The organism is Allobrachymonas chironomi DSM 19884, assembly GCF_000374625.1.
In the GTDB taxonomy this organism is placed as follows: Bacteria; Pseudomonadota; Gammaproteobacteria; order Burkholderiales; family Burkholderiaceae_C; genus Brachymonas; species Brachymonas chironomi.
Genome location: NZ_KB894765.1, coordinates 284,537 through 397,768 on the forward strand (window position 1 = coordinate 284,537; position 113,232 = coordinate 397,768).

A 113,232-nucleotide genomic window follows, 5' to 3' on the forward strand; every position below is an offset into this window, starting at 1 on the left:
TCGCGCCGACTGGTGATGCCACTCGGTCGGGGCCGATGCCTGCGGTGCTGCCGCCAGATCCTGGCTGCAGGCACGATGCCGGCGCATCAGCTCGACCTGCAAGTGGTTCAGCGGATCGATATACGGGAAGCGGTGCGCAATCGAGCGCGCCAGCGCCGGGTTGGCCGCCAGCCGGTCGGCTTCGCCGGTGATCAGCGCCAGCATATCGTGCGTCATCTGCCACTCGGCCCGGATCGCGCCAAAAATGCGCTGCCCCAGCTCGCGGTCCTCCACCAGCTCGACATAGCGCTCGGCCAGGCCCAGATCGGTCTTGGACAGCACCATGTCCAGGTTCGACAGCAACATGGCAAAGAACGGCCAGTCGCGGTACATCTGCTGCAACAGCTGCAAGCGCTGCGGATCGTCCTGCAGCCAGTGGCGCACGCCGCTGCCAAAACCGGCCCAGCCCGGCAGCGCCACACGCGCCTGACCCCAGCTGAAGCCCCAGGGAATGGCGCGCAAATCCTCGATGCGGCGCGTGGCCTTGCGGCTGGCCGGACGTGAGCCGATGTTGAGTTCGGCAATTTCGCGCAGCGGCGTGGCGGCCAGAAAGTAATCGGCAAAACCTGGCGATTCGTACACCAGTGCACGGTAGGCAGCGAAGCAGGCATCGCTGATCTGCTGCGCCGCCTGCAGATAGGCCTCGGGCAGCGCCCGGGTAGGCGGCAGCAGGCTGGCTTCCAGCGTCGCGGCGACCAGCGTTTCCAGATTGCGTCGGCCAATGTCCGGATGCGCGTACTTGGAAGCGATCACCTCACCCTGTTCGGTCAGGCGCAGCTGACCATGCACCGTCCCTGGCGGCTGCGCCAGGATCGCCTGGTAGCTCGGACCGCCCCCGCGGCCCACGGTACCGCCACGGCCATGGAACAGCCGCAGCTGCAGGCCGTGCTGGACACGCAGCGGTTGGAATAGCGTCAGCAGCTCCTGCTCGGCCTGGTACAGGCTCCAGTTGCTGGTGAACATGCCGCCATCCTTGTTGCTGTCGCTGTAGCCGAGCATGATGTCCTGCTCGGCACCGCTGGCCAGCACCATCTCGAACACGCCCGGCAGCGCATACCACTCGCGCATGATGCGCGTGGCTGCCTGCAGGTCGCCAATGGTCTCGAACAGCGGCGACACGATCAGCCGGTTGTGCACCTGCGGCGTACCGAAGTCGCGCAGCAGGCCGGTTTCCTTCATCAGCACCATCACTTCCAGCAGGTCACTCACCTCCTCGGTGTGCGAGATGATGCAATGGCGCAGTGCATGGCGGCCATATTGTTCCAGATGCTGCAGTGCGGTGCCGAACACCGCCAGCTCGGCCTGCAGCTTGTCGCTGTAGGCCGCATGTGGCACACGCAGCGGACGCACATCGTTCAGCACCGCCAGCAGGCAGCTGCGCTTGCCGGCTTCGTCCAGCGCACTGTAATCGTCCTGCAGCCGCGCCACGCGCAACAGCTCGGCCACCACCTCCTCATGCTCTTCCGAGTTCTGGCGCAGGTCCAGCGTTGCCAGATGAAAGCCGAACACTTCCACTGCACGCAGCAGCTCGCCCAGACGCAGTGCCAGCAGCGGCACGCCATGGTGATCGCGCAAGGACTGCTCCAGCACGCGCAGGTCGGCCAGCAACTCGTCGGCGCTGGCATAGGGTTGACCAGTCACCACCGGAATCTGCGGCGCCTCGATGCCGGTACGCTGCTTCAGCGTCGCCGCCACGCGCGCATACATGCCGATCGCAGCGCGCCGGTAGGGCTCGTCCTTGCGGTGCGGATTGGTATCGCCGGCGGCATCGGCCAGCTGCTGCAGCTCGGCACTCACGCTCACCAGACCGCTGGACATGGACAGTTCCAGCCCCAGCGCATTCAGCTCGTGCAGATAGTGCAGCAGCGCCGTCTCGCACTGCAGCCGGAACGCCAGCGCCAGGGTCTCGGCACCGACAAAGGGGTTGCCGTCACGGTCGCCACCCATCCAGTGGCCCATGCGGAAGAACGGCGCAATCGCCTGCCCTGGCAGCGCCTGTTCCAGCTCCTGGTACATGCGTGGCAATTCACGCAGAAACGTGTTGTGGTAATAGGCCAGCGCGTTGCGGATCTCGTCGGCAACGCTGAGTTTTTCATCGCGCAGCATGCGCGTCTGCCACAGCTGCGTGATACGCGCCTTCAGCAGCAGCGTGTTGTGTTCCTGCTCGCGCGGCGTCAGCTGCTGATCACGCTCCGCCACCAGCTGGGCAATCGCGCGCTCGGCGGCCAGGATGATGGTGCGCTGCACCTCGGTCGGGTGCGCGGTGAGCACCGGCGAGACATGCGCCGTCTGCAGCAACTCGGCAATGCGCCGGGCCGACACGCCCTGCTGCTGCAGCCGCTGCAGCGTGCCCTGCAGCGATCCCGCCTGCACATCGCCTCGGCGCTCGTGGTAAACACGGCGGCGGATGTAGTGGTTGTCTTCGGCAATATTCGCCAGGTGCGAGAAATAGCTGAAGGCACGCACCACCTGCACCGTCTGCTCCAGCGTCAGGCCCTTGAGCAGACTGTCCATCTGCTCGCCGGCACCGGTATCGTGTTTCAGCCGGTAGGCCACCGACAGCTGACGGATGTTTTCCACCAGCGCGTAGGTGGCTTCGCCCTCCTGTTCACGGATCACGTCGCCCAGCAGCTTGCCCAGCAGCCGGATATCCTCGATCAAGGGCTGCTCCTTGCTGGCAGCGTTATTGTCGTGTGCACCCATGTGCCAACTCCTTGTGCAAATCAGATAAGTTCAAATCCATTCAGGGCCAGGTCGCAGCAGTGCCCTATCCGCCAGGCTGGGCGGCAACCAACACGCCAAAATTGCTTACAGGGCGCGTGCCATGCGCGCGATGCCTTCCGCAATCCGCTCCAGGTCCGATGTGGCAAAGCTCATGCGGAAACAGCTGGCATCGGGATTTTCGGCAAAGAACGGCGCACCCGGCACAAAGGCCACCAGTTGTTCGACGGCACGCTGCGAAAACGCAGTGGCATCACGCTCGCCACCATGTGCTCCGGTCAGGCGCACCCAGAAGAACATGCCGCCTCCCGGCTGCACAAAGCTGACCGCATCGCCCAGCTGCGTGCGCAGCTGTTCGGCCATGCAGGCGGCGCGTTCGGCATAGACCTTGCGCACCTGGGTCACCGCCTGCGGCAGGCGGTTGCTCTGCAGGTAGGCGGCGGCCGTGGCCTGGGCATAGGTGCTGGTATTGGCGTCGCTGAACTGCTTGCACATCACGGCATTGGCCAGCAGCGCCGGCGGCCCCACCAGCCAGCCCAGACGCAGGCCGGGCGACAGGATCTTGCTCAGGCTGCCGCAGTGCGCCAGCCAGTCGCGGCTGCCCGGCACATCCTTGCTCAACGCCAGCAGGCTGGGCGGCGGTGGCGCATCGAAATACAGGTCGCCATAGGGATCATCCTCCACCACCAGCACCTGGTACTGTGCCGCCAGCTCCAGCACGCGCTTGCGGCGCTCCAGCGACAGCATGGCACCGCTGGGGTTGCCGAAGGTGGGGATCAGGTAGACCAGCTTCGGCTGGTGCTCGCAGATCAGCTGTTCCAGCGCGTCCACCTGCACGCCCTGCTCGTCGATAGGCGCACTGATGACTTCAGCGCCATAGAGGCGGAAGCACTGGATGGTGGCCAGAAAGGTCGGCCCTTCGACAATCACCTTGTCGCCGGGCGTGATCAGGCACTTGCCGATCAGGTCGAGTGCCTGCTGGCTGCCAGTGGTGACGATAAAGTCCTGCTCCTGCAGCGGTGCGCTCTTGTTGGCGCTGTAGAGCGCAATCTGCTCCTTCAGCGGACCAAAGCCTTCCGTGGCTCCGTACTGCAGCGCCGCGCCCGGCCAATGCGCCAGCGCATCCACACTGGCGGCACGCAGGCCATCCACATCAAACAGGCCCGGATCCGGAAAGCCCCCGGCAAAGCTGATGATGCCCGGCTTGCCAAGCAGCTTGAACAGCTCGCGGATAGCCGACGTTTCACAGTGTTGCAGGCGTTGGGCAAATTGCACGGGGTTCTCCTTGAAACGGCATGACGCACGGATTCGGGCGGCCATGCCACAATCGGTGATTCTGAAAAGAGCAACTATACGCCAGCCCGTCACCCCATGAAAAAAGAAGCCATCGTCTCCTTCTTCAGCACCCTGCAAGCCGCCAATCCCGAGCCGGAAACCGAGCTCGCATACGACACGCCGTTCGAGCTGCTGATCGCCGTGCTGCTGAGTGCGCAGGCCACCGACATCGGCGTCAACAAGGCCACGCGCCTGCTCTACCCGGTGGCCAACACGCCGCAGGCGATCCTGGATCTGGGCCTGGAAGTGCTGGAGAGCTACATCAAGACGATCGGCCTGTACCGCAGCAAGGCCAGGCACATCATGCAGACCTGTCGCATCCTGTTGGATGAACACGCCGGCGAGGTGCCGCGCACGCGCGAAGCGCTCGAAAAGCTGCCGGGCGTGGGCCGCAAGACCGCCAACGTGGTGCTCAACGTGGCCTTTGGCGAGCCGACCATGGCCGTCGATACGCATATCTTCCGGGTCGGCAACCGCACCGGCCTGGCACCGGGCAAGACCGTTCTGGAGGTCGAGAAGAAACTGCTCAGGCGCATCCCGAAAGAGTTCCTGCTGCACGCCCACCACTGGCTGATCCTGCACGGACGCTATGTCTGCAAGGCACGCACGCCCGAGTGCTGGCGCTGCAGCGTGGCCCCGTTCTGCGACTACAAGCCCAAGACCATGGCCAAGAAGTAGCCAGGGCCTGCATCTTGCGATACAGGCCCTGGCAGACAGGTGCACGACCGGCCCGGACGAACCGGTCAGGCCGCATCAGGGATGGATACGGCTGATCTTGGAGCCCTGCAGCGACACGCCCGCATCCACGCCGGCGTTGTTCATGACAAAGCTCACCACTGGCGCCTGGATGGTCTGCGTATCGATCGAGCCATTGGCTCCCACGGTCGCCACCGCCACGGTCGCATCGGCGCCTACCGTCCAGCCATTGCTGGCGCGGAACTTGGCCAGCGATTCCTGCGTGTTGAACACGTAGATCACGGCCTTGGAGCTGGCACCGGCCTGCAGACCAATGGAGGCCGAGGTGGTGCTGTAATAACCGGCGTTCTTGCCGCCCACCAGCAGCTCGCCCTTGCCATGGTCAGCGCCAATCACGAAGCTGCCACCCACCACAGACGGGAACACCAGCACACCGGCCGACTTGGCCACCAGTTCGGCAGAGCCCGGCACCGTGTTGTACAGGCGGGTCAGCGCCGCAGACGTTGCCGAATCGATCGAGGCGCGCTCGGTCGCCGAAGTCGGTTGCTGGTGCTGCTGGGTGGTGGTACAGGCCGCCAGGCTCAGGCCACCTGCGGCAATCAGGGTGGCCGTGGCCAGGGATCGGAAAGTGCTCTTGCGCATGGGAATCTCCTTCAGGTTGGGGTACCGTGCTGCCTGACATGCTACGGATCAGACCGCTGCAGCACGAGGACGAAACCATTATGTGCCCCGCCGCCCGGTCTGCAAGCAGCTGCGCCACGAATCGCGCGCACATCCCACCCGGCAGTGGCGTGTCGTCCTACACGAACGACAGCGCGGGACACTCAGGCCGATTTTTCGGCCACGCCGGCGCTGGAAAAGCTGGCCATGTCACGCAGCATGACACAGGCCGATTCCAGCAGTGGCCAGGCAATCACTGCGCCTGAGCCTTCGCCCAGACGCATGCCCCAGTCCAGCAGCGGACGCGCATGCAGCGCATCCAGGATCAGCTGGTGGCCCGGCTCGCCGGAGCGGTGCGCATACACGCAGCGCTGCAGCACCTGCGGCGCAATGCGCGAGGCCACCAGCAGCGCCGAACTGACGATCACGCCATCAACCAGAATCACGCGCCGCTCGGCCGCTGCCTGCAGCATGGCTCCGGTCATGGTGGCGATCTCGAAACCGCCAAACGCGGCCAACACATCCAGCGGCTGCACCGCATCCGGATGCGCATCCAGCACCTGCTGCAGCACCTCCAGCTTGCGCTGCACGCCGGCCTGATCCAGGCCGGTCCCCGGACCGGTCGCATTGATCAGGGGAGCACCGAGCAGGCGCGTCAGGATCAGCGTGGCCGCCGAGGTGTTGCCAATGCCCATCTCGCCCAGCATCAGCACATTGCCCGGCAGCGCCTGCACCAGTTCCATGCCATTGCGGATCGCCTGCAGGCATTGTTCGCGCGTCATCGCCGGGCCAGCCAGGCAGTCCTGCGTGCCGTAGGCAATCTTGCGCACCTGCAGCCGGTGGCGCGGGGCAAAATCATGCGCCACGCCGCAATCCACCACCGTCAGGTCGATGCCGTGTTGGCGCGCCATCACGCTCACCGCCGCGCCATCGGCCAGAAAGTTTTCCACCATCTGCCAGGTCACGTCCTGCGGATAGGCCGACACGCCGCGCTTCACCAGGCCATGGTCGCCGGCGCAGACCACCATCTGCGGCTGCACCAGCACCGGACGCGTCGTGCCCAGAATGCGGCCCAGCTGCAACGCCAGTTCTTCCAGCCGTCCCAGCGAGCCCTGCGGCTTGGTCTTGGCATCGTTCACGGCCTGCAGTTCAGCCTGCAGCTGCGGGTTGTCCAGATCGGCAATCCCGGGGAAAAAATCGGTATCGTGCATCGGCATCCTCACTCGGCAGCGACCAGCTCCAGCTGCACCGCATGGCCCGCGGGCAACTCGGCCGCCATGTCTTCCAGCGCCATCAGGAAACCGCCGGCACGCCAACCCTGGATCGCCTCGGTGTTCACCACGCGCAGCGTACACGGGCCGGGATAGCCCGGACCCTGCGCCGACAACGCATCCCAGAAGGCATCCAGATTGCAGCCAAACGCGTGTGCGCCCTCCGGCTGTGTCAGCTGCAGGTAGCGCTGCCAGAAGGCCTTCTCGTCTTCCAGGCCATCGCAGTCAAGCACGAAAACAGGGGATTCGGTATCAGGGATCATGGTCTCGGAAACAGCCATGCCGGCCGCACCATGCAGCTGGTCATCAGGGCCACAGTCTACTCCTGCCAGCGCCAGCAGCGCATCCCGCCCCAGGTGCAGCCCGACGAAATCGGCCATGCGTTCCAATACCTGATCCAGCGGCGGCGGTGCGCTACCCAGCAACGCCTGCGTCACGGCCGGCTGTTCCAGCAAGCCATGCAGGTACAGGCCGAGGATCTGGCCCGGTTGCGGTATCTGCGCCGTGGCCGTGCCATTGATCCAGCCCATCGCCTCGCCATCTGCCCCGTGCAGCACCACTTGCGCCACATGGCCGGCCCGTACCATCGCCGGATGTTCGGCCGTACGCCCCATGTGAATTTCGTAACCCTGCGCCGGCAGCCCGGACAGCGGTTGCCAGGCACCCGGCACGGCATCGGCAAACCGCCCTTGCGATCGGCGCACCGTCTTCTGCGCCTCGAACACCGTCACCAGCGGCAGCAGCCCCAGGCCCGGTGCGCTGCCACCACCAATCTGCTGGAGGCCTTCCACGCCTTCCATGTCGATCACGGCTTCACCCAGCATCTGCAGGCCGCCGCAGATGCCCAGCACGCGGCCACCGCGCGCCGCATGGCCGCAAATCGCCGCATCCAGCTTCTGCTCGCGCAGCCACTGCAGATCGGCCATGGTGTGCTTGCTGCCCGGCAGGATGATCCAGTCCTGCGCACGCCAGTCGGCCAGCGCGGCGGCATCGCGCACCCAGCGCAGGTGCACTCCCGGCAGCTGGCGCAAGGGCTCGAACTCATCCAGATTGCTCAGACGCGGATAGGCGATGATGGCGATACGCACGCTGCTGTCGTCGGCACGGCCGCGGCTGCTGTCGTCAAACACGCCATCCTCTTCCGGCAGACCATGGTCACGCCACATCGGCAGCGTACCCAGCACCGGCACGCCAGTCAGCTGCTGCAGCATCTGCGGTGCCGGCTCCAGCAGGGCGGCATCGCCACGGAACTTGTTCAGCACAAAGCCGCGGATGCGCTGGCGATCCTCCTCGGGCAACAAGGCCCAGGTACCGTACAGATGGGCAAACGCCCCGCCCCGATCGATATCGGCCAGCAGCAGGCAGGCGGCATCGGCCTCTCGTGCCACGCGCAAGTTCACCACATCGGTGGCCATCAGGTTGATCTCGGCCGGCGAGCCAGCCCCCTCGATCACCACCAGATCATGGCTGACACGCAAATCGTGCAGCGCGGCGGCAATCGGCGGCCAGACGTGCTGCTTGCGCTCGTGCCAGGGCATGGCGCCCAGCGCCTGATCCACCTGCCCGAGCAGCACCACCTGGCTGCGCGTATCAGCTTCGGGCTTGAGCAGCAACGGGTTCATGCGCACCTCCGGCTCCACGCCGGCCGCCAGCGCCTGGAAATACTGCGCACTGCCGATCTCGCCACCCGCAACCACGCGCGCGTTGTTGCTCATGTTCTGCGCCTTGAACGGGGCCACCTTCAGCCCCTGCCGCGCATAAAAGCGGCACAACGCCGCTGCCAGCCAGCTCTTGCCGGCCCCGCTGGTACAGCCCAGTACCATCACGCAAGGTGCCAGGGTCTTCATGCCGATACCTCCTGCAGGCGCAACCAGATCTGCTGCAGGGCCTGCTGTGCTGCAGGCTCGTGCACGCACAAGCGCACATGGCCGGGCAAGCCGAAACTGGCACAATCACGCAGCTTGATGCCTTCGGCACGCAAGGCCTGCAGCATCGCGTCCCAGCCCATTACCTGCGCTGCGGGCTGGCACAGCAGAAAATTCGTCAGGCTGGGCAGGCACTGCCAGCCCAGTCCCTGCAGCAGCGCCAGTTGCTGCTGCTTCCAGTCACGCAAGGTCTCTAGCGATGCCGCCAGCCAGTCCTGCACGGCCGGTTCGCACCAGGCCTGCAGCAAGGCCACGCCATGCGCCCCCAGCGGCCAGGACGGCGCACGCCACCACATCGCCTGCAGTTGCTGCACCGAGGCGATGCCCGGCGCAATCACATAGGCCGCACGCACGCCACACAATCCGAGCGATTTGTTCGGCGTCCAGATCTGCCAGACGCGATCACGCTCCAGCCAGTCGGCCAGCCGCCCCGCTCCTTCCAGCTGCAAGGGGGCATAGGCGCAATCCAGTACCACGGTCGCCTGCGGCGGCAGCTGTGCCCAGTCGTCCGGACAGGCCATGTCCTGCCCCAGCGGACTGCCGGGCGCACACAGCCAGACCAGATCGGCCTGTGCCAGCGTGCCACTGCGCTGCAGGCCGTGCAGCATGGCCTGCGTGGCGTAATCACCATAGTGGTGTGGCGGCATCCAGACGCGCGCCTGCGGCTGCTGTGCCGCCACGCAGGCGGTGATGCGCGCAATCAGCTCGCTGCCACTCACGCCCACCAGCACACGCTCCACGGCCACGCCATGGTGATCGGCCAGCTGTTGGCGCAAGGCCACATAGGCCGGATCCGGGTAGCGTGTGGCATCCGTCTGCGCCAGCGCCTGCACCACCTGCGGACAAGGCCCGCTGGCGTTGCTGTTGGTCGAAAAATCCCAGCGCGCCGCCCCCAGCGCATCGCTGCCACCATGCACCGGCAGCGCATCTTCCCGTATCGTCATGTCAAGATTCCTGTCAGCCAGGCCAGGCCCACCAGCCCCGGCAGCACCATCGCCACGGCACGCTGCGCCAACCGGATCGCCTGCGGCACATGGCCGGGCTGCGCCTGCGCACCGGCCGCATGCAGGGTATAGACACCGGGCTTGCGCAGCTGCACATCCAGCCCCAATGCCATCGCCGCCATCGGCCAGCCACTGTTGGGCGATGGCGTTTGTGCCGCCTCGCGCCGCAAGACCGACAGGCGCAGGCGGCGCGGCCAGGCAGCCAGCAGCAGGCCGATGCCAGTCAGGCGTGCCGGCAACCAGGCCAGCACATCATCCGCACGTGCCGCCCACTTGCCGGCCCACTCCCAGCGCCGCCCGCGATAGATACCACGATAGCCCCACATGGAGTCGGCGGTATCGGCAAAACGGAACAGCGCCGCACCCGGCAAACCCAGCAACAGGAACCAGAACAGCGGCGCAATCACCGAATCATTGAGGTTTTCCGACAGGCTTTCCAGCGCGCTCTCGCGCACCTGCACTGCATCCAGCACCGTCACGTCACGGCTGACGATACGCGCCAGCTGCTGCTGGCCATCGTGCAGCGACTGCTCCAGTGCCGTCTCCACTGCCGCCACCTCATCGGTCAGCATGCGCCAGGAAAACAGCGGTTTCAGCAACACGCCCAGCAACACGCCGGCCCAGGTCCAGGGCAGCCAGGACAGCAGCCATTGCAGCGTTCCTGCCACCAGCAGCACCAGCAACGCGCCCAGCCCCCAGGCTGCCGCACCACGCCAGAACGAGAACCAGTCCTCGCCCCCGGTGCGCACCCCGGATTGCAACCAGTCACCGGCACGCTGCAAGTAGTGCCCGATCCATACCACCGGATGCCAGCGCGGCGAAGGCTCCCCCAGCCACAGATCGATCAGCCAGGCCACCAGTACGGCCAGCACGCTGCTGGCCAGCCACTCCAGCATCTTCCCGATCAGGCCTGCTGCTTGCCGGCGCGCATGCCGAGGCGCTCGATCAGCTGCATGTCGGCCTCCACATCCGGGTTGCCGGTGGTCAGCAGCTTCTCGCCATAGAAGATCGAGTTGGCGCCCGCCATGAAGCACATCGCCTGCATGGTATCGGCCATGGCGGTACGGCCCGCCGACAGGCGTACGCGCGCCTTGGGCATGGTGATGCGCGCCACGGCGATCATGCGCACGAACTCCAGCGGATCAATGTCGTCCACCTCGGCCAGCGGCGTGCCTTCCACCTTCACCAGGTTGTTGATCGGCACGCTGTCCGGGTAGTGCGGATGCAGATTGGCCAGCTGGCCCACCAGTTCGGCACGCTGGCGGCGGTTCTCGCCCATGCCGATGATGCCGCCACTGCATACGCTCACGCCCACGTTGCGCACGTTCTCCAGCGTGTCCAGGCGATCCTGGTAGTCACGCGTGGTGATGATGTTGCCGTAGTTCTCGGGTGCCGTGTCCAGGTTGTGGTTGTAGTAGTCCAGGCCGGCCTCCTTCAGCTCGGCTGCATGCTCTTTCGTCAGCATGCCCAGCGTGCAGCAGGCTTCCAGGCCCACTTCCTTGACCGTCCTGATCAGCGTCACCACATTCTCGATGTCGCGGTCCTTGGGAGCGCGCCAGGCGGCCCCCATGCAGAAGCGCGTGGCACCGGCCGCCTTGGCCTTTTCGGCCGCTTCACGCACGGCATCGGCCTCCATCAGTTTGGTGGCTTCGACCGGGGTGTCATGGTGCACCGACTGCGGGCAGTAACCGCAATCCTCCGGGCAGCCACCGGTCTTGATCGACAGCAGCGTGGCGAATTCCACCTCGGCCGGATCGAAATGCTCGCGGTGTACCTGCTGCGCACGGAACATCAGCTCCGGGAACGGCAGCGCAAACAGCGCCTCGATATCCTCGATGGCCCAGCGATTGGTGCTGGCCGGTTGCGGCTGCTGGCTGCGCGGCACGCAGAAGTGCACGCTCTGCTCGGCCGTACCGTGGCAGCTGGAAGGGTTGTGGGTCGTCGTGGCTGTATCCAGCATGGTGGCTCCTGTTGTCTGTTGCATATCGCTCATTGTTCTGAAAACCGCGTTCAGGTTTCTGACGCGGTGCCGCCCTCCGGCGGCTGACGGGTTTCCGGCTGTCCCCAGCCGTTTTCGAACACCACGTCGGCCAGCGGCATGCGCTGGGCCCAGCGCTCCTGCTGCAGCATGGGTTCATCGTAAAAGGCCGGTACCGGGCCCAGGCAGACCAGTGCCAGCGGGCTGGCTCCGGGCGGCAGCTGCAGCAGCTGCGCGACTTCTTCGGGGTCAAACAGCGACACCCAGCCCACGCCCAGTCCCTCGGCCCGTGCCGCAAGCCACATATTCTGCAGCGCGCAGGCCACCGAGGCAATATCCATGTACGGCATGGTGCGGCGGCCAAACACATGCTGCTCGCGGCCATCGGCCAGGCACACGGCCAGCAATTCAGCCGCTTCCAGCAGGCCTTCGACCTTGAGCCGCATGAACTCTTCCTCGCGCTGGCCCAACGCCCGCGCCGTCTCGATGCGTTCGCGCTCGACCACGGCATGCAGCTGTGTACGCAGACCGCCATCGGTGATGCGGATAAAGCGCCAGGGCTGCATGAATCCCACGCTCGGCCCCCAATGCGCTGCCTGCAGCAGACGCTGCAGCACCTCCGGCTCCACCGTGCTGCCAGGCACAAAGTGCCGCATGTCGCGTCGCTGCGCGATCACGCGGTAAATCGCCTCGCGCTCGGCCTCCGGATAGGCGAACTCGTGTCGGCTGGTCAACTCAGTCCTCGATGCCACGTTGCGCCGGAATGCCGGCATCAAACGCGTGCTTGACCGGACGCATCTCGGTCACGGTATCCGCCAGATCGACAATCTCCTGCGGGCAGCGGCGACCGGTCAGGCAGACATGCACCTCCTTGGGACGATTGCGCAGCGTTTCCAGCACATCCTGCAGGTCCAGCCAGCCATACACCAGCGGATAGGTGATCTCGTCACACACCACCAGGAAGTGTTCGCCACTCAGGATCGAGGCCTTGGCCCTGGCCCAGCCATCGCGCGCCAGCTGCGCCGAACGTTCCAGATCCTGGCTCTTCCAGCTGAAGCCGTCTCCCAGGCCTTCCACCGGCACGCCCAGTTTCTCGAAGCTGCGATGTTCGCCAAAGCGCGCGCTCGGGACCTTCATGAACTGGTAGATCTTCACATTCTTGCCACGGCCACTGGCACGCAGTGCCAGGCCGAATGCCGCCGTGCTCTTGCCCTTGCCGTCGCCGGTATTGATGATCAGCAGGCCACGACGCTCGCCTTCCGGCGTCTCGTAGGGCTTGTCCTTGGGGGGTTCTTCGATTTGCATGGTCAGCTCCTTGCGCTGCTAGTCGGTCGATTTCAGGGTCAGCGGCAGGCCGGCAGCCATCAGCGTGACGTGGCTGCAGTCAGCGGCCACGCGCTGGTTCAGGCGGCCCAGGCTGTCCACAAAGGCACGCGTTTCGCGTCCCAGCGGAATCACGCCCAGGCCGATTTCATTGCTCACGATATACAGCGGCCCCGGATAGTCGCGCATGGCCTGCAGCAACTGGTGGATCGCCTGCTCGGCCTGCACCGCGTTGGCCGATTCGCCATCCAGCGGCATCAGCTGCTGCGTCAGCCACAGCGTCAGGCAGTCCAGCACGATGGCCGTCCCGGGCGCGGCATGCTGCTGCAGCAGTTCCGCCACCGGCAGGCTGCGGCTGCCAGCGGGCATCTGCAAGGTTTCCATGCCCGGTACACGGCGCGCGCGCTCCTGCTGGTGACGCAAGATGCGTGTCTGCATCTCGGCATCCCATGGCCGGGCCGTTGCCAGGTAGAGCGCGCGGTGCGCGGCATCTGCCGCCAGCCACTGCGCCGCCAGCTGCTCGGCGCGCACTGTCTTGCCCGATTTCTGGCCGCCCAGAATCAGTTCGTGATGCGCTCTCATGCCGGTACCCCCGCCGTGCGCACGCAGTTGCCGCCACAGGGCTGCAGCCGGATACTCGCAACAGGTTCAGGGAAGGCCAGCCAGGGCATGAGAGAGAAGATTCCGTACTCAGGGTGCCTGCAGTCCACCCCGCTGCGGCATCCGACATGGTGCCGGCACAATGCGACACCCCCTTGCTGGCCGGTCTCCGGGCTGACGGCAGGCAAGTGGCACCTTCCCGGCCTGAGCCAGTGGCATTTGCGCAGTTGCTGTCGCCCTGAAGGCGACGCCGTTCACCGTTGCGGGGGCAGCGCAGGCTGCGGACAGGCCTGCGGCCCTCCTCCTGCTTCCCGTTGAAGCCCCTGGCCGGAACGGCCGCCGGGGCACCAGCAATCCTTCCATTGTAAAAGCAAACGCGGACAAATCCCGTCAAGCCGGCTACGCCACCCCGGCCGCTGCCGACAAGGCGGAACGCATCATCTACAATGGTGGGTCTGCCCCGGCTTGCCACCACCTCTTTTCATGCGATCAGCTGCCATGAACACTCCTGTCTCCCCGATCTCCCTCGACCATGTGGCCGACCGCATGGAACGCATGCTGCTGCGCTACCAGGAGCTGCAGAAGACCAACAGCCTGTTGCAACAACAGCTGCAGGAAATCAGCCAGGAGCGCGACTCGCTCAAGTCCCGCCTGGCCGCCGCCCGTTCGCGCGTGGATGTGCTGCTGACACGACTGCAATCGGTCGATCCGGCGCAGCCGCTGCAGTCTGCCGGCAGCTCCGCACCGCTGGCCGCCTGGGGCCTGCACAACTCGGTCAACGACGATCCGGCCAAGGACTAAGCCATGAAGCAACTCGAAAAATCCATCATGGGCCAGGCCTATGTGCTGGCCTGCCCGGACGATTCCGAAGCCCAGATGAACGAAGCCGTGGCCCGTGTCGATGCCGCCATGTGCCGCATCCGCGATGCCGGCAAGATCCGCGCCCGTGAACGCATTGCCGTGCTGGCAGCCCTCAACCTGGCTTTCGACATGATCCAGCAGGAACAGCAGGTCCAGACCCAGACCCTGCCGCTGGCCGTCAGCGGGGATGGCCTCCCGGACGAAGAACAGCTGCAGGCCCAGGCCCGTCTGCAGGCCCTGATGGCCCGCATGGACGAAGCCCTGGCAGAAGATGGTCGCCTGATCTGACAATCCGCACCGGCACAGGCCCGTGCAGGCCCATGTGGGCTGCGCGGGCATATTTTTACAAAGCTGACACCCCAGCCGGCCCTGATCGGCCTACAATGGACTCGTCTGCAGCGGTCATGGCTTTATATTTCCTTGAACCAATGCTCATAGAGCCCGGGCTTGGTACATTGCCTGGCCAGCGTGATCATCTCGCGTCAGATGAACCCACGGCCTTGCTGCCCTTGCCCACCTGAACCCCTCCGTTCAGGATGACGGTCATGGCATGCTGCAGACCCTTATCTCCCCACGACGCGCACCCCTCCCCCCAAGCCTTACAATTCCAGCCATGATTCTGGAACCGATAACGATTGCCCAGCTCGCCATGCTGGGCCTGCTGGGTGGCTTCATGGCGGGTTTGCTGGGCGTCGGAGGCGGCATGGTGCTGGTCCCCTTCATCACCTGGATCCTGACCAGCCGTGGCGTAGACAGCCAGCTGGCCGTCAAGATGGCCATTGCCACTTCCATGGCCACCATCATCTTCACGTCCATTTCCTCGGTGCGTGCCCACCACAAGCATGGCAAGGTCCGCTGGGATCTGGTCAAGGGCATCGCACCGGGCATCATGCTCGGTGCCCTGATTGTCAGCATCGGCGTGTTTGCCCTGCTCAAGGGGGCCTGGCTGTCCATCATCTTCGGCGTGCTGGTCATCTTTGCCGGCGGCCAGATGTTCTTCGACCGCAAGCCCAAGCCCACACGGCAGATGCCCGGTCCGGCTGGCCAGGTGGCAGCCGGTGGCGTCATCGGCTTTCTTTCCGGCCTGCTCGGTGCCGGCGGCGGCTTCCTCAGTGTCCCTTTCATGGCCTGGCACAACGTGCCGATCCACAATGCCGTGGCCACCAGTTCTGCGCTGGGATTCCCGATCGCCATCTTCAACGTGATCGGCTACATCATCAGTGGCTGGAATGCCCCTGCGCTGCCAGCCTACTCGGTCGGCTATGTCTGGCTTCCGGCCCTGGTCTGCATCGCTTCCTGCAGCGTGCTGATGGCTCCGGTAGGTGCCCGTACCGCCCACGCCCTGCCGGTCAAGACGCTCAAGCGCGTGTTTGCCCTGATCCTGACCGGTCTGGCCATCAGCATGCTGATCAAGGGCCTGCAGCTGCTGAGCAGCTGACCTCCAACGCCCAGACATCCCTTCCATAAGCAACGGCCTGCAGCACAAACTGCAGGCCGTCCGTTTTTTCACCGGACAGGCAGCGCCACAGCTGCCAGCATTCAGCGCATCAGCACCAGGGCGCCTGGTCGTGCACCAGACCCATGTACAGGGCCACGCCAGCGCTTACCGCCAGCGCCAGACCCGCCAGACGCACGCCCCACTGGCCATTGCCCCAACCCAGGTGCTTCATGCGCAACAGCAGCCAGGGACCGGCCATCAGCGACACGCTGGTACCCAGCACGAACAGCGCCATCACGGCAGCCCCCTGCAGCGGCTCACCGGTCAGGGCCGCCACCAGCAGCGCTGAATACAGCAGGCCACATGGCAATAGCGCCCACAGCATGCCAACGAGCACCGGGCCGGCCACGCCACCCTTGCGCTGCAGCGCCTTCACCTTTTCCCAGACACGGCGTGCCGAACGCTCCAGCCAGGCCGGCTGACGCGCCTGCACCAGCAGCACCAGGCCCAGCAACAGGGCGGCAATATGCACCATGGTCCAGACCGGGCGCAAGGCGGCACTCTGCGTGGTCAACCAGCCCAGCGCCTGGATGGTGGCCGCTGCGACAGCGCCCAGAGTGGCATAGCCGATCACCCGCCCCAGCTGGAACAGGCCCATCGCCATTGTCTGCTTGCCCTGCTGCTCGCCTGCCGTATAGCCAATACCGGCACAGGCAGCCCCGCACATGGCAATGCAGTGCGGCCCCCCTGCCAAACCCATCAGCAGGGCCGTGATCGCCATAGAAGTCTGCATGAACGTATCCTCATCCGGTCTGCCTGAACTGCCGGCAGGCCTGTTGCTGGCACGCCTGCAGCCTGGCTGCGCATGCCCGGTTCCTGCCCCCGTGGCAGGTATCAGATGATTTTAGAGAATTTGGTGCGCGAGCGCGCATCCTGCAGGTATTTGTCAAACACCATGGCAATGCCGCGCACGAAATACCAGCCCTGCCCGGTCACCGTGATGCCCTGGTCGGTCAGCTGTACCATGCCCTCGCGCTCCTTCTCCTGCAGCATCTCCAGCTCGCGCGCAAAATACTCGCGGAAGCGGATCGTCGGATACGCCCGCTCGACCGACTCGAACCACAGCTCGCCCTGGCACATGATGGCCATGATCACGCTGCGACGCACCAGATCGTCACTGCTCAGCGTCAGGCCACGCACCACCGGGAAGTGGCCACGCTCCAGGGCGTCGTAATACGCCTCGAGCGTCTTGGCATTCTGGCTGTAGGTAGCGCCAATACGGCCAATCGCCGAAACGCCCAGACCGATCAGATCGCAGTCCGGCTGCGTGCTGTACCCCTGAAAGTTGCGGTGCAGGCGCCCTTGCTGCTTGGCGATCGCCAGCGCATCTCCGGGCAGTGCAAAGTGGTCCATGCCGACATACACATAACCGGCCTCCTCGAAGGCCTTGAGCGACTGCGCCAGCATCTGCACCTTCTCGGCTCCGGTGGGCAAGGTATAGGCATCAATGCGGCGCTGCGGCTTGAAGCGCTCCGGCAAATGCGCATAGGCGTACAGCGCAATCCGGTCCGGACGCAGCTCGCGGATCTGCTCCAGCGTCCGTGCAAACGAGGCCGCGCTCTGCATCGGCAGGCCGTAGATCAGGTCGGCGTTGATCGAATCGAAACCGATCTCGCGCGCTGCCCTGGCCAATGCAAACACCTGGTCGGCCGGCTGGATGCGATGCACCGCCTTTTGCACCTGCGGATCAAAATCCTGCACGCCAAAACTCAGGCGATTGAAGCCCAGTGCATGCAGTGTCTTCAGCCGCGCCACATCCACCGTGCGCGGATCGACCTCGATCGAATACTCGCCGCCCGGCACCAGCGTAAAGGCCTTGCGGATCATGTCCATCAGCCTGGTCAGGTGCTCGTCATCCAGAAAAGTCGGCGTGCCGCCACCAAAGTGCAGCTGGGAAATCGCCTGACCTGCTCCCAGCCTCGCCACGTGCAGGTCGATCTCGCGCTGCAGGTAGGCCAGGTATTCGATACCGCGTTCCTTGTGCTTGGTGATGATCTTGTTGCAGGCACAGTAATAGCAGAGCGACTCGCAGAACGGCACGTGGACATACAGCGATAGTGGCAGCGCATGAGCCGGACGCGAATTGTGGCGCTGCTCCAGCGCCGCCATGTAGTCCGGCTCCCCAAAGGTCTCGACAAAGCGGTCGGCTGTCGGGTAGGAGGTATAGCGGGGGCCGGGAACGTCGTAACGTGTCAGCAGCTCCGGTGTCAGTGCGGGATGGTGGTTCAGGCTCATGGGGAAATTCTAGACTCTTAAGTAGGTATGTGCAGCACAGGCGGCCATGGCCGATGGGCAGGCGCTGCCTCTGGCTGCAGAATGGCTGTGAAGAATGTCCGCAATGTGCCCAATCACGGCCTGCATGGTCTTGATTTGCATCAAGCGAACGGGTGCGCATGCCATAATCGGCCCATCCATTACAGATATCAAGGGATATCGCGTCAGACTGTGCCATGCCCTGCCCCAATTTCAGCACCCTCAAGGTCAACTGCTCCAACTGCAACCTGCGTGATCTCTGCATGCCCGTCGAGGCCGATATCGACGAGCTGGAATCGATCGCCGGACTGATCAGCGCCCGCCGCAAGCTCAAGCGTGGCGAGCTGCTGTACAGCCATGGAGAGCCTTTCAGCAATCTGTATGCCGTGCGCACCGGCTTCTTCAAGACCGTGGTCACCAGCAGCGATGGCCGCGACCAGGTCACCGGCTTCCACATGGCGGGCGAAATCGTCGGGCTGGACGGCATCGTGGACGACCAGCACAGCTGCGACGCCGTGGCCCTGGAAGACGCCGAAATCTGCGTGCTGCCCTACGCGCGCATGGCTGACATTTCACGCAAGGTGCCCGCCCTGCAGACGCATGTGCACAAACTCATGAGCCGTGAAATCGTGCGCGACCAGAACATGATGCTGCTGCTGGGCAGCATGCGCGCCGAAGAGCGCCTGGCCGCCTTCCTGCTCAACCTGGTGCAGCGTCTGCACGTGCGTGGCCTCTCGCAGTCCGAACTGGTGCTGCGCATGACACGCGAGGAAATCGGCAGCTACCTGGGCCTCAAGCTCGAAACCGTCAGCCGCATGTTCTCGCGCTTTGCCGACGAAGGCATCATGGAAGTACGCCAGCGCCATGTGCGCATCATTGATCCGGAAGCCCTGGAGCGCATCGTCAACCAGAGCGGCGCATAAGCGCCCGCGCTCCCCAAGACTCAAGAAAAACGCCCTGCAGGCTGGCCTGCAGGGCGTTGTCGCATGGGCAGACGATCAGCCTGCCGGAGACATCACTTGTCCTTCTCGACTTCCGGGGCCACGCCGCCCGTGGCCGCGTGGTTGCGGGCACGGTTGGCTGGCGTGTACTGCCCGCCTTTCTGCTGCACCAGGGCCTGGTCCTCCACATCCTGGAACTGCGTCAGCACCTCGTTGGGCGAACGCATGATCAGGATCCAGGTGATCAGGCTGGCAATGATGACGGCCACCGGGCCGGCTACCACCATCCAGACAATGGGGTATTTCCACCATGCCCTGCCATCCTCGGGATGCTGCTGGCGGGTCGGGTCCTGCGGGGACGGAGGGGTTTGCTGTACTTGGCTCACGATAGTCTGCATCTGTCTCGGTTTAACGGTTGGGAACGAAGAAGGCTGCCTTTTCGGACACCGTATCGCCGCTCACATATTCCTTCACATCGAAGTAAATCTCGTGCGAGCCCGGCTCCATGCTGCCGTGCTGGATCCGCACGCTGACCGCCTGCTGGGTCACCTGGGCCGGAGCCACCTTGAAGGTGCTGCCGCTCGCCACCAGGGCACCCGGGATACCGTGCACGCGCACTTCGTAGTCCTGCTCACGCTCGGTGGTGTTCATCACGCGCAGCGTATAGACGTTCTCAATCTTGCCGCCGTCCACCATGCGGGCCATCACGCCACGGTCACGGATCACGTCCACGCGCATCGAGGAACGCATCGTCAGGCTGACCACCAGGCCGGCCGCAATAGCCAGCAGGATGCTGGTATAGACCAGCACGCGCGGGCGTCGCACACGCTCCCAGACCTGGCTCACCGTCCAGCGGTTGTTGACGGCGTTCTGGGTATAGTACTTGATCAGGCCACGCGGATAGCCAACCTTGTCCATGACTTCGTCACAGGCATCCACACAGACCCCACAGCCGATGCACTCGTATTGCAGGCCATTGCGGATGTCGATGCCGGTCGGACAGACCTGCACACACATCTTGCAGTCAATGCAATCACCCATGGCAGCCGCCTGCTGCTCGGTCATCTTCTTGGAACGGGCACCGCGCGGCTCGCCACGCTCCTGGTCGTACGTCACGATCAGGGTGTCGGCATCGAACATGGCGCTCTGGAAGCGCGCATAGGGGCACATGTACTTGCAGACCTGCTCGCGCATGAAACCGGCGTTGCCGTAGGTGGCAAAGCCATAGAAGAAGATCCAGAAGGTTTCCCAGTTCCCCAGATTCCAGCTGGCAAAGTTGCCGATCAGCTCACGGATGGGCGAGAAATAGCCGACAAAGGTCAGGCCCGTCCACAGCGCAATCAGCAACCAGATCACGTGCTTGCCGCCACGCTTGGCAATCTTCTCGCCATTCCAGGGGCTCTTGTCCAGGCGCAGACGTGCACTGCGGTCGCCTTCCAGCTTGGCCTCCACCCACAGGAAAATCTCGGTATACACCGTTTGCGGACAGGCATAACCGCACCACAAACGCCCCGCCACTGCCGTGAACAGGAACAGCGACAGCGCGGAAATCACCAGAATGCCGGTCAGGTAGATGAAGTCCTGCGGATACAGCACCAGGCCAAAGATGTAGAACTTGCGCGAAGCCAGTTCAAACAGGACGGCCTGACGCTCGCCCCAATTCAGCCACGGCAGCCCGTAAAAGATGATTTGCGTGATCCAGACCAGCAGCCAGCGCAGGTTGGTATAGCGGCCCTTGGTGGAACGCGGATGGATCGCCTTGGCCGATGCAAACAGCGATCCGCCCGTAGCAGCGCTGGCCAGGTTTTCAATCGGAATAATACGTTTTTCTTGATCGGAGTGCTTGTTCTGATCATGATCGGGAGAGTCTTGTGACATGCTTTGTCCTGTATATCCTGATACTTTCACGTAACCTTATGTGAAACCATCATTGTAGTACCACCCAAATGGAACTGCCATGCACCTGAATCAAGTGCATGGCAGTTTTTTTGTCATTTGCCAGAAATCACGATCTCTGGCGGTGATGACTTATTGCTGGTTGTTGGAGAGACCCCACACATACGCAGCCAGCAGACGGATCTGTTCGGGCGTGAACTTGCTGCCCTGCTCCGGCATGGTGTTGGTCTTGCCTTCGTTGATCATGTTGATCACGTGTTGCTCACCAAAGCCATGCAGCCAGATGTTGTCGGTCAGGTTCGGGCCACCCACAGCCTGGCTACCCTTGCCATCGGCGCCGTGACAAGCTGCACACACGGCAAACTTGGACTTGCCGACTGCAGCCAGTGCTGCGTCGTGCGGCACACCAGACAGGCTCAGCACATAGTTGGCCACCGCCTTGATGTCTTCCGGCTTGCCACCCAGGGCTTGTGCCTGCGGCGTCATCACACCAGTACGACCGTTGGTAATGGTATGGATGATGTCATCCGGCTTGCCGCCCCACAGCCAGTCGTTATCGGACAGGTTGGGGAAACCATTGCCGCCCTTGGCGTCAGAACCATGGCACTGTGCGCAGTTGTTCAGGAACAGGCGCTGACCCATGCCGATAGCCTGGGGATCCTTGGCGATTTCCTCGACCGGCATGGTGGCGTACTTGGCGAACAGCGGTTCAACCTGGGCACGACCGCGCTCCATTTCCTGCTCGTACTGGCCCGCAGAACTCCACTTCAGGGTGCCATTGAAGCCACCCAGGCCCGGGTACAGGACCAGATAGCCCACCGCAAACACGATGGTGAGCCAGAACAGGCCTACCCACCAGCGCGGCAGCGGGTTGTTGATTTCGCGCAGGTCTCCGTCCCAGACGTGGCCGGTGGTCTTGTCCTCGGCGGTAGCCGCCTTGGCATTGGCACCGAAAATCAGCACTGCAATACAGAAGACGACGCCAAAAACGACAATCGCAATCACATACAGTGACCAGAAGGAACTATTAAAGTCATTCATTTTGTTTCCTTGGTGGTGTGGTGTTGGGGAGGAGCAGCGTCATCATGGGCAAACGGCAGTCCGGCTGCTTCATCGAAGCCGGACTTGTTCCGTCGGGAAAAAGCCCACCAGATGATGCCGATGAACACCACGAAGGCCAGCAGGGTGGCAAGGCTTCGCAGGGTGGTGATGTCCATGATGGATGCTCCTCGTCCTTGTCGTTGGTTATTGCAGCGCCACGTCAACGCGACGGGCCTGGTCACCGGCACCGGCATTGTTGTCGGCAGGCTTCTGCAGGGTCACCTGGTCTTCGGTCAGGCCGGCAGACAGCAGCAGGTCACGGACGGCAAACGCACGGTCCTTGGCCAGTGCCTCGTTGGCAGCAGCATTGCCGGTGGCATCGGTATAGCCGGTGATGACGGCCTTCTTGCCGGCCTTCACGCCTGCGATAACGTCAGCCAGCGCTTCCGTACCGCCCTGGGCGACATCCTTCTTGCCAGTGGCAAAGAAGAACTGCACCACACCATTCTCGACCTTGACAGCGGCCTCGTCAGTAGCGCTTGCTGCAGCAGCCGGAGCGGCGGCAGAGGCGTCAGCCTGTGGCGCTGCAATAGCAGCCGGAGCTGCTGCCGGAGCGGGCTGGGCCGCTGCAGCAGACTGCACGCTGCTCAGCTGACCGCTACGGGCCAGGCCCAGACCTTGCAGGTAGGCGATCACGGCTTCCATTTCGGTCTTGCCCTTGACGGCTTCGGGTGCACCAGCAATAGCCTCGTCGGTGAACGGCACGCCCACGCGACGCAGGGCCGTCATGTGCGCAGAGATGGTGTTCTCATTGACCGTGTTTTTCACCAGCCAGGGATAGGCAGGCATGTTGGACTCCGGCACCACGTCACGCGGGTTGTACAAGTGCTGGTAGTGCCATTCGTCGCTGTAACGACCGCCCACGCGCGCCAGGTCAGGACCGGTACGCTTGGAGCCCCACTGGAAGGGGTGATCCCACACCGATTCGCCAGCCACGGAGTAAGGACCGTAGCGCAGCGTCTCGGCACGGAACGGACGCACCATCTGCGAGTGGCAGTTGTAGCAGCCCTCACGCAGATAGATGTCACGGCCGGCCACCTGCAGCGCGGTCGGAGGCTTCATGTTCTCGAGCGGCTGGGTCGTGGACTTCTGGAAGAACAGCGGAACGATTTCCACCAGACCACCGAAGGCCACCACAACGAGGACCAGGACAATCAGCAGGAAGCTGTTGGTTTCGACTTTTTCGTGGCTCAGACGGCCACTGGTTGGATGATTAGCCATTTGTTTCTCAGCTCCTCGGGCTTCAGGCATGTGCGTGCGTCACGGCGGGGATCTGTGTCGTCACAGAACGGCCCTGGCTGGCAGTCATGATGGTGTTCCACAGCATGACGATCATGCCGCCCAGGTAGAGCACGCCACCCAGCAGACGGATTGCGTAGAAGGGGAAGGTCGCCTTCACGCTTTCCACGAAGGTGTAGGTCAGGGTACCGTCGGCGTTGATCGCGCGCCACATCAGGCCCTGCATCACGCCGGCAATCCACATGGCGGCAATGTACAGCACGATACCGATGGTGGCGGTCCAGAAGTGGACTTCAATGGCCTTGACGCTGTACATCTCCTTCTTGCCGAACAGGCGCGGAATCAGGTAGTACATGGAACCCATGGTGATCAGGCCAACCCAGCCCAGGGCACCGGAGTGCACGTGGCCAACGGTCCAGTCGGTGTAGTGGGACAGTGCGTTCACGGTCTTGATGGACATCATCGGGCCTTCGAACGTGGACATGCCGTAGAACGACAGGGACACGATCAGGAAGCGCAGGATGGGGTCGTCACGCAGCTTGTGCCATGCACCGGACAGCGTCATGATGCCGTTGATCATGCCGCCCCAGCTGGGAGCCAGCAGGATCAGTGAGAACACCATGCCGACGGACTGAGCCCAGTCAGGCAGTGCGGTGTAGTGCAGGTGGTGCGGACCCGCCCACATGTAGGTGAAGATCAGCGCCCAGAAGTGCACGATGGACAGGCGGTAGGAATACACCGGACGGCCAGCTTGCTTGGGAACGAAGTAGTACATCATGCCCAGGAAGCCGGTGGTCAGCAGGAAGCCCACTGCGTTGTGGCCGTACCACCATTGCACCATGGCATCCTGCACGCCTGCATAGGCTGAGTAGGACTTCATGAGGCCGGCAGGCATTTCGGCGCTGTTCACCAGGTGCAGCAGGGCAATCGTCAGGATGAAGCCGCCGTAGAACCAGTTGGCCACATAGATGTGACGCACCTTGCGCGTTGCCAGCGTACCGAAGAACACCACGGCATACGCCACCCAGACCAGCGTGATCAGGATGTCGATCGGCCATTCGAGTTCAGCGTATTCCTTGCCGGTGGTGAAACCCAGCGGCAGGGTAACGGCAGCAGCCACGATCACCAGTTGCCAGCCCCAGAAGGTGAAGGCGGCGAGCTTGTCCGAGAACAGGCGCACCTGGCAGGTACGCTGCACCACGTAGTAGGAAGTACCGATCAGGCCGGAACAGCCAAACGCGAAAATCACTGCGTTGGTGTGCAGCGGACGCAGACGGCCATAGGACAGCCACGGGATGCCAAAGTTGAGCTCTGGCCAGGTCAGCTGGGCGGCGATGATCACGCCCACCAGCATCCCGACCACGCCCCAGACGACGGTCATGATGGCGAACTGTCGTACAACCTTGTCGTTGTACGTGCTCGCCTGAGTATTGGAGAAACTCATTTTCACCTCTTTATAAAAAACGCTGCAAGCGTAATCTTAAACGCAAATCACAAGTTGATACATATCAATCATGCTTGAAGATGCGCTGACCCTCCGCCTCGGTGTCCTCGAACTGTCCGGTGTAGATCGCCCACCACAGTCCGGCGATGATGAACAGCACCAGAACAACCGAGAGCGGAATCAGCAGAAAAAGAATATCCAAATGCTCACTCCTTTCCTTGATCCAGCCTGCGCACCAGGCGCAGGGCATTCATGACCACCAGCAACGAACTGAGAGCCATGCCCAAGCCGGCCAGCCAGGCAGGTACCAGACCCATCATGGCAAGCGGAATTCCGATGAGATTGTACGCTGCCGCCCACGACAAATTCTGTCGCACCACTTGCATCGTGTCACGCGCCAGCCGATAGCTGCCGGCAACTGCCTGCAGACTGCTACCCAGGATGACGAAATCGGACTGTGCCTGGGCCAGCGGCACCGCCTTGCCCAAGGCAAAGGAGACATGGGCGCCGGCCAGGACCGGGCCATCATTGATGCCGTCGCCCACCATGGCGACAAAGTGGCCCTTGGCCTGTTCGCCACGCAGCAGCTCCAGCTTGTCGGAGGCCGTACAGCCGCCCATGGCGTGGGTTATGCCCAGCTGGCCGGCAATGCGCTGCACTGCCTGCGGACGGTCTCCGGACAGTACCTGCAGACGCAAGCCGGCGGCACGCAGGGCATCGACCGCCTGCTGCGCATCGGCACGCAGATCCTCGCGCAGCACGAAGGTGGCCAGCCAGCCCTGCGCATCGCTGAGGTTGCAGTGCAGGGAATCCGGTGGCAGGTCGGTCATCAATTGCGGGCTGACCTGGCAGAAGGAGTCGGAACCCAGCCGCAGCGACTGCTCGGGCAGTACCGCCATGCTATCGGTGACCAGGGCTTGCACGCCCTTGCCGGCAATTTCGCGCACCTCGTGCGTCAGCCAGCGCTGCTCCAGCAGGGCTTCGCCGTGCAGACCGGCCGCTTCCGTCAGGGCGCGCGACACCGGATGCAGCGAATGGCGACCCAGAGCGCCAGCCAACTGCAGCGCCTGCTGCTCGTCCACACCGGGACGCACCAGGATGCGCTCCAGTGCAATCGTGTCGGAGGTCAGCGTGCCGGTCTTGTCGAATACGACGGTATCGACCTGGGACAGCGATTCGAATGCCTGCAGGCGACGTACCAGTACCCCATGGCGAGCCAGCCCGCCTGCTGCTGCCAGCATGGCGGCAGGCGTGGCCAGCGACAGCGCACAGGGACAGGTCACGATCAGCACCGCCACCGCTGCCATCACGGCAAATGCCGGATCCCTGGGCCACCACCAGACTGCCGTGAAAATGGCAGCCAGCAGCACCACGATCAGGAAGGGCTTGGCAAAGCGATCGGCATAGATCGCCAGGCGCGGCTTGTCGACCGAGGCCTGCTCCATCATGGAGACGATCTGGGCATAACGCGTGTTGACGCCGAGGCGCTCGATGCGGATCTCGACCGGGGACTGAATGTTGTGGCTGCCGGCGATGACGGCAGCACCCTGCTCGCGCCGCAGCGGACGCGATTCGCCGGTCAGCAGGGCCTCGTCAACCAGGGTGCGCCCATCGACCACGGTGCCATCGCCCGGAAAGGCTTCACCGGGTAACACGCGCACCAGATCACCGACCTTGAGGCGACGCAGCGTGACGCGTTCGAACACGCCCTTCTTGTTGCGGCGTTCCACGCTTTCGGGCAGGCGGTTCATCAAGGCCTCGAGCGCACCTGCCGTGCGGTCGCGCGAACGCAGCTCCAGCCAGCGCCCGGTCAGCAGGAAGAAGGCAAACATGGTCAGCGAGTCGTAATAGACCTCGTGGCCGAACATGCCCTGGGGGTCAAAGGTGCCGAGCGAGCTGACGATGAAGGTGATCAGCATGCCCAGTGCCACCGGCAGGTCCATGCTGACACGGCGATGGCGGATGTCTTTCAGGGCATTGCGGAAAAACGGCTTGCAGGAAAAGATCACCACCGGCAACGAGATCACCCAGCTGGCCCAGCGCAGCAGGTGCAGCGATTGCGCCGAAATATCCTTGCTGACGTATTCCGGCCATGCGTACATCATGACCTGCATCATGGCCACGCCGGCCACGCCCCACTGCCAGACCAGATGGCGCTGCTCCTGGCGGCGGCGCGTGCTGGCAAAGGCATCGTGTGCCGGCACGGCGCGATAGCCGGCGGCCTGTACGGCACGCATCCACTGCGAAGGCTTGACCTGGTCGTCCTGCCAGACGACGCGGGCACGGTGGCTGCCCGGACTGACCTGGGCATCGTGCACGCCAGGCACCGATTTCAGGGCGTCCTCGATCGTCAGGGCACAGGCAGCGCAGTGCATGCCCTCGATCGCGACATTCGACTCCCAGGCATGACCACTGGCATCGTCCGCAGGGCGACGGCTGAACTCGGACCACTCATCGGGGTCGTCCAGCATCTCGATCCGGGTCGAAGATGGAATGGCGGAGGCAATGGACATGGCGCTACCAACTCACCCGCCTGCCGGCGGAGTACTGCTACAGAACTCCTCATTGTAAGGAGAGCCGTCAGTTTGTGCGCAAGTTTTACAAAAGCCCGAGCAGGCTTCAGAATCGTGCCGGACGCTTGTCGATAAAGGCCGTGATGCCTTCGCGGTGCTCGGGACTATCGGCATAGTCATAGGCGCTGGCACATTGTGCGTCCAGCATGGCGTCGGATGCCTGCATCCAGGTGCGCATCATCTGCTTGTGCATGCGTGCGGCCGCCGGGGACAGGCGCATCACGCGTGCCACGGTCTGCTGGATATCGTCCTTCAGCGTGGCGGCATCGGCATGCAGCCGGGTCAGGAAGCCACGTTGCAACATGGCACCGGCATCGTACAGGCCGGCTTCGAGCAACATGGAGCGCGCCAGCGTGGGGCCGAGCACCTGGGCGACCAGTGCCGCCTCGCGCGGGGCCATCGGAAAGCCGAGCTTGCCGATCGGTGCGCCATAGCGGCTGTCCTGTGTGGCCAGGCGGATATCGCAACAGCTGGCGATCTCGACACCAGCCCCCATGCAGTTGCCCTCGATCGCGGCAATGACCGGTGCGTCACAGGCCAGCATGGCTGACAGGCCACCCCAGACTTCGTTCTCGTGGAAGTGGCGCAGACTGCCGGTTTCGAAACGGAATCCCGCGTACTCGGAAATGTCGCCACCGGCGCAGAAGTGCCCTTCTGCACCCTGGATCACCACGCAGCGCAGCGGGTCAGCGGCCAGCGCCTGCTGCTGCAGGTGCAGAAAGACTTCGCGCAACTGTATCCACATGCCACGCGACATGGCGTTGAACTTGCCCTGATGCCGCAGCGTGACCACGGCATGACGCGCCCCGGCGGTCTCCTCGACCAGCAGTGTCACTTCGGCCATGTCAGACTCCCGGGCGCGCGAAGTGGCGATCGGACCAGATCCACAGTGCCATGCCGCCCAGAATCATCGGGATGCACAGCCACTGGCCCATGCTCAGACCCATGGACAGCAGACCGAGGAAGTCGTCGGGCTCACGGAAGTATTCGGCAATGAAACGGAAGACGCCATAACCCAGCAGGAACAGCGCAGCTACCTGGCCCGGCTTGCGCTCCTTGCGCGCATACAGCCACAGGATGATGAACAGCAGCAGGCCTTCGAGCAGGAACTGGTAGAGCTGGGAGGGATGGCGCGCCATCATGCTGCCGCTTTGCGGGAACACCATGGCCCAGGGCAGCGACGGGTCTGCCGTACGGCCCCAGAGCTCGCCGTTGATGAAGTTGCCGATGCGCCCGGACGCCAGGCCGGTAGGCACACAAGGGGCTACAAAATCAGCGACCTGCAGCCACGGGCGCTTGCGCGAGCGGGCAAACCAGGTGAAGGCACCCAGCACCCCGAGCAGGCCGCCATGGAAACTCATGCCACCCTGCCAGATCTTGAAGATGTCGAGCGGGTTGGCCAGATAGTAATCGGGCTTGTAGAACAGGCAATAGCCGAGACGACCGCCGATGACCACGCCCATCACGCCAAGGAACAGGATGTCCTCGACATCGCGGCGCGACCACGCCCCTTCGCCCTGGATGCGGTTGTAGGGCGCGTGCTTGAGGCGCATGGTGCCCAGCACATAAAACAGGACGAAGGCCACCAGGTAGGTCAGGCCGTACCAGTGAATGGACAGTGGCCCGATCTGCAGGGCCACGGGATCGATCTGGGGATACATCAGCATGGCGACAATGGTAACAGCGCCAGCTGTCACAGCCGTGACCGACTCGCTGCCGAATGTAAAAAACGGACGGCCCCGCTTGCGGGGCCGTCCGTGGCGTCAGGAGCGCAGATGCTTATTCGGCAACCACGTCCACGCGACGGTCGTGGGCCAGATTGCCGCTGGCGCCATCGGTCTGCACCGGCTTGCGCAGCTCGATGGCAGATTCCGGCACGCCCTGGGCTACCAGGTAGGCCTGCACCGCCTGGGCACGCTTCTTGGACAGCTCGGCGTTCAGGGCCGCATCACCACGCGGGTCGTTGTAACCGCTGACCACCAGCTTGCGGCCCTGCTTGCCCAGTGCCACGATGTCGGCAGACACGGCATCTGCTGCTGTCTGGTTCACATCGGTCTTGCCAGTCGCGAAGTAGACCGACAGCACGCCGTTCTCCCAGGTCACGGCATCGTCTGCCAGGGCGGCAGCGCTGGCCGGTGCAGCCGGTGCGGCGGAAGCAGCTTCGGAGGCCGCCAGCACAGCTGCGGCTGCCTCAGAGGCCGGCTCGGTAGTGCTGACCGCTGCAGGCGCCGTGGCGCTGGCAGGTGCGGCAGACGGCACCTCATTCGGCTGCTGACCGCACATGCGCAGCAGCAGCAGGGCCACCGCAGCCAACGCACCGATCCACAACCACTTCTTCCAGCCACCGCCGGAAGCGGCCTGCTGCACGGGAACTGCTGCCTGGCTGACGGCTGCGGGAGCCGCCGCCAGAGAGCCCAGACCCAGGCTGGACAGCAGGCTGCCATCCAGCACGCGGGAGAGGAAGCCCTTCTGCTCATTCAGCATGCCGACGAACTGCGGCTTGGTCATCTTGCCGGTCTCGACTTGCGAGCGCAGTGCGCCCAGCACCAGCGGCAGCGCGGCCGACAGCAGGCTGCCACCCTGCTCCGATGTGATACCGGTCTTGCTGCCGAGCAGGCGCGCCAAGCCGGCCGTGTCGTTGTCGCCAAACAGCAGGCTCAGCCACTTGGCACCTTTCTCCAGCAGGGAAGGCTCGATACGGTCGTAGCTGGCGTCGACCTGCGGGCCGGTGACCAGGTTGAACAGGCGGGTCATGCTGTCGCCGGAGTCGGTCTGCGATACCAGCTTGCCCAACAGTGCCGGCACGGCCAGGGCCACAGAACGGCTGGCCGTATCGCCAGACAGGCCGAGCTGGCCCTGCAGATAATCGGTCAGCAGGCCGGTGGCCTTGGCCTTGAGCACGGAAGTCAGATCAATCGACATGGTCTCTCCTGGAAAAAAGTCAGGACCGGCAGCCAGACTACCGGCAGAGTGTTTGCTCAGACAGGGATGTCTGACGCTGCAGTGTAATGGCCTATGCCGACAGGTGCATGTCAGAAAATGGCGATGATGTGCGCTTTTTCACACCATCAGCGCCAGCTGCCCATGCTGCCCAGCGCCTTGACGGCACCTTCGCCCACGGCAGAGCCGAAACGCCGCGCCAGGCGCTCGGCCACATTCTGGCGCTGGGTGTAGTCCACCACGCGCTCGAACTTGGCCACTTCACGCGCCACAAAGCTGGTGTTGCCCAGCTTGTCGGCCAGGCCCATGCGCACCGCCTGCTCGCCGGTCCAGACCAGGCCGGAAAACAGCTCGGGGGTTTCCTTCAGACGGCTGCCGCGGCCTTCGCGCACCACCTGGATGAACTGCTGGTGGATCTGGTCGAGCATGGTCTGCATGTGCGCCTTCTGGCCCTCGTCCAGCGGGCTGAACGGATCCATCAGGCCCTTGTTGGTTCCGGCCGTGATCAGGCGACGCTCGACTCCGAGTTTTTCCATGGTGCCGGTAAAGCCGAAGCCGTCCATCAGCACGCCCACGCTGCCGATCATGCTGGCCTTGTCCACGTAGATTTCGTCGGCCGCAACGGCAATGTAGTAGGCACCGGAAGCGCAGGTGTCAGACACCACGGCATAGAGCGGCTTGTTGTATTGCTTCTTGAGGCGGATCAGCTCTTCGTTGATGATGCCGGCCTGCACCGGACTGCCTCCGCCGGAGTTGATGGCCAGCAGGACGGCACGCGAGCCCTGGTCGGCAAAGGCCGCCTCCACGGCCGGCAGGATGTTGCTGGCGCTGGCATCGGCTCCGTCAGCAATCTCGCCACGGATATCCACCATTGCCGTGTGCGGTTCGGTCACCTTGCCCATGCCGCTCGGGGTGCGCTGGAACAGCATCCAGGCCAGCAGGACGAAGAAAGCCAGCCAGGCCATGCGCACAATGGTGCGCCAGCGGCGTGCTGCCTGCTGCTCGCGGATGGAGGCCATCGCGATTTTTTCCAGGGTGGTGCGCTCCCAGTCCTGCTTGCGCGGAGGGACCGGGATCAGGGAATCGTCTTGGGGTTCGGACATGGAGGCTTGGAATCAGAAAATGGGAACCGGAAACGGCCCGTTGCCGCCCTGGCGTGCAGCCATTGTAGGGCCTGCCCTGTCAGCTTGCAGGCCGGATGTCGGCATCGGGTGTCCAGAACACCTGGCCGTGTTGCTCGATCACCTGTACCCGCTGCAGGCCGCCGTTGCACGGGCCGGCAGCGCAGGCCCCACTGGCCGGATCGAACAGCGCACCATGGCTGGCGCAGATCAGCCACTGGCCGGAGGCATCGAATACACGGTTCGGCATCAGGTCCAGCTCCATGGCGACATGGGTGCAGCGGTTCAGCCAGGCATGCAGCCGGCCCTCGAAGCGCACCACGAAGGCACGGCACGGATAACCCTGGTGCAGCACCTCGAACGGCCAGGCGTCTCCACCGTCGACGATATCGGTCGAGGCGCAGAGCGGAATCGCCTTCATGCGGATGGTTGCAGCAGGCAGCTGCGCAGCTCGGCCACGCTGTGCACCACCTGCAGCGGCTGCCAGCGATCAAAACCGCTGGTGCCGTGGGCACCGTAGCTCACTGCCACGCTGGCACAGCGGGCGTTGTAGGCCAGTTCCAGATCGTGCGTGGTATCGCCAATCATCAGTGTGCGTCCGGGCGGCACGTCAAGCTCGTCCATCAACTCCAGCAGCATCTGCGGATCCGGCTTGCCGGCGGTCTGGTCGGCGGTGCGCGTGGCATCGAACATGCGCGTCAGGCCGACTGTTTCCAGTGCCTCGTCCAGCCCGCGCCGGCTCTTGCCGGTGGCCACGGCCAGCTGATGGCCTCGGCTGCGCAGTTCGTCCAGCAACTCGGTCACGCCATCGAACAGGGTGATGTCATTGATATGGCGGAAATAGTGCGTGCGGTAGCGATCGGACAGTTCGCGGTAGCGCGCCTGCGGCACATCGGGGGCGACCTGACGCAGTGCATCCAGCAAGCCCAGGCCGATCACGTAGCTGGCCTGTTCACGCGTCGGGCGGGTGCCGCCCACATCTTCCACCGCCTGCTGCAGCGCCAGGGTGATGCAGTTGGTGGAATCGAACAGGGTACCGTCCCAGTCGAAGCAGATCAGGTCGAAGCGGTTTTGCATGGTGTTGCCGTCAATCCTTGTGAGGGGGTGTGGAGGGGCCTGCTGCGGCCTGCTGTACGAATCCGGCCAGCGCGGCTTCCAGTGGCTGCTCCAGCTGCACCACTTCGCCCGAGGCCGGATGGGTGAAACGCAGCCGCCAGGCGTGCAGGAACATGCGCTTGAGACCGGCCTTCTGCAGGTTGCGGTTGCGCTCGAAATCGCCGTATTTCTCGTCACCGGCAATCGGATGGCCGCTGGAGGCCAGGTGCACGCGGATCTGGTGCGTGCGACCCGTCTTGATGGTGACTTCGAGCAGCGTCATCGCTCCCAGCGGATGCGCCAGGCGCTGCGCCACGCGTACCAGCGACACCGATTTCATGCCTTCGGGGTCGTCGCGGGTGGTGGCGCGCACGCGGCGCTCGCCTTCCTGTCCCGGCTTGCCCGGCAACAGGAACTTGCGCAGCGGGGTATCGACCACCTTGCGATTGTCGGGCCAGTCGCCCCAGACCAGTGCCAGATAGGTCTTGCCTGTCTCGCGCTGGCGGAACTGGTCCTGCAAGGCTGTCAGGGCCGAACGGCGCTTGGCGATCAGCAGGATGCCGCTGGTTTCACGGTCGAGCCGGTGCACCAGCTCCAGGAAGCGTGCCTGCGGCCGCGCCCGCCGCAGCTGCTCGATCACGCCAAAGCTGACACCGCTGCCGCCGTGCACGGCCACACCGGCCGGCTTGTTGACCGCCAGCACATGCTCGTCCTCGAGCAGGGCCGGGAATTCACGCGGTGGCGTGGCATCGGGCTGTCCGGCGGTGGCACGCTGCGCCACGCGCACCGGCGGCACGCGCACCACATCGCCAGGCTGCAGCCGGCTGTCGGCCTGGGCACGCCCCTTGTTGATGCGGACCTCGCCGCTGCGGATGATGCGGTAGACGTGCGTTTTCGGCACCCCCTTGAGTACGCGCAGCAGATAGTTGTCGAGACGCTGGCCTTCGCCATCGTCACCGACCTCGAGATATTTGACGCCGGGTGCCGCTACATTGCCGGCATTCGCCCCTATAATGTTTTTCACTGTGAAAGTCTGTCCGATAGGCCGTGCCCAATAGCAACTAGTGTAAGGCACAAGCCCCTGTAGCGGCTTTCCAGCAAGTCCATGCCACTGGCGGGGCTGCCTGCAGACCGGATGCCAGAGTCATCCGATGGCACCAGCTCCCTCCAGCCCAGGCTGACGCCCCAGAAACACCATATTGGAATATTTTCCGCCTGACTGGCTCCATGCCAGCGCAGGCGGTCGGATGAATGCAAGTGCGCGGCATTTTGCTGGCTTTTTCCCTCCTGTCTACCGGACTGTCCTCCGTGCTGCGCCTTCCCGTGCGCCTGGCAGCGGATGACCGTGGGCAGGAAACCCAGCCCCTGATCAACCGCCCCGTCATGGCTCTCCGCCCTGCTCCCTTCCCTGCCGTCAGACGGCACGGAGGTGCACGGTCACCTGCGCGGCAACCCGCCCGCGTCACTGCATTCCTCCACGCGCCTACCCTCCCCTGTCCGGCCCTGTGGCCTGCGTGACGGAGTCTCCCGGCAATTCCCTTCCGTTTCCGGCGTTTGCCCTGGCATGTCAGCAGCAGCTGCATCGTGCCGCTGCTGCATGTCTGTAACTGCATAGCATGAGCCTGCGGGCTCAGGAAGGAAACGCATCATGAAACGGATGCTGATCAACGGCACCCAGTCGGAAGAACGCCGGCTTGCCATCGTCGACGGCCAGAAGCTGCTCGACTACGAGATCGAGATCGAGGGGCGTGAACAGCGCAAGGGCAATATCTACAAGGCCGTGGTCACGCGCGTCGAGCCCTCGCTGGAAGCCTGTTTTGTCGATTACGGCGAAGACCGCCACGGCTTCCTGCCGTTCAAGGAAATCTCGCGCCAATACTTTGCCGATGGCGTGCCGGTCAGCCAGGCGCGTATCCAGGACGTGATCCAGGAAGGCCAGGAACTGCTGGTACAGGTCGAAAAGGAAGAACGTGGCAACAAGGGCGCTGCCCTGACCACCTTCATCAGCCTGGCCGGCCGCTACGTGGTGCTGATGCCCAACAACCCGCGTGGCGGTGGCGTCAGCCGCCGTATCGAGGGCGAGGACCGTGCCGAGCTGAAAGAGGCGATGGACCAGCTCGAGTACCCGAAGGGCATGAGCATCATCGCGCGTACCGCCGGTATCGGCCGCAGCGCGCCCGAACTGCAGTGGGACCTGAGCTACCTGCTGAAACTGTGGGAGGCGATTGAAGGGGCTTCCGGCGACGGCAAGGGTGCCTTCCTGATCTACCAGGAGTCCAACCTGGTCGTGCGGGCCCTGCGTGACTACTTCAGCCCGGAAATCGGCGACATCCTGATCGATACGGATGACATCTACGAGCAGGCGCACCAGTTCATGAACCACGTGATGCCGGAGCACGCATCCAAGGTCAAGCGCTACCGCGACGATGCCCCGCTGTTCAGCCGCTTCCAGATCGAGCACCAGATCGAGTCGGCCTACTCCCGCATCGTGACGCTGCCGAGCGGCGGCGCCATCGTGATCGACCACACCGAAGCCCTGGTGTCGGTGGACGTCAACTCGGCACGCGCCATCAAGGGCAGCGACATCGAGGAAACCGCCACCCGCACCAACCTGGAGGCCGCCGATGAGGTGGCGCGCCAGATGCGTCTGCGTGACCTGGGCGGCCTGATCGTGATCGACTTCATCGACATGGACGAGCAGAAGAACCGCCGCGAGGTGGAAAGCCGCCTGCGCGATGCCCTGCGCCAGGACCGCGCCCGCGTGCAGTTCGGCACCATCAGCAAGTTCGGCCTGCTCGAAATGAGCCGCCAGCGCCTGCGCCCGGCCCTGTCCGAAGGCGCTTCCATCCCCTGCCCGCGCTGCGGCGGTTCCGGCCACGTGCGCGATACCGAATCCAGCGCGCTGCAGATTCTGCGCATCATCCAGGAAGAGGCGATGAAGGACAACACCGCGGCCGTGCACGCCCAGGTGCCGGTCGAGGTCGCCTCCTTCCTGCTCAACGAGAAGCGCTCCGAAATCGCCAAGATCGAGCTCAAGCAACGCGTGCATGTGATGCTGGTACCCAACAAGGGCCTGGAAACGCCGCACTACCGTCTGGAACGCCTGAAGCACGACGATCTGCGTCTGGACAACATGGATGCCAGCTACAACCTGGCCGAAGAGATCGAGGATCCGACCGCCGTCACGCGCCGCTCGCAGGAGCCGACCAACCGCCAGACGCCGGTGCTGAAGAACTTCCTGCCCGAGCCGCCGGCCGTGATCACGCCCGAAGTGGTCGCCGAGCCGGTTGCCGCTGCCGCTCCGGCAGCGCCTCAGGTGGTCGAGGAGCCGGGCGGCTTCGCATCGCTGTGGCTGAAAATCAAGCGCATGTTCGGCTGGGCCGATCCCGAGCCGCAAGTGCAGCCCGAACCCGTCAAGCCGGAACCCGAAACCAGGCCGGCCGACAAGTCCGACAACCGCCGTGGTGGTCAGCGTGGCGGTCGCGGTGGCCGCAGCAACGGCCAGCGTAACGGCCAGCGCAGCAGCCGTGGCGAACGCCAGGAAGACGGCAGCAGCCGCTCCGAAGAGTCCCGTGACAACCGTGCGCCGCGCAACGAGCAGCAAGGCGAGGCACGCCAGGAACGCAGCGGCTCCGGCAATCGCAACCGTCGTGGTGGTGAACGCTCCTCTTCCACGGAACGCAACGAATCCGGCGACAACCAGCAGCAGCAACGCAGCGAGCGTCGCCAACCGCGCCAGCCCCAACAGCCGGTGGCCGACAACAACGAGGTGCTGGCTGCCGGCGTAGCCGCAGCAGCCGTGAGCGCAGTTGCCGCTACCGAAGCCAGCGCCAGTGACAGCGTGGCAACGGCCACCGACACCGGCAGCGCTGACAGCACCGAACAGCGCGAGCGTCGCGAACGCCGCTCGCGTGACCGCTATGGCCGCGACCGCCGCAACCGTGGCGATCGTGGCGATCGTGCCGAACGGGCAAGCACCAGCGAATCGCAGGATACGGACAACAGCCAGGACACGGCTGCCGATGCATCTGCTCCGCGCAGCTACTTCTCGGCCCAGGCGAATGCCCCGGTACCGGGTCTGGCCCTGTCGGCCCCGGCGAGCAGCGCAGAGTCTGCACCAGCAGAAACTGCGGCCGAAGCTGCTGCCGAGCCGGTCACTACTCCGGTGATCACGGCTCCGGCAGAAACAGCCGCGCCCATGGAAACCGTCAGCGAAGCGGCTCCGGTTGCCGAAGCCCCGGTCCAAGCCCCCGCCCCGCTGGTCATCTCCAGTGCGGAAACGGTAACTACCGTTGCCGTGGCGGAAGTGGTGGAAGCTGGCGAAACTGCTGCCGCGCCCGTCGCCTTCACCCTGCCGCTGGAACAGCTGCAGCAGGTTGCCGATCAGGCCGGCCTGGTCTGGGTGCATTCCGATGCCGACAAGGTCGCAGCCGTGCAGGCCGAGATTGCAGCCACGCCCAAACCGGTCCATGTGCCGCGCGAGCGTCCGCCGCTGGTAGCGCTGGACGAAGGTCCGCTGATCCTGGTGGAAACGCGTCGCGATCTGGCGGCCCAGCCGCTGCCGTTCGAGCAGGCCGCACAGTAATGCGCACCTGCTGACAGGAGATATCCCCCTGCTCAGGCCTTCCAGACGGCCACTGCATGCAGCAGTGGCCGTTTTTTCATGGGTACGACATGGCTGGGAAGGCTGCTATCGGTCCACGCCCGAAGCCAGCCGCCACGCTCAGGAGCAGTCGGGAACGGGTATGCCTCCGGGTGTCTGGCGGTGGCCTGGCCGCTCGGTCGGCCCGAAGACCAGCTGTACGCCTGAAGAGATGCCTTCAGACCGCCGTGGTGGCGGCCTGCTTCCAGGCCTCGAGCGCCGCAGCACTGTCCGCGCGCTGCTCGGCCAATCGCGCCAGGGCCATCCATGCCTGGCGGCGCAGGGCCGGAGCCTGCTGCAGACCCGGCAGGGCCTGCTCCAGCAGCTGACGGGCCTGATCCGGCAACTGGCGTTGCAGGCAGGCCAGGCCATCGAGATACTGCAGTTCCGCCTGTCTGGGATGGCGCTGGCGGGCCTGTTCGATACGCTGCAGCCAGCCGGCATCCAGGCTGTCCAGGGCATCTCCCAGCAACAGCAGCACGGATTGGCGCTGGCTGGCAGCAAGCGCATCCGGCTGTTCGACCAGCTGTTCCCAGACCGGCAGCAACCATTGGGCAGACTGCGCCGACGAACCACCCAGCAGCTGCAGACGCTCCGTTGCGGCCAGGGCAATCGCCGGGACGCTGCGCTCCTGGGCATCCAGCGCACGCCAGTGCTGCTGCAGTTGCGCCACATCCTGGGCCGAGCGCAGCCAGTCAGCCGCCAGCTGCTGGATCAGGGCCTTGCCGGCCAGTTCCGAAAACGCCTTGTGTCGTACCAGCACGCGCGCCGTTTCGAGCGCCTGATGCGCATCACCGATTTGCTGGGCGGCACGCAGGCGATAACGCAAGGCCGCCATGCGGCGACCGGCTCCCTGTGGCAGCTGGTCCAGTTGCTGCAGTGCCTTGTCCGGCTGGTGGCTGTCGAGCGCCCAGCGTACCGATCGCAGCAGCAGGCCTTCGCGTGTTTCGGCGGCGGCAGACCCCTGGATCTGCTGCCCCTCCTGCTCGGCACGGAGCTGACAGGCATCGCGCCAGTCGGCATCCTGCATGCGCTGGCTGCTGTCTGCCATCAGGCTGTGCGCCAGCGTGCGCAATTGCATGCGGTAGGCCGGAGCCACTGCGTGTGGCGGCGTTTTCCTGCCCGATACGACGGGTTCCGCCGGTTGTATCTGATCCGGCTTGCCATACAGACCTTCATCCTGCTCCAGCGCCTTGCCGGCAGCCGTGCGGGCACGGCCATAACGACCGGCCATCTGGTAGGACATGGCATCGAGCAGATGACCATGCATGGCGCGCTCCTTCTGGTGCGTACGCCAGCGCTGGGCCTGCTGCGGCAGACTGGACAGAATTTGCACGCCGCGCAGCAGTGCAAAGCCCAGCAGGAACAGCCCGACAATGACGGCAACGATCAGGTTGAGCGAGAGGTCAATCGCGCGGGTCGGCGACCAGTAGACCGTGACCACGGCCTGATTGCCACCGGCCAACAGGGCCAGCAGCGTTGCCAGCAAAAACAGCAGGACCAGCCAGAGCAGCGCGCGCATGGGTCAGTTCCCCGTGGCGGCAGAAGCAGCAGAAGCCGCTGCGGAAGCCAGCGCTGCCGAAGCAGGTACCGTCGCCGCTACCGCTGGCACAGCAACCGGGGCACTCAGGGCTGCCGCATTTTGCGCGGCGGTCAGCGCGGCCTGGGTTTCCCGGATGGTCGGCATCTGGACCGCATGGATGTTGCTGCCGATTTCCTCCAGCTGCAACAGCGAATCACGCACGACCTGCGCATCGGACTGGAAATAGCGGCTCATCATGGCGCGTACCTGCTGCACGTCGCTGCGCGCGATTTCAGGCTGACGCGCCAGCAGCGCCATGCGGGCATTGAGCAGCTGCAGCTTGATATTTTCACGCAGGTAGTAGCCCTGTTGCGGCTGCAGCAGCGCGGCATCGCGGCTTTCGATGGTGCGCACGCGCACCAGATCGGAGAAGGTATCGCTGACATGGGCCCAGGCCTGTTGCCACCAGGGCGCATCGGCCGGCAGGCTGGCAACGCTGCTGGCCTGCGCCTGCCAGGTGCGTTCGTTCAGACGCACCAGATCGCTTTGCAGCGGCATGGAATCGATCTGACGCAGCACGCCATCGATACGGCCCAGCAGCATGGTCACATCACTCTCGCTGGTCTGGCGCAGGCGCTCGATATCGCGGCCAATGCTCTGCTCCAGCGGCAACAGCTTGGGTTGCGCCGCCTGGCGGAGGCGGTTTTGCGCACTGACCAAACCGGCCAGCAGCGGCTGCACCCCTCCAGTCAGCTGGGTCTGCTGCCAGCCCATCTGGATGGCAGCATCGATATCGACCAGCAGGTTTTCATCCTTGGCACGGGCCAGGCCCTGCAGCACACTGTCCACCTGGGCATTGCGCGCCTCGAATTCTGCGACCTTGGCGGCAAACAGCGCAGTACGCGCCGTTGCTTCCTGGCCCTGGCGGCTGGCCAGCCCGGCTTCGGCCTGCAACTCGCTGGCCTGGCGATTCATATTGGCCACCTGGGTGGCGATCTGCTGCTGCATGCGACGCGCATCCTGCCAGAGATAAGCCACACCGGCCACCGCCAGCAAGGCCAGGATCAGCGCCAGCACCAGACCCACGCGCGCCACTGCCGGCATGCCGTTGCGCGCATGTACGGGAACAGCGCTCGCAGGCATCGGCGCGGGAATGGCAGCTTCGGTCTGGTCGGGAGTCGTCATAACAGCGATTGTATCGACTGGGCCACGTCCGCAAGCACGGGGCGTGCCTGCTGCAAACGCACAAATCCATGGCGACGGGCATTTTCGGCAATGCGTGGATGGGTTGCCACGGCCACATCACCTGACCAGTCATGCGCGGGTAGCAGGGTCACCGCATGCTCCAGTGCCTGCGAACTGCTCCACAGCCAGATGCAGCGCCGCCCCTGCAGCTCCCGGAGCAGCGCGGCGGTGAAAGCGGCGCTCCAGTCGGGCGGCTGGCGCTGGTAGGCGACGACCGTATCGACGCTGACGCCGGCGGCCTGCAGCTGCTGCCCCATCCAGTCACGGCCAGCCCCCTGATCTGCCTGCTGCCCGGGCAGCAGCTGGTCGGTACCGCGCACACGCAAAATGCGTTTACCCTGCTGCAGCGCCTGCGCGATCCGCGGCTGGATCAGCGGCCAGAGTGTTTCGGAGTCGAACTGGGCGGCATCAGCGGGCGGACTATCGATGCCTGCAGCGGGGACACCAGCCTGCAGCAGCGCATCGCGCGTCCCGCGACCGGGAGCCCAGGCACGTATGCCGGACGCCTGCCAGCGCACCAGGGCATCCGGTACTGCCGCAAAGAACCCCGTCACGGCCGGCACGCTGACAAAATAGGCTGCAACCAGCTCCGGCAATCTGCTCCAGGCCTGTTGCAACTGCTGCTGATACCCCGGCGCATGCACCGGAGCCGTGACGATCAGCGGCAAGGGGCGGATCTCCGCCCCGGGCAGCAGCTGCTGCAGCTGCGCCGTCCAGCGGCCGGCCTGTGGCTCGGGCCGGGTGACCAGCACCAGCGGACGCACGGACATGTTCAGCCTGCGTGCACCTGGGCACCGGCAGCAATCAGCTGGCGTGCCACCTGCTCGCCGAGCTGATCGGCCTGTTCCAGCGTCTGCACGGCGGCCGTGGCGCTGGCGTGCACCAGCCCGCCCCGGGCATCGTCTTCACGGCCCCAGGCGGCTTCGATATGCAGCTTATCGCCATCCAGCGTGGCATGTGCGGCCAGCGGCATGGAGCAGCTGCCCCCCATGGTGCGGCTGACGGCACGCTCGGCGGCCACACGCAGCCAGGTCGGCAGATGCACCAGCGGGGCCAGCGCCTGCAGCAGCTCGGGACGACCACTGCGGATCTCGATGCCCAGTGCCCCCTGCCCGGCAGCCGGCAGCATCTGCTGCGGTTCGAAAATGCCACGGATACGATCCTGCAGCTCAAGGCGCATGAGGCCGGCGGCCGCCAGCACAATGGCGTCGTACTGGCCCTCGTCCAGCTTGCGCAAGCGGGTATCGAGGTTGCCGCGCAGCGGTTCGATGCGCAGATCCGGCCGCTGCGCACGCAGCAGCACGGTGCGACGCAGGCTGGAGGTGCCCAGCACGCCGCCCTGCGGCACCGCATCCAGGCTGGCGTACTGCGGCGAGACAAAGGCATCGCGCGGATCCTCGCGCTCCATCACGCAAGCCAGTTCGAAACCGGGCGGCAGCTCCATCGGCACGTCCTTGAGCGAATGCACGGCCAGGTCGGCGCGACCTTCCTCCAGCGCCAGCTCCAGCTCCTTGACGAACAGGCCCTTGCCGCCGACCTTGCTCAGCGTGCGGTCCAGGATCTGGTCGCCGCGCGTGGTCATGCCCAGCAGGGTGACGGTGTGGCCCTGCTGCTCCAGCAGGGCCTTGACATGTTCGGCCTGCCACAGGGCGAGACGGCTTTCGCGGGTAGCGATGGTGAGATGCAGGGGGGAAATGGCTTGTGTCATGCGCGCGCAGGCCGGGCCTGCCAATGGTGATGCGCCCTTGCGGGCAATATTCCTGATGCCGTGATGCTAGCACGGGCACCGGGGAAAACACCGCTCGCTCCTGTTGCCACACCGGGCATCGTTACAATAGGGGTTTGGCTTGCCCGTGCGCAAGTCCTGTCTGTTTCTGGCCGCTGCGGCCTGCCTTTTCCGATATTCCAGCCATGTCCACCTCCCACAACCAGCTCGATACCAAGTCCCAGGCCTGGTCTGCCCTGTTCAGCGAACCCATGAGCGAACTGGTGCAGCGCTACACCGCCAGCGTGTTCTTTGACAAGCGCCTGTGGCAGGCCGACATGCGCGGCAGCCTGGCCCACGCCGAGATGCTGGCTGCCCAGGGCATCATCAGCCAGGACGACCGTGCTGCCATCGAACGCGGCATGGCCCAGATCAGGGCCGAGATCGAGTCCGGCAGCTTCGACTGGAAACTGGAGCTGGAAGACGTGCACCTGAACCTGGAAGCGCGCCTGACCCAGCTGGTCGGCGATGCCGGCAAGCGCCTGCACACCGGCCGCAGCCGCAACGACCAGGTGGCTACCGATATCCGCCTCTGGCTGCGTGACGAGATCGACCTGATTCTGGGCCTGCTGCGCGAAGTGCAGGCTGCCCTGGTCGAGGTGGCCAGCCGCAACGTGGACGTGATCCTGCCCGGCTTCACCCACCTGCAGGTGGCACAGCCGGTGAGCTTTGCCCACCACCTGCTGGCCTATGTGGAAATGTTTGCGCGTGACGAAGAACGCCTGCAGGACGTGCGCAAGCGCGTCAACCGCCTGCCGCTGGGCAGCGCCGCGCTGGCCGGCACCACCTACCCGCTGGACCGCGAACGCGTGGCGCGCACGCTGGACATGGAAGGCGTCTGCCAGAACAGCCTGGACGCCGTCAGCGACCGCGACTTTGCCATCGAATTCACCGCTGCCGCCTCGCTCATCATGGTGCACGTCTCGCGCCTGAGCGAAGAGCTGATCCTGTGGATGAGCCAGAACTTTGCCTTCATCCGCATCGCCGACCGCTTCACCACCGGCAGCAGCATCATGCCGCAGAAGAAGAATCCCGATGTGCCGGAACTCGCGCGCGGCAAGACCGGTCGCGTGGTCGGCCACCTGATGGGCCTGATCACGCTGATGAAAGGCCAGCCGCTGGCCTACAACAAGGACAACCAGGAAGACAAGGAACCGCTGTTCGACACCGTCGATACCGTGCGGGACACGCTGCGTATCTTTGCCGAGATGATCGGCGGCCAGCTGAACCCGGCCACCGGAGCCAAGGAAGGCGGCATCACGGTCCATCCCGAAGCAATGCGCTCCGCCGCCAGCAAGGGCTACGCCACGGCCACCGACCTGGCCGATTACCTGGTCAAGAAAGGCCTGCCCTTCCGTGACGCCCATGAAGTCGTGGCGCATGCCGTCAAGACAGCGCAGGACCAGGGCGTGGACCTGGCCGAGCTGCCGCTGGCCACGCTGCAGCAGTTCAACCCGGACATCGGGCAGGACGTGTTCGCGCAGGCCCTGACACTGGAAGCCTCGCTCAACGCCCGCAACACCCTGGGCGGCACCGCTCCGGCGCAGGTACAGGCGCAGCTGGCGCGTCACACGCAACGCCTGCAGGGTAGCCAGACATGATCAGCCAGACCGAAATGCTGCTGGGCACCGCGCTGGCCCTGACCGTGTTCGCCTGCTGGCAGATCGTGCGCGGCGTGCTCGGCCTGAAGAACCGCGGACCGGACTACGCCAAGGCCATTGGCCGCCGGCTGGTGCTGACCACGGTGACCTTTATCGCGATTCCGCTGCTGATCTGGCTCGGCCAGGACGAATGGGGGGATCGCACCGGTCTGTACGCCTTTCTGGCAGGCCTGGTGACCGTCAACGCGATCTGGTTCCGCAGGCTGCGCTGAGCTGCTACGCCAGCATCCAGCGGCGCTGCGCTGCCATCACGGCATCGGGATAGGCCGATTTTCCGCGTGAGCCGTTGTAACGCCCCAGCGCCATGAACAGATCGCCCTTTTCGCGATTCAGGTAGTAGCGCAGGATCACGCAGCCAAAACGCAGATTGGTCTGCTGGTGAAACAGCGCAGCCGGGTCGCCATCGCCAATGGTGCGCGCCCAGAACGGCATCACCTGCATCAGCCCGCGCGCACCGACCGGGGAAATCGCGAACTTGCGGAAATTGCTCTCGACCTGGATCAGGCCGAGCACCAGCGATACCTCCAGTCCGGCACGCGCTGCCTCGTACCAGACCGTCTGCAGGAACTCGCGCCGGGTGAAATCGTTTTCCATGCGATTGCCGAGCCGGCGCTGCATCTCGCCCAGCCAGCGCAGGTAATCCTGCTCCTGCTGGCGATTGTCGAAAAACGGCACCGGCGGCGCAGAGCTCATGCGCACCGAGGCGCTGAGTGCGGTGCGCACGGAATCGGCCAGATGCTCTTCCTTTTGCGCACCCGCCCAGGCCAGCGGCCAGGGCGCAGCGCCCAGCAGCCCTGCCCCGCCCCAGCGCGCCGTGGCCTGCAACCAGCGGCGACGGGAGCTTGCAGTCGCTTGCCGCATGGCCGGCTTACAGGCCCAGCTTGTCGCGCAGCAAGGCGTCGATATCGGCCAGTGGCAGCTTGCTGGCTTCCTTGTCGCGACGCTGCTGGTACTCGACTTCACCGGCCTGGATGCCACGGTCGGACAGCACCACGCGGTGCGGTACGCCAATCAGCTCCCAGTCGGCAAACATCACGCCCGGGCGCTCGCCGCGGTCGTCCAGGATCACGTCCACACCGGCATCCAGCATGGACTGGTACAAGCGCGTGGCCTCGGCCCTGACCGCCTCGCTGCGGTCCATGCCGATCGGGCAGATCACCAGCGTGAACGGTGCGATCGCATCCGGCCAGATCATGCCGCGCTCATCGTGGTTCTGCTCGATCGCGGCCGCCGGCAGGCGCGTGATGCCGATGCCGTAGCAGCCCATCTCGAAATGCCGCGCCTTGCCGTTCACGTCCAGGAAAGTGGCATTCATGGCCTGGCTGTACTTGGTTCCCAGATAGAACACGTGGCCAATCTCGATGCCGCGCTCAATCGCCAGCGCACCCTCGCCATCCGGCGACAGATCGCCTTCCACGATATTGCGCAGATCCGCCACCAGTTCCGGTTCGGGCAGGTCACGGCCCCAGTTGACGCCGGTGATATGGGCATCTTCCTGATTGGCTCCACAGATCCAGTCGGCCATCACGGCCACTTCGCGGTCGGCCACCACATGCACCGGCTGGCGCGTATCGATCGGCCCCAGGTAGCCGGGACGGGTGCCGAAATGCGCCACGATCTCTTCCTCGGTGGCAAAACGGAAACCTTTCTCCAGGCCCGGCAGCTTGCCGACCTTGACCTCGTTCATGTCGTGGTCGCCGCGCAGCAGCAACAGCCAGATCTGGCTGCCGCTGATGTTGCCGGCATCATCCGTGTCGTCGGTCGCCAGCACCAGCGACTTGACGGTCGTCTGCAGCGGCACATTCAGGAACTGGGCGACATCGGCACACGTGCTCTTGCCCGGTGTCGGCGTGACCTGCATGGGCTTGGCAGCCGCCGGTCGCTCCTGGGTTGGTGCCAGCGCCTCGGCCTTTTCGATGTTGGCCGCATATTCGCTGCCCGGGCAGTAGACGATGGCATCCTCGCCGGTGGCCGCGATCACCTGGAACTCCTGGCTCAGGTCGCCGCCAATGGCCCCGCTGTCGGCGGCCACGGCCCGATAGTCCAGGCCGAAGCGGTCAAAGATGCGGCGATAGGTGGCCACCATGTTCTGGTAGCTGGCACGTGCGGCATCGGCATCCTTGTCGAAACTGTAGGCATCCTTCATGATGAACTCGCGACCGCGCATCAGGCCGAAACGCGGACGACGCTCGTCCCGGAACTTGGTCTGGATCTGGTACAGGTTCTTGGGCAGCTGCTTGTAGCTGCGGAAATCCTGACGTGCAATATCCGTCACGACTTCCTCGCTGGTGGGCTGGATCACGAAGTCATTGCCATGGCGATCCTGGAAGCGCAGCAACTCGTCGCCCATCGTCCCGAAGCGGCCGGTCTCCTGCCACAACTCGCCCGGCTGCACCACCGGCATGGTCAGCTCGATGGCTCCGGCGCGGTTCATTTCCTCGCGCACGATGGCCTCGACCTTGCGGATCACGCGCAGGCCCATCGGCATGTAGTTGTAGATGCCGGCGCCCAGCTTCTTGATGAAGCCGGCACGCATCATGAGTTGGTGGCTGACGATCTCGGCATCAGCCGGAGCGTCACGCAGGGTGGTAATCAGGAACTGGGAAGCTTTCATGGTTCTGCACTAGAGGAAAAACACGCCGGGCAACAGCCTTTCCTGCTGCATGGCAACAACTCCTATTCTCGTTGATATCCAGGCCCAACAGTGCATAATGGACCCATTAAAGAATTGGAGTTGATCATGCTCGACCGGGAAGGATTCCGTCCCAACGTCGGCATCATCTTGCTCAACCGCAAGAATCAGGTGTTCTGGGGCAAGCGTATTCGCACCCACAGTTGGCAATTCCCCCAAGGCGGCATAGATCGCGGGGAGTCGCCCGAACAGGCCATGTACCGTGAGCTGCGCGAGGAGGTAGGCCTTCATCCGCACCACGTACGCATCGTCGCCAGAACCCGGGACTGGTTGCGCTATGAAGTGCCCGACCGTTTTATCCGCCGCGAATCGCGCGGCCACTACAAGGGCCAGAAGCAGATCTGGTACCTGCTGCAGCTACTGGGTCAGGACTGGGAGCTGGACCTGCGTGCCAGCGACCGCCCCGAATTCGATGCCTGGCGCTGGAATGACTACTGGGTTCCGCTTGATGTCGTCGTCGAGTTCAAGCGTGGCGTCTACGAAATGGCGCTGACCGAACTGGCGCGCTTCCTGCCGCGCAACGACCAGCGCAACCGTTATCTGCGCAACCACCAGGGCAAGCCGCGCACCCTGCATTCCGACGAAGCACAACGTGGTGCCGGCAACCTGCGCCCGCTGCAATCTGCCGCGCTGCGCAACACCCTGGACCTGCCTCCGGGTGCCAGTTTCGATCCGCAACCCCCTACCCTGCCGCCCAACGCAGGCGATACCCCATCATGAAAATTGTGCACTCCCTGGCAGGCTGCAGCCTGCTGGCCCTCGGCCTGCTTGTCGGCACCGCCAGCCAGGCCCAGATCAGCCTGTGGGGCGGTGGCCCCAAGGAAGAACAGCCCGAAATCCTCAAGGAAAAGAAGCAGGAGAGCGCGGTGCCGCCAGCACCGGCACTGAGCACGCGCCATCTCGCGGATATTGCGATGCCGGAGTTCTCCGCGCTGCGCACCTCGGTCGATCTCGACAGCGTCGAAGTCGCGCCTGACGGCATCGTGCGCTATGTGGTGCTGATGCAGGGCAGCGATGGCAGCGGCAGCCGCAGTGCCTACTACCAGGGCATCAACTGCAATGCCTTTGCCGTGCGCACGTATGCACGCTACGACTTCAACGCCACGCCGCCCGGCTGGGAAGAGGTCGATACCGACTGGGCCGACCTGCACGATCGCCAGAGCAACCGCCAGGCCCGCGCCATTGCCAGCAGCGGCCTGTGCACCGGCCTGACACCGCCCACCTCTTCGCGCGATGCGCGCCGCATCCTGCGTACCGGCCAGTCGCTCTGGGACCGTGCCACGGGCTACTGAGCCCGCTGCTTCAGAGCATCACCAGGTTGTCGCGGTGAACAAACTCCGGTTCTGCCGCGTAACCCAGGATCGCCGTGATCTCACTGGAGGGATGGCGGCATAGCTGGCGCGCCTCGTGGCTGGCATAGTTGGCCAGCCCACGGGCAATCTCCTGCCCTTCCGGGCTGCAGATGGCAATCACCTCACCACGGCGGAATTCGCCGCGCACCTCGGTCATGCCGATCGGCAACAGGCTCTTGCCCTCGTTCTTCAGCTTGGCCACGGCACCGGCATCCACCAGCACCGAACCGTGCAGCTTCAGGTGATCCTTCATCCACTGCTTGCGTGCCTGCATCTTGGGCGTGGTGGCAATCAGGGCGGTACCGATCACCTCGCCCCGCATCAGACGCAGCAGCGCATCCGGCTCACGGCCCCAGGCGATCACGGTGCTGGCACCGGAACCCGCCGCACGGCGTGCCGCCAGCACCTTGGTCAGCATGCCCCCGGTACCGATCGTGCTGCCGGCACCGCCGGCCATGGCCTCCAGCGCCGGATCACCGGCACGGGCCACCTGCACCAGCTGCGCCTGCGGGTTCTTGCGCGGATCGGCATCGAACAGGCCTTTCTGGTCGGTCAGGATCACCAGCAGGTCGGCCTCGATCAGATTGGCCACCAGCGCACCCAGGGTGTCGTTGTCGCCGAGCTTGATCTCGTCGGTGATCACGGTATCGTTCTCGTTGATCACCGGCAGCACGCCGAGCTCCAGCAGCGTCAGCAGCGTCGAGCGGGCATTCAGATAACGCTCGCGATCGGCCAGATCCGCGTGCGTGAGCAGAATCTGCGCCGACTGCAGGTGATTTTCACGCAACTTGGTCTCGTACATCTGCGCCAGACCCATCTGGCCGACGGCAGCCGCCGCCTGCAGCTCGTTCACTTCCTTCGGGCGCGTGCGCCAGCCCAGACGCAGCATGCCTTCCGCGATGGCACCGCTGGACACCATCACCACCTCGCGTCCATCGGCCCGCAGCGCGGCCAACTGGCGACACCATTCGCCAATGGCCGCCTCATCCAGCCCGCGCCCTTCGTTGGTAACCAGGCTGGAGCCCACCTTCACGACAATGCGGCGGGCGGCCAGCAGCATGCTGACGGGATCGGGCTGAAAGGCAAGATCGGACATGATGGGAGATCGGGACGGATTCTGGAAGGCGCGGCAGCGGCAACGCCAATGGTGGGCTTATTCGGCTGCCGGTTTCTTGCGGCGCACCGGACGCTTGCGCGCGGGAGCAGCTTTCGGCTCGGCTGGCGACTCATCCTCATCGGGTAGCGGGATGAAACGCGGATCCTGCTCCGGCTCGGGCGGCAGCTCCTCGACCTGGACCTGATGCACATGCTGGTAAATTTCGCGGATCAGCTGCTCGCAACCTTCGCGCGTGAGCGCCGAGATCTGGTGGACCGGGCCTTTCCAGCGCAAGCGCTTGACCATGTCCCTGACGCGCGCTTCGCGCTCTTCCACAGGCACCATGTCCAGCTTGTTCAGCACCAGCCAGCGCGGCTTGGCATACAGCTCGGCATCGTATTTTTTCAGCTCGGCCACAATCGCCCTGGCCTGCTCGACCGGATCCACGCTGTCATCGAACGGAGCCATGTCGATCACATGCAGCAGCAGGCGTGTGCGCTGCAGGTGGCGCAGGAACTGGTGACCCAGGCCGGCCCCCTCGGCAGCCCCCTCGATCAGGCCGGGCACATCGGCCACGACAAAGCTTTGCTCCGGACCGACGCGCACCACACCCAGATTCGGGTAGAGCGTGGTAAACGGGTAATCGGCAATTTTGGGGCGTGCATTGGAGACGGCGGCAATAAAGGTGGACTTGCCGGCGTTGGGCATGCCGAGCAGACCGACATCGGCCAGCACCTTCAGCTCCAGCTTGACGCTGCGACGTTCGCCGGGATGGCCCAGCGTCTTCTGGCGCGGCGCCCGGTTGATCGAGCTCTTGAAGCGCAGGTTGCCGTAGCCGCCATCGCCACCCTTGGCGATCAGGAGCTTCTCGCCCGGCACCAGCAGTTCGAACAGCACTTCGCCGGTTTCGGCATCGGTCATGATGGTACCGACCGGCATCTTCAGCGTGATGTCATCGCCGGCAGCGCCAAACATATCGGAACCCATGCCATGCTGGCCGCGCTTGGCCTCGAAACGGCGCGTGTAGCGGTAATCGACCAGGGTATTGAGGTTGCTATCGGCAATCGCCCAGACATGGCCGCCGCGACCACCGTCGCCGCCATCGGGACCACCGAATTCCTTGTATTTCTCGTGGCGGAACGAAGCGCAGCCATTGCCGCCGTCGCCCGCAGCGATGTCGATGAACGCCTCGTCAACGAATTTCATGCCAGTATTTCCTGTGCGGATGCCGTGGTTCCGCTGTATCGGCAAATTGTAGGCGATCCCTGTCGCCAGAAAACACAAGCCCCGAACCTTGGCGGCATCGGGGCTTGGGCGAACCGGCATCCGCTGGATGCCGTTGATCAGCTGGTATGGATTACTCCGCCGGAGTAATGTCCACCACCTGCTTGTTCAGGGCGCCACGGGTGTCGAAGGACACATGGCCGTCCACCAGGGCAAACAGGGTGTGGTCACGACCCACGCCCACGTTGCTGCCGGCGTGGAACTTGGTGCCACGCTGACGCACGATGATGGAGCCAGCGCTGATCAGCTGACCGCCGAACGCCTTCACGCCCAGCATCTTGGGCTTGGAATCACGCCCGTTACGCGTAGAGCCGCCGCCTTTTTTCTGTGCCATGACTTACTCTCCTTCCGGAATCAAGCGTTGATGGAAGCAATTTCCAGTTCGGTAAATTGCTGACGGTGACCCTGGCGCTTCTGGTAATGCTTGCGACGGCGCATCTTGAAGATGCGGACCTTGTCGTGCTTGCCATGTGCGACCACCTTGGCCACTACGGTTGCGCCGGAAACCAGGGGAGTTCCCACGGTCAGGCTGTCGCCGTTGCCGACTGCCAGTACCTGATCGATGGTGATCTCTTTACCTTCGTCCGCAGCAATCTGTTCTACCTTGATCTTGTCGCCGGCTGCTACGCGATACTGCTTGCCGCCGGTTTTTATGACTGCGTACATATGTAAACCTCAAATGAATGAACTTGCCAGACGGATTTCCAGCAAGCCAAAGATAATAGCGCATTGCACCACTAACGTCAAGCAAGTGGCTGCTGCACAGCAACAACTTCGGCTGGAACTGGCAGTACCCCTCCTTGGACAGCGCTGCGGCCTCCTATAATTAGCGGATGACTTCGTGGTCACCGCCCTGTCGAGGACAGCACGTGACCGGACGTTGCCACCCATTTTTCAGGAATCCGCCTTGTCTGCCTCGCCACAACCATCCGCCCTGTCCCTGGTCGCTCCTGACATGCAGGCCGTGGACCGCGTGATACAGAACCGACTGGATACCCGCGTACCGCTGGTGGCCGAAGTGGCGCAATACATCATCTCTGCCGGTGGCAAGCGCCTGCGCCCGGCCATGCTGCTGATGATGGCCAACGCCCTGGGCTACCAGGGGACGCTGCACCATCACCTGGCAGCGCTGATCGAATTCATCCATACCGCCACCCTGCTGCACGATGACGTGGTGGACGAATCCACGCTGCGCCGCAACCGCCCTACCGCCAACGCCACCTTCGGCAACCCGGCCAGCGTGCTGGTGGGCGACTTCATCTACACGCGTGCCTTCCAGATGATGGTAGAGACACACAATATGCGCGTGATGGAAATCCTCGCCGAAGCCACCAACGTGATCTCCGAAGGCGAGGTCATGCAGCTGATGAACATGCACGATGCCTCGCTCGACGAAGCCGGCTACCTGCACGTGATCCGCTCCAAGACCGCCAAGCTGTTCGAAGCCAGCACGCGCCTGAGCGCCGTGATTGCCGGCTGCGACGTGGCCCAGGAAGAGCGCTGCGCCGAATACGGCCAGGCACTCGGCACAGCGTTCCAGATCATCGACGATGTGCTGGATTACGAAGGCCAGGTCGAGGAGCTCGGCAAGAACGTGGGGGATGACCTGCGCGAAGGCAAGGCCACGCTGCCGCTGATCCTGGCGATGCGCATGGGCACGCCGGAACAGGCCACGCTGGTGCGTGAGGCGATCGAGAACGGCTCGGTCGAGCGCCTGCATGATGTGGTGGCAGTGGTACGCAACACCGGCGCCCTGGACGGTGCCCGCGAAGCAGCCGCCGCCGAGGCCCAGCGGGCCATCGACGCCATGGCCACCCTGCCCGTCAACGCCTGGAGCGATGCCCTGCGCGAACTGGCCGGCCAGCTGCAGCACCGCAAAACCTGAGCATGATGCCTGCAGCCTGCGTGCTGCATGTCTACAATGCTTGCATGAACGCAAGCACACTCTCCCTGGATGCGGCCCTCAACGCCGACCTCCACTGCCACTCGACCGTATCCGACGGTACGCAATCGCCCGAATGGCTGGCGCAGCGTGCGGCCGACAATGGTGTCCGGCTCTGGGCGCTGACCGACCACGACGAGGTCGCCGGCTGCGCCCGCGCCGCAGCTGCAGCTGCAGCACTGCAGCTGCCGTTTCTGGCCGGCGTGGAAATCTCCATCACCTATATCGACAAGACGGTACACATCGTGGGCCTGGGCGTGGATCCCGAGCACCCGGGCCTGGTCGAGGGCCTGCGCCGGACACGCGGCGGACGTGACGAGCGCGCACGCGAGATCGCGCAGCAGCTGGCGGAAGCCGGCATTCCCGGAGCGTATGAAGGAGCCCTGAAGTTTGTCGGCAACCCCGACCTGATTTCGCGTTCGCACTTTGCCCGCTTCCTGGTCGAGGTCGGGGCCTGCGCCGATGTGCCGGAGGTGTTTCGCCACTACCTGACCGAAGGCAAGCCCGGCTTTGTGCCGCACCGCTGGGCCTCGCTGGAGCAGTCCGTGCAGTGGATTACCGATGCCGGCGGTGTCGCCATCATTGCGCACCCGGCACGCTACGACTTCACGCCACAGGAAGAACACATCCTGTTCTCGCGCTTCAAGGAACTGGGCGGACAGGGCGTGGAAGTCATGACCAGCAGCCACTCCGAAGCCGAAGTGCAGAAATACGCCCAGATGGCGCGCGATTACGGCCTGTACGCCTCCCGAGGCAGCGATTTCCACTCACCCGACGAAAGCCGCATCGATCTGGGCACATTGCCTGCCCTGCCCGGCGGACTGCAGCCCGTCTGGCAGCTGCTGGGCAAGCGCATCCGCTACCCCCACACTGCTTCCACCGGAGCCTGACATGGCCTTCCTGCTGAATATCCACCCCGACGATCCGCAACCACGGCTGCTGCGCCAGGCCGCCGAACTGCTGCGCAAGGGCGAAGTGCTGGCGGTACCCACCGATTCCAGCTATGCGCTGGTCTGCCATCTGGACGACAAGGCTGCCAGCGACCAGCTGCGCCGCATCCGCCAGATGGACGACAAGCACCTGCTGACGCTGCTGTGCCGCGATCTGAGTGAACTGTCCAGCTATGCACGGGTCGACAACCGCCAGTTCCGCCTGCTCAAGCAGGCCACGCCCGGCCCGTTCGTCTTCGTGCTCGAAGCCTCGAAGGAGGTACCGCGCCGCCTCAGCCACCCCTCGCGCAAGACCATCGGCCTGCGCGTGCCGGCGCACAAGACGCTGCTGGCCCTGCTGGAAGAACACGGTGCACCACTGCTGAGCGCCTCCCTAATCCTGCCCGGCGAAGAAGACCCGCTGAACGATCCGGACGAGATCATGGACCGGCTGGAACACCAGGTGGCTGCCGTGGTGGCCAGCGGCAGCTGCCCGCTGCAGCCCACCACCGTGGTCGACCTGACGCCGATGGACCAGGGCGAGGCCCCGGAACTGATCCGCCACGGAGCCGGCGACCCGGCCCTGCTCGGCCTCTGAGCCGCCTGTTCCCGCCCGACTGACACGGAAGTACCCCATGGATATCAGCCAGCTCATCCAGAACATCAGCATCTATGCCATCCCGGTACTGCTGTCCATTACCCTGCACGAAGCAGCACACGGTTATGTGGCGCGCCATTTCGGCGACAACACGGCCTGGAATCTGGGCCGCGTCACGCTCAACCCGTTCAAGCACATCGATCCGGTCGGCACCATCCTGATCCCGATTGCACTGCTGTTCATGACCGGCGGCAAGTTCCTGTTCGGCTATGCGAAGCCGGTGCCGGTGCGCATGGACCGGCTGCGCAATCCGCGTCGCGACATGCTGTGGGTCGCCCTGGCCGGCCCTGGCTCCAACTTCATCCAGGCGATCTTCTGGGCTGCCCTGTACTACCTGCTGCAACTGGGCGGCATCCAGGAAGAGTTTTTCCTGAAAATGTGCAGCGGCGGCGTTCTGGTCAACGTGGTGATGTTCGTGTTCAACCTGTTTCCGCTGCTCCCCCTCGACGGCGGCCGCATCCTGGCCAGCCTGCTGCCGCCGCGACTGGCCTCGCAGTTTGCGCGCATTGAACCTTTCGGCTTCTACATCGTTCTGCTGCTGGTCGTCACGGGCGTCGCAAGCGCCCTCTGGATGATGCCACTGATGCATGCCACTTACGCGGTGATTGAAACCTTGATGGCTCCCTTGATCGCACTTTTGAAGTAATGTCAAAAATTACTATAAAATGCTGATCATGCATCCTTAAGCGATCATTGAAACGTCACTTTTCTGCAAGTTTGACCAAACACATGGCCCAGCTTGTAGACATGATTGAATTTTTCTCATGATTGCCTGGCGGGCTGCTCCCTTCTGTTTACCACCTACCTGCCATGTCCTATTTCATCATCGAAGACCATCCTCTTTACCGTGAAGCCCTGAGCAACCTGATCCGCCGTATCAAGCCGGGATCGGATGTGGTCGAGCTGGAGCGTCTGGGCAGCCTGCCGCTGGCCGTCAAGACCCATGGCGAACCTGACGCCATCCTGCTGGACCTGACCCTGAGCGATACGCTGGGCTACTCCGGTATCCGTGAAATCCGCCACCACTACCCGAGTGCGCTGGTCATCACGGTGTCCGACCTGCCCGATGGCGAAACCGATGCGTCCTGTCTCGAAGCCGGCAGTGACGCCTACCTGCCCAAGCAGCTCAACAGCGCCGAGCTGTACAGCTCGCTGCGCCAGCTGCTGATCCCCGACAGCGTGGAAGAAGAAAACACCCTGGCCAACAGCAAGCTGTCCAAGCGCCAGGTGCAGCTGCTGGCAGCCCTGGAAGAAGGGCTGAGCAACCGCGACATCGCCGAGCGCCTGGGCATCAGCGAGCACACGGTCAAGGTCCATCTGTGGCGCCTGTTCCGTCGTCTGGGCGTCAAGAGCCGCACCCAGGCCATCCACACGGCACGCCTGAACGGCCTGTTCAACCAGTAAACCGACGCGCTAGCCTCCATAAGCACAACGCCCCGTCTGCATCGCAGCGGGGCGTTGTTGCATGAAAGGACGTCCGCCGGTCAGATCGGCAGTGCCACCAGATCGTGGCCGTCGGTATCGACAATGCGGGCCTGGGTAAAGGTTCCCACCTTGAGCGTCTTGCTGATCTTCTGCGGCGGCAGCAGGCGCACCAGGCCATCGATCTCGGGCGCATCGGCGTAGCTGCGGCCTACGGCCCCCTTCTTGCCGAGCTGCGGCGCATGGTCAACCAGCACCTGCATGGTGGAGCCCACACGCTGCTTCAGCTTATTGGCCGAGACGGTTTCGGCCACGGCCATGAAGCGTGCACGGCGCTCTTCGCGCACCTCGTCCGGCAGCGCCCCGGCCAGCGCATTGGCGATGGCACCATCAACCGGGGAATAGGCAAAGCAGCCGGCACGATCAATCTGCGCCGCCTCGACAAAGTCCAGCAGGTCCTGGAATTCGGCCTCGGTCTCGCCGGGGAAGCCGGCGATGAAGGTGCTGCGCACCACCAGTTGCGGGCACAGCTCGCGCCAGCGCTGCAGGCGCTCCAGATTGCGCTCGCCACTGGCCGGGCGCTTCATGCGCTTGAGCACATCGGGATGGCTGTGCTGGAACGGCACGTCCAGGTAGGGCAGGATCAGACCATCCGCCATCAGCGGAATGATTTCATCCACGCTCGGGTAAGGGTAGACATAGTGCAGGCGCACCCAGGCGCCATGCTCGCGTGCCAGCTGGCCCAGCGCCTGCGCCAGCTCGAAGGTGCGCGTGCGGATCGGCTTGCCGTCCCAGAAACCGGTACGGTACTTGACGTCCACGCCGTAGGCCGAAGTGTCCTGGCTGACCACCAGCAACTCCTTGACGCCGCCCTCGAACAGGGCCTGCGCCTCTTTCAGCACATCGCCGATCGGGCGGCTGACCAGGTCGCCGCGCAGCGAGGGGATGATGCAGAAGGTGCAACGGTGGTTACAGCCTTCGCTGATTTTCAGGTAGGCATAATGGCGCGGCGTGAGCTTGATGCCAGCAGCCGGCACCAGATCCATGAAGGGATCATGCGGACGCGGGCAGTGGTTGTGCACGGCGTCCATCACCTCCTGCGTGGCATGCGGGCCGGTGACGGCCAGCACGCTGGGATGGATCTCGCGCACCAGGTTGTCGCCGCTGGCTCCGCTACGCGCGCCCAGGCAGCCGGTGACGATCACCTTGCCGTTTTCGGCCAGGGCTTCGCCAATGGTATCCAGGCTTTCCTTGACGGCGTCATCGATGAAGCCGCAGGTGTTGACGATCACCAGGTCGGCCCCGGCGAAGGTCTTGGAGGTGTCATAACCCTCGGCGGAGAGCTGGGTCAGGATCAGTTCGGAATCGGTGAGCGCCTTGGGGCAGCCCAGGCTGACAAAACCGATTTTGGGGTTGCTGCCGGCGGCAGCAACAGGGGTATCGTTGGTGGATGCACTCATGGTGCGTTATTGTCGCAGCTTCCACCCTTTCTGACAGCCCCTGGTGCCCGCAGACGTGATCAGCGCTTGGGCTGGAAGGCCGCCAGCCACTGCTGCATGTTGGTCTGATACTGGTGCTGCAGCTGCTCCTGCATTTGCTGCATGGCCTGCTTGGACTGCTCGGAGTAGTTCTGCATCATGCTCTGCACCATCTTCTGGCCGGGCATTTCCATCATCTTGCTCCAGGCATCAGTGTTGAAGCCCGGCGTCATTTCCATCATCTTCTTCTGCATGTCGGCAAAGGCCTGGATATTGCTTTCCAGGTTGGCCCCGAAAAAGCCCTGCATGGCATGGCCGTAGAAACGGATGATGTTGGCCAGCACGGTCTCGGTGAAGATCGGGCTGCCGCCAGCCTCTTCCTCCAGGATGATCTGCAGCAGGATGCTGCGGGTCAGGTCATCGCCACTCTTGGCATCGCGCACCACGAAGCGCTCGCCCTGCATGACCAGCGCCTTGACCTCGGCCAGCGTCACATAGGAGGAGCTGGTGGTGTCGTAGAGCCGGCGGTTCGGGTACTTCTTGATGATGCGCAGGGACGGATCACTGGCGGTAGCCGCAGCGGCCGCATCCGCTGGCGCATCGGTCTGGCGGGAGGGGTTGGCAGTCTTGGAGGTGGCCATATACTTGATCCTTCTGGGCACATCGTGGCAAATTGCACCAAGCGAGTGCATGTCCCGATGATACCTGTTCCACACCGCCCTCCTGCGCCCGGTTTACCCCTATGCCTACCCAAGAGCCTTCCCGATTCCTGCAGGTTACCGACAGCAACGCGCTGGAACTGGCCTGCCGCCTGCTGGGCAGCGCCCGTCATGCCAGCCTGGGCGTGCTGCAACCCGGCAGCGGGATGCCGGCGCTGAGCCGCGTGGCCCTCGGCCATGACGCCCTCGGATTGCCGCTGATCCTGATATCCGGGCTGTCGGCACATTGTGTTGCCTTGCAGCAGGACCCGCGCTGCGGACTGCTGGTGGGCGAACCCGGCGCCGGTGATCCGCTGGCGCATCCACGCCTGAGCCTGGAATGCCTGGCCGAGCGCACGGGCGACAGCGAGCGCAGCCTGCTGCGCGATATTTTCGTGGCCTGGCAGCCCAAGGCCAGGCTTTATGTGGATTTTGCCGACTTTTCATTCTGGCGGCTGCGACCGCAAGCGGCCAGCCTGAATGGCGGCTTTGGCAAGGCCTGGCGACTGGAAGGCCAGGACCTGCAGGCCCTGCTGCAGCGGCTGGGCAAACACCCGCCGCCGTCCGCAGGTCAGTAAGTGCTGAGGCCGTCAGCCTCGGGCTGATCGAAACGCGACACGATATTGTTGGTCGTGATGGCCTCTGCAGCGGCTGTTTCTGTTGCCACGGTCTCTGTTGCCGTGACCTCGGGCTGGCCGGCTTGCGGCACTTCAGGCTGCGGAAGCTCGGCCATGAGCGGTGCGGCTTCTGCCACGGGCTCCGGCTGCACTTCCTGGACCGGCTGGAGTGCCGGCTGTGGCTCCACGGCAGCAAGCATTGCCGGTTCGGGCTCGGCGGCCGCATCGACCCCCAGATAATCACGCGCCGACACCACGACGGGAGGCTTCGGCTGCACATGCGCGGACGGCATCGCGGTACCCGCCGGATGGACCTCATCGTGCGCGCCCACCTGCATCGGCCCGAGTGGTTCGGCTGCCGGAGCAGGCGTCACGGCGGCCATGGCCACCGGTACCGCTGCTGGTGTCGGGCGCAGCTGCGCCGTGGGTGGCACCTGCGGCTGCATCGCCGGTGCGCCGACACTGTGGCGCGCCCAGTCGTTAATGGAGGCCGTGGCATCCAGATAGGACAGGACGGCACGGCGATAATCGTTCTCGGCGGTGATCTTGGACACCTCCACCGAGGCCAGTTCGGCATAGGCGTTGAGCAGGTCCAGCAGGCTGCGGCGGGCGATGCGGAACTGCATCTGGTAGAGCTCCACCACCTTCTCGGAGGCCCCGATCTGCTGCTGTGCTGCCATCGCCTGCAGCTGGCTCTGCGCCATGTCGGACTCGGCCGTCTGGGTCTGCTCGTCGATCTCGCGGTTCAGCATGTCAACGCGACTCTGCGCCGCCAGCAGCTGCTTGGCTGCACTCTGCTGGCTGTAATAGGCACCACGGTCCAGGAAATCCCAGTTCATCACCACGCGCGTGTACTGGTCATCCTTGCCCACGGCCGTCATCAGGTCGATCTTGGGCCAGCGCGAACGCTTGAGGTTTTCCATTTCCTCGCGCGTGGCATCCATTTCGTACTGCTGCGCCAGGATGGTAGGGTTGGTGGCCTTGCTGTTTTCCGGCACCACATGCCGCCAGTCCGGACCAAACGGATTGCCCAGCGTCACGTCCTTGTCGGTATAACGGCTGAGTTTGCTCAGGGCCAGGCGCAGGCCCTTCTCGTACTGGACCAGACGCATGCGCACCTGCAGGGCACGCGCCTGGGCCTGGACCAGCTCGTAGTCGCGGCCCGGATCATGCTGCACGATCACGCGCAGGTCGTCGATGATGCGATCATGGCGTTGCAGGTTGCGCTGTTCGGTATCCAGCAGTTCCTTGTTGCGCAAGGCCGCCAGGTACTGTTCGCCCATCAGCATGGCCAGGTTTTCCTGGGTCTCGCCGATTTTTTCGCCGTAGTATTTCTGGTGCAACTGGTCACGGCGGATCTGTGCACTGATGGCACCGCCGGAGAACAGGTTGACGCGACCGATCAGGGCCACCGGATCGGCGGAATCCCTGCCGCTGCTGCGCTGTACATCGCCGGTCGCCTGCACGCCCACCACCGGCCAGTGGCCCGCGCGTGAGCGCTCCGTCTGCATCGCCGCCTGCTCTTCTCGGGCACGTGCTTCCAGCACCGAGGGATCGCGCTCGGTGGCATCGACGATCAGGCCAGCCAGTCCGGTCGCCGCTGCAGCGCCCGACCAGAGCATGCCTGCCATCAGGCAGCTGATGCCGGCACAGACTGCCGCCAGCCGGGGCTGCCAGTCAGCAGACGATGTCTTGAACTTCTTGCGCATGCTCAACGCTCCCGCAGCGCCTGTTTCAGGCGGGTAATCGGCTTGACCAGGTACTGGAAGATGGTTTTTTCGCCGGTACGGATATCGACCGAGGCAATCATGCCCGGAATGATGGGCATGGTTTCGCCCTTCTTGTCCCGCAGCGTATTCTGCTCGGTCTGGATGATGACGCGGTAGAAGGACTCCTCCGGGTTGAGCTTGAGTTCACTCGGGCGGCGGTTGTCCTGCAGCGTATCCGGACTGATGTGCGTCACCTTGCCCTCCAGGCCGCCATACAGGGAGTAATCGTAGGCAGTCAGCTTGACAGTGGCCGGCGCTTCCGGGTGGATGAAGGCCACGTCCTGCGGACGGATATAGGCCTCGACCAGCAGCGGGCCGTCCAGCGGCACGATTTCCATGATGTCCTGGCCGGCACTGACCACACCGCCTACGGTGTTGATCTTGATGTTCTTCACGATGCCGCGCAGCGGCGCCTTGATGGCGGAGCGGTTCACCGGATCGGCGCGGGCGGCCATGTTCTCGGTGCTCTGGGCCAGTTCGGATTCGACGCGCACCAGTTCGGTGTTGGCCTCGGCCTTGAACTTGTTGCGGCGTTCGGCAATCTGCATGGCCAGGTCACTGGACTGGCGGCGCAGGCGCAGCAACTCGACCTCGGACACCACGCCCTTGCCCACCATGGGCGCGGTGATGGCAATTTCGCGGTCCAGCAGGGCCTTGGTCTGGCGCATGCCGCTGACGCTCTCATTCATGGCACGCACACGCGAGTGGTAGGCCGCCGTTTCGCGGCTGACCAGCTCCTGGCTCAGACCCTGCTTGAACTGCAGCGGCACACCATAGGCTTCGGAACGCAGGCGGGTTGCGGTGGCCTCCAGGGCCTGCACCTTGTTCTCGGCTTCCTTGAAGATGGCCGTGCTGCGGGTATCGTCCAGGCGCAGCAGAACCTGGTCCTTCTCGACCACATCACCCTCGCGCACCAGCATCTCGGACAGCACGCCCGGGTCCAGACTCTGGATCACCTGCTCCTTGCTGCTCGGGATCACGCTGCCCTGGCCACGCGCCACTTCCTCGACGCTGCTGAAATAGGCCCAGACCACGAATACCAGCAGGAAAACGGCCAGCAGGCTGATGGTCCAGAACATGCCACGGTGCTTTTCATGCTGCATCGCGGCCTGCAGGTCATTGAGCAAGGGCAGATCCTTCTTGTTGATCTTCTCGCCGGAGACGGGCTGGGCATCATGGCCAGCGCTTTGCTTGTCTTTGCCAAACATCTTCAGTTACCTGTCGGGGTAGGGTTCTTGTCGCTTGTCACGGGGGCTGCGGCATCTGCCGCTTCGTCCGTCACGGCGGGTGCTGTAGTGACCTGCTGCACGCGCACCTGCGCCTTGGCGATGCTGCCGTCGGCACGACGGCCCACCACCACACGCTGTGCGGGTGCTGCGGCAGCGTCGGCTGCAGGCGCTGCCGGCTGGACCGTGGCCGTGACCTGCTGGCCAGCGCCAGCCGGTTGCATGGTGGCGGTCACCTGCTGGCCGGCAGCGCGCTGTTGCGCCTGCTGCTGCGCTTCGCGCTCGTTGGCGGCCAGACGCTGCAGCACGGCATCGCGCGGGCCGTCCATGATGATCTTGCCATGGTCCACCACGATGATGCGATCGACGATGTTGAGCACCTGCGGACGGTGCGTGACCACCACCATGGTGCGCTTGCTCTTGCCGACCCAGTCGGCGATGCCGCGCAGGGCCGCCATCTCGGTCATCTGGTCGAGTCCGCTGGTAGGCTCGTCCAGCAGCACCACGCGCGGATCACGCAGCGTCATGCGGCTCAGGCCAACCAGTTGGCGCTGGCCACCGGACAGACCGGCACCATCTTCGCCCAGCGGCATGTTCAGGCCCATCGGGTGGGCGCGCACGATGGCTTCCAGGCCAAAACGCTGCAGCGCCGCCACCAGCTCCTCGTCGGTGCTGAGGCGGTCCATGCGGCCCATTTCGAGGTTCTCGCGCAGCGAGCCCAGGAACAGGCGCGGCTGCTGGCTCAGCAGGCTGACATGGTTGCGCACGTCGGTCGGATCGATCTGGCGCACGTCCATGCTGTCGAGCAGCACATTGCCTTTCTGCGGTTCGTACAGGCCGGCGGCCAGACGCAGCATGGTGGACTTGCCGCTGCCGATGCGACCCAGCACGCCGACACGTTCGCCGGCCTTGATCTGGAAGCGCATCTCCTTGCAGACATCGGGGCCCTGTTCGCCGTAATGGAAGCTGACGTTGTCAAAGGCCAGGTCGCCACGGATATGGGTGGGGCTGATGTAGCTGCGGGCGTGGTCGCGCTCGGTCTTGCGCTCGACCACCTGGTTGATGCCTTGCAGTGCCATGCGCGCCTGCTGGAAGCGGATCATCAGGCCGGCCACCTGCGACAGCGGTGACAGCGCACGGCCGGACAGGATCACGGTGGCGATCAGCGCACCCATGGTGATGCGCACCGCCGGATCCTCGTGGTGGATCAGGTAGGTACCCCACAGCACCAGCAGCACGGTGTTGGCCTGTTGCACCAGCATGGAGAAGTTGACCACCAGGTTGCTGATGTCCTTCTGCTTCATGGAGGCCGATGCGGTGGAGGCGGTAAAGCGCTCCCAGCGCTGTTGCGCCCAGTTGGTGGCGTTGTTGGCCTTGAGCGTCTCGATGCCCTCGATGGCCTCGACGGCCAGACCCTGGCGTTGCGAGCTTTCCTTCATGGAGGCGTTGATGGAACGCGCCAGCGGGCGCTGCGCCAGCAGGCCGGCCAGCACCACGATCGGAATGGTCAGCAACGGCACGAAGGCCAGACGTCCCGACACCATGGACATGACGAACACGAACAGCAGCACGAACGGCAGATCGATCAGCACCAGCAGGCTGGCACTGGTCATGAAATCGCGCACCGATTCGAAGTCGCGCAGATTGTTGGCATAGGAACCGGAAGAGGCAGGCTTCTGCGTCAGGTCCAGCGACATGACACGGCGGAATAGCGCCGAGCTGATGATCAGGTCGGCCTTCTTGCCGGCGATATCGGTCAGGCGCGCACGCAAGGTGCGCGCAATGAACTCGAACAGGTTGGCCAGCAGCACGCCGATACTCAGCACCCACAGGGTCTCGTAGCCCTTGTTGGGAATGACGCGGTCATAGACGTTCATCACGTACAGCGAACCGATCAGGGCCAGCACGTTGATCAGCACCGTGGCCAGCACCACCTGCGAATAGTAGTTGCGGAAACGCCAGATGACCTTCCAGAACCAGGCCTTGCCCATGGTGTACTCGGGCAGTTCGGAGCGGTTGTCCTGCTCGGGCTTCATCTTGATGAACCAGCAATAGCCCAGGTAGCGCGCATCGAGTTCGGCATGCGACACGGTGCGCGTACTGCCATCCTGCTCCATCAGGGTGTAGCTGCGCTGTGTGCCTTCACCCTGGACCTCGGATACCAGTTCGGCATCGCCATCGGTGGTCAGTACCAGCAGCGGAACGGCCAGCGCCGGCACCTCCAGCAGCGCGCGCTCGCTGAGCTGGTTCTCGTAGCCATGGCTGAGCAGCACTTCACGCAGGCTGTGCAGATCGGGGCGGCCGGCCTCATTGCGCAGGGTCTGCGCTGCCAGCGCGTGGGCGGACAGCGGGCTGCCTTGCAGCCGGGTCAGCAGTGACAGTTTGTCCAGCAGGTTGGACGGTACAGACTGGGTCATGACATTTGGAAACAAGAAAGCCGGAATCGATGAAGTGTACGCCGTGAACCGGTAGCAACCGTGACGGTGCTGCATTTTTTACCTGAACTCCGGGATTAATTGCCCTAATATCACGCCCCCGGACACCCATCAGTCCATGTCCAGCTCCTGCATCTTGCGTGAAATCGTGTTGCGGCCAATGCCCAGCCGCTGGGCGGCCTCGATCCGCCGCTGCTGGCTGGCCGACAGGGCCGCCCGGATCAGGGCCCGCTCGCATTCGGCCACCAGGCCAGACCAGATATTCACCTGCCCGGATTGCAGCATGTCCAGCGCCTGTTGCTCCAGCACCTGCTGCCAGCCGGCATCGGAACGGGTGTCCTGCTCCGGCTCTGCCGCGGGCAGGATCGCTGGCAGCGGGCATTCCTGTGGCCCTCCCATCGCCGGGGCCCGCTCCAGCACCTCGGGCGGCAGGTCCTTGAGCGCAATCACCTGCGCCGGGGCCATCACTGTCAGCCAGTGGCAGATGTTCTCCAGTTGCCGCACGTTGCCGGGAAACGGAAAGCCCAGCAACTGCCGCAAGGCGCCATCTCCCAGCCGCTTGGTTTCGACCCCCAGCTGCTGGGCGCTGCGCTGCAGGAAATGGCGCGCCAGCATGGCGATGTCTTCCGGCCGCTCACGCAGCGGTGGCAGCCGCAGACGGATGACGTTGAGCCGGTGGTACAGGTCTTCGCGGAAAACCCCCTGCTGCACCCGTTCTTCCAGGTGCTGATGGGTGGCAGCAATGATGCGTACATTGGCCTTGATCGCCAGATGGCCACCCACGCGGTAGAAATGCCCATCGCTCAGCACCCGCAACAGGCGGGTCTGCAGCTCGATCGGCATATCCCCGATTTCATCCAGGAACAGGGTGCCGCCTTCGGCCTGCTCGAAACGGCCGCGCCGCAGTTGCTGCGCACCGGTGAACGAGCCCCGCTCATGGCCGAACAGCTCGCTTTCCAGCAGGTCGCGCGGAATCGCCGCCGTATTGATGGCCACGAATGGCCCGCCGGCCCGCGACGAATGGCGGTGCAGGGCCCGCGCCACCAGCTCCTTGCCGGAACCGCTCTCGCCCGTGACCAGCACCGTGGCCTGGCTGTGTGCCAGCCGGCCGATGGCGCGAAACACCTCCTGCATGGCAGGCGCCTGACCCAGCATTTCCTGGTCGGCCAGGGTATCGGATTCGGTCACGGCATCGGCACTGCCCTGGACCGTATCCATGGCCCGGCGGATGAGTTCGATCGCCTTTTGCACATCGAAGGGCTTGGGCAGGTATTCAAAGGCACCGCCCTGGAACGAGGCAACGGCACTGTCCAGGTCCGAAAAGGCCGTCATGATGATGACCGGCAGCTGCGGCCATTGCTGCTGCACGCGCTGCAGCAGATCCAGCCCGGACAGGCCATGCGGATCGGGCATGCGGATATCGCTGACCAGGACCAGCGGCTGCCCGTCGCCCTGCTCCAGGGCGGCCAGCACCTGCGAGGGCTGCTCGAAACATTGCACCGGCAGGGAGGCGCGCTGCAAGGCCCGCTCCAGCACAAAACGGATGGAGGCATCATCATCGACGATCCAGACTGCTTTCTTCATTCATCCCTCCTCGCGTCGCGCGTGCACCATAATAGTGCATCGCAGCCACGCCATGGTGACAGCTTGCAAGACCGCATCGGCCCTGCCCGAGTCGGCGCGGGAGGCTCCCGCCTCATTCCAGCGGGATCAGCACCCTGAACACCGTGCGGCCGGGAACGCTTTCGCATTCGATCAGGCCCTGGTGCTGCTGCACATAGCTTTGTGCCAGTGTCAGCCCCAGGCCGGTACCGCCTGCCTTGCCCGTGACCAGTGGATAGAACACCTGGTCCTGCATGGCTGCCGGCACTCCCGGACCGTTGTCTATCACAAGCAATTCCAGTGCCAGTTTGTAGCGGCGCTTGCCCAGCGTGATTTGCCGCAGCACTCGCGTGCGCAGGCGAATCACGGCATCGCCAGCCATGATGCGCTGCTCCAGGGCATGCGCAGCGTTCTGGACCAGATTCAGCACCGACTGGATCAGGCGCTCGCGGTCGCCGCGGAATTCCGGAATCGAGATGTCGTAATCGCGCTCGATTTTCAGCCCCAGCGGAAACTCGACCAGTACCAGGCTGCGCACCCGCTCGCAGACCTCGTGGATGTTCACCTCGGCCAGCTCGGGAGCGCTGCGGTGCGGGGCCAGCAGGCGGTCCACCAGCGCCTGCAGGCGATCGGCCTCGTGAATGATGACCTGGGTGTACTCCCTCAGCGCAGCGTCATCGAGTTCCATTTCCAGCAACTGGGCCGCGCCACGCAGCCCGCCCAGGGGGTTCTTGATTTCATGCGCCAGATTGCGCACCAGCTCCTTGTTGGCCAGCGACTGGCTGACCAGACGGTCTTCCCGGTCGTGGCGGCTTTGCGTTTCCAGCTGCAACAGTTCGATCACCACCTGTTCCGCGTTTTCGGACTGGGCCACGACCACATGCACCGGCAGTGGATCAGCGCCAGGACGCAGCAGCTGTGTTTCGTAGCGCTGGGTGGCAAACTGGTTGGTGCTGGCATTGTGGATGGCCTGGACCAGCGTGTACGGCTCGGCAAAGAAGGTGGCCAGCGACTGGCCACGCAAAGTCTGGCGCGAATGCCCCAGAACGCCTTCCAGGGCGGCATTGACGAATAGCAGCCTGGCATCGGAACGCACGACCGCAACCAGGGTGGCCAGCATGTCCAGCGCCGCCCAGTGGCACTCGGCATCTGCCTCGGCATGGGCCGGGCGGGAGGAGGAAGAAAGGAGTGGAACCATGGTCATGTCCTGCAGCACCCTGCTGCACGCCATAGTCTAGACCGGATGGCCCACCGATGCGTCCACTCAGCCTCCTGCGCGTCCCAGCTCGCGTCGCAGGCCGGCAATATCGCTTTCCACCCGCTGGATGCTGTTGCGCAGCTCGGCCACCCGCTGCAGGTACTTCTGGTGGTTGTGCGTCTCGCTGCCAATGCGCTCGGGCTGACCGTAGTTGTACTCCTGGTGCAGACTGCCCAGGCGGGTCTGGGCCTTCTGCAGTTCGGCCTGCAGGATGACGCGTGCGTCACGGTCCCGTTGCTGCTGCAAGGGTTGCGACACGCGCGCCGAAGTGTGGCGTGCCAGTTGCGCCCGCGGAGCCGCCTGTTGCGGGCGATTGGCTGCCGCGCTGCGCCCCGCTGATGCACGGGCATTGGCGACCCGCGTCACCTGACCGGCCACCGGCACACACCCCCCCTGCCGGATGCGGCTGGATTGATTGGTGTATTCATTGCCACAGCGGTAGATCTGGCTGTCGGCCTGCACCTCCGGCACGGCCAGCAGCAAGGACAGGCTCAAACCACATGCAAACGACCAGGGAGAAACAGGGACTTTCAGCATCTTCACTTCAGACAAAATACAACTTTAGGATGATGGCGTATTCTAAGCCCTATCTCCTGCGTCTGATTGTCTGACAGCCATGCGTCAATCCGATGACAGTCCACACGGCACAAAGGCGGCCGAAGCCGCCTTTGTGTGGTACTGCGCCGGTATTACAGCGAGTAGTACATCTCGAATTCGAGCGGGTGCGGTGCCATGCGCATGCGCGTGACCTCACCCATCTTCAGTTCGATGTAGGCGTCCAGCATGGCGTCGCTGAACACACCGCCCTGCGTCAGGAAGGCGCGATCGGCATCCAGCGCTTCCAGCGCCTGGTCCAGGCTGTGGCATACGGTCGGGATCAGCTTGTCTTCCTCGGGCGGCAGATGGTACAGATCCTTGGTGGCGGCTTCGCCCGGATGGATCTTGTTGATCACACCGTCCAGACCCGCCATCAGCAGGGCGGCAAAGCCCAGATAGGGGTTCATCATCGGATCCGGGAAGCGGGCCTCGACACGGCGTGCCTTGTCGCTGGCCACGTGCGGGATGCGGATGGACGCGGAGCGGTTGCGGCTGGAGTACGCCAGCTTGACCGGCGCCTCGAAGTGCGGCACCAGACGCTTGTAGCTGTTGGTGGAGGGGTTGGTGATGGCATTCAGGGCACGCGCGTGCTTGATGATGCCGCCGATGTAGTACAGGGCGAAATCGCTCAGGCCGGCGTAGCCGTTGCCGGCAAACAGGTTCTTGCCGTCCTTCCAGATCGACTGGTGCACGTGCATGCCGGAGCCGTTGTCACCGGCATAGGGTTTGGGCATGAAGGTGGCTGTCTTGCCATAGGCGTTGGCCACGTTCCAGATGATGTATTTCTGCAGTTGGGTCCAGTCGGCACGCTCGACCAGGGTGCTGAACCTGGTACCGATTTCGCACTGGCCGGCACCAGCCACTTCGTGGTGGAACACCTCGACCGGAATGCCCATGGCTTCCATGATCAGCACCATTTCGGCACGCAGATCCTGCGTGCTGTCGACGGGGGGTACCGGGAAGTAGCCGCCCTTGACGGTGGGACGGTGGCCCTTGTTGCCACCTTCGAACTGGCGGCCGGAGTTCCAGGGGGCCTCGTACTCATCGATCTCGACGAAGCAGCCGGACATCTCGGTCTTCCAGCGGATGTTGTCGAAGATGAAGAACTCGGGCTCGGGGCCGAAATAGGCGGTATCGCCCAGGCCGGAGGCCTTCAGGTAGGCTTCGGCGCGCTTGGCGATGGAACGCGGGTCGCGGTCGTAGGCCTTGCCATCGCCCGGTTCCAGCACGTCGCAGGTCAGGACCAGCGTGGTTTCCTCGAAGAAGGGATCGATATTGGCCGTGTTGGGATCGGGCATCAGCAGCATGTCGGAAGCCTCGATGCCCTTCCAGCCTGCCACGGAAGAACCGTCAAAGGCCTGCCCGTCGGTAAAGCGGTCTTCATCGAAATGGGAAACCGGCACGGTGACGTGCTGTTCCTTGCCACGGGTATCGGTGAAACGGAAGTCCACGAACTTGACTTCGTTTTCGCTCACCATGTTCATCACGTCCTTGACGCTCTTGGCCATCGCTCTCTCCTCAACAGTGTGACGGTATCAGTATCCTGCCTATCCGCCGGCACCATGCACGGCGGTTTCCGGATGCACAGACATACAAGCAACAAGCGTGCCAGTTTTTAAAAACTGGCTCGTCCGCCATGCCAGCGGAGCGCCCGCGTCAGGCAACACCCGGGTTCATGCCGGTATTGTGCCTGTTGCCGCAGCGGCTGGCACACTCCGGATGTGAAAAAATCCTGTATCCATGAGCAGTCTTGATTCGGGCGTCATGCACTGATTCGGTGCATTTCCGGACAATGCACCAAAATAGTGCGACACCCGATCCGACAGCGCATCAGGCCTCTGCCGGCAGCACCAGCGTGATGCCCAGCGCACGCAGGCCCTGCTCCAGATCGGCAAAGGCCGCTGGCACCTGTTCGGGTGCGCCTTTCACACCCAGATCGATGTGCGGGCCATGTACTGGGTGCTGCAGCGTGGGCAGACTGAAGACCTTGATGCCGGGGTAGCGCGCTTCCAGCGATTCGAGCAGAGGCGTGATCAGGGCTTCGGAGGCGCGGCAGGCCAGCAAGGAGCGTTCGGCCCAAGCACGCTGGTCAAACCAGCGTGCGTAGTACTGGTCCAGCGTCCAGGCCATCATGGGCCAGGCCATGGCCGGAAAACCGGGGTAGAAATGGACATGGCCGAGCGAAAAGCCGGCGATCTGGTTGTAGGGGTTGGGCACGATCTGGCAGCCGGCCGGGAACATGGCCATTTGCAGACGCTGCTGGTGTTCGGCAGCCGTGGGGTTGTAGGGAACACCGCGCTGTTCGGCGAGCTGCCTGAAACGCTGCTCGATCAGGCCGGCGGCTTCGGGATGCAGCGCCAGGTCCACGCCCTGCGCTTCGGCAGCCGCCTGGCGCGTCTGGTCGTCCGGCGTGGCACCGATACCGCCGCAGGAGAACACCACATCGCCACAGGCCAGGGCATCACGCAGTGCCGCCACGATATCGGCACGACCATCCCCGACGATGCGCACCGAGCCCAACGTCAGGCCGCGCTCGGCCAGGGCCTGGATGGTGTGCGGCACATGCTTGTCCTGGCGGCGGCCGGAAAGCAGCTCGTCACCGATCAGCAACAGGTGAAAACGCGGCATGGCCGCGTGTGGCGGCGGTGCCTGGATGCCATGGGGCAGGTCAGATGCAGTCATGCGGAATCCTTGTCAGAGGGCCGGCTGGCGACGGCGGGAGCCGGCAGTACCGGAGAGGCAGACACGACCGGGCGGCTGCCGACATCCAGCCCGGGCTGGCTGGCGACAAAGGCCGCGCGCTGGCGTTCTTCCTGCTGGCGCTGCAGCTGCAGCACAGCCAGGCAGAAATGCACGAACCAGAGCGAAGAAAACGCGAACACCAGCATGTAGATCCAGATCGCCGCCGGGATCAGCACGGCAAAGGCGACCAGGAAGACCGTGGCCGAAGCCCAGACGATGCTGGGGGCGGTGCCCAGCAGGCCGGTGATGATGCCGATGATGAGCAGCTGCATGCGGTAACGCTGCATCAGCTGGCGGCGCTCGGGCTTGCTGGCGTGCTCGGACCAGGCGTCGAAGCTCATCACGCGGTAGCTGAGCCAGCCCCAGATCAGCGGCGGCACGATCAGCACCAGCGGCGGTATGAACCAGAGCGGGATGCTGAGCAGCAGCAGGAACAGCGCCAGCACGGTGTGACCGAGAGACCAGCCGATGCTGGCCAGCAGCGAGGCACCGTGCTTGCGTTCCAGTTGCGGGAAGCGGCGTTCGGCCACCATCTTCACCAGCGCCGGTGTCATGAAGCCGGCCACCAGCAGCAAGGAGGCCAGCACGATCAGGGGCGTGATGGCAAACACCACGAACAGCGGCGCGATCACGTTCTTGAACTGCGACAGGTTCAGCCAGTCCAGCGCCTGATGCAGGGTGGCCTGCAGCGCCGTGCCCTCAAGCCAGTCCAGCACGGTATCGACGGCCGGCCACCAGCCCCACTGGGCAAACGCCAGGCCTGCCAGCAGCATCACGATGAAGGGCAGCAGCGACAACAGGATCACGCGTGGCCGCAGACAGTAGGCGACGGCACGCCAGAAGGCATCAAGCAGGATTTTCATGATGTCAGCAGTGTAGCAAGCGGCCTATTTCTGTTGCAGGGCCTGCAAATCCTCTGCTGTCAGCCAACGCCACTGCCCCGGAAGCAGATCGGCGGGCAGTTGCAGCGCCCCGATGCTGTGGCGATGCAGACCCTCGACGCGGTTGCCGACGGCGGCCAGCATGCGCTTGACCTGATGGTACTTGCCCTGGGTCAGGGTCAGATCCAGCGTGTGCTCGCCGGTAGCCACGCAGGCAGCGGCCTGCACCGGCTTCGGGTCATCATCCAGCACCACACCCGCCAGCAGGCGTTCGATCTGGCGCTGTTCCACCGGATGCTTGCATTGCACCTGGTAGAGCTTGGACACCTGATGCCGCGGTGATGCCATGCGGTGGATCAGCTGGCCGTCATCGGTCAGGATCAGCAGACCAGTGGTGTCCTGGTCCAGCCGGCCAATCGCCTGTACGCCCTGCACGCTGCTTTTCTGCGGACGCTGGCGCAGCGCTGCCGGCAGCAGCGTGTAAATGCTGGGCCAGGCCGAAGGCTTTTGCGAACACTCGGTACCGGCCGGCTTGTGCAGCATCAGATAGGCCCTGGCGTGGTATTCCCAGTCCTGGTCCTGCACCGTGAAACGCAGGCCTTCGCGCGGCTCCACCGGATGCAGCGCATCACGCACGGTTTCGCCCTCGACCTGCACCAGGCCTTGCTGTACCAGTCCGGCACAGACACGGCGGGTGCCGAATCCCTGCTGGAACAGCATGTCATCCAGCGCCATCGGGCGCAGTTTTTCTGTCTTGGCCATGGCTTATTGCACCTTCTCGATCCGTTGCAGCCTGAAGGTCCAGCCGGCCTCCTTGCCCTTGCGGCCACGCACGCCGGCCGCATTGTTGAGGCTGCGGATTTCCAGCGTTTCCTCGCGCGGCTTGCTGCCGCGACCGATGCCGCTGACACGGATGCTGCGCGCATAGGCCGCCGCACCAACCAGGCTGGCCTTGTCCTCCAGACTCATCAGCATCAGGCCGCGACCGCCATTCGGCATGGTGCGCAGCTCGCTGATGGCGTAGGTCAGCAGGCGGCCATCCGAGCTGACGCAGGCCACGTGCGTCGCTTCCGGCAGTTGCTGGCCCGGGGTATCGGCGGCACTCACGCGCGAGGGCATGCAGATGGTTTCGCCCGGATTGCAACTCATGAAGGCCTTGCCGGCGCGCTGGCGCGATGTCATGTGCTCGATGCTGGCGAGGAAACCGTAACCACCACTGCCGGACAACAGCCAGGTACTTTGCGGCGCTCCGGCAATGAAATGCAGCAGCTGCGTGCCCGCCTCGATTTCGATCATGGCCGAAATCGGTTGGCCATCGCCACGCGCGCCCGGCAGGCCGGACACGGCCACCGTGTAGATACGGCCATTGCTGCCAAAGGCCAGCAGCGTATCGACGGTACGGCACTCGAAGGTACCGTAGAGCGCGTCACCGGATTTGAAGCTGAAGCTGTCCGGGGCATGGCCATGGCCGGTGCGTGCACGCACCCAGCCTTTCTCGCTGATCACCACGGTCACCGGCTCGTCCACCACCTTGACTTCGACGACGGCACGGCGCTCCTGCTGGATCAGCGTGCGGCGTGCATCGGCGAACTGTTTCGCATCGGCCTCGATTTCCCTGATCATCAGGCGGCGCAGGCTGCTTTCGCTACCCAGAATATCTTCCAGGCGCTGCTGTTCGGCGCGCAACTCCGACAGCTCCTGCTCGATCCTGATCGCCTCAAGCCGGGCCAACTGGCGCAGGCGGATTTCCAGGATGTCCTCGGCCTGACGCTCGCTCAGCTGGAAGCGCGCCATCAGGGCGGCCTTGGGCTCGTCGCTGGCGCGGATGATGGCGATCACCTCATCGATATTCAGCAGGATCAGCTGGCGCCCTTCCAGGATGTGGATGCGGTCCAGCACCTTGTCCAGACGATGGCGGCTGCGGCGCTGGATCGTGGTCTGGCGGAAGCTGATCCACTCCTGCAGCATCTGGCGCAGCGATTTCTGCGTCGGCTTGCCATCCAGGCCAATCTGCGTCAGGTTGATGGAGGCCGAAGTTTCCAGACTGGTATGCGCCAGCAGCGCACCGATCAGGTCCTGCTGGCTTACGGTACGCGTGCGCGGCTCGAACACGATGCGCACTGGTGCCGTCTTGCTCGATTCGTCACGCACGCCATCGAGCACCGCCAGCAGGCTGGCCTTGAGCTGCAGCTGCTCCTGGCTGAGCGTCTTCTTGCCGCTCTTGACCTTGGGGTTGGTGAGATCCTCGATCTCTTCCAGAACCTTTTGCGCGCTGACATTGGGCGGCAGCTCGGTCACCACCAGCTGCCACTGGCCACGCGCCAGATCTTCGATGATCCAGCGTGCACGTGTCTTGAGCGAACCGCGACCGCTGCGATAGGCATCGGCGATGTCTTCCGCGCTGCTGATGATCTGGCCGCCGCCAGGAAAATCCGGCCCGGGCAGCAACTGGAACAGCTCCTCGTCGGGCAGATTCGGCTGCCGGATCAGGGCGATGCAGGCATCGGCCACTTCGCGCAGGTTGTGGCTCGGGATTTCGGTGGCCATGCCGACAGCAATGCCGCTGGCACCATTGAGCAGCACAAACGGCAGGCGCGCCGGCAGCTGTGCCGGCTCCTCGGTGCTGCCATCGTAGTTGGGCACGAAATCGACCGTTCCCTGATCGATTTCATCGAGCAGCAGCGTGGCGATTTTCGACAGGCGGGCTTCGGTGTAGCGCATGGCGGCGGCACCATCGCCATCGCGGCTGCCGAAGTTGCCCTGGCCGTCGATCAGCGGGTAACGCTGCGAAAAGTCCTGCGCCATGCGCACCAGCGCATCATAGGCAGCCTGGTCACCATGCGGGTGGTAGCGGCCCAGCACGTCGCCCACGACGCGCGCGCACTTGACCGGCTTGGCCCCATTGGCACCGTTGCTGCCGCCAAAGGACAGGCCCATGCGGTCCATGGCATAGAGAATGCGGCGCTGCACCGGCTTCTGGCCGTCGCAGACATCGGGCAAGGCGCGGCCCTTGACCACGCTCAGGGCGTACTCGAGATAGGCCCGCTGCGCATACATGGCCAGATTGGGCTGCTCGTCCTGTCCGTCGGGCAGCAGTTCGGGGAAAGTGGTATCGGTACTCATGGTGTATCGGTTCAGGCTGCCAGGCAGCAGACAGCCTGCGACGACCGGCCTGCCCACCCAGGGGAAGACCGCAGCGCGCAGGCTGCAGGAATCAGGAGATCAGGGTTGCGCCAGTGATGCCGGCTGCACCACCACATCGCTGCCCAGACGCGTGGCTTCACGGTCGGCTTCGGCGATCTTGGTGGAGACGGTATCGAGCGCGCTGGGGGATGTGCCGGTCGGCGGCTCCAGCAACACGGTCATCCGGTTCTGGTCACGCAGGCGCTGCACCACCGCCGGCTCGGCAGCGGCCTTGGGCGTTGCCACCCTGGCACTGGCCGGGATGCTCATGCTGACCCGACCCGCGCCGGCCTGGGCCTTGCCCAGCGGCATGGCGCGGGCAGCGGCCGGCTGGCTGCCGCGACCGGGGCTGAGCGTGTCATACAGCGCCATCACGGTACGCACGTAGTTCTGCGTTTCACGGTAACGCGGAATCTGGTTGCCGGCGCGGGAGACGGCTCCGTGGCCTGCGTTATAGGCCGCCACCGCCAGGTCCAGCCGGCCCGGATACTTGTTGACCAGGAACTTGAGGTAGCGCGCACCCAGACGGATGTTCAGCGCCGGATCGGTCAGCTTGTCCTCGACCGAATACTGGGCATCGGCACGCAGGCCGAGGTCCATGGCGGTCGTCGGCATGATCTGCATCAGGCCGACCGCACCCACCGGGGAGACGGCTCCGGCGTTGAAGCCGGATTCGGCCGCAATCACCGCCTTGACCAGGTTGTAGTCCAGGCCGTTGCGGCTGGCCTCGCGCTGGATATGGCGGCTGACCTGACTGTAGGAGCGGGAGCGGTTGATCTGCGATACCAGACGGATGGCCTTGTTGCCGGCAGCCGCATCGGCTGACGGGTTGAATGTCAGACCGCTGCCGGCCGGACCAGGCCGGCGCTGCTGCTTTTGCGCCAATGCCGACTTGCGCGGGTCAAAATCGAAGTTTTCGTTCTTGAAGTAGAGCTTGTAGCGGCTGTCCAGCTGGGACTCGGCAAAATGCGTCATGCCCTGGTCATCCACATAACCCCAGACATCGGCCTGTGCCACCAGCGGCAGGCCGGCTCCGATCAGGGTCGCCAGCAGCCAGGGTCGAAGAAAAGCTTTCATGTCAGATATCCAGTTCGAGTGCGAAGGCGGAGCCGTGCAGTTCCATCAGCTCGCGACGGGCGGCGGCTTCGCCCTTGCCCATCAGCTTGCCCATCAGCTGTTGAGTCTGTTCCAGCCCCCAGGTTCCCAGATGTACCTGTAACAGCCGGCGCGTATCGGGATTCAGGGTCGTTTCCCACAGCTGCTCGGCCGACATCTCGCCCAGGCCCTTGAAGCGGCTGATACTGATCCTGCTGTCGGCCACGCCATCCTTGCGCAGCTTCTCCAGGATGGACTGCATTTCGGCTTCGTCCAGCGCGTAGTGCTTGGAGGCCGGCTTCTTGCCGCGCGCCGGAGCATCGACCCGGAACAGCGGCGGCTGCGCGATATGGACATGGCCGGCATCGATCAGCGCCGGGAAATGGCGGAAGAACAGCGTCAGCAGCAGCACCTGGATGTGCGAGCCGTCCACATCGGCATCGCTCAGGATGCAGATCTTGCCGTAGCGCAGGCCGGACAGGTCCGGCTGGTCACCGGGGCCATGCGGATCGACCCCGATGGCCACGGAGATATCGTGGATTTCGGTATTGGCAAACAGGCGGTCGCGATCCACTTCCCAGGTGTTGAGCACCTTGCCGCGCAAGGGCAGTACCGCCTGGGTTTCCTTGTCGCGGCCCATCTTGGCACTGCCACCGGCGCTGTCGCCCTCGACCAGGAACACCTCGTTGAGACCGAGGTCGCGGCTCTCGCAATCGGTCAGCTTGCCGGGCAGCACCGCCACACCGCTGCCCTTGCGCTTTTCGACCTTCTGGCCGGCGCGCTGGCGGCTTTGCGCGGCGCGGATCACCAGCTCGGCCAGTTTCCTGCCGTCTTCCAGGTGCTCGTGCAGCCACAGCTCGAAGGCCGGACGCACAAAGCCGGACACCAGCTTGAGCGCATCACGCGAATTGAGTTTTTCCTTGATCTGGCCCTGGAACTGCGGATCCAGCACCTTGGCACTGAGCACGTAGCTGGCGCGCGCGAACACGTCTTCGGGCATCAGCTTGACCCCCTTGGGCAGCAGCGCATGCAGTTCGACAAAACTCTTGATGGCCTGGAACAGGCCGTCGCGCAGGCCGCTGTCGTGGGTACCGCCGGAATGGGTGGGAATCAGGTTGACATAGCTCTCGCGCACCGGACTGCCTTCTTCGGTGAAGGCCACGCACCAGGCCACGCCCTCGCCCTCGGCGAACTGCTCGGAGCCATCTTCGGCGTACTGCTCGCCGTGGAACAGCGGAATCAGCGGATCGGCGGTGAGCGTCTGCGACAGGTAGTCGGCCAGGCCGCCCTTGAACTGCCAGCCGAGGGTGTCGCGCGTTTTCTCGTTGTAGAGGCTGACCGAAACGCCGGCCATCAGCACCGCCTTGCTGCGCAGCAGGTGAATCAGGTCGGACTGCGGCAGCTGGGCGCTTTCGAAGTAGCGCGACTCGGGCCAGACGCGCACCGTGCTGCCCTGGCGGCGGTCGCCACTGGCGGCGGCACGCAGTTGCAGCGGCTCGATCACCTCGCCATGCGAGAACACCATGCGCGCAACCTGGCCGTCGCGATAGCTGCTGACCTCGAGCCGGCTGGACAGCGCATTGGTGACGCTGACACCGACACCGTGCAGGCCGCCGGAAAAACTGTAGGCCCCGCCCTGCCCCTTGTCGAACTTGCCACCAGCGTGCAGCCGGCTGAACACCAGTTCCATGACCGGAGCGTTTTCTTCGGGGTGCATGCCGAACGGGATGCCGCGGCCATCGTCCTCGACCGAGATCGAGCCGTCTTCATGCTGGATCACCTTGATCTTCTTGCCGAAGCCGGCCAGGGCCTCATCGGCAGCGTTATCGATCACTTCCTGCACGATGTGCAGCGGGTTGTCGGTGCGGGTGTACATGCCCGGACGCTGCTTGACCGGCTCCAGTCCCTTGAGGACACGGATGGAGCCTTCTGAATAGGAAGGGAGTGGGGATGCTGTACTGGCCATCATTTCATTTTAGTAGGATTCCTCCGACAATACCTGTGAATTTTTACAGTCATGCGACCCTCTGCAGGGGCGCATCAAAGCTGCTACCATCGGCAAACCTTGCCGCGCACCCCTGTGCGCGATCCCGTCTCCTGTCGGCCTACACCCATGTCCAGCACTGCCTCGTCCCATCCGGCCCATCCTCCGCTTCCCCTGTGGCAGATCCTGCTGTGCGGTGCCCTGATCGTGACCCTGTCGATGGGTGTGCGCCACGGCTTTGGCCTGTGGCTGCAGCCCATGACCCAGGCCAATGACTGGACGCGCGAACACTTCTCCTTTGCCATGGCGGTGCAGAACCTGGCCTGGGGCTTCAGTGGCATTTTTGCCGGCATGCTGGCAGACCGCTACGGTGCCTTCAAGGTGCTGGTCGGCTGCGCCCTGCTCTATGCGCTGGGCCTGTTGGGCATGGCCTACTCCAGTACCCCGCTGCTGCTGGCGCTGACCTGCGGCATCCTGATCGGCATGGCGCAGGCCGGTACCACCTATGCCGTGATCTACGGCGTGATCGGCCGCAACGCCCCGGTGGAGAAGCGCTCCTGGGCGATGGGCGTGGCGGCTGCCGCCGGCTCCTTCGGCCAGTTCCTGATGGTACCGGTGGAGGGCTGGCTGATTGCCACGGCCGGCTGGCAGCTGGCGCTGGTCTGGCTCAGCATGGCGGCGCTGCTGATTGTTCCGCTGGCCTGGGGTCTGCGCGAGCCGGGCTTTCATGGCAGCGCACCACGCCAACGCGAACAGAGCGTGGCCGAAGCCCTGCGCGAGGCCTTCGGCCACCCGAGCTTTCTGCTGCTGATCACCGGCTACTTTGTCTGCGGCTTTCAGGTCGTGTTCATTGGCGTGCACATGCCGAGCTACCTGCGCGACTACGGCTTTTCGCCACAGGTGGCGAGCTATTCGCTGGCGCTGATCGGCCTGTTCAACGTGTTCGGCAGCTACCTGACCGGCAGCCTGGGCCAGCGCATGAGCAAGAAGTACATCCTGGCCTTCATCTATCTGGCGCGCTCCCTGGTGATCATCATTTTCCTGCTGGTGCCGCTGAGCCCGGCCAGCGTCTATATCTTCTCGGCCGTAATGGGCTTCCTCTGGCTGTCCACGGTACCGCCGACGAATGCGCTGGTGGCACAGGTCTTTGGCGTGGCACACCTGTCCATGCTGGGCGGCGTGGCCTTCTTCAGCCACCAGATCGGCTCCTTCCTGGGCGTCTGGCTCGGCGGCATGCTGTATGACCAGACCGGCAGCTACGACATCGTCTGGTATCTGGCGATTGCGCTCGGCCTGCTGGCAGCCGCCCTCAACCTGCCGATCCGTGAAACCGCCATTGCACGACCAACCCGGGTCATGGCATCCTGATAACCATGACACACCGATCCCCCCTGCTCCGCATCGGTGCCTGGCTGCTGGCCGGCCTGGCACTGCTGCTGGTGTTCCTGCTCTACACCCAGCCGGCGTTCATGCTCAACGTGGACGCCCTGATCTGGAGCTGCTTCGGGCTGGCCCCCTGAACCGACGGCAGCTGACGCACACGGAAACCTGCCGTAACCTTTGCCGGCCGGCAAGAGCTGCACGAAGCCGGCAAAATGTGGCACTATCCCAAGATTACAATCCGAAGCAGAGGCAGCCGCTGCATGCATGCTGCGCGCACCGTTTCGTACCGATCCTGAAAAGAGTCCCGCATGACCACCCTCACCGGAAGCATTGTCGCCCTCGTCACCCCGTTCCAGCCTGATGGACAAGTCGACTACGCCACGCTGCGCAAGCTGATCGACTGGCATATCGCCGAAGGCACCGACTGCATCGGCGTGGTAGGTACCACGGGCGAATCCCCCACCGTCAATGTCGAAGAGCATTGCGAGATCATCCGCGTGGCCGTGGAACAGGCGGCCGGCCGCGTGCCGGTCATGGCCGGCTGCGGTGCCAACTCCACCGCCGAGGCGATCGAGCTGGCCCGCTACGCCAAGGGCGTGGGTGCCGACAGCCAGCTGCAGGTCGTGCCCTACTACAACAAGCCGACACAGGAAGGCCAGTACCTGCACTTCCAGGCGATTGCCGAAGCCGTGGGCGACCTGCCGATGGTGCTGTACAACGTGCCGGGCCGCTCCGTGGCCAACATGGACAACGCCACCGTGCTGCGTCTGGCACAGATCCCCGGCATCATCGGCATCAAGGAAGCCACCGGTGACATCGCCAAGGCCCAATGGCTGATCCGCGACGTGCCCGAAGGCTTTGCCGTCTATTCCGGTGACGACCCGACCGCCGTGGCCCTGATGCTGTGCGGCGGCCAGGGCAATATCAGCGTCACCGCCAACGTCGCGCCACGCCTGATGCACGAACTGTGCGTGGCCGCCATTGCCGGCGATCGCAACACGGCCATGCAGATCCAGAACCGCCTGCTGCCGCTGCACCGCGACCTGTTCGTGGAAGCCAACCCGATTCCGGTCAAGTGGGCCATGGAGCGCCTCGGCCTGTGTGGCGGCACCATGCGCCTGCCGATGACCCCGCTGTCCGGCGCCAACCACGCCGTGGTCGAAGCCGCGCTGAAGGCCTCCGGCCTGCTCTGATTACCGATCCCCTCACGCATCAAGGACATTCCCCTGTGAAGAATCTGCACAAATTGACGCTGACCGCCCTGGCTGCCAGCCTGCTGGCTGCCTGCTCCCCGTTTGGTGGTGGCGCCAGCGGTATCGATTACAAGTCTGCCGAACGCGGCAACAACCTCGCCATCCCGCCGGACCTGACGCGCCTGGACACCAATACCCGCTACAACGTGCCGGGCGATGCCAGCGCCGCAGCCTTCCAGGCCCAGCGCGCGGCCACCGAGGCCACCAGCGGCACCGTGCAGAATGTCGCCAGCGACCAGATCGGCGATGTGCAGATCCGGCGCGAAGGCAACCAGCGCTGGCTGGTGGTTCCGCGCAAGCCGCAGCAGCTGTGGAACCCGGTCAAGGCCTTCTGGGAAAACAACGGTTTCGCGCTGACGACCGACGACCCGCGTCTGGGCGTGATGGAGACCGACTGGGCCGAGAACCGCGCCAACATTCCGATGGATCCGGTGCGCCGCCTGCTGGGCAAGGCCTTCGATTCGGTCTACTCCACCGGCGAACTGGACCGCTACCGCACCCGCATCGAAAGCAATGCCTCCGGTGGCACCAACATCTTCGTCACGCACCGTGGCATGGAAGAAGTGCTGACCGGCCGCGAGAAGGAAGTGGCGACCTGGCGTTCGCGTCCGAACAGCCCCGAGCTCGAAAATGAAATGTTGCGCCGCCTGATGGTGTCGCTGGGCGTGCCGCAGGCCCAGGCCGATGCCGTGGTGCGCCAGCAGGGTGCCGCTGCCCAGACTGCCAGCCAGCAGGCGCGCGCGGCCGTGCAGCATGACACCGCTGCCGGTACGCTGCTGCTGCAGGACAGTACCGAGCAGGCCTGGCGCCGCCTGGGTCTGGCGCTGGACCGCACCGGCTACACGGTGGAAAGCAGCAACCCGCAATCGGGCAGCTATCTGGTGCGCTATGTGCAGCCCAGCGCCGAGCGTGAAAGCAAGCCCGGCATCCTGACGCGCCTGTTCGGCAAGAGCAAGGATGCGCCCAAGCCGGTGCGCTACCTGGTGCAGGTACAGCCGCAAGCCCAGGGCAGTCTGGTGCGTGTGCTGAACGAAGGCGGCCAGCCGGTCAGCCAGGCCGAAAGCGCACCGATCCTGCGCGTGCTGGCCGAGGATCTGCGCCAGTTCTGAGCCTGATCCGCCAGTCTCCTGCCAACGCCCGCCCTCTGTGCGGGCGCTTGCTTTTGGAGGCTGGCCTGGCACGATTCCATGAGCATCCGATTCAAGAGCCTGGGCAGCGGCAGTGCCGGCAACGCCACCCTGATCGAAGCACGTGAAGGCCACTCCGTCAGCCGCCTGCTGGTGGACTGCGGCATGTCAGCGCGCCAGCTGACGGTGCGCTTGCAGCAGGCCGGCATCGAGCCGGAACAACTCGACGGCATTTTCATCACGCACGAACACCGCGACCATATCGGCTGCGCGCCGGTGTTTGCCGCACGGCACCGCATTCCGGTCTGGATGAGCCGCGGCACCCATGCCGCCGTCGGCCAGCCGGAATCGCTGTCGGCGCTGATCCGCTTTGCACGCGATGAGGAACCGATCGACTTCGGCGCGATGGAGCTGCAACCGTTTACCGTGCCGCACGATGTGCGCGAGCCGCTGCAACTGGTCTGCACCGATGGCGACCGCCGCATGGGCCTGGTCACCGACCTCGGCCACGCGAGTGCCCACGTGGTACAGATGCTGCAACAGTGTCACGCGCTGTTACTGGAAAGCAACCACGATCCGGCTATGCTAGAAGCATCCGGTTACCCGCGCTTTCTGAAGGCGCGCGTGGCAGGAGCCTATGGCCACCTGAGCAATTCTGCCGCCGGAGAACTGGCGCGCCTGCTCAACCATGACCGGCTGGGTCATGTGCTGGCGGCCCATCTGAGCGAACGCAACAACCGCCCGGAACTGGCGGCAGCCGCTCTGGCTGCCGGCCTGGGCCGTGCGCTTGACGAAATCATGCTGGCGACTGCCGAGGACGGCAGTCGCTGGCTGGAGGTCTGATGTCCACACCCCCGATTGATGCCGAATTGCAGCAACTGCTGCAGTTGCAGCGCGATGCCGCGCTGGTCCAACCCTACCCTTCCTACGCACAGCGCCAGGATCGTCTGGCGCGGCTGCAGCGTCTGCTGGAGCTGCAGGGCGAATCGCTGGCCGAGGCGATTTGCGCCGATTTTGGCCAGCGCAGCATGGTGCAGACGCGCATGGCCGAGCTGCTGGTGCTGCAGCAGGAGCTGCGCCACGCCCGCAGGCAGCTGGGGCGCTGGATGCGCATGCGGCGCGTGCGCACCGGCTGGGCCTTCTGGCCGGCCGGCAACCGCCTGCTGCCGCAGCCGCTGGGTGTGGTCGGCATTGTCTCGCCCTGGAACTACCCGCTGCAGCTGGCGCTGTCGCCTGCACTGGGGGCTCTGGCCGCCGGCAACCGGGTGATGATCAAGCCCTCCGAATCGACACCGCTGTTTGCCGAAGCGCTGCAACAGGCGGTGGCGCGCCTGTTCGACCCGGCCGAGCTGGCCGTGGTGACCGGGGATGCCGATGTCGGCCGCGCCTTTGCGGGCCTGCCGTTTGACCACCTGATGTTCACCGGCTCGACCCACGTGGGCCGCCAGGTGGCCGAAGTGGCTGCGCGCCAGCTGGTGCCGGTGACACTGGAACTGGGTGGCAAGTCTCCGGCGCTGATCGACCTGTCGGCCGACATGGCGCTGGCGGCACGCCGCATCGCCCACGGCAAGCTGCTGAATGCCGGCCAGACCTGTGTCGCGCCGGACCATGTGCTGGTACACCGTTCGCAGCTGGCGGCCTTTGTCTCGCACTACCGCCAGGCGGTGCAGGAACTCTACCCCGGCCTGCCGGCCAATCCGGACTACTGCGCCATCATCAACGCCCGCCAGTTCCAGCGCCAGATCAGCCTGTTGCAGCAAGCACACGAAGCCGGCTGCCAGATCGAGGTACTGGCCGAAACCGACATGCAGCGCCGCCTGCTCGGCCCGAGCCTGGTGCTGGAACCCTCACCCGAGCTGCGCCTGATGCAGGAGGAAATCTTCGGCCCGATCCTGCCGGTGCTGGTATACGACCAGCCGGAACAGGTGCTGCAACAGTTGCGCCAGCAGCCCCGTCCGCTGGCGCTGTACTGGTTCGGCCAGGACCGGCAGATGCAGCAGCAGGTACTGCGCGAAACGCACGCCGGCAGTGTCGGCATCAACGACTGCATCTGGCAGGTGGCGCAGTTGCACCAGCCCTTTGGCGGCATCGGTCCGAGTGGCCAGGGCGCCTATCGCGGCGTCTGGAGTTTCCGCCGCTTCAGCCACGAAAAGCCGGTGTTCCTGCAATCGCGCTGGAGTGGAACACGCATGCTGTATCCGCCTTACGGGCCGCGCGTGGAGCAGTTGCTGGACTTGCTGAAACGCTGGAGCTGATGTTGCAGCGCGTCAACAATCGCAAGCAAAGTTATCGATAACGATTATCATTTGTGTACAATGCAGGCTCGCCGGGCGCTTTCCGGCGCTCTCCCTGCAAGCCACACTGCCATCTGTCCCGCCTCTGGCACCCTCCAGGACGATTGATGCAGACATAGCCAGCAGCATGTGTTTTCACCTCTGTTTTTCTGGCCATGACATCTTCCGCACAAGCACGTCCTGCTGCAGAACTCCCTTCTGCGGCCCCCTCCTCCTCTTCCCGCATCCTGCCGCTGGGTGCTGCCCTGTTGATGGGATCGGTCAGCGCCACCGCGCTGGCACAGTCCGTGCCGGATGACGGCGACACCATTCTGCCGACCGTCGAAGTGACCGACACCCTGGTCACGCCCGCCAGCAAGGTCGATCTGCGCGCCACGCGTACCCGCATCGGCAAGGGCGATCAGGCGCTGCGCGACATTCCGCAAAGCGTCACCGTGATGACGGAAAAGCTCATCAGCGACCGCAACCTGGACGATTTCCGCGAGGTGCTGCGCACCACGGCCGGCGTGACCTTCCTGGCCGGCGAAACCGGCGAGGAGGATGTGCGCCTGCGCGGCTTCTCGCTCGGCACGGCCGGTGACATCTACCGCGACGGCCTACGCGACGGCAACCTGTACGAGCGCGACACCTTCAACGAGGACCGCGTCGAGGTGATCAAGGGATCGGCCTCGATGCTGTTCGGCAAGGGCTCGACCGGTGGCGTGATCAACCAGGCCAGCAAGCAGCCGTTCCTGATGACACAGCACGAAGTCAGCGCCACCGTGGGCAGCGGCGATGAAAAGCGCCTGCAGGGCGATTTCAACTGGCAGACCGGCGACGATTCCGCCTTCCGCCTGAATCTGATGTCGCAGCAAGCCGACAACTGGGGCGCCAAGCAGGACAAGTGGGGCGTGGCACCGACTTTCCGCTGGGGCATTGGCACGCAGAACGAGTTCTCGGCCGGGCTCTACCACCTGGATACCCGGGGCCGCTCGAGCTACAGCCATCCGTGGTTCCTGAGCGATCCCGCCACGCGCAGCGGCGAGATCATTCCGACCCTGGAGGCCAAGAATTTTTATGGCCTCAACAGCGACAAGCTGAACAGCCGGGCCAGCTATGGCACGCTGCAGCACACGCACCGCTTCGATGATGGCGGCGAACTGGCTTCGCAGCTGCGCCATGGCCGCTACGAACGCGATCTGTGGGCCAGCGTGATCCGCCTGGGCGACACCAAGGGCCAACCCACCACGATTGACAATTTCGGTCCCGATACCACCATCACCCGCACACCCAAGGGCCGTGTCGGCATCAGCGACGTGACACAGCTCCAGAGCGATTACAGCCAGACCTTCCACTGGGGCGGCCGCGAACACAAGCTGCTGGCCGGGATCGACCTGTACCACGAGGACGCCAAGCGCAACAACAGCTTTGCCGGTGCGCCCAGCGGCCTGACAAGCACCGTGGGGCAGCCCAACAATGGCGACTGGCGCCCGGACGAGCGCGGCGCACCGGTGTTCAACACCTTCACGTCAAGGAATATCGGCGTGTATGTGCAGGACACGATTGCGCTGAACGATCACTGGAAAGCCGTGGCCGGACTGCGCCTGGACCACTTCAAGGGCAGCTACCACACGGCTGCGGGTACGGCCGCCAATGGCGACGCCATCCCGGCCTACAGCTTCGACAAGAGCGAAACCCTGCTGAGTCCGCGCCTCGGCCTGCTCTACCAGCCCCATGATCTGGCGTCCTACTACCTGTCTTACGGCACCTCGTACAACACCTCGGGCGATGCCTACCAGTTCGCCCCCAACCCGACGTCGGAGGCCAATCGCAAGATAGCCAACACCCCGGCCGAAAAGTCGCGCAACTTCGAGATCGGCGGCAAGTGGGATGTGCTGGACCAGCGCCTGTCGCTGGGCGCCGCCGCCTTCTACTCCGAAAAGTACAACGAGCGCAACCAGGACCCGGATAGCGCCTCCGACCAGTACCTGCTGTCCGGCAAGCGTCATGCCCTGGGCATGGAATTCAATGCCGCCGGCCGTCTGACGCCCAAGTGGGAAGTGTTCTGGAACCACTCCTGGATCCCGACCGCGAAGATTGACAAGAGCAACCAGGTGCTGGCCGCCAACGGTGGTGGTGCCCAGGTCGAGGGCGATCGTCCCGGCCTGACGCCGAAGCACAGCGGCAGCCTCTGGACCACCTACCGCGTGCTGCCCAAACTGCGTCTGGGGGCCGGTGCCAATTACCGCAGCAGCCAGCATCCGGATGGCAGCCGTGCCGTCAAGGCCGACAGCTTCGTGACCTGGGATGCCATGGCCGAGTACAGCTTTAGCGATGCCACCGCGCTCAAGCTCAACGTCAGCAACCTGACCGACGAGCTGTACGCCGACACCCTGTACCGCGGCTTTTACGGCCCGGGCCAGCCGCGTCGCGTGCAGCTGACGCTGAAGCACCAGTTCTGATCTCCACCACCTGACCGGCCGCTGCCTGCAGCCGCCGGTTTTTTCCCCTGTTCTGCCATGCTGCTGACCCTTGATTCCGTGCTGGATGCCAGCCAACTCTCCGCCATTCACCAACTGCTGCACGATGCCGACTGGCGCGACGGCAGCCATAGCGCCGGCAACATGGCACGCAGCATCAAGCACAACCGGCAGCTGGCCTCCGACAGCGCTGCCTCGCAGCGCATCCGCGCCATCGTGCTGGGCGCGCTGCAACAGCACCCGCTGTTTTTCAGCGCCGCGCTACCGCACCGGATTTTCCCGCCACGTGTGAACCGCCACGGCCCGGGCGAATACTACGGCCCGCATTACGACAACGCCGTGCTGCGCGGCCCGGAAGGCCATGTGCGCTCGGACCTCTCCTGCACCGTTTTCCTGAACGATCCCGACAGCTACAGCGGCGGCGAGTTGCAGATCGCCGATACTTTTGGCGAACAGCGCATCAAGCTGGCAGCCGGCAGCGCCGTGCTCTACCCGTCCAGCAGCCTGCATCAGGTGCTGCCGGTCACGCAGGGCGAGCGCATCGGCTGCTTCTTCTGGCTGCAAAGCCTGGTACGCAGCAATGAACAGCGCCGCCTGCTGTACGAGCTGGACATGGCACTGACCAGCCTGCGCCAGCAGCATGGCGAATCGGCCGAGACGACGCAGCTGACCGGCACATATCACAATCTGCTGCGCCTGTGGGCGGAGACCTGATGCAGCCGCCCCGCCTTGATCCGCTGCCGCCCGGCCTGGTCTCGCTCGATGATCACCAGCGCCATGCGGCACAACTGCTGGATGCCGACCGGCTGGCCTTCTTTGCCGGAGCCGCCGCCGATGGCCTGACCGATGCCGCGAATCGCCAGGCCTGGTCTGCCCTGCAACTGGCACCGCGTGTGCTGCAGCACATGCAGGACAGCCACACACGCACACGGCTGCTGGGCCGGACCCTGGACTGGCCGCTACTGCTGGCTCCGGTGGCGCACCAGCGGCTGGCCCATCCCGATGGCGAAATCGGCACCGCCTTTGCCGCCCAGGCCAGCCAGACCGGCATGGTGCTGAGCACGCTGTCGAACACGCCGGTGGAACAGGTGGCGGCGATTCTGCAGCACGAACCGGCGCTGGCCCCGCCGCTCTGGTTCCAGCTCTACCTCCAGCCCGATTGCGCTGCCACGCTGGCATTGCTGCGCCGCGCCGAAGCCGCCGGCTGCCAGGCGCTGGTGCTGACAGTGGATGCCCCGGTACAGGGGATTCGCGATGCCGAACGGCGTCATCCGCTGCAACTGCCGCCGGAAATCCACCCGGCCCATCTGCCGCCGTCCGTGCACCAACCCGGCCCCGGCCTGTGCCAGGGCCTGGCCGCCAGCGCACCGGGCTGGGACGATGTGCGCTGGCTGCTGGAACAGACCACACTGCCGCTGCTGCTCAAGGGCATCACGCACCCGGACGATGCGCGTCAGGCGCAGGCACTCGGGGTGGCCGGCCTCATCGTCAGCAACCATGGCGGCCGCACGCTGGACAGCATGCCGGCCAGCGCCACACTGCTGCCGCGCGTTCGCCAGGCCGTTGGCAACGATTACCCCGTGCTGGTCGATGGCGGTATCCGCCGCGGCACCGACCTGTTCAAGGCCTTGGCACTGGGAGCCGATGCCGCCCTGCTCGGACGGCCACAGGTGTTTGGCCTGGCCAATGCCGGTGCCCGCGGTGTTGCCCACGTGCTGCGCCTGCTGCGCGATGAATTCGAGGCCGCCATGCTGCTTTGCGGCTGTGCGCGGATCGCGCAGATCGATGCCTCCCGCCTCTTTATCAATCGATAATGATTTTCATTTATAATTCTTCATCACAAACGAAATGAGACTTGTTTCTATGATCTGGAGTCTGATCCTGTCGCTTGCCGTGGTGGCCCAGTGCGCCTGGCTGGTAACACAGCGCTGAACCGCCATCCTGCCCCATGAGCACCCTGACCCTGTCTTCCCCCCGCATCACGCCGGCCTGGCGCGACGCCGGCATCATCGCTGCTGTCCTGCTCGGCCATGTCGCCCTGCTCGCCAGCCTGAACGCCACGCGCCCGCAGCCGGTGCAAGCGCCACAGCCACTGACCGTGCAGCTGCTGACGCCGACGCCGATGCAGGCTGCTCCGCAACCGGCAGCAGCTGCCGCGCCACCAGCGGCCACACCCGCGGCCATCCGGCCACTGCCCCGACCGGAGCCCCGCCCCGCCGCCCGGCCAAAGCCGCAAGCCCAACCCACTCCCAGCCCGACACCGATCAGCAGGCAGCCGACACCGGATCCGCTGCCGCGCAAAGCCACAGCGGCAACGCCTGCGCCAACGCAGCCCGGCCAGAGCACTGCTACCGGAAGCGCCACGCCAACCACCTCCGGCAACACCTCCAGCCAAAGCGCCGCCAACAGCAACAGCCAGAGCACGACCCCGGCCGAAGTCGTGCTGCCCAACACCCGCGCCAGCTATCTGCAGAACCCCAAGCCACCCTACCCGCCCGCCAGCAAACGCAACGGCGACACCGGCACCGTCCTGCTGCGCGTCATGGTCGATGCCAAGGGCAACGCCCAGGACGTGACGCTGCGCAAGTCCAGCGGCTATCCGGAGCTGGACCAATCGGCGCTGGACACCGTGCGCCGCTGGCGATTCGTACCCGGCAAGCGCAACGGCGAAGCCACTGCCATGTCGGTCACCGTGCCGATTGCCTTCCATCTCAAGAGCTGATTTCCCTCTTCTCCCTGTTCCCTCTCCCTCTCCCTCTCCAAAGGTTGTTCCATCATGTCGATTCCCTCTAGTTCTTCCATGAACCTGGCCCTGCTCTGGACGCAAGGCGACTGGGTTACCCGTACCACCGCGCTGGTGCTGCTGCTGATGTCGGTGGCCACCTGGGCCGTGATCCTGATCAAGAGCTGGGACCTGTGGCGGCACAAGCGCCTGGCCAGCCGCACCGACCAGTTCTGGCACAGCGCCAGCCTGGCCGAAGGCCTGGACCAGCTCGGCCATGCCGATAGCCCGTTCCGTCAGCTGGCGGTGCAGGGCAAGGAAGCCAAGAAGCACCACGAGCAGAGCGACAACGAGCTGCACAGCAGCCTCGGCATCAGCGACTGGATCCACATGAACCTGCGCAGCAGCCTCGACGGCAGCCAGGCGCGACTGCAGTCCGGTCTGGCCATCCTCGCCTCCATCGGCTCCACCGCACCGTTTGTCGGCCTGTTTGGCACCGTCTGGGGCATCTACCACGCCCTGATGGGCATCAGCAGCGCCGGCTCGGCCTCGATCGACAAGGTGGCCGGCCCGATCGGCGAAGCCCTGGTGATGACAGCGCTGGGCCTGGCGGTGGCGATTCCGGCCGTGCTGGGCTACAACTTCCTGCTGCGCGGCAACAAGCGCGTCAACCAGCGCATGCAGCGCTTTGCCCATGACCTGCACGCCTGGCTGGTGACCGGTTCGCGCGTGCAGCCTGCCAGCGCCGGTCGCTGAACCGCACGACAAGGAGTCTTCCCATGGCTTTCCCCACTTTCGAGCAGGATGACAGCGACGTGATGAGCGAGATCAACATGACGCCGCTGGTCGACGTGATGCTGGTCCTGCTGATCGTCTTCATCATCACCGTGCCGGTGCTGAACCACGCGGTGCCCCTCTCCCTGCCACAAGCCAGCAGCGAACCCGAAGTACGCCAGCCCGATGCGATCCAGCTCGGTATTGACGCCCAGGGCGCACTGTTCTGGAACGGCCAGGCGCTGCCCGCCAGCGCCCTGCAGCCGCGCCTGCAGGCCGCCGCCGCACAACAGCCGCAACCACAGCTGCAATTGCAGGCCGACCGCAGCGTGCGCTACGAAGCCGTGGCACGCACCCTGGCCGCCGCACAGCAGGCCGGCCTGCGCCAGGTCGGCTTCGTCACGGAGCCGCAGCGATGATGCCGGAGCATGCCCGATCGCCCGATGCCGCGCCCCCCCCTGCAACGGCATCGGACCAGCCGGCCACACACCGCCAGCCCGGGCCGCCGGCCATCCCGAGCGAGCAGCTGATGCGCGGCCAGCGCAGCATCACCATCGTGCACCGGGGCGTGACCTACCAGCTGCAGGCCACGCGCCAGGGCAAGCTGATCCTGACCAAGTAGGCGCTTACCTTCGCTCACCATTCGCTACAGGTACAGCGCACCGGCTTGCGTTACCCTTGTACCCAAGGAGTATTACGCATGATTCACACCTCTTCTTCCCGATTCCGTACCGTGGCAGCGGCCGTCCTGGCCGTCAGTTCCATCTCGCTGCTGGGTGCCTGCGCCGGCGTGCGCTCGACCAACACCTCCGGTGTCAGCAACAACGGGGTACAGGCCTATGGCCTGGCCGATATCAGTGTCGGCAAAACCAGTTCCAGCGGCTACAGCCGCAGCGGCCTGTCCAGCCACCAGTCGCACATCGGCATCGGCGGCTCGGTGCCGCTGAACTGACAGATACATTTGCGCAGCGGCAGAAGTCGACATACTTGTTTACAATGATTCGCATCTTGCCTTGAACTGCAAGCTTTGGCCCACATCTCAATCAAGGTGGTGGGGCACAAAGACCACCAGACTTTTTTTCACTACAGGAGCTCACCGCCCATGAACGACCGATTGCACTCCCCCAGCTGGGGCCGCGCTTCGATCACCCCCGTACAGCGCAACCGCGTGCTGCGCAACACTTTCTGGCTGCTCGCCCTGAGCATGATCCCCACCGTCATCGGTGCCTGGATCGGTGTCAGCACCGGCATCGTGTCCGGACTGGGTACCGGCCTGAGCCTGATGCTGTTCTTTGGCGGCGCCTTCGGCTTCATGTACGCCATCGAGAAGACCAAGAACTCGGCTGCCGGCGTGCCGGTGCTGCTGGGCTTCACCTTCTTCATGGGCCTGATGCTGTCGCGCATCCTGGGTGCCGTACTGGGCATGGGCAATGGTGCCGGCATCGTCATGAGCGCTTTTGCCAGCACGGCCGGCGTATTCGGCGTGATGGCAGTGCTGTCCACCGTGATCAAGCGTGACCTGTCCGGCATGGGCTCCTGGCTGTTCGTCGGTGCCCTGGTGGTGCTGTTCGGCATGCTGGCCAACATCTTCATCGGTTCCGGCCCGATGATGATGGCCCTGTCGGTGCTGATGACCGGCGTGTTCAGCCTGTACATCCTGTACGACCTGAAGCGCATCATCGACGGCGGCGAGACCAACTACATCTCCGCCACGCTGGCACTCTATCTGGACATCTACAACGTGTTCCAGGGCTTCCTCGCCATCTTCGGCCTGGGTGGTGGCAGTAGCGACTGATCGCCAGCGCTCCCACAATGGCCAAAGCCCCGCTCTGCGGGGCTTTTTCGTGGGCCATCGCCGGGCGGGGATCCGGCCAGGCCGGACCACGGCAGTGTTTACTGCGCCAGCCCCCAGCGCGCATCATCGCGCTCGAACACTGCCATGCTTTCCACATGCGCGGTGTGCGGGAACATGTTGACCACGCCCGCTGCACGCAGGCGGTAGCCGCCCTGGTGCACCAGCAGACCGGCATCGCGTGCCAGCGTGGCCGGGTTGCAGCTCACATAGACGATGCGTGCTGGCGGCTGCCAATCGGCCGGGGCGACATAAGCGCCTTCTTCGGCCTGGCCGATGCGCTGCTGGTGGATATCGGCCAGCGCCTTGGACAGCGCAAACGCACCCTCGCGCGGCGGATCCACCAGCCACTTGTCGGCCGCGCCATCGGCCACCAGCATTTCCGGCGTCATCTCGAACAGGTTGCGCGCCACGAATGACGTCGGTGCCAGCGTGCGGCCGTGCGCATTCGGGTTGTTGGCGGCGTAGTTGTCGCGTGAACGCGCCACCAGCGCCTCGCTGCCCTCGATGCCCAGCACCTCGCGCGCCTGCGTCGCCAGCGGCAGCGTGAAATTGCCCAGCCCGCAGAACCAGTCGATCACGCGCTCATCGGGCTGTACCTGCAGCCACTGCAGCGCCTGGCTCACCAGCACGCGGTTGATGTGCGGGTTGACCTGGGTGAAATCGGTCGGGCGGAACGGCATGGTGATGCCAAACTGCGGCAGGCTGTAGGACAGCTGCGCCGAATCCGTGCTGATGCAGTGCACCGTGTCCGGCCCCTTGGGTTGCAGCCACCACTGCACGCCAGCATGTGCCGCCGCAAACGCATGCAGCCTGTCCAGATCACCCTGGCTGAGCGGCTCCAGATGGCGCAGCACCAGCGCCGTGACATGGTCACCACAGGCCAGCTCGATCTGCGGGCAGGTGTCGCGGGCGTCCATGCTGGCGATCAGGGCGCGCAGCGGCAGCAGCAGGTCGCTGACCGGCTTGGGCAGGACGGCACAGCTCTCCATGTCGGCAATGTAGCGGCTCTTGCGTTCATGGAAGCCGATCAGCACCTTGCCCTTCTTGACCACGTGGCGTACCGACAGGCGTGCGCGCCAGCGGTAGCCCCAGTCCGGGCCATGAATCGGGCGCAACAGCTGGTCGGCCGTGCACTTGCCCAGATGCCAGAGATTGTCCTCGAGCACGCGCTGCTTCATCGCCACCTGCGCCGCCGGGTCCAGATGCTGCATCTTGCAACCGCCGCAGGCCCCGGCATGGAGGCCGAAATGCGGGCAGGCCGGGCGCGCGCGCTGCGCGGATTCCTTGTGGATGCGCGTCAGTGTGGCGGCTTCCCAGTTGTTCTTCTTGCGGTGGCTGGTAGCACTGACCCATTCGTAGGGCAGCGCTCCATCGATAAAGATCACCTTGCCGTCATCGCGGCGCGCCACGCCCTTGGCATCCAGATCCATGGCATGCACCAGCAGCCAGTCGGACTGGGCCCCTTCGGGCGGGGGACCGAACTGCGCACGCAATTGCGTGATGGCATCGTGTTCCTGGGAGAGATCGGCGGAGTCGGGGGTGTGGGTCGTTTCCATGGGCAGCATGCTAGCAACAAAAATCGCTTCTTGCGCCAGGCACAAGAAGCGATGCGGGATCAGGCGCGGGGGAGATCAGCGCAGGTAGCTGGTCGGGTTGACCGACTGGCCGTTGCGGCGCACCTCGAAGTGCAGCTTGACGCGATCGGCATCGGTATTGCCCATTTCGGCAATCGTCTGGCCTTTCTTCACGTTCTGGTTTTCGCGCACCAGCAGCTTGCTGTTGTGGGCGTACACCGTCAGATAGGTCTTGTTGTGCTGGACGATGGCCAGATTGCCATAGCCGCGCAGGCCGGAACCGGCATAAATCACCTGGCCATCGGCTGCCGCCATCACCGGGTCGCCCTGCTTGCCGCCAATGCCGATACCCTTGTTCTTCACGGAGTCGAACGGCGTGACGATGCTGCGGCTCTGCGTCGGCCAGGACAGCGCGATCTCGCCCGGCGCGGCGGCAGCGGGTCGGGTCACCGGCGTACTGCTGGCCGCCGGCTTGGTGGCCGCCGGACGGCTGGAAGCCACGCGCACTGGCGCACTGCCGGCCGGCGGTTCGACGCGCAGCACCTGACCGACTTCGATCAGATTCGGATTCGGCACCCAGGAGGTGTTCCAGCTCATGATGTCGAGCGGGCTGCGACCATGGGTGCGGGCAATGCCGTAGATGGTGTCACCCGGCTGCACCGAGTAATAGCCGGGCTGGTTGCGGAATTCGTAACCGGGCAGCGTGGCCGGATCGACGCGGGTGATGCCACCGGTGGAGCGGTTTTCGACAGGTGCGCGAGGCGAAGAGCCACAGGCTGCAATCAGGGCCACCATGCCGGCACACACCGTGATGCGCAGCGCGTGGCGCCAGGTGGTGGGGGCAAGGGCTGAAGTGCGGGTCATGCGGAAAATCCTTGTAACAGCTAACAGGGCGATTCCGCCCGGAAAAGCGATGCGGGGCGGAACAGGAAATGGCGTAACAGCCCGGACGCAGCAGCGTTCAGGCCATGCCTGATTTTAAGGGAACAAAAAGTACAGGTTCGAGTAAGGCCTGTTGCAAACCGTTAGCAGTTTTATCCAGCACCACCAGCACCTGCTGGCCGGTGCCCAGGGCAGCCGGAGCCACGATGCGCCCATCCATGGCCAGCTGATCAACCCAGGCTTGCGGGATATGCTCGCCGCCCGCAGCCGCAATGATGCCGGCATAGGGAGCGCCGGACGGGTAGCCCAGCATGCCATCACCCAGGATCAGGTGCACATTCGGAATGCGGAACGGTCGCAGGTTGGCACGCGCCTTCTCGTGCAGGCCCTTGAGCCGCTCGATGCTGTAGACCTCGCTCGCCACCTGGCCCAGCACGCTGGCCTGGTAGCCGCAGCCGGTGCCGATTTCCAGCACCCGGCCCAGCCGCGCCTGCGGCCCCTGCGCGCGCATCGCCGGACTGGCCAGCAACAGCTCGATCATGCGCGCCACCACGCTGGGCTTGGAAATCGTCTGCTGCAGGCCGATCGGCAGACTGGTGTCCAGATAGGCCTGGTTGAACAGGGCGCTATCGACAAAGCAGTGGCGCTCCACCGCCAGCATGGCCTGCGCGACACGGCTATCGTGCAGGCCGGACTGCTGCAGGGACTGCACCATGTGGGCGCGCATCGCTGCCGCATTGCCCAGACCGGAGCTGCCCACCGTGCCGGGACGGTTCACCTGCACGATATGCGGCATCGCCGGCTGGGCCGGACGGCGTGCAGTCAGTGCCTGGCGGGCGGCCGCCAGCTCGTGCGGCGTGGCATCGAGCGGCAGTGTCGGCACCAGCGGCCCGGTGCCCGGCGGCACGCGCGCTGCCGGACGACCGGAGGCTGCGGTGGTCTGCGCCTCCGGATTCCACTGGTTGCGCGCCGGAAAAGTCGGACGTGGCACCTCAGGCCTCCTCCTGCCCGTGCAGCTTCGGGCCGCCCACGGCAAAGGCCTGTCCCCAGTAGCCGAGTGCGCCATGATCGGTCAGGTCCACCTTGAGCGGCGTGATGGCGATGTGGCCCTGCGTGGTCGCGTGGAAATCGGTTCCGTCGGCATCGTCCTTGGCGGCACCGGCTGCACCGATCCAGTACATGGTCTCGCCACGCGGGTTCTGCTGCACGATCACGCTCTCGGCCGAGTGGCGGCGGCCCAGCCGGCACAGGCGGAAGCCTTTCAGCTCGTCCAGCGGCAGGTTGGGAATGTTGACGTTGAGCAGCCAGGGCTCGGCAGTGCCGGGTTTTTCCGGCAGAAACTGCATCATGTGCTGCACCAGCCGACGCGCTGCCTGCGCGGCGGCATCGATATGGCCCCAGCCACGATCGACCTGCGAAAAGGCAATTGCCGGAATGCCGAACAGATAGCCCTCCATGGCCGCGCCTACGGTGCCGGAATAGATGGTGTCGTCGCCCATGTTGGCACCGTTGTTGATGCCGGAGACGATCAGGTCGGGCGGGTCATCGAGCAGGCCGGTGAGCGCGATATGCACGCAGTCGGCCGGCGTACCGTTGATGTAACGGAAGCCATTGGCGGCACGCTGCACGTACAGCGGCGAATGCAGCGTCAGCGCGTTGGACTTGGCGCTGTTGTTGTATTCGGGAGCGATGACCTCGACATCGGCCAGGTCACGCAGGGCATTGTGCAGGGCCTCGATGCCGGTGGCCTGGTAGCCGTCGTCGTTGCAAATCAGGATTTTCATGGGCATGGACTGGCACCCGGCATGGGTGCGATGTAAGCCATTGTAGTCGTTGCGCAAGGACTGTCCGTGACAGCCCTGCCTGCTGCACGGGGATGCTTGCGGCAGCAACAGGCAACCGGCATCTTGTTACGATTGCATACGCTTGTTGCCCGATTGTTGTCACATCTGTTGCTAAAGCAAACGAAATTCATTTTTATTCACCTGGTATTCCGATACCCACTCCGGAGGTTTCCCATGCGCAAACTGCTCACCGTGGCCGCTGCTGCCGCCCTGCCCCTACTGGCCACCGCTCCCGCCCAGGCGGCCACCTACGCCATTGACCCGGCACACACCTTTACCATGTTCGAAATCGGCCACTTTGGCGCCTCAGTCAACCGCGGCCGCTTTGACGAGAAGTCCGGCACGGTCGAATTCGACCAGCGCCGCAAGACCGGCAAGATCGACATCACCTTCAAGTCCGCATCGATCAACACCGGCACCAAGGCCTTTGACGATCACCTGAAGACGGACGACCTGTTCGCTGCCGACAAGCACCCGGACATCCGCTTTGTCTCCGACAAGTTCATTTTTGATGGCGACAAGGTCAAGGCCGTGAGCGGCAAGCTGACGCTGCTGGGCCAGACCCATCCGGTGACCTTCAACGCCAACCAGTTCAACTGCTACCCGAACCCGATGGCCAATACCGAAGCCTGTGGTGGCGATTTCGTCGCCGAAATCGACCGTACCCAGTGGGGCATGAACTACGGCGTGGACTTCGGCATGCCCAAGACCGTGCGCATTCTGGCCACCATCGAGGCCTTCAAGCAGTAAGCCCTGCCTTGCGCCGGCCAGCGCAGGCCGGTGCCGCCTTGTCACCTGCGTGACACGGGACTTTCACGCGTGCCCGGGATAATCACCTGCAGCTCCCGGGCAGCGTCGCGTACTTGCAAGCAGCTGCCCTCTCACCAGGACACCTGCCTTGCAAAAAGACAAAGCCGTTGCCTCGCTCGGTCAGCAATCGCTGCTGATGCCCGCCTGGATCACTGCCGCACTGGCAGCCAATGACCGGCTCAAACTCTATCTCTCGCTGTTGCAGGCCGCCTCGCGCCATGCGCTGTCGGCAGACGAGTCCAGCATCAACTGGAGCCAGGAATTGGCGCGTGCCGGCCTCGGCCAGACCGGCTGGACCCAGGAGCTGGTGCGACACGCCTATATGGACGACCAGCTGCTGGTGCTGCCGCACATGGCACAACTGCTGCAGGCGCTGGACGATGATCTGGAAACCATGGCCCGTCCGGTCACCGATGGCGGCATCGTGACAGATGCCGAACGCTTCCGCACGCGCCGCGCACACTGGCATGACTGGCTGCAGGCACGCCGTGATGACGATGGCCTGAGTGCCCCCAACCTGAACAGCCTGACCCATGGCGATCGCGCCTCGGGCGACAGCTTTCACCTGCTGGTAATGGATCTGCACAAGCAGATCAACAGCCTGGCCAGCGCGATTGCCACCGAGAACCTGGATGGCGCCCATGTCTGGCATATCCAGCCGGAAGACCGGCCGCTGGTGCGCGCCTTCATGCGCGGACTGAACCGCACGGCACCGCTCAAGTTCGGCCACCCGGGCCTGGACACCGCTGTCACGCGTGACGGCGAACGCCTGCTGATCCAGAACGACATCGGTACCAACGATGCCCACGTGCTGGTGATCACGGTCGAGGGCCGCAGCATCCGCCTGACCTATTCCGAGCTGCACGTGATCCGCTTCAAGTTCTTCCAGCGCCTGCTGGAACAGGCCGGCTTCAGCTGGGAAGTGGCGGAATCGGTCATGACGCCGGGCATGAACGAGAACAAGCCCTATACCGTGGGCCAGGCCACGCTGCACGCCGAGGACGATGCCACGCTGCAACAGGGTCTGGAAGACGTGGCGGCACGCATCGTGTTCGTGATCGACTGGAACCGCGCGCGCAAGCGCCTGCAGCTGTTCGTCAACAAGGCCACCGCCGTGGACCTGCTGGAGCGCGCTGCGGCACGCGGCCATGGCCACATGGGCTGGCTGATGTCTGGCGGCGAACAGCTGGTCTACAGCACCATGGAAGCAGTCGGCAGCGATGCCTTCCGCTTTGGCGACCGGCTGGACAGCGTACTGGGCGATACCGGTGCGCGCCAGTTCCTGCTGGAGCTGATGCGCATGTGTACCGCGCTGCTGCTGGAGCAGCAGCCCCAGGCCGTGATCGAGGACAAGGCGCGCCTGCTGATGGGTCGCGCACTGGCGCAGCACCATCTGGAATTCGACCTGATGGCGGAACATGCCGCCTACTGCCACGCGCTGGCGCAAACCGTGTGCGACCTGATCGCGCAGGGCGAGGAGGACAGCAGCCAGCTGGTGGCGCGCATCAAGCGCTGGGAACACCGTGCCGATGGCCTGGTGGTGCAGGCACGCCAGCGCGCCGAACGCCAGCCGCGCTGGAAGCCGGTGGTACAGCTGCTGCTGCAGGCCGACGACGTGGCCGATGCACTGGAAGAAACCGCTTTCCTCTGGACGCTGGTGCAATTGCAGCCCCAGCCCCTGCCCGCAGCCGTCCTGCACACCGTGGGCAAGCTCGCCGACACCACGCTGGCGGCGATCCAGGATCTGGTCAAGGCGATCGAAATCGCGCGCATGCTGGACCCCGAGCTGGACAGCCGCGACAGCGATGTGTTCCTGGAAACCCTGTGGCGCATGCTGCGCGCCGAGCGCACCTGCGACGAGCTGCTGCGCGAAGCACGCCGCACCATCGTCGTCACGCTGCATGCCCAGGCTGCCGCCATGCAGCTGGCCACCGAGCTGGCCACCACCCTGGAAAAAGCCTCTGACGCCCTGGTCGCCACCGGCTACGCCCTGCGCCAGATGGCATTCGAGAAGACCGGAGTCCACGCATGAACGCCCCCCTGAACGCCAGTGCCGCACTCTGGCCCGAGCATTTCTACCTGATCGATGCCGCCGGCACGCAACAGCACGGCCTGGCCGGCGATGCCAGCCGTGACAGCATGGGCTCCAAGGCCTGGAACCTGCTGCGCATGGCGCAAGCCGGCCTGCCGGTACCGGCAGCGCTGGTCGTAGGCACCCACTTTGCCCACCACCGCAAGCAGTACCAGACAGCGCTGCGCGAGACCGGCCTGCCGGCGCTGGAACAGGCCACCGGGCAGAAGCTGGGCGATCCGCGCAAGCCGCTGATCGTGTCGGTCCGCTCCGGCGCACCGATTTCCATGCCGGGCATGATGGAAACCCTGCTGAACATCGGCCTGTGCGATGCCACCCTGCCCGGCCTGCTGCGCCAGACCGGCAATCCGCGCCTGGTCTGGGACGCCTACCGCCGCCTGGTCGCCAGCTATGGCGAAGTGGTGGCGGGCCTGCCGGCATCGCTGTTCGAAAACGAGCTGCAACGCATCACCCAGGGCCGTGACGAGCGCCAGCTGGACTTCAGCGAGCTGCGCGAACTGACGCAAAGCTTTCTGCTGCTCTACCAGCAGCATGCCGGTCACCCCTTCCCGCAGGACGTGCACACCCAGCTGCTGCAGGCAGTGCAGGCCGTGTTTGCCTCCTGGGAGGCCGACAAGGCATGCGAATACCGTCGCCTCAACGGCATTGACGAGGCCATGGGCACTGCCGTCACCATCCAGCGCATGGTGTTCGGCAACGCCGGCGGCCGCTCCGGTGCCGGTGTCGGCTTCACGCGCAACCCGAGTACCGGCGAGCCGGTGCTGTGGATCGATTTTCTGGCCAACGCCCAGGGCGAGGACGTGGTGTCCGGCCGCCGCAACGCCCATGGCCACGAGGTCATGGCCGACCTGCTGCCCGAGGCCTGGCAGGCCCTGGAACAGGCCACTGTCCGGCTGGAGCAGATTTTTGCCGACATGCAGGACTTCGAGTTCACCGTGGAAGAAGGCCAGCTGCACATGCTGCAGGCCCGTTCCGGCAAGCGCACGCCGCTGGCCGCCGCGCGCATCGCGCTGGACCTGCACGCCGAAGGCCTGATCGATACCGACACCGCGCTGGAGCGCACTGCCGGCCTGCAGCCCGATGACCTGGCCACCAGCCACCTGGCCGATGACAGCGGCACGCCGGCCCGCCCTGCCGCCGAAGCTGCCAGCGCCTGCTCCGGTGTCTGTAGCGGCGAGATCGCACTCGATACCGCACGCGCCCGGCAACGCGCCGCCGAAGGCCGCAGCGTGCTCCTGGTACGCCCCGATGCAGAGACGCACGATATCGCCGCACTGGAGCTGTCGGTCGGCCTGCTCACGCGCCATGGTGCCCGCACCTCGCACGCCGCCGTGGTGGCACGCCAGCTGGGCAAGGTCTGCCTGGTCGGCTGCGACACCCTTGGCATCGACATGGCTGCCCGCAGCCTGCAGCTCGGCGACCTGCAGCTGCGCGAAGGCGATACGCTGACGCTCGACGGCAACCAGGGCCTGATCTACCTGGGCACGATTGCCACCGTCAAACAGCCGGATCCGGAGGTGATCGCGCGCCTGCAGGCACTGCGCGAACAGCAGCCGGCCTGATCGCAGGGCACGACCGCCGCCACGAGGACCGGGCCAGCCCCGGCCTTCGTGTTTTTACAGCGTGAAAATCTTGCCCGGGTTCAGGATGTTGCGCGGGTCCAGCGCCTGCTTCAGCGTGCGCATCAGGTCGATCGCTTCCTCGCCCGCCTCTTCCTGTAGCAAATCCATCTTGTGCAGGCCGATGCCGTGCTCGCCGGTGCAGGTGCCGCCGGCGCGGATGGCGCGCTGCGCCTGGCGGTGGTTGAGCGATTCGGCCAGCGCGCGCTCGGCCGGGATGGCGGGATCGACCAGGTACAGCATGTGGAAGTTGCCGTCCCCCACGTGGCCCACCATCATGTAGGGCAGACCCGAAGCATCGGCCTCCTGCGCCGTCTCGACCACGCACTCGGCGAGGCGCGAAATCGGCACGCAGGTATCGGTGGTGACGGAACGGCTGCCGGGTTTGAGCTGCAGCCCGGCAAACAGCGCATTGTGGCGCGCCTTCCACAAGCGGTTGCGGTCTTCCGGCAGGTGCGCCCACTCGAACGCACTGCCACCCTGACCGGCGGCTATTTCCTGTACCAGTTCGGCCTGTTCCTGCACGCCTGCCGCGCTGCCGTGGAATTCCATCAGCAGCATGGGCGATTCGGCCAGCTCCAGCTTGTCGTAGCGGTTGACGGCACGCACCGCATGGGCGTCCAGCAGCTCGCAGCGCGCAATCGGCACGCCCAGCTGGATGATCTGGATGGTGGTGTTGACGGCATCGCCAATGGTCGGGAACTGCACCACGGCGGCCGCCACGTGTTCCGGCTGCGGGTAGATGCGCACCGTGATTTCGGTGATCACGCCCAGCGTGCCTTCACTGCCCACGAACAGGCGCGTCAGATCGTAGCCGGCGCTGGACTTGCGCGCATGCGTGCCGGTGCGCACGATGCGGCCGTCGGCGGTGACCACCGTCAGTGCCAGCACGTTCTCGCGCATGGTGCCGTAGCGCACCGCATTGGTGCCGCTGGCGCGGGTGGCCGTCATGCCGCCAATACTGGCATTGGCCCCCGGATCCAGCGGAAAGAACAAGCCGGTATGGCGGATCTCGCTGTTGAGCTGCTCGCGCGTCACGCCGGCCTGCACTGTCACGCTCAGATCGTTCTCGCGCACCTGCAGCACACGGCTCATGCGCGACACATCCAGGCTGATGCCGCCCTGCACGGCCAACAGATGCCCTTCGAGCGAGGAGCCGGCACCGTAGGGAATCACCGGCACCGCATGGGCATGCGCCTGCTGCAGCACAAAGGCTACTTCTTCGGTCGACTCGCAGAACACCACCAGCTCGGGCGGGTCCACATCAAACGGCGACTCGTCACGGCCATGCTGCTGACGCACCGCCAGGGCCGCCGAACAACGCTCGCCAAAACGCTGCTGCAGCGCATCGTGCAGCGCCTGCGGGACCGGACGCGGGGAAACGGAAGGGGGAACATGGGACACGGTATTCTCCTGAAGCAACAGACAATTAGCGTAGCACGATGCGGCGCCCGGGCCAGCGGCCAGGCCGGCGGACAGGCAGTTTACCGGGAGCACTGGCCAACCTCCGGGCTGTACCCGGCATCCCCTTCAGGCTGTGCGCGTACCCCCTGGCGGCCCAGGACACGGACTGGCAAACCCGCCGCTGGCTGGACCGCCAGCACCTATACCATATTGGCCGATCAGACCCCGACCCACCTGATCTCTCGCCATGTTACAAGGGGCATTCACCTGCTTACGGCCAGGCGCGCTGTCCGGGTGATACCCTTCGTCGACTTGCGCTGTCGATGCGCCGGCCTGCACCCTCCCTCCCATCCTCCTGCCACGCACAAGCGGCGCTTGCAGGCCCTGTCTTGCGGGTGCGCCAGTCCCAAGCCGGCAACGCCAGCCCCCCATTCCAAGAACAAGACCCACCATCTGCGAGAGGACAACCCATGAACACCACCCCCTGCATCATCACCTGTGCCATCACCGGCTCCCTGCCGCAAAAGGCCGATAACCCGGCCGTGCCGGTCACCCCGGCCGAACAGATCGAGAGCATCCACGCCGCCTTCGAGGCCGGTGCCACGCTGGTCCACCTGCACGTGCGCCAGGACGACGGCCGCCCCAGCTCCGATCCCGAGCGCTTTGCCGAAGTCCAGGACGGCATCCGCAAGCACTGCCCCGGCATCATCATCCAGTTCTCCACCGGTGGCCGCTCCGGCGCCGGCCGCGAGCGCGGCGCCCACCTGGCCCTGAATCCCGACATGGGCTCATTGGCCACCGGCTCGGTCAACTTCCCCACCCGCGTCTACGACAATGCCCCCGATCTGGTGGACTGGCTGGCCGCCGAAATGCGCGAGCGCCGCATCAAGCTCGAGATCGAGGCCTTTGACCTGTCCATGATCTTCCAGGCCGCCAAAATGGAGGCCGATGGCCGCATCCAGGGCCCGCTGCACGTGCAGTTCGTGATGGGCATCCGGAACGCCATGCCGGTGGACCGCCGCGTGTTCGAGTTCTATATCGAAACCCTCAAGCGCCTGAGCCCGCAGGCCACCTTTACCGGTGCCGGTATTGGCCGCGATGCCCTGACGCTGGCGCGCTGGAGCATGGAGCTGGGCGGCCATGTGCGCACCGGCATGGAAGACAACGTACGTCTGGACAAGACCACGCTGGCTCCGTCCAACGCGGCGCTGGTGCAGCAGGTCGTGGGCGAGATGGCCGCCTTCAAGCGCCACCCGGCCAGCGTGACCGAAGCGCGTGCGCTGCTGGGGCTGCCGGCGGCGGCCTGATCAGCGCAGCCACGGGCTGCGCACCCTACTCCTGCAGGGCGCTTCGGCGCCCTGTTGCATTTCAGCCTGGCTGGCCGGCCAGCACCGAGGCCACCCAGCGCTGCAAATCGGCTGCCGGCATGGCACCGGACTGGCGCGCCACTTCGCGCCCACCCACAAACACCGCCAGCGTGGGAATGCTGCGAATGCCCTGCGCGGCCCCGGTCTGCGGATTCGCTTCGGTATCCAGCTTGGCAAACACCGCCCGGCCCTGCATCGCCTGCGCGGCCTGCTCGAACTGCGGTGCCATCATGCGGCAGGGGCCGCACCAGGGAGCCCAGTAATCCACCACCACCGGCAATTCGGTACCAGCCACGTAGCGCTGGAAACTGGCATCGGTCAGCACCACCGGCTGTTGTGGCAACAGCCCGGCCTTGCAGCGGCCGCAGTTCACTTCCTTGGCCAGATCGGATTCGGCCACGCGGTTCCTGGCCTGGCATTGGGGGCAGATGAGGTGCATGAGGGCTCCTGTAGTGAGTGGGATCCAATCGTCCACATATGGTGGAACAGTTGCCCGGTTTCAAGCACTGGTCTTGTACACGATTCCGCGGCCCGATACCTGCCGGCAGGCTAGCTAGCGCGCCGGCTCGACGTCCGGAACCTCATGTAGTAACATCACTACATCATCCCCAGCAAAGGAGGCTGCCATGACCGTGACCACCCTCACCAGCCGCGAACTCAACCAGGACATCGGCCGCGCCAAGCGTGCCGCACAGCATGGCCCGGTCTTCATTACGGACCGCGGCAAGCCGGCCCATGTGCTGCTCAGCATCGAGGAATACCGTCGCCTGACCGGAGAGCCACGCACACTGGGCGAAGCACTGGCCATGCCGGGGGCTGCCGATATCGATCTTGATCTGCCCAAGTTGCAGTTCCAGTGGCGCATTCCGGACTTCGGCCAGAAGGATTGAGCCGTGTACCTGCTGGACACCAACGTGGTTTCCGAAATGCGCAAGATTGCCGATGGCAAGGCCGATCCCCGGGTCACAGCCTGGCAGGCGCATGTCGACCTGACCCATTGCCATCTCTCGGCCATCACGCTGATGGAGCTGGATATCGGTATCCTGCGCCTGGAGCGGCGCGACATCCGGCAAGGCACCATGCTGCGACACTGGCTGGACCAGCAGGTGCTGCGCTGGTTCCACAGCCGCATCTTGCCTGTAGACACTGCCGTGGCACACCACTGCGCCCGCCTGCACATACCAGACCCGCGCCCCGAACGTGATGCCCTGATTGCCGCCACAGCGCTGGCGCATGGCATGACCGTGGTCACGCGCAACACGGTGGATTTTGCCGGCATGGGCGTGCCCCTGATCAATCCGTGGGACACCTGGACCTTGCAGGAAGCGCGGCAGGGGTATGCAGCTACCCAACCCTCCCAATAAAAAGAAAAAGGCACCTGGCGCATCTCCGCCCCAGGTGCCCGGGTAGTCAGTGCCGCAGCAAGCGCTTAGTCCTTATCCACCAGCACCTCATTGCGCCAGGCGCTGAACGAAATACTGCTGGTTTGCAGAAAGTTGGCAATACGCGCCTGCGTCACGCCGCCTTCCAGGTCCAGATCCAGCTCCAGTACCGGATCCTTCTCGTGATCCAGGTAGGAGCGGGAATACTTCTTGGTGCGGTTCCAGTCGTTGATGCGGCTCAGCGGCACATTCTGGTCAAAGGCGGCGCGGAACAGGATGGATTGCTTGTCCTTGTCTATCAGCAGCAGCGCCGTGTAGCCATCCAGCTTCAGGACCAGGTCACCATCCTTGTCCACGGTGTAGCTATAGCCTTCCTGCTTCAGGATGGATTCGAGCTGCGCAGTCGAGGTCTTGGTGACCACGGCCTGCGCCTGGGCCGTGCCTGCCACGCCCAGCATCAGGACCAGTGCGGCCAGCATGGTAAAGAAACGGTTTTTCATGTTGTCTACTCCCTGAAAACGATGTGGATCGCCCGGCGGGTGGTTCATGCCGGAATACAAGTGTTCAAGTATAGGGAGGAAACCGCACAACCAGCCGTGTCAACGCCAAGAATAGACAAAAAAGTAGCCACTGACAAAGAAAAAGCACCTAGACTTTCGTCTAAGTGCTTGATTTCATTGGTAGGCGCGATTGGATTCGAACCAACGACCCCCACCATGTCAAGGTGGTGCTCTAACCAACTGAGCTACGCGCCTGAAACTTGTTCAGAAGCAAGATTATAGACCGTATTTTTGCCTTTTTGCAAGCCATGCGGTCAACTCGCCACATTTTTCATCGGCGGCGCGCACCATGCACCCCCGGCAGGCCCTCCAGCGCGTGCAGCACCTTGGTCAGCTTGTGGGTATCGCTCACCTGCACCGTCATGGTCATGTGCGTGATGCCCTTGCTGACATCGTTGTGCATGCCCAGCACCGGCATCTTCTCGGCGGCAAACAGTTCGCTGATGTCGCGCAACAGGCCGCTGCGCGCATTGGCCTGGATCAGCACGTCCACCGGGTACTGGCCGGCCGCGCTGCCCGAATCCTCCCACTCCACGTCGATGCAGCGCTCGGGATGGTCGCGCACCATGCTGCGATAGTTGGCGCAATCCATGCGGTGCACGCTCACGCCCTTGCCGCGCGTGACAAAGCCGCCAATCGCATCGGGCGGTGCCGGCTTGCAGCACTTGCCCAGTTGCGTCAGCAGCGACCCCATGCCCACCACCAGCACGCCGCCCTTCTGGCCGGCGCGCCTGGCACGTTCACCCATGGCGGTAGTCTTTTGCAGCACCACCTCGTCATCGGTCAGCTGCGGCGCCTGCGGCTTGAGCACGGCCTCGATGTTGCGCAGCGAGAATTCATCCTTGCCAACCACCTCGAACAGCGCATCCGGGCTGTCAAAGCCCAGCTGTTCGGCCAGATGCACCAGATTGGTCGAGGTCTTGCCTTCGCGCTGCAGCAGTTTTTCCACTGCCTCGCGCCCGCGTGCCACGGTTTCCTGCGTGATTTGCGCGTTGTAATACGCCCGCACCTTGGCGCGCGCGCGGTGGCTGACCAGATAGCCCTGCTCCGGATTCAGCCAGTCACGCGACGGGCCGCCTTCCTTGACCGTGACGACTTCCACCGTCTGGCCGCTCTGCAACCTGGTCTGCAGCGGCACCATCTGGCCATCCACGCGCGCACCGCGGCAGCGATGCCCCACACTGGTGTGTACCGCATAGGCAAAGTCCACCGGCGTCGCTCCCTGCGGCAGCTCGACAATGGCGGCATCGGGCGTCAGCACATAAATGCGATCCTCCAGCAGCGCATGCCGGGTGCCGGCCGACTGGCCACCGGGCTGCTCCTGGCCGGTCTGGGCAAAATCACGTTCCCAGGCCAGCAGCTGGCGCAGGGCAGCGATCTTGCTGTCGTAGCTGCTGTTGGCGCTGTGGCCGGCATAGCCCTTGGAACCGGCCTCCTTGTAGGCCCAGTGCGCGGCCACGCCGGTTTCGGCGTGGTCATGCATCGCCTGGGTACGGATCTGGATTTCCAGCGGCCGCCTGGGGTGGCCCGCCTCGGCCTGCATCACCACCGTGTGCAGCGACTGGTAGCCATTCGCCTTGGGCTTGACGATGTAATCGTCAAACTCGGACGGCACCGCCTCGAAGGTGCTGTGCACCCAGCTCAGCGCGGCATAGCAGTCCTTCAGCTCCGGCACGATGACGCGCAGCGCCATCACGTCATAGATATGGTCGAATTCCAGCTTCTTGCCACGCATCTTCTTGACGATGCTGTAGATGTGCTTGGGCCGCGCCTGCAGGATGGCGCTGATGCCCTGCGCCAGCAGCCCCTCGTGTACCTGCTGGCGCAGGCGGTCGGCGCGCTGCTCGCGCTCGGCCCGCTTCTCGTCCAGCCAGCGTGCCACCTGGTGGTAGACCTCGGGCTCCAGAAACCGGAACGCCAGATCCTCCAGTTCCCACTTGATCTGCCAGATGCCCAGCCGGTTGGCCAGCGGTGCCAGCACGTGCAGCGATTCGTAGGCCATGGCGTGCGGACAGGACCGTTTGCTTTCGGCAAACCAGCGCAGCGTCTGCAGGCGCGAAGCTAGCCGCAGCAGCAGCACGCGCAAATCACGCGAAAAGGCCAGCAGCATCTTGCGCACCGCTTCCAGCTGGCTGGACATGTCGGCCACCTGATCGCGGCCCTGCTCGCGGTGGTGCTTCTGCAGCTGCATCAGGCGCATCGCCTGCAACACCAGCTCGGTGTATTCCTGGCCAAAGTTCTGGCCGATGATCTCCTCGGGCTTGCTCAGGTGCGAGGCGGTATAGATCAGGTAGGAGGCAGCCTGCAGCGCCGGTGCGCCGCCCATCTGCTCCAGGATGCGCGCCATGCCATCGGCATGCTGCAGCTCGTTCTCGCCGGTGCCCAGCACGCTGCTGGCCAGCAGCGGAGCGGCAAAATGGCGCGCCCGCGTCAGGATGTCGGCCGATTCCGGCAGCATGTCCGAGGCGGCCTGCACCACGTCCGACACGCCATGCCCGGGATGGGGCAAGGGCGGGACGGGATTCTGTCCAGTATTCATGTCTTTCTTCAGGGTGCCGCTACGGCACAAAAAATGTCAGGCAGCCTGCGCATCAGGCTCCGGCAGGGGATTCAGCAAAAAGCCGGTCACGGCATCGCGCTGGTCCTGCGCCACGATGGTGGGGGCATGGCCAACGCCGTCAAACTCGACCAGCTGCGCACGCGGGCCACGCTGCTGCATGGCCAGGGCGGTTTCATGCGGCAGCAGGTCGGAATCGGCACCGCGCATCAGCAGCACCGGTGCCTCGATCGCATCGTACATCTGCCACAGCACGGCCTCGCCTTGCGCCCAGGCCTCCTGGCTGATATCGCCAAAGGCACGGCCAATGGCCGGATCATAATGCTGACGCCAGCCGCCCTGCGGATGCGGCATCAGCTGGGCCCGGTTGAGCTGCGTCCAGGCCTCGTCGGAATGCGGGCCAAAGGCGGCAAAACGCTCACGCAGCTGCGCCACGGCTTCTGCCTCGCTGGCAAAGTGGCCGGTATCGCCCACATAGCTGCCGATGCGGCTCAGCGCCTGCCAGGACAAGGTCGGACCGACATCGTTGAGCACCATGCGGCCGATATGCGGCACGCCCTGCGGCCACAAGGGCAGCGCCTGCGCCGCCGTCATGCCCAGCCCGATCAGGCCGCCCATGCTGGTGCCCACCCAGTCGAGCCGGCTGATGGGAGCCTGCTGCTGCAAGTGCGCCAGCAGTTGCAGCATGGCACCGACATACACCGGCACCTGGTACAGCGTGTGGTCACGCAGCCATTCACTCTGGCCACGGCCCGGGATGTCCGGGCAGATGACGCGCAGCGGCGGCAGGCCGCGCGCGGCAGCATCAGCCAGCAGCGCCTGGGCCAGCACGTCAAAGTCACGACCCTGGCGCGTCAGGCCATGCACGCAGACCACCACATGCGCGGCATCGGGCTGTCCCCACTGCCACCAGGCTTGCCGGAAGGCATGCTGCCCGCTGCTGCAGACCATGTGATGAAGTGCTGGTGCCGATGTCGTCATGCCGTCTCCTGATGCGCTGTAGGGATGAGCACAAATCTGCCCTACCGGCGCTGTTATGATGATTTTTGATACTACCCGATATTCACCAATTTGCGAGGAGAGACACATGTTGAAAGGCAAGACGGCATTGGTTACCGGTTCCACCAGCGGCATCGGTCTGGGCATTGCCAGGGCATTGGCCGCCCAAGGTGCCAATGTGGTACTGAACGGCTTTGGCGATTCCGACGGGCCGCAGCGCGAAGTGCTGGAAGCCGGTCGCGATCATGGCGTGCGCGTGGCCTACCACGGCGCCGACATGAGCAAGCCGGAACAGATCGAAGCCATGATGCAGTTTGCCGCGCACGAATTTGGCCGCGTCGACATCCTGGTCAACAACGCCGGCATCCAGCATGTCTCCAACATCGAATCCTTCCCGGTCGAAAAGTGGGATGCCATCATCGCCATCAACCTGAGCAGCGCCTTCCACACCACGCGTCTGGCCCTGCCGGCAATGCAGCAGGCCGGCTGGGGCCGCATCATCAACGTGGCCTCGATCCACGGCCTGGTGGCATCGGCCGGCAAATCGGCCTATGTTGCCGCCAAACACGGCATTGTCGGCATGACCAAGGCCGTGGCCCTGGAAAACGCCCAGAACGGCGTCACCTGCAACGCGATCTGCCCGGGCTGGGTGCTGACCCCGCTGGTCCAGAAGCAGATCGATGACCGCGCCGCCACCCAGGGCATCACCGTCGAACAGGCGCAAAAGGACCTGCTGGGCGAGAAGGAGCCCTCGCTGCGCTTTACCACGCCCGAAGAACTGGGCGCACTGGCGGTGTTCTTCTGCTCGCCGGCCGGCAACAACATCGTTGGTGCGGCCTGGAACATGGACGGCGGCTGGACCGCGCAGTAAGCGTTTCCTTTGTCAGGCAGGCTGCAGCCTGCCCAGGACGGCATGCGGTCATGGACCGTGTGCCGTTTTTTTCAGCCCGGGAATGCCCCCGCAGGCGTTACAGCGGATTGCAACTGGCTCCCCATGCTCCCGTCCATTCCCGGCTACAGTTGCAGGATGTCCTTTTATTTCCGCATGCTGCTGTTGCTGTCAGCGCTGACCATGGTCGGGCCGCTGGCCATCGACGCCTATCTGCCCTCGTTCCGATCGATCCGGGCCGATCTCGGCACCACCGAGGTGCTGATGCAGCAGACGCTCAGCCTGTTCCTGTATGCCATGGCCGGCATGATGCTGTTCTACGGCACACTGTCCGATGCCTTTGGCCGGCGCAAGGTGATTCTCGGCTCGCTGGTGATCTATACCCTGGGTTCGCTCGGCGCCGCCTTCAGCCCGAGCATCGAATGGCTGCTGGCCTTTCGCGTGCTGCAGGGACTGGGATCGGGTGGCGGTGGCGTGGTCGGACGCGCCGTGGTGCGCGACCTGTTCCATGGCCCCGATGCCCAGCGCATGATGTCGCACATGACCATGGTGTTCGGCCTGGCCCCGGCGCTGGCCCCGATCATGGGCGGCTGGCTCGAGGTGCATCTGGGCTGGCGCTGGATTTTCGGGGCTTCCGCCCTGTTCGGCACTCTGCTGCTGGTACTGTGCTGGCGTCACCTGCCGGAAAGCCTGCCGCCGGAAAACCGCCAGCCCTTCCGGCCTTCGCTGCTGGCCCGCAGCTATCTGGATGCCATCAGCCACACGCGCTTCATGCTGCTGGTCCTGCTGATGGCACTGGCCTTTGCCGGCTTCTCGCTCTATGTCGGCTCGGCCTCGCACTTCATCATGGATTTGCTGCACCTGCCGGAAACCGCCTTTGGCTGGATGTTCATTCCGCTGGTCGGAGGCCTGATCACCGGCTCGGCGCTGGCCGCCCGGCTGGCGTCCCGGCTGACACGCCGCCGCTTCGTCGTGCTCGCCTACTGGATCACCGGTCTGGGCGTGGCCGTCAACCTGGGCTACAACCTGTGGGCCGGCCCGGACATCAGCATTCCCTGGGCGGTACTGCCGCTGTTTGCCTACTCCTTCGGCCTGTCCTTTCTCACGCCCAGCGTGACCATGGCGGCGATGGATTTCTTTCCGCGCAACCAGGGCATGGCGGCCTCGATGCAATCCTTTGTGCAGATGTCGGTATTTGCCACGATTGCGGGGTTTGTCGTGCCACTGCTGTTCGGCAGCGGCCTGAAGCTGGCCATCGGCATGGTCTGCGTCTGGGGCATCAGCCTGCTGCTGTTGTGGACCTTCATGGCGCTGCAGGCCTGGCAACGCACGCGCAACAGCTGAGGCACGAGGCCCCATCGGCAACAGGGAGCCTGCCGCAATCCGGTGCCGCCGGCAGCCCAATGCGCGATAATAGGGAAATCCCCTCCCAGCAGTGCCCCATGGGCACCCACTTGAAGCATACCCATGACCGATACCTCCCGTGCATCTGCCGAGGCTGCATTCGCTCCCATTTCCCCCGTGGCCGATATCGTGGCCGACATGCGTGCGGGCAAGATGGTGATCCTGATCGATGACGAGGACCGCGAAAACGAAGGCGACCTGATCCTTGCTGCCGACCACGTCACGCCCGAAGCCATCAACTTCATGGCGCGCTATGGCCGCGGCCTGATCTGCCTGACCCTCACGCGCGAGCGTTGCCAGCATCTGGGCCTGTCGCCCATGACCACCAACAACGGCACCGTCTACGCCACCGCCTTCACCGTCTCCATCGAGGCGGCAGAAGGCGTCACCACCGGCATCTCTGCCGCCGACCGTGCGCGCACCATCCAGGCCGCCGTGGCACCCAACGCCAAGGCCAGCGATCTGGTGCAGCCCGGCCACGTGTTCCCGCTGCAGGCCGTGGATGGCGGCGTGCTGATGCGCGCCGGCCATACCGAAGCCGGCTGCGATCTGGCCAGCATGGCCGGCACCAGCCCGTCGGCCGTGATCTGCGAGATCATGAATGATGACGGCACCATGGCCCGCCTGCCCGACCTGCAGAAGTTCGCCGCCGAACACGGCCTGAAGATCGGCACCATTGCCGACCTGATCGAGCACCGCAGCCGCACCGAATCCATGATCCGCAAGATGGCCAGCCGCACGCTGATGACCGCGCACGGCGAATTCATGGCCCATGCCTACCAGGATCTGCCCAGCGGCAACCTGCACCTGGCGCTGGTCAAGGGCCACTGGGACGAGAGCGATGTGGTGCCGGTGCGCGTGCACGAGCCGCTGTCGGTGCTCGACGCGCTCGAGGTGGATCGCCAGCTGCACAGCTGGAGCCTGGAAGACAGCCTGCGCCACATCCACGCGCAGCAGCGTGGCGTGGTCGTGCTGCTCAACTGCGGCGAAAGCGCTGAACAGCTGCTGGCCCAGTTCAATGGCACGGCCCAGCCCAGCGTGGCACCGGGCAACCGCAGCCACGACCTGCGCAGCTACGGCATTGGTGCCCAGGTGCTGCGCGAATGCGGCGTGCGCAAGATCAACATCATGGGCAAGTCGCGCCGCATGCCGAGCATGGCCGGCTATGACCTGGAGGTGGTCGGCTTTACCTCTGCCCCCACCGAGTCCTGAATCCTTACCTGAGAGAACACCCCATGAAAGACGCGAACAAGGGCAACCCCGAGATCACCGGCCAGCTGGATGGCAAGAAGCTGCGCATCGGCATCGTGCAGGCGCGCTGGAATGCCGACATCACCGATACCCTGACCGAAGCCTGCCTGTCCGAGCTGATGGAGTTGGGCGTGAAGGCCAAGCATGTCACCCTGGTGCAAGTCCCGGGCGCCCTGGAAATCCCGCTGGCGCTGCAATCGCTGGCCGACCGCTCCGGCTACGATGCCCTGATCGCGCTGGGCTGCATCATCCGTGGCGAAACCTACCACTTCGAGCTGGTGGCGAATGAATCCGGTGCCGGCGTCACGCGCGTCTCGCTGGACCACGGACTGCCGATTGCCAACGCCATCCTCACGGTCGAGAACCTGGAGCAGGCGCAGGCACGCCAGGTCGAGAAAGGCGTCGATGCGGCCCGCGTGGCCGTGGAAATGGCGCTGCTGATGCAAACCATGGCAAGCTGATCACCATGCAGACCCCTGATACCCCCGATACCCCGCAAACGCCGGAACAGGCGCTGAGCGCCTCGCTGCAAGCACAGCAGCCGCCGCAACAGAAGCCGGCCAGGGCTGCCGGCAAGCCACGCGCCAAGAGCGGCAAGGCACCGCGCAGCCTGGCGCGCGAATTCACCGTGCAGGCGCTCTACCAGTACCTGGTCGGCAAGAACGATGCCGCCGCCATCGATGCCTTCACGCGTGACCTGAGCGGCTTCCACAAGTGCGATATGGCACATTTCGATGCGCTGTTCCACGGCTGCGTGGACCAGGCCGAACAGCTGGACGCGCTGATCACGCCACACCTGGACCGCAGCTGGCCGGAAATCTCCCCGATCGAGCATGCCGTGATGTGGATCGGCGTGTACGAATTCCGCCACTGCCCGGACGTGCCCTGGCGCGTGGTGCTGAACGAGTGCATCGAGCTGGCCAAGTCCTTTGGCGGCACCGATGGTCACAAGTACGTCAACGGCATCCTGCACGCGCTGGCCAGCCAGCTGCGTGCCACCGAGGTCGCGCACGACAGCAAGCCGCGCGCATGAGCCAGCCCGCCCTGCGCCTGGCCGAGCGTGCCCGGGCCATCGAACCCTTCCATGTGATGGAGATCGCCAAGGCGGCGCAGGCGCTGCAGGCCGGCTTGCCGCCCGATGCCGATCCGATGCTCTACCTGAACATCGGCGAACCCGATTTCACCGCCGCTCCGCTGGTCGCCGAGGCAGCGCAACGCTGCATCCGTGACGGCCAGACCCAGTACACCGCCGCCAATGGCCTGCCCGCGCTGCGCGAACGCATCAGCCAGTGGTATGCCGACCGTTTCGGCCTGCAGATTGATCCGGGCCGCATCGTCGTCACCGCCGGCGCCTCGGCGGCGCTGCAACTGGTCTGCCTGGCCCTGATCCAGGCTGGCGACGAGATCCTGATGCCGGACCCGAGCTACCCGTGCAACCGCCACTTTGTCAGTGTCGCCGGTGGCACGCCGCGCCTGGTCCCGTCCAGCGCCGAACAGCGCTTCCAGCTCAGCGCACAGCAGGTGGCAGCACACTGGAGCGATGCCACACGCGGCGTGATGCTGGCTTCGCCGTCAAACCCGACCGGCACCTCGATTGCGCCGCAGGAACTGCGCGCGATCCACGAGGTGGTCAAGGCACGTGGCGGCGTCACCATCGTGGACGAGATCTACCTGGGCCTGAGCTACGACCATGCCTACAGCCACAGCGCGCTGGAAATCGATGACAACATCATCAGCATCAACAGCTTCAGCAAGTATTTCTGCATGACCGGCTGGCGACTGGGCTGGCTGGTGCTGCCGCCGGCGCTGGCACGCCAGGTCGAACTGCTGGCGCAGCACCTGTTCATCTGTGCCAGCACCGTGTCGCAGCATGCGGCACTGGCCTGCTTCGAGCCCGACAGCATCGCGCTGTACGAACAGCGCCGTGCCGAATTCCGCGCGCGCCGTGACTGGTTCGTGCCGCAGCTGCAGGCGCTGGGCCTGGATGTGCCGGTGCTGCCTGACGGCGCCTTTTACGCCTGGGCCGACTGCAGCGCCTGGTTCAAACGCCTGGGCGTGGACAACAGCTGGGACGCGACCTTTGCCCTGATGCAGCGCGCCCATATCGTCGCCACGCCAGGCCGCGACTTCGGCAGTGCCGATACCAGCCGCTTCCTGCGTTTTTCCACTGCCAGCGCCCTGCCGCTGCTGCAACAGGCGATTGCACGCCTGCAGCAGCTGTCGTAATCTGCTGCATCGCAACATGATGTTTCACTTTGCCATCCGCGTTTACTGGGAAGACACCGATGCAGGCGGCATCGTCTTCTATGCTAACTACCTGAAATTCTTCGAGCGGGCACGCACCGAATGGCTGCGCGCCAAGGGCATCGAACAGCAGGCGCTGCGCGAGCAGACCGGCGGCATGTTCGTGGTCACCGGTACCGAAATGAAGTACCACCGCCC

The 113,232-nt window shown here is 64.7% G+C and carries 106 protein-coding genes, 1 tRNA gene, 2 pseudogenes and 1 riboswitch (2 of these 110 only partly in view); of the genes and pseudogenes, 44 read left to right on the plus strand and 65 right to left on the minus strand.

Annotated features, from left to right (window positions below; all coding sequences use genetic code 11):
• On the minus strand, window positions 1-2,742 hold the 5' portion of the coding sequence (gene ppc, locus C513_RS0101390) for a phosphoenolpyruvate carboxylase (RefSeq protein ID WP_018714233.1). It extends 63 nt beyond the left edge of the window; the window shows 2,742 of its 2,805 coding nt (coding positions 1-2,742); it begins with the start codon at window positions 2,740-2,742; its stop codon lies beyond the left edge, outside the window.
• Window positions 2,743-2,847: 105 nt separating this feature from the next.
• Window positions 2,848-4,035, minus strand: coding sequence for an aminotransferase-like domain-containing protein (locus C513_RS0101395; protein ID WP_018714234.1), 1,188 nt, complete (start codon window positions 4,033-4,035; stop codon window positions 2,848-2,850).
• A 96-nt stretch (window positions 4,036-4,131) separates the two neighbouring features.
• On the opposite strand from C513_RS0101395, the gene nth reads away from it, so the two are divergent.
• Window positions 4,132-4,773 (plus strand): endonuclease III, encoded by a 642-nt coding sequence (nth, locus tag C513_RS0101400; protein WP_018714235.1) that lies wholly within the window; start codon window positions 4,132-4,134, stop codon window positions 4,771-4,773.
• A 75-nt stretch (window positions 4,774-4,848) separates the two neighbouring features.
• Here nth and C513_RS0101405 read toward each other — a convergent pair whose 3' ends face one another.
• The 10 genes and pseudogenes from C513_RS0101405 to C513_RS0101445 all read right to left on the minus strand — a co-directional run bounded on the left by C513_RS0101405 (window position 4,849) and on the right by C513_RS0101445 (window position 13,534).
• Window positions 4,849-5,433 (minus strand): BPSL1445 family SYLF domain-containing lipoprotein, encoded by a 585-nt coding sequence (locus tag C513_RS0101405; protein ID WP_018714236.1) that lies wholly within the window; start codon window positions 5,431-5,433, stop codon window positions 4,849-4,851.
• 182 nt (window positions 5,434-5,615) lie between these two features.
• A complete protein-coding gene (gene cobT / locus C513_RS0101410) occupies window positions 5,616-6,662 on the minus strand; it encodes a nicotinate-nucleotide--dimethylbenzimidazole phosphoribosyltransferase (RefSeq protein WP_076342691.1) in 1,047 nt (348 codons plus the stop codon).
• 8 nt (window positions 6,663-6,670) lie between these two features.
• Window positions 6,671-7,003 carry a barstar family protein gene (locus tag C513_RS14715; protein WP_425386756.1) on the minus strand — a complete coding sequence of 111 codons (333 nt, stop codon included), beginning with the start codon at window positions 7,001-7,003 and terminating at the stop codon, window positions 6,671-6,673.
• Window positions 7,004-7,045: 42 nt separating this feature from the next.
• Window positions 7,046-8,569, minus strand: a pseudogene (locus C513_RS12395) (cobyric acid synthase); the annotation flags it as partial.
• Window positions 8,566-9,591 (minus strand): aminotransferase class I/II-fold pyridoxal phosphate-dependent enzyme, encoded by a 1,026-nt coding sequence (locus C513_RS0101420; protein ID WP_018714239.1) that lies wholly within the window; start codon window positions 9,589-9,591, stop codon window positions 8,566-8,568. The pseudogene C513_RS12395 and the gene C513_RS0101420, both read right to left, overlap by 4 nt.
• Complete coding sequence (gene cbiB, locus C513_RS0101425; protein WP_018714240.1) at window positions 9,588-10,547, minus strand: adenosylcobinamide-phosphate synthase CbiB; 960 nt, start codon at window positions 10,545-10,547, stop codon at window positions 9,588-9,590. Before cbiB ends, C513_RS0101420 begins: the two co-directional genes overlap by 4 nt.
• An 8-nt stretch (window positions 10,548-10,555) precedes the next feature.
• Complete coding sequence (gene bioB, locus C513_RS0101430) at window positions 10,556-11,611, minus strand: biotin synthase BioB (protein WP_018714241.1); 1,056 nt, start codon at window positions 11,609-11,611, stop codon at window positions 10,556-10,558.
• A 50-nt stretch (window positions 11,612-11,661) separates the two neighbouring features.
• Window positions 11,662-12,363, minus strand: coding sequence for a 5,6-dimethylbenzimidazole synthase (bluB, locus tag C513_RS0101435; RefSeq protein WP_018714242.1), 702 nt, complete (start codon window positions 12,361-12,363; stop codon window positions 11,662-11,664).
• 1 nt (window position 12,364) lies between these two features.
• Window positions 12,365-12,934, minus strand: coding sequence for a cob(I)yrinic acid a,c-diamide adenosyltransferase (gene cobO, locus C513_RS0101440; RefSeq protein ID WP_018714243.1), 570 nt, complete (start codon window positions 12,932-12,934; stop codon window positions 12,365-12,367).
• Window positions 12,935-12,952: 18 nt separating this feature from the next.
• The gene (locus C513_RS0101445) at window positions 12,953-13,534 is read right to left on the minus strand and encodes a bifunctional adenosylcobinamide kinase/adenosylcobinamide-phosphate guanylyltransferase (protein WP_018714244.1); all 582 of its coding nucleotides are present in this window, start codon (window positions 13,532-13,534) and stop codon (window positions 12,953-12,955) included.
• A gap of 161 nt (window positions 13,535-13,695) precedes the next feature.
• A riboswitch (cobalamin riboswitch) is annotated at window positions 13,696-13,919 on the minus strand.
• Window positions 13,920-14,050: 131 nt separating this feature from the next.
• On the opposite strand from C513_RS0101445, the gene C513_RS14080 reads away from it, so the two are divergent.
• From C513_RS14080 to C513_RS0101460, 3 genes are all read left to right on the plus strand, one after another.
• Entirely contained in the window at window positions 14,051-14,353 is a 303-nt protein-coding gene (locus tag C513_RS14080; RefSeq protein ID WP_051084365.1) for a hypothetical protein, read from the plus strand.
• Window positions 14,354-14,356: 3 nt separating this feature from the next.
• Complete coding sequence (locus C513_RS0101455; protein WP_018714246.1) at window positions 14,357-14,701, plus strand: cell division protein ZapA; 345 nt, start codon at window positions 14,357-14,359, stop codon at window positions 14,699-14,701.
• Between the two features lie 325 nt (window positions 14,702-15,026).
• Complete coding sequence (locus tag C513_RS0101460; RefSeq protein ID WP_033394735.1) at window positions 15,027-15,851, plus strand: sulfite exporter TauE/SafE family protein; 825 nt, start codon at window positions 15,027-15,029, stop codon at window positions 15,849-15,851.
• A 109-nt stretch (window positions 15,852-15,960) separates the two neighbouring features.
• Here the strand turns inward: C513_RS0101460 and C513_RS0101465 are convergent, their stop codons facing one another.
• Together C513_RS0101465 and hemN are read right to left on the minus strand one after the other, a co-directional pair.
• Window positions 15,961-16,644, minus strand: coding sequence for a sulfite exporter TauE/SafE family protein (locus C513_RS0101465; RefSeq protein ID WP_026320426.1), 684 nt, complete (start codon window positions 16,642-16,644; stop codon window positions 15,961-15,963).
• 101 nt (window positions 16,645-16,745) lie between these two features.
• Window positions 16,746-18,146 carry an oxygen-independent coproporphyrinogen III oxidase gene (gene hemN / locus C513_RS0101470; protein WP_018714249.1) on the minus strand — a complete coding sequence of 467 codons (1,401 nt, stop codon included), beginning with the start codon at window positions 18,144-18,146 and terminating at the stop codon, window positions 16,746-16,748.
• Window positions 18,147-18,361: 215 nt separating this feature from the next.
• Between hemN and fnr the strand changes: the two genes are divergently transcribed.
• Complete coding sequence (gene fnr, locus C513_RS0101475) at window positions 18,362-19,087, plus strand: fumarate/nitrate reduction transcriptional regulator Fnr (protein WP_018714250.1); 726 nt, start codon at window positions 18,362-18,364, stop codon at window positions 19,085-19,087.
• Between the two features lie 92 nt (window positions 19,088-19,179).
• On the opposite strand, the gene C513_RS12405 is transcribed toward fnr, so the two are convergent.
• The 16 genes and pseudogenes from C513_RS12405 to C513_RS0101555 all read right to left on the minus strand — a co-directional run bounded on the left by C513_RS12405 (window position 19,180) and on the right by C513_RS0101555 (window position 33,538).
• Window positions 19,180-19,491 carry a nitrogen fixation protein FixH gene (locus tag C513_RS12405; RefSeq protein WP_156816002.1) on the minus strand — a complete coding sequence of 104 codons (312 nt, stop codon included), beginning with the start codon at window positions 19,489-19,491 and terminating at the stop codon, window positions 19,180-19,182.
• Between the two features lie 22 nt (window positions 19,492-19,513).
• Entirely contained in the window at window positions 19,514-20,983 is a 1,470-nt protein-coding gene (ccoG, locus tag C513_RS0101485; RefSeq protein WP_018714252.1) for a cytochrome c oxidase accessory protein CcoG, read from the minus strand.
• Between the two features lie 150 nt (window positions 20,984-21,133).
• A complete protein-coding gene (gene ccoP / locus C513_RS0101490) occupies window positions 21,134-22,042 on the minus strand; it encodes a cytochrome-c oxidase, cbb3-type subunit III (protein WP_018714253.1) in 909 nt (302 codons plus the stop codon).
• Entirely contained in the window at window positions 22,039-22,218 is a 180-nt protein-coding gene (locus C513_RS0101495; RefSeq protein ID WP_018714254.1) for a cbb3-type cytochrome oxidase subunit 3, read from the minus strand. Before C513_RS0101495 ends, ccoP begins: the two co-directional genes overlap by 4 nt.
• 28 nt (window positions 22,219-22,246) lie before the next feature.
• A complete protein-coding gene (locus C513_RS14550; protein WP_245552789.1) occupies window positions 22,247-22,684 on the minus strand; it encodes an OmpA family protein in 438 nt (145 codons plus the stop codon).
• Window positions 22,685-22,705: 21 nt separating this feature from the next.
• Window positions 22,706-23,323: pseudogene (ccoO, locus tag C513_RS14555) on the minus strand (cytochrome-c oxidase, cbb3-type subunit II); the annotation flags it as partial.
• Between the two features lie 22 nt (window positions 23,324-23,345).
• A complete protein-coding gene (ccoN, locus tag C513_RS0101510; protein WP_018714256.1) occupies window positions 23,346-24,785 on the minus strand; it encodes a cytochrome-c oxidase, cbb3-type subunit I in 1,440 nt (479 codons plus the stop codon).
• Between the two features lie 64 nt (window positions 24,786-24,849).
• Window positions 24,850-24,987, minus strand: coding sequence for a cbb3-type cytochrome oxidase assembly protein CcoS (gene ccoS / locus C513_RS0101515; protein WP_018714257.1), 138 nt, complete (start codon window positions 24,985-24,987; stop codon window positions 24,850-24,852).
• Between the two features lie 4 nt (window positions 24,988-24,991).
• On the minus strand, window positions 24,992-27,298 hold the full coding sequence (locus C513_RS0101520; RefSeq protein ID WP_018714258.1) for a heavy metal translocating P-type ATPase: 2,307 nt from the start codon (window positions 27,296-27,298) through the stop codon (window positions 24,992-24,994).
• Window positions 27,299-27,404: 106 nt separating this feature from the next.
• Window positions 27,405-28,202 (minus strand): enoyl-CoA hydratase/isomerase family protein, encoded by a 798-nt coding sequence (locus C513_RS0101525; RefSeq protein ID WP_018714259.1) that lies wholly within the window; start codon window positions 28,200-28,202, stop codon window positions 27,405-27,407.
• 1 nt (window position 28,203) lies between these two features.
• Window positions 28,204-29,025 carry a prolipoprotein diacylglyceryl transferase gene (gene lgt / locus C513_RS0101530; protein WP_018714260.1) on the minus strand — a complete coding sequence of 274 codons (822 nt, stop codon included), beginning with the start codon at window positions 29,023-29,025 and terminating at the stop codon, window positions 28,204-28,206.
• Between the two features lie 112 nt (window positions 29,026-29,137).
• Entirely contained in the window at window positions 29,138-30,280 is a 1,143-nt protein-coding gene (locus C513_RS14090; RefSeq protein WP_018714261.1) for an OmpA family protein, read from the minus strand.
• Between the two features lie 146 nt (window positions 30,281-30,426).
• Entirely contained in the window at window positions 30,427-31,401 is a 975-nt protein-coding gene (locus C513_RS0101540; protein ID WP_018714262.1) for a S49 family peptidase, read from the minus strand.
• A 79-nt stretch (window positions 31,402-31,480) separates the two neighbouring features.
• The gene (locus C513_RS0101545; protein ID WP_018714263.1) at window positions 31,481-31,840 is read right to left on the minus strand and encodes a Rieske (2Fe-2S) protein; all 360 of its coding nucleotides are present in this window, start codon (window positions 31,838-31,840) and stop codon (window positions 31,481-31,483) included.
• Complete coding sequence (locus C513_RS0101550) at window positions 31,837-32,496, minus strand: HAD family hydrolase (RefSeq protein ID WP_018714264.1); 660 nt, start codon at window positions 32,494-32,496, stop codon at window positions 31,837-31,839. Before C513_RS0101550 ends, C513_RS0101545 begins: the two co-directional genes overlap by 4 nt.
• A 10-nt stretch (window positions 32,497-32,506) precedes the next feature.
• Window positions 32,507-33,538 (minus strand): RluA family pseudouridine synthase, encoded by a 1,032-nt coding sequence (locus tag C513_RS0101555; protein ID WP_018714265.1) that lies wholly within the window; start codon window positions 33,536-33,538, stop codon window positions 32,507-32,509.
• A 624-nt stretch (window positions 33,539-34,162) separates the two neighbouring features.
• Between C513_RS0101555 and C513_RS0101560 the strand changes: the two genes are divergently transcribed.
• Window positions 34,163-37,099: an Rne/Rng family ribonuclease gene (locus tag C513_RS0101560; protein ID WP_026320429.1), complete on the plus strand. Its 2,937-nt coding sequence runs from the start codon at window positions 34,163-34,165 to the stop codon at window positions 37,097-37,099.
• Window positions 37,100-37,334: 235 nt separating this feature from the next.
• Here the strand turns inward: C513_RS0101560 and C513_RS0101565 are convergent, their stop codons facing one another.
• From C513_RS0101565 to hemC, 4 genes are read right to left on the minus strand one after another with little or no spacing between them, the layout of a single operon-like run.
• Window positions 37,335-38,678, minus strand: coding sequence for a heme biosynthesis HemY N-terminal domain-containing protein (locus C513_RS0101565; protein WP_018714267.1), 1,344 nt, complete (start codon window positions 38,676-38,678; stop codon window positions 37,335-37,337).
• 3 nt (window positions 38,679-38,681) lie between these two features.
• Window positions 38,682-39,863, minus strand: a complete 1,182-nt coding sequence (locus C513_RS0101570; RefSeq protein WP_018714268.1) for a uroporphyrinogen-III C-methyltransferase — start codon at window positions 39,861-39,863, stop codon at window positions 38,682-38,684.
• Window positions 39,860-40,693, minus strand: coding sequence for a uroporphyrinogen-III synthase (locus C513_RS0101575; protein ID WP_018714269.1), 834 nt, complete (start codon window positions 40,691-40,693; stop codon window positions 39,860-39,862). Before C513_RS0101575 ends, C513_RS0101570 begins: the two co-directional genes overlap by 4 nt.
• Window positions 40,694-40,695: 2 nt before the next feature.
• Window positions 40,696-41,631, minus strand: coding sequence for a hydroxymethylbilane synthase (gene hemC, locus C513_RS0101580; RefSeq protein WP_026320430.1), 936 nt, complete (start codon window positions 41,629-41,631; stop codon window positions 40,696-40,698).
• Window positions 41,632-41,834: 203 nt separating this feature from the next.
• Between hemC and argH the strand changes: the two genes are divergently transcribed.
• Both argH and C513_RS0101590 read left to right on the plus strand, forming a co-directional pair.
• Window positions 41,835-43,289 carry an argininosuccinate lyase gene (gene argH, locus C513_RS0101585; RefSeq protein ID WP_018714271.1) on the plus strand — a complete coding sequence of 485 codons (1,455 nt, stop codon included), beginning with the start codon at window positions 41,835-41,837 and terminating at the stop codon, window positions 43,287-43,289.
• Window positions 43,286-43,561: a hypothetical protein gene (locus C513_RS0101590; protein WP_018714272.1), complete on the plus strand. Its 276-nt coding sequence runs from the start codon at window positions 43,286-43,288 to the stop codon at window positions 43,559-43,561. The genes argH and C513_RS0101590 overlap by 4 nt, the downstream gene beginning before the upstream one ends.
• A 4-nt stretch (window positions 43,562-43,565) precedes the next feature.
• Here C513_RS0101590 and C513_RS0101595 read toward each other — a convergent pair whose 3' ends face one another.
• Window positions 43,566-44,210: a lytic transglycosylase domain-containing protein gene (locus C513_RS0101595; protein ID WP_026320431.1), complete on the minus strand. Its 645-nt coding sequence runs from the start codon at window positions 44,208-44,210 to the stop codon at window positions 43,566-43,568.
• Between the two features lie 7 nt (window positions 44,211-44,217).
• Window positions 44,218-45,963, minus strand: coding sequence for a proline--tRNA ligase (locus C513_RS0101600; protein WP_018714274.1), 1,746 nt, complete (start codon window positions 45,961-45,963; stop codon window positions 44,218-44,220).
• Between the two features lie 126 nt (window positions 45,964-46,089).
• Here C513_RS0101600 and C513_RS0101605 point away from each other — a divergent pair, with 126 nt between their 5' ends.
• Complete coding sequence (locus C513_RS0101605) at window positions 46,090-46,761, plus strand: RNA pyrophosphohydrolase (RefSeq protein ID WP_026320432.1); 672 nt, start codon at window positions 46,090-46,092, stop codon at window positions 46,759-46,761.
• Window positions 46,758-47,333 (plus strand): CNP1-like family protein, encoded by a 576-nt coding sequence (locus C513_RS12425; RefSeq protein ID WP_018714277.1) that lies wholly within the window; start codon window positions 46,758-46,760, stop codon window positions 47,331-47,333. Before C513_RS0101605 ends, C513_RS12425 begins: the two co-directional genes overlap by 4 nt.
• Window positions 47,334-47,343: 10 nt before the next feature.
• Here the strand turns inward: C513_RS12425 and proB are convergent, their stop codons facing one another.
• The 4 genes from proB to rplU form a co-directional block, all read right to left on the minus strand.
• Entirely contained in the window at window positions 47,344-48,489 is a 1,146-nt protein-coding gene (gene proB / locus C513_RS0101615) for a glutamate 5-kinase (RefSeq protein ID WP_018714278.1), read from the minus strand.
• A 57-nt stretch (window positions 48,490-48,546) separates the two neighbouring features.
• Window positions 48,547-49,695, minus strand: coding sequence for an Obg family GTPase CgtA (gene cgtA / locus C513_RS0101620; protein WP_018714279.1), 1,149 nt, complete (start codon window positions 49,693-49,695; stop codon window positions 48,547-48,549).
• A gap of 151 nt (window positions 49,696-49,846) precedes the next feature.
• Entirely contained in the window at window positions 49,847-50,107 is a 261-nt protein-coding gene (gene rpmA / locus C513_RS0101625) for a 50S ribosomal protein L27 (protein ID WP_018714280.1), read from the minus strand.
• Between the two features lie 20 nt (window positions 50,108-50,127).
• Window positions 50,128-50,439 (minus strand): 50S ribosomal protein L21, encoded by a 312-nt coding sequence (gene rplU, locus C513_RS0101630; RefSeq protein ID WP_018714281.1) that lies wholly within the window; start codon window positions 50,437-50,439, stop codon window positions 50,128-50,130.
• Window positions 50,440-50,728: 289 nt separating this feature from the next.
• On the opposite strand from rplU, the gene C513_RS0101635 reads away from it, so the two are divergent.
• From C513_RS0101635 to C513_RS0101655, 5 genes are all read left to right on the plus strand, one after another.
• Window positions 50,729-51,658, plus strand: coding sequence for a polyprenyl synthetase family protein (locus tag C513_RS0101635; protein ID WP_018714282.1), 930 nt, complete (start codon window positions 50,729-50,731; stop codon window positions 51,656-51,658).
• 44 nt (window positions 51,659-51,702) lie between these two features.
• Entirely contained in the window at window positions 51,703-52,605 is a 903-nt protein-coding gene (locus C513_RS0101640) for a 3',5'-nucleoside bisphosphate phosphatase (RefSeq protein WP_033394782.1), read from the plus strand.
• 1 nt (window position 52,606) lies between these two features.
• Window positions 52,607-53,242 (plus strand): L-threonylcarbamoyladenylate synthase, encoded by a 636-nt coding sequence (locus C513_RS0101645; RefSeq protein ID WP_018714284.1) that lies wholly within the window; start codon window positions 52,607-52,609, stop codon window positions 53,240-53,242.
• 37 nt (window positions 53,243-53,279) lie between these two features.
• Window positions 53,280-53,948 (plus strand): site-2 protease family protein, encoded by a 669-nt coding sequence (locus C513_RS0101650; RefSeq protein ID WP_018714285.1) that lies wholly within the window; start codon window positions 53,280-53,282, stop codon window positions 53,946-53,948.
• Window positions 53,949-54,112: 164 nt separating this feature from the next.
• Window positions 54,113-54,706 carry a LuxR C-terminal-related transcriptional regulator gene (locus C513_RS0101655; RefSeq protein ID WP_018714286.1) on the plus strand — a complete coding sequence of 198 codons (594 nt, stop codon included), beginning with the start codon at window positions 54,113-54,115 and terminating at the stop codon, window positions 54,704-54,706.
• An 80-nt stretch (window positions 54,707-54,786) separates the two neighbouring features.
• On the opposite strand, the gene rimO is transcribed toward C513_RS0101655, so the two are convergent.
• Together rimO and phaR are read right to left on the minus strand one after the other, a co-directional pair.
• Window positions 54,787-56,184 carry a 30S ribosomal protein S12 methylthiotransferase RimO gene (rimO, locus tag C513_RS0101660; RefSeq protein ID WP_018714287.1) on the minus strand — a complete coding sequence of 466 codons (1,398 nt, stop codon included), beginning with the start codon at window positions 56,182-56,184 and terminating at the stop codon, window positions 54,787-54,789.
• A gap of 59 nt (window positions 56,185-56,243) precedes the next feature.
• A complete protein-coding gene (phaR, locus tag C513_RS0101665; protein ID WP_018714288.1) occupies window positions 56,244-56,843 on the minus strand; it encodes a polyhydroxyalkanoate synthesis repressor PhaR in 600 nt (199 codons plus the stop codon).
• A 101-nt stretch (window positions 56,844-56,944) separates the two neighbouring features.
• On the opposite strand from phaR, the gene C513_RS0101670 reads away from it, so the two are divergent.
• Window positions 56,945-57,478 (plus strand): HugZ family pyridoxamine 5'-phosphate oxidase, encoded by a 534-nt coding sequence (locus tag C513_RS0101670; protein WP_018714289.1) that lies wholly within the window; start codon window positions 56,945-56,947, stop codon window positions 57,476-57,478.
• Here C513_RS0101670 and C513_RS0101675 read toward each other — a convergent pair.
• The 13 genes from C513_RS0101675 to C513_RS0101735 form a co-directional block, all read right to left on the minus strand.
• Window positions 57,472-59,226 (minus strand): TolC family protein, encoded by a 1,755-nt coding sequence (locus C513_RS0101675; protein WP_018714290.1) that lies wholly within the window; start codon window positions 59,224-59,226, stop codon window positions 57,472-57,474. The genes C513_RS0101670 and C513_RS0101675 overlap by 7 nt on opposite strands.
• A 2-nt stretch (window positions 59,227-59,228) precedes the next feature.
• Window positions 59,229-60,494, minus strand: a complete 1,266-nt coding sequence (locus C513_RS0101680) for an HlyD family type I secretion periplasmic adaptor subunit (RefSeq protein WP_018714291.1) — start codon at window positions 60,492-60,494, stop codon at window positions 59,229-59,231.
• Between the two features lie 2 nt (window positions 60,495-60,496).
• Entirely contained in the window at window positions 60,497-62,929 is a 2,433-nt protein-coding gene (locus C513_RS0101685; RefSeq protein WP_018714292.1) for a type I secretion system permease/ATPase, read from the minus strand.
• Between the two features lie 129 nt (window positions 62,930-63,058).
• Complete coding sequence (ntrC, locus tag C513_RS0101690) at window positions 63,059-64,531, minus strand: nitrogen regulation protein NR(I) (RefSeq protein WP_018714293.1); 1,473 nt, start codon at window positions 64,529-64,531, stop codon at window positions 63,059-63,061.
• A 112-nt stretch (window positions 64,532-64,643) separates the two neighbouring features.
• Window positions 64,644-65,747, minus strand: coding sequence for a nitrogen regulation protein NR(II) (gene glnL, locus C513_RS0101695; RefSeq protein WP_076342694.1), 1,104 nt, complete (start codon window positions 65,745-65,747; stop codon window positions 64,644-64,646).
• Window positions 65,748-65,813: 66 nt separating this feature from the next.
• Complete coding sequence (locus C513_RS0101700) at window positions 65,814-66,302, minus strand: hypothetical protein (protein WP_018714295.1); 489 nt, start codon at window positions 66,300-66,302, stop codon at window positions 65,814-65,816.
• A gap of 194 nt (window positions 66,303-66,496) precedes the next feature.
• Entirely contained in the window at window positions 66,497-67,912 is a 1,416-nt protein-coding gene (gene glnA, locus C513_RS0101705; RefSeq protein ID WP_018714296.1) for a type I glutamate--ammonia ligase, read from the minus strand.
• Between the two features lie 322 nt (window positions 67,913-68,234).
• Window positions 68,235-69,086 (minus strand): competence/damage-inducible protein A, encoded by an 852-nt coding sequence (locus C513_RS0101710; RefSeq protein ID WP_018714297.1) that lies wholly within the window; start codon window positions 69,084-69,086, stop codon window positions 68,235-68,237.
• Entirely contained in the window at window positions 69,083-70,009 is a 927-nt protein-coding gene (locus tag C513_RS0101715) for an EI24 domain-containing protein (protein WP_018714298.1), read from the minus strand. Before C513_RS0101715 ends, C513_RS0101710 begins: the two co-directional genes overlap by 4 nt.
• A gap of 24 nt (window positions 70,010-70,033) precedes the next feature.
• Window positions 70,034-70,762 carry a pseudouridine synthase gene (locus C513_RS0101720; RefSeq protein ID WP_026320435.1) on the minus strand — a complete coding sequence of 243 codons (729 nt, stop codon included), beginning with the start codon at window positions 70,760-70,762 and terminating at the stop codon, window positions 70,034-70,036.
• 30 nt (window positions 70,763-70,792) lie between these two features.
• Complete coding sequence (gene parC / locus C513_RS0101725) at window positions 70,793-73,150, minus strand: DNA topoisomerase IV subunit A (protein ID WP_018714300.1); 2,358 nt, start codon at window positions 73,148-73,150, stop codon at window positions 70,793-70,795.
• Window positions 73,151-73,249: 99 nt separating this feature from the next.
• Complete coding sequence (locus C513_RS12430) at window positions 73,250-74,287, minus strand: lytic transglycosylase domain-containing protein (protein WP_018714301.1); 1,038 nt, start codon at window positions 74,285-74,287, stop codon at window positions 73,250-73,252.
• A 1-nt stretch (window position 74,288) separates the two neighbouring features.
• Window positions 74,289-76,271: a DNA topoisomerase IV subunit B gene (locus tag C513_RS0101735; RefSeq protein WP_156816012.1), complete on the minus strand. Its 1,983-nt coding sequence runs from the start codon at window positions 76,269-76,271 to the stop codon at window positions 74,289-74,291.
• 147 nt (window positions 76,272-76,418) lie between these two features.
• On the opposite strand from C513_RS0101735, the gene C513_RS0101740 reads away from it, so the two are divergent.
• From C513_RS0101740 to C513_RS0101810, 15 genes are all read left to right on the plus strand, one after another.
• Window positions 76,419-77,657, plus strand: a complete 1,239-nt coding sequence (locus C513_RS0101740) for an MFS transporter (RefSeq protein ID WP_018714303.1) — start codon at window positions 76,419-76,421, stop codon at window positions 77,655-77,657.
• A 5-nt stretch (window positions 77,658-77,662) separates the two neighbouring features.
• Window positions 77,663-77,809: a hypothetical protein gene (locus C513_RS14390; protein WP_018714304.1), complete on the plus strand. Its 147-nt coding sequence runs from the start codon at window positions 77,663-77,665 to the stop codon at window positions 77,807-77,809.
• 171 nt (window positions 77,810-77,980) lie between these two features.
• Window positions 77,981-78,865 (plus strand): 4-hydroxy-tetrahydrodipicolinate synthase, encoded by an 885-nt coding sequence (gene dapA, locus C513_RS0101750; protein WP_018714305.1) that lies wholly within the window; start codon window positions 77,981-77,983, stop codon window positions 78,863-78,865.
• A gap of 35 nt (window positions 78,866-78,900) precedes the next feature.
• Window positions 78,901-80,034: an outer membrane protein assembly factor BamC gene (bamC, locus tag C513_RS0101755; RefSeq protein ID WP_018714306.1), complete on the plus strand. Its 1,134-nt coding sequence runs from the start codon at window positions 78,901-78,903 to the stop codon at window positions 80,032-80,034.
• Window positions 80,035-80,112: 78 nt separating this feature from the next.
• Window positions 80,113-80,895: an MBL fold metallo-hydrolase gene (locus tag C513_RS0101760; protein WP_018714307.1), complete on the plus strand. Its 783-nt coding sequence runs from the start codon at window positions 80,113-80,115 to the stop codon at window positions 80,893-80,895.
• Window positions 80,895-82,307, plus strand: a complete 1,413-nt coding sequence (locus tag C513_RS0101765; RefSeq protein WP_018714308.1) for a coniferyl aldehyde dehydrogenase — start codon at window positions 80,895-80,897, stop codon at window positions 82,305-82,307. Before C513_RS0101760 ends, C513_RS0101765 begins: the two co-directional genes overlap by 1 nt.
• Window positions 82,308-82,501: 194 nt before the next feature.
• Window positions 82,502-84,787 carry a TonB-dependent receptor gene (locus C513_RS0101770; protein ID WP_156816003.1) on the plus strand — a complete coding sequence of 762 codons (2,286 nt, stop codon included), beginning with the start codon at window positions 82,502-82,504 and terminating at the stop codon, window positions 84,785-84,787.
• A gap of 57 nt (window positions 84,788-84,844) precedes the next feature.
• On the plus strand, window positions 84,845-85,519 hold the full coding sequence (locus C513_RS0101775) for a Fe2+-dependent dioxygenase (RefSeq protein ID WP_018714310.1): 675 nt from the start codon (window positions 84,845-84,847) through the stop codon (window positions 85,517-85,519).
• A complete protein-coding gene (locus C513_RS0101780) occupies window positions 85,519-86,619 on the plus strand; it encodes an alpha-hydroxy acid oxidase (RefSeq protein ID WP_018714311.1) in 1,101 nt (366 codons plus the stop codon). Before C513_RS0101775 ends, C513_RS0101780 begins: the two co-directional genes overlap by 1 nt.
• Before the next feature lie 134 nt (window positions 86,620-86,753).
• Entirely contained in the window at window positions 86,754-87,527 is a 774-nt protein-coding gene (locus tag C513_RS14660) for an energy transducer TonB (protein WP_018714312.1), read from the plus strand.
• A 54-nt stretch (window positions 87,528-87,581) separates the two neighbouring features.
• Complete coding sequence (locus C513_RS0101790) at window positions 87,582-88,283, plus strand: MotA/TolQ/ExbB proton channel family protein (protein ID WP_245552782.1); 702 nt, start codon at window positions 87,582-87,584, stop codon at window positions 88,281-88,283.
• 23 nt (window positions 88,284-88,306) lie between these two features.
• Window positions 88,307-88,720, plus strand: coding sequence for an ExbD/TolR family protein (locus C513_RS0101795; protein WP_018714314.1), 414 nt, complete (start codon window positions 88,307-88,309; stop codon window positions 88,718-88,720).
• Window positions 88,717-88,923, plus strand: coding sequence for a hemin uptake protein HemP (gene hemP, locus C513_RS0101800; RefSeq protein WP_018714315.1), 207 nt, complete (start codon window positions 88,717-88,719; stop codon window positions 88,921-88,923). Before C513_RS0101795 ends, hemP begins: the two co-directional genes overlap by 4 nt.
• A 78-nt stretch (window positions 88,924-89,001) precedes the next feature.
• The gene (locus C513_RS0101805) at window positions 89,002-89,253 is read left to right on the plus strand and encodes a hypothetical protein (RefSeq protein ID WP_018714316.1); all 252 of its coding nucleotides are present in this window, start codon (window positions 89,002-89,004) and stop codon (window positions 89,251-89,253) included.
• Between the two features lie 150 nt (window positions 89,254-89,403).
• A complete protein-coding gene (locus tag C513_RS0101810; protein ID WP_018714317.1) occupies window positions 89,404-90,096 on the plus strand; it encodes a Bax inhibitor-1 family protein in 693 nt (230 codons plus the stop codon).
• A gap of 98 nt (window positions 90,097-90,194) precedes the next feature.
• On the opposite strand, the gene rlmD is transcribed toward C513_RS0101810, so the two are convergent.
• From rlmD to surE, 4 genes are all read right to left on the minus strand, one after another.
• Window positions 90,195-91,721, minus strand: coding sequence for a 23S rRNA (uracil(1939)-C(5))-methyltransferase RlmD (gene rlmD / locus C513_RS0101815; protein ID WP_018714318.1), 1,527 nt, complete (start codon window positions 91,719-91,721; stop codon window positions 90,195-90,197).
• A 66-nt stretch (window positions 91,722-91,787) separates the two neighbouring features.
• Window positions 91,788-92,594, minus strand: a complete 807-nt coding sequence (locus C513_RS0101820; RefSeq protein WP_018714319.1) for a peptidoglycan DD-metalloendopeptidase family protein — start codon at window positions 92,592-92,594, stop codon at window positions 91,788-91,790.
• A 97-nt stretch (window positions 92,595-92,691) separates the two neighbouring features.
• The gene (locus C513_RS12440) at window positions 92,692-93,603 is read right to left on the minus strand and encodes a protein-L-isoaspartate(D-aspartate) O-methyltransferase (protein ID WP_018714320.1); all 912 of its coding nucleotides are present in this window, start codon (window positions 93,601-93,603) and stop codon (window positions 92,692-92,694) included.
• Window position 93,604: 1 nt separating this feature from the next.
• On the minus strand, window positions 93,605-94,396 hold the full coding sequence (surE, locus tag C513_RS12445; protein WP_051084367.1) for a 5'/3'-nucleotidase SurE: 792 nt from the start codon (window positions 94,394-94,396) through the stop codon (window positions 93,605-93,607).
• Window positions 94,397-94,630: 234 nt separating this feature from the next.
• Between surE and C513_RS0101835 the strand changes: the two genes are divergently transcribed.
• The 3 genes from C513_RS0101835 to C513_RS0101845 all read left to right on the plus strand — a co-directional run bounded on the left by C513_RS0101835 (window position 94,631) and on the right by C513_RS0101845 (window position 98,920).
• Window positions 94,631-95,206: a YceI family protein gene (locus C513_RS0101835; RefSeq protein WP_018714322.1), complete on the plus strand. Its 576-nt coding sequence runs from the start codon at window positions 94,631-94,633 to the stop codon at window positions 95,204-95,206.
• 148 nt (window positions 95,207-95,354) lie between these two features.
• Window positions 95,355-97,298 (plus strand): DUF47 family protein, encoded by a 1,944-nt coding sequence (locus tag C513_RS0101840; RefSeq protein ID WP_018714323.1) that lies wholly within the window; start codon window positions 95,355-95,357, stop codon window positions 97,296-97,298.
• Entirely contained in the window at window positions 97,295-98,920 is a 1,626-nt protein-coding gene (locus tag C513_RS0101845; protein WP_018714324.1) for a PEP/pyruvate-binding domain-containing protein, read from the plus strand. The genes C513_RS0101840 and C513_RS0101845 overlap by 4 nt, the downstream gene beginning before the upstream one ends.
• Before the next feature lie 54 nt (window positions 98,921-98,974).
• Here C513_RS0101845 and C513_RS0101850 read toward each other — a convergent pair whose 3' ends face one another.
• The gene (locus tag C513_RS0101850) at window positions 98,975-100,381 is read right to left on the minus strand and encodes an FAD-binding oxidoreductase (protein WP_018714325.1); all 1,407 of its coding nucleotides are present in this window, start codon (window positions 100,379-100,381) and stop codon (window positions 98,975-98,977) included.
• A gap of 470 nt (window positions 100,382-100,851) precedes the next feature.
• Here C513_RS0101850 and C513_RS0101855 point away from each other — a divergent pair, with 470 nt between their 5' ends.
• Complete coding sequence (locus tag C513_RS0101855) at window positions 100,852-101,688, plus strand: 3-oxoadipate:acetyl-CoA acetyltransferase (RefSeq protein WP_018714326.1); 837 nt, start codon at window positions 100,852-100,854, stop codon at window positions 101,686-101,688.
• A 61-nt stretch (window positions 101,689-101,749) separates the two neighbouring features.
• Here the strand turns inward: C513_RS0101855 and trxC are convergent, their stop codons facing one another.
• Window positions 101,750-102,187: a thioredoxin TrxC gene (trxC, locus tag C513_RS0101860; RefSeq protein ID WP_018714327.1), complete on the minus strand. Its 438-nt coding sequence runs from the start codon at window positions 102,185-102,187 to the stop codon at window positions 101,750-101,752.
• Between the two features lie 187 nt (window positions 102,188-102,374).
• On the opposite strand from trxC, the gene C513_RS0101865 reads away from it, so the two are divergent.
• Window positions 102,375-102,638 carry a type II toxin-antitoxin system Phd/YefM family antitoxin gene (locus tag C513_RS0101865; RefSeq protein ID WP_018714328.1) on the plus strand — a complete coding sequence of 88 codons (264 nt, stop codon included), beginning with the start codon at window positions 102,375-102,377 and terminating at the stop codon, window positions 102,636-102,638.
• Window positions 102,639-102,641: 3 nt separating this feature from the next.
• The gene (locus tag C513_RS0101870; RefSeq protein ID WP_018714329.1) at window positions 102,642-103,112 is read left to right on the plus strand and encodes a type II toxin-antitoxin system VapC family toxin; all 471 of its coding nucleotides are present in this window, start codon (window positions 102,642-102,644) and stop codon (window positions 103,110-103,112) included.
• A gap of 65 nt (window positions 103,113-103,177) precedes the next feature.
• On the opposite strand, the gene C513_RS12450 is transcribed toward C513_RS0101870, so the two are convergent.
• The 4 genes from C513_RS12450 to C513_RS0101890 form a co-directional block, all read right to left on the minus strand.
• A complete protein-coding gene (locus C513_RS12450; RefSeq protein WP_033394737.1) occupies window positions 103,178-103,630 on the minus strand; it encodes a YbjN domain-containing protein in 453 nt (150 codons plus the stop codon).
• Between the two features lie 178 nt (window positions 103,631-103,808).
• Window positions 103,809-103,885, minus strand: a tRNA-Val gene (locus C513_RS0101880).
• Between the two features lie 76 nt (window positions 103,886-103,961).
• The gene (locus tag C513_RS0101885; protein WP_051084368.1) at window positions 103,962-106,229 is read right to left on the minus strand and encodes a RelA/SpoT family protein; all 2,268 of its coding nucleotides are present in this window, start codon (window positions 106,227-106,229) and stop codon (window positions 103,962-103,964) included.
• Window positions 106,230-106,265: 36 nt separating this feature from the next.
• Entirely contained in the window at window positions 106,266-107,228 is a 963-nt protein-coding gene (locus C513_RS0101890; protein WP_156816005.1) for an alpha/beta fold hydrolase, read from the minus strand.
• A gap of 106 nt (window positions 107,229-107,334) precedes the next feature.
• Between C513_RS0101890 and C513_RS0101895 the strand changes: the two genes are divergently transcribed.
• The 7 genes from C513_RS0101895 to ybgC form a co-directional block, all read left to right on the plus strand.
• Window positions 107,335-108,117, plus strand: coding sequence for a 3-hydroxybutyrate dehydrogenase (locus tag C513_RS0101895; protein WP_018714333.1), 783 nt, complete (start codon window positions 107,335-107,337; stop codon window positions 108,115-108,117).
• A gap of 156 nt (window positions 108,118-108,273) precedes the next feature.
• Entirely contained in the window at window positions 108,274-109,479 is a 1,206-nt protein-coding gene (locus C513_RS0101900) for a multidrug effflux MFS transporter (protein WP_018714334.1), read from the plus strand.
• A gap of 123 nt (window positions 109,480-109,602) precedes the next feature.
• Window positions 109,603-110,751, plus strand: coding sequence for a bifunctional 3,4-dihydroxy-2-butanone-4-phosphate synthase/GTP cyclohydrolase II (ribBA, locus tag C513_RS0101905; RefSeq protein ID WP_018714335.1), 1,149 nt, complete (start codon window positions 109,603-109,605; stop codon window positions 110,749-110,751).
• 23 nt (window positions 110,752-110,774) lie between these two features.
• Window positions 110,775-111,251 (plus strand): 6,7-dimethyl-8-ribityllumazine synthase, encoded by a 477-nt coding sequence (ribH, locus tag C513_RS0101910; protein WP_018714336.1) that lies wholly within the window; start codon window positions 110,775-110,777, stop codon window positions 111,249-111,251.
• A gap of 5 nt (window positions 111,252-111,256) precedes the next feature.
• Complete coding sequence (nusB, locus tag C513_RS0101915; protein ID WP_018714337.1) at window positions 111,257-111,823, plus strand: transcription antitermination factor NusB; 567 nt, start codon at window positions 111,257-111,259, stop codon at window positions 111,821-111,823.
• Window positions 111,820-113,016: a pyridoxal phosphate-dependent aminotransferase gene (locus C513_RS0101920; protein WP_018714338.1), complete on the plus strand. Its 1,197-nt coding sequence runs from the start codon at window positions 111,820-111,822 to the stop codon at window positions 113,014-113,016. The genes nusB and C513_RS0101920 overlap by 4 nt, the downstream gene beginning before the upstream one ends.
• Before the next feature lie 16 nt (window positions 113,017-113,032).
• On the plus strand, window positions 113,033-113,232 hold the 5' end (the start) of the coding sequence (ybgC, locus tag C513_RS0101925) for a tol-pal system-associated acyl-CoA thioesterase (protein ID WP_018714339.1). Its footprint extends 229 nt past the window's final position; 200 of the gene's 429 nt are visible here — the first part of the coding sequence; its start codon is at window positions 113,033-113,035; its stop codon lies beyond the right edge, outside the window.

What these genes read in the sequence shown, in the direction of transcription:
- nth (WP_018714235.1), top strand. Translation starts at nt 4,132, where the DNA reads ATGAAAAAAGAAGCCATCGTCTCCTTCTTCAGCACCCTGCAAGCCGCC.
- C513_RS0101405 (WP_018714236.1), bottom strand. Translation starts at nt 5,433, where the DNA reads ATGCGCAAGAGCACTTTCCGATCCCTGGCCACGGCCACCCTGATTGCC.
- cobT (WP_076342691.1), bottom strand. Translation starts at nt 6,662, where the DNA reads ATGCACGATACCGATTTTTTCCCCGGGATTGCCGATCTGGACAACCCG.
- C513_RS14715 (WP_425386756.1), bottom strand. Translation starts at nt 7,003, where the DNA reads ATGGCTGTTTCCGAGACCATGATCCCTGATACCGAATCCCCTGTTTTC.
- C513_RS0101420 (WP_018714239.1), bottom strand. Translation starts at nt 9,591, where the DNA reads ATGACGATACGGGAAGATGCGCTGCCGGTGCATGGTGGCAGCGATGCG.
- cbiB (WP_018714240.1), bottom strand. Translation starts at nt 10,547, where the DNA reads ATGCTGGAGTGGCTGGCCAGCAGCGTGCTGGCCGTACTGGTGGCCTGG.
- bioB (WP_018714241.1), bottom strand. Translation starts at nt 11,611, where the DNA reads ATGCTGGATACAGCCACGACGACCCACAACCCTTCCAGCTGCCACGGT.
- cobO (WP_018714243.1), bottom strand. Translation starts at nt 12,934, where the DNA reads ATGCAAATCGAAGAACCCCCCAAGGACAAGCCCTACGAGACGCCGGAA.
- C513_RS0101445 (WP_018714244.1), bottom strand. Translation starts at nt 13,534, where the DNA reads ATGAGAGCGCATCACGAACTGATTCTGGGCGGCCAGAAATCGGGCAAG.
- C513_RS14080 (WP_051084365.1), top strand. Translation starts at nt 14,051, where the DNA reads ATGAACACTCCTGTCTCCCCGATCTCCCTCGACCATGTGGCCGACCGC.
- C513_RS0101455 (WP_018714246.1), top strand. Translation starts at nt 14,357, where the DNA reads ATGAAGCAACTCGAAAAATCCATCATGGGCCAGGCCTATGTGCTGGCC.
- C513_RS0101460 (WP_033394735.1), top strand. Translation starts at nt 15,027, where the DNA reads ATGATTCTGGAACCGATAACGATTGCCCAGCTCGCCATGCTGGGCCTG.
- C513_RS0101465 (WP_026320426.1), bottom strand. Translation starts at nt 16,644, where the DNA reads ATGCAGACTTCTATGGCGATCACGGCCCTGCTGATGGGTTTGGCAGGG.
- hemN (WP_018714249.1), bottom strand. Translation starts at nt 18,146, where the DNA reads ATGAGCCTGAACCACCATCCCGCACTGACACCGGAGCTGCTGACACGT.
- fnr (WP_018714250.1), top strand. Translation starts at nt 18,362, where the DNA reads ATGCCCTGCCCCAATTTCAGCACCCTCAAGGTCAACTGCTCCAACTGC.
- ccoG (WP_018714252.1), bottom strand. Translation starts at nt 20,983, where the DNA reads ATGTCACAAGACTCTCCCGATCATGATCAGAACAAGCACTCCGATCAA.
- ccoP (WP_018714253.1), bottom strand. Translation starts at nt 22,042, where the DNA reads ATGAATGACTTTAATAGTTCCTTCTGGTCACTGTATGTGATTGCGATT.
- C513_RS0101495 (WP_018714254.1), bottom strand. Translation starts at nt 22,218, where the DNA reads ATGGACATCACCACCCTGCGAAGCCTTGCCACCCTGCTGGCCTTCGTG.
- ccoN (WP_018714256.1), bottom strand. Translation starts at nt 24,785, where the DNA reads ATGAGTTTCTCCAATACTCAGGCGAGCACGTACAACGACAAGGTTGTA.
- C513_RS0101520 (WP_018714258.1), bottom strand. Translation starts at nt 27,298, where the DNA reads ATGTCCATTGCCTCCGCCATTCCATCTTCGACCCGGATCGAGATGCTG.
- C513_RS0101525 (WP_018714259.1), bottom strand. Translation starts at nt 28,202, where the DNA reads ATGGCCGAAGTGACACTGCTGGTCGAGGAGACCGCCGGGGCGCGTCAT.
- lgt (WP_018714260.1), bottom strand. Translation starts at nt 29,025, where the DNA reads ATGCTGATGTATCCCCAGATCGATCCCGTGGCCCTGCAGATCGGGCCA.
- C513_RS14090 (WP_018714261.1), bottom strand. Translation starts at nt 30,280, where the DNA reads ATGTCGATTGATCTGACTTCCGTGCTCAAGGCCAAGGCCACCGGCCTG.
- C513_RS0101540 (WP_018714262.1), bottom strand. Translation starts at nt 31,401, where the DNA reads ATGTCCGAACCCCAAGACGATTCCCTGATCCCGGTCCCTCCGCGCAAG.
- C513_RS0101545 (WP_018714263.1), bottom strand. Translation starts at nt 31,840, where the DNA reads ATGAAGGCGATTCCGCTCTGCGCCTCGACCGATATCGTCGACGGTGGA.
- C513_RS0101550 (WP_018714264.1), bottom strand. Translation starts at nt 32,496, where the DNA reads ATGCAAAACCGCTTCGACCTGATCTGCTTCGACTGGGACGGTACCCTG.
- C513_RS0101560 (WP_026320429.1), top strand. Translation starts at nt 34,163, where the DNA reads ATGAAACGGATGCTGATCAACGGCACCCAGTCGGAAGAACGCCGGCTT.
- C513_RS0101565 (WP_018714267.1), bottom strand. Translation starts at nt 38,678, where the DNA reads ATGCGCGCGCTGCTCTGGCTGGTCCTGCTGTTTTTGCTGGCAACGCTG.
- C513_RS0101570 (WP_018714268.1), bottom strand. Translation starts at nt 39,863, where the DNA reads ATGACGACTCCCGACCAGACCGAAGCTGCCATTCCCGCGCCGATGCCT.
- C513_RS0101575 (WP_018714269.1), bottom strand. Translation starts at nt 40,693, where the DNA reads ATGTCCGTGCGTCCGCTGGTGCTGGTCACCCGGCCCGAGCCACAGGCC.
- hemC (WP_026320430.1), bottom strand. Translation starts at nt 41,631, where the DNA reads ATGACACAAGCCATTTCCCCCCTGCATCTCACCATCGCTACCCGCGAA.
- argH (WP_018714271.1), top strand. Translation starts at nt 41,835, where the DNA reads ATGTCCACCTCCCACAACCAGCTCGATACCAAGTCCCAGGCCTGGTCT.
- C513_RS0101590 (WP_018714272.1), top strand. Translation starts at nt 43,286, where the DNA reads ATGATCAGCCAGACCGAAATGCTGCTGGGCACCGCGCTGGCCCTGACC.
- C513_RS0101595 (WP_026320431.1), bottom strand. Translation starts at nt 44,210, where the DNA reads ATGCGGCAAGCGACTGCAAGCTCCCGTCGCCGCTGGTTGCAGGCCACG.
- C513_RS0101600 (WP_018714274.1), bottom strand. Translation starts at nt 45,963, where the DNA reads ATGAAAGCTTCCCAGTTCCTGATTACCACCCTGCGTGACGCTCCGGCT.
- C513_RS0101605 (WP_026320432.1), top strand. Translation starts at nt 46,090, where the DNA reads ATGCTCGACCGGGAAGGATTCCGTCCCAACGTCGGCATCATCTTGCTC.
- C513_RS12425 (WP_018714277.1), top strand. Translation starts at nt 46,758, where the DNA reads ATGAAAATTGTGCACTCCCTGGCAGGCTGCAGCCTGCTGGCCCTCGGC.
- proB (WP_018714278.1), bottom strand. Translation starts at nt 48,489, where the DNA reads ATGTCCGATCTTGCCTTTCAGCCCGATCCCGTCAGCATGCTGCTGGCC.
- cgtA (WP_018714279.1), bottom strand. Translation starts at nt 49,695, where the DNA reads ATGAAATTCGTTGACGAGGCGTTCATCGACATCGCTGCGGGCGACGGC.
- rpmA (WP_018714280.1), bottom strand. Translation starts at nt 50,107, where the DNA reads ATGGCACAGAAAAAAGGCGGCGGCTCTACGCGTAACGGGCGTGATTCC.
- rplU (WP_018714281.1), bottom strand. Translation starts at nt 50,439, where the DNA reads ATGTACGCAGTCATAAAAACCGGCGGCAAGCAGTATCGCGTAGCAGCC.
- C513_RS0101635 (WP_018714282.1), top strand. Translation starts at nt 50,729, where the DNA reads ATGCAGGCCGTGGACCGCGTGATACAGAACCGACTGGATACCCGCGTA.
- C513_RS0101640 (WP_033394782.1), top strand. Translation starts at nt 51,703, where the DNA reads ATGAACGCAAGCACACTCTCCCTGGATGCGGCCCTCAACGCCGACCTC.
- C513_RS0101645 (WP_018714284.1), top strand. Translation starts at nt 52,607, where the DNA reads ATGGCCTTCCTGCTGAATATCCACCCCGACGATCCGCAACCACGGCTG.
- C513_RS0101650 (WP_018714285.1), top strand. Translation starts at nt 53,280, where the DNA reads ATGGATATCAGCCAGCTCATCCAGAACATCAGCATCTATGCCATCCCG.
- C513_RS0101655 (WP_018714286.1), top strand. Translation starts at nt 54,113, where the DNA reads ATGTCCTATTTCATCATCGAAGACCATCCTCTTTACCGTGAAGCCCTG.
- rimO (WP_018714287.1), bottom strand. Translation starts at nt 56,184, where the DNA reads ATGAGTGCATCCACCAACGATACCCCTGTTGCTGCCGCCGGCAGCAAC.
- phaR (WP_018714288.1), bottom strand. Translation starts at nt 56,843, where the DNA reads ATGGCCACCTCCAAGACTGCCAACCCCTCCCGCCAGACCGATGCGCCA.
- C513_RS0101670 (WP_018714289.1), top strand. Translation starts at nt 56,945, where the DNA reads ATGCCTACCCAAGAGCCTTCCCGATTCCTGCAGGTTACCGACAGCAAC.
- C513_RS0101675 (WP_018714290.1), bottom strand. Translation starts at nt 59,226, where the DNA reads ATGCGCAAGAAGTTCAAGACATCGTCTGCTGACTGGCAGCCCCGGCTG.
- C513_RS0101680 (WP_018714291.1), bottom strand. Translation starts at nt 60,494, where the DNA reads ATGTTTGGCAAAGACAAGCAAAGCGCTGGCCATGATGCCCAGCCCGTC.
- C513_RS0101685 (WP_018714292.1), bottom strand. Translation starts at nt 62,929, where the DNA reads ATGACCCAGTCTGTACCGTCCAACCTGCTGGACAAACTGTCACTGCTG.
- ntrC (WP_018714293.1), bottom strand. Translation starts at nt 64,531, where the DNA reads ATGAAGAAAGCAGTCTGGATCGTCGATGATGATGCCTCCATCCGTTTT.
- glnL (WP_076342694.1), bottom strand. Translation starts at nt 65,747, where the DNA reads ATGGTTCCACTCCTTTCTTCCTCCTCCCGCCCGGCCCATGCCGAGGCA.
- glnA (WP_018714296.1), bottom strand. Translation starts at nt 67,912, where the DNA reads ATGGCCAAGAGCGTCAAGGACGTGATGAACATGGTGAGCGAAAACGAA.
- C513_RS0101710 (WP_018714297.1), bottom strand. Translation starts at nt 69,086, where the DNA reads ATGACTGCATCTGACCTGCCCCATGGCATCCAGGCACCGCCGCCACAC.
- C513_RS0101715 (WP_018714298.1), bottom strand. Translation starts at nt 70,009, where the DNA reads ATGAAAATCCTGCTTGATGCCTTCTGGCGTGCCGTCGCCTACTGTCTG.
- C513_RS0101720 (WP_026320435.1), bottom strand. Translation starts at nt 70,762, where the DNA reads ATGGCGCTGGATGACATGCTGTTCCAGCAGGGATTCGGCACCCGCCGT.
- parC (WP_018714300.1), bottom strand. Translation starts at nt 73,150, where the DNA reads ATGAGTACCGATACCACTTTCCCCGAACTGCTGCCCGACGGACAGGAC.
- C513_RS12430 (WP_018714301.1), bottom strand. Translation starts at nt 74,287, where the DNA reads ATGAAAGCTTTTCTTCGACCCTGGCTGCTGGCGACCCTGATCGGAGCC.
- C513_RS0101735 (WP_156816012.1), bottom strand. Translation starts at nt 76,271, where the DNA reads ATGGCCAGTACAGCATCCCCACTCCCTTCCTATTCAGAAGGCTCCATC.
- C513_RS0101740 (WP_018714303.1), top strand. Translation starts at nt 76,419, where the DNA reads ATGTCCAGCACTGCCTCGTCCCATCCGGCCCATCCTCCGCTTCCCCTG.
- C513_RS14390 (WP_018714304.1), top strand. Translation starts at nt 77,663, where the DNA reads ATGACACACCGATCCCCCCTGCTCCGCATCGGTGCCTGGCTGCTGGCC.
- dapA (WP_018714305.1), top strand. Translation starts at nt 77,981, where the DNA reads ATGACCACCCTCACCGGAAGCATTGTCGCCCTCGTCACCCCGTTCCAG.
- C513_RS0101760 (WP_018714307.1), top strand. Translation starts at nt 80,113, where the DNA reads ATGAGCATCCGATTCAAGAGCCTGGGCAGCGGCAGTGCCGGCAACGCC.
- C513_RS0101765 (WP_018714308.1), top strand. Translation starts at nt 80,895, where the DNA reads ATGTCCACACCCCCGATTGATGCCGAATTGCAGCAACTGCTGCAGTTG.
- C513_RS0101770 (WP_156816003.1), top strand. Translation starts at nt 82,502, where the DNA reads ATGACATCTTCCGCACAAGCACGTCCTGCTGCAGAACTCCCTTCTGCG.
- C513_RS0101775 (WP_018714310.1), top strand. Translation starts at nt 84,845, where the DNA reads ATGCTGCTGACCCTTGATTCCGTGCTGGATGCCAGCCAACTCTCCGCC.
- C513_RS0101780 (WP_018714311.1), top strand. Translation starts at nt 85,519, where the DNA reads ATGCAGCCGCCCCGCCTTGATCCGCTGCCGCCCGGCCTGGTCTCGCTC.
- C513_RS14660 (WP_018714312.1), top strand. Translation starts at nt 86,754, where the DNA reads ATGAGCACCCTGACCCTGTCTTCCCCCCGCATCACGCCGGCCTGGCGC.
- C513_RS0101790 (WP_245552782.1), top strand. Translation starts at nt 87,582, where the DNA reads ATGTCGATTCCCTCTAGTTCTTCCATGAACCTGGCCCTGCTCTGGACG.
- C513_RS0101795 (WP_018714314.1), top strand. Translation starts at nt 88,307, where the DNA reads ATGGCTTTCCCCACTTTCGAGCAGGATGACAGCGACGTGATGAGCGAG.
- hemP (WP_018714315.1), top strand. Translation starts at nt 88,717, where the DNA reads ATGATGCCGGAGCATGCCCGATCGCCCGATGCCGCGCCCCCCCCTGCA.
- C513_RS0101805 (WP_018714316.1), top strand. Translation starts at nt 89,002, where the DNA reads ATGATTCACACCTCTTCTTCCCGATTCCGTACCGTGGCAGCGGCCGTC.
- C513_RS0101810 (WP_018714317.1), top strand. Translation starts at nt 89,404, where the DNA reads ATGAACGACCGATTGCACTCCCCCAGCTGGGGCCGCGCTTCGATCACC.
- rlmD (WP_018714318.1), bottom strand. Translation starts at nt 91,721, where the DNA reads ATGCTGCCCATGGAAACGACCCACACCCCCGACTCCGCCGATCTCTCC.
- C513_RS0101820 (WP_018714319.1), bottom strand. Translation starts at nt 92,594, where the DNA reads ATGACCCGCACTTCAGCCCTTGCCCCCACCACCTGGCGCCACGCGCTG.
- surE (WP_051084367.1), bottom strand. Translation starts at nt 94,396, where the DNA reads ATGAAAATCCTGATTTGCAACGACGACGGCTACCAGGCCACCGGCATC.
- C513_RS0101835 (WP_018714322.1), top strand. Translation starts at nt 94,631, where the DNA reads ATGCGCAAACTGCTCACCGTGGCCGCTGCTGCCGCCCTGCCCCTACTG.
- C513_RS0101845 (WP_018714324.1), top strand. Translation starts at nt 97,295, where the DNA reads ATGAACGCCCCCCTGAACGCCAGTGCCGCACTCTGGCCCGAGCATTTC.
- C513_RS0101855 (WP_018714326.1), top strand. Translation starts at nt 100,852, where the DNA reads ATGAACACCACCCCCTGCATCATCACCTGTGCCATCACCGGCTCCCTG.
- trxC (WP_018714327.1), bottom strand. Translation starts at nt 102,187, where the DNA reads ATGCACCTCATCTGCCCCCAATGCCAGGCCAGGAACCGCGTGGCCGAA.
- C513_RS0101865 (WP_018714328.1), top strand. Translation starts at nt 102,375, where the DNA reads ATGACCGTGACCACCCTCACCAGCCGCGAACTCAACCAGGACATCGGC.
- C513_RS12450 (WP_033394737.1), bottom strand. Translation starts at nt 103,630, where the DNA reads ATGAAAAACCGTTTCTTTACCATGCTGGCCGCACTGGTCCTGATGCTG.
- C513_RS0101885 (WP_051084368.1), bottom strand. Translation starts at nt 106,229, where the DNA reads ATGAATACTGGACAGAATCCCGTCCCGCCCTTGCCCCATCCCGGGCAT.
- C513_RS0101890 (WP_156816005.1), bottom strand. Translation starts at nt 107,228, where the DNA reads ATGACGACATCGGCACCAGCACTTCATCACATGGTCTGCAGCAGCGGG.
- C513_RS0101895 (WP_018714333.1), top strand. Translation starts at nt 107,335, where the DNA reads ATGTTGAAAGGCAAGACGGCATTGGTTACCGGTTCCACCAGCGGCATC.
- C513_RS0101900 (WP_018714334.1), top strand. Translation starts at nt 108,274, where the DNA reads ATGTCCTTTTATTTCCGCATGCTGCTGTTGCTGTCAGCGCTGACCATG.
- ribBA (WP_018714335.1), top strand. Translation starts at nt 109,603, where the DNA reads ATGACCGATACCTCCCGTGCATCTGCCGAGGCTGCATTCGCTCCCATT.
- ribH (WP_018714336.1), top strand. Translation starts at nt 110,775, where the DNA reads ATGAAAGACGCGAACAAGGGCAACCCCGAGATCACCGGCCAGCTGGAT.
- nusB (WP_018714337.1), top strand. Translation starts at nt 111,257, where the DNA reads ATGCAGACCCCTGATACCCCCGATACCCCGCAAACGCCGGAACAGGCG.
- C513_RS0101920 (WP_018714338.1), top strand. Translation starts at nt 111,820, where the DNA reads ATGAGCCAGCCCGCCCTGCGCCTGGCCGAGCGTGCCCGGGCCATCGAA.